The organism is Streptomyces sp. BR1 (assembly GCF_052373795.1).
GTDB lineage: Bacteria > Actinomycetota > Actinomycetes > Streptomycetales > Streptomycetaceae > Streptomyces.
Genome location: NZ_CM126252.1, coordinates 5,027,649 through 5,137,943, shown reverse-complemented (window position 1 = coordinate 5,137,943; position 110,295 = coordinate 5,027,649). Strand labels below are relative to the sequence as shown.

General features: G+C 71.9%; 108 protein-coding genes, 1 tRNA gene, 1 other RNA gene and 1 pseudogene (2 of these 111 running past the window's edge). 57 read left to right on the top strand and 54 right to left on the bottom strand.

The features are described from left to right. The 3 genes from ACT1U9_RS22355 to ACT1U9_RS22345 all read left to right on the top strand — a co-directional run. On the top strand, positions 1-235 hold the 3' end of the coding sequence (locus ACT1U9_RS22355) for a DUF3105 domain-containing protein (RefSeq protein WP_444534449.1). 425 nt of this gene lie to the left of the window's left edge; the window shows 235 of its 660 coding nt (coding positions 426-660); its start codon lies off the left edge, out of view; the stop codon is at positions 233-235. Then, positions 232-864, top strand: a complete 633-nt coding sequence (locus ACT1U9_RS22350; protein WP_444534448.1) for a DUF305 domain-containing protein — start codon at positions 232-234, stop codon at positions 862-864. Before ACT1U9_RS22355 ends, ACT1U9_RS22350 begins: the two co-directional genes overlap by 4 nt. 252 nt (positions 865-1,116) lie before the next feature. Beyond that, positions 1,117-3,036, top strand: a complete 1,920-nt coding sequence (locus tag ACT1U9_RS22345) for a S53 family peptidase (RefSeq protein WP_444534447.1) — start codon at positions 1,117-1,119, stop codon at positions 3,034-3,036. A gap of 153 nt (positions 3,037-3,189) precedes the next feature. On the opposite strand, the gene ACT1U9_RS22340 is transcribed toward ACT1U9_RS22345, so the two are convergent. Together ACT1U9_RS22340 and ACT1U9_RS22335 are read right to left on the bottom strand one after the other, a co-directional pair. Beyond that, positions 3,190-4,008: an alpha/beta fold hydrolase gene (locus tag ACT1U9_RS22340; RefSeq protein WP_444534446.1), complete on the bottom strand. Its 819-nt coding sequence runs from the start codon at positions 4,006-4,008 to the stop codon at positions 3,190-3,192. Continuing rightward, positions 4,005-4,682 carry a DUF998 domain-containing protein gene (locus ACT1U9_RS22335; RefSeq protein ID WP_444534445.1) on the bottom strand — a complete coding sequence of 226 codons (678 nt, stop codon included), beginning with the start codon at positions 4,680-4,682 and terminating at the stop codon, positions 4,005-4,007. Before ACT1U9_RS22335 ends, ACT1U9_RS22340 begins: the two co-directional genes overlap by 4 nt. A gap of 103 nt (positions 4,683-4,785) precedes the next feature. On the opposite strand from ACT1U9_RS22335, the gene ACT1U9_RS22330 reads away from it, so the two are divergent. Continuing rightward, on the top strand, positions 4,786-6,537 hold the full coding sequence (locus tag ACT1U9_RS22330; protein WP_444534444.1) for an NAD+ synthase: 1,752 nt from the start codon (positions 4,786-4,788) through the stop codon (positions 6,535-6,537). Between the two features lie 66 nt (positions 6,538-6,603). Here ACT1U9_RS22330 and ACT1U9_RS22325 read toward each other — a convergent pair whose 3' ends face one another. Continuing rightward, on the bottom strand, positions 6,604-7,626 hold the full coding sequence (locus tag ACT1U9_RS22325) for an endonuclease/exonuclease/phosphatase family protein (RefSeq protein ID WP_444534443.1): 1,023 nt from the start codon (positions 7,624-7,626) through the stop codon (positions 6,604-6,606). Positions 7,627-7,923: 297 nt separating this feature from the next. Here ACT1U9_RS22325 and panB point away from each other — a divergent pair, with 297 nt between their 5' ends. The 3 genes from panB (at position 7,924) to ACT1U9_RS22310 (ending at position 10,871) form a co-directional block, all read left to right on the top strand. Next, positions 7,924-8,799, top strand: coding sequence for a 3-methyl-2-oxobutanoate hydroxymethyltransferase (gene panB / locus ACT1U9_RS22320; protein ID WP_188277842.1), 876 nt, complete (start codon positions 7,924-7,926; stop codon positions 8,797-8,799). 186 nt (positions 8,800-8,985) lie between these two features. Beyond that, positions 8,986-10,014: an ATP-binding cassette domain-containing protein gene (locus ACT1U9_RS22315; RefSeq protein WP_444534442.1), complete on the top strand. Its 1,029-nt coding sequence runs from the start codon at positions 8,986-8,988 to the stop codon at positions 10,012-10,014. Further along, positions 10,011-10,871: an ABC transporter permease gene (locus tag ACT1U9_RS22310; protein ID WP_444534441.1), complete on the top strand. Its 861-nt coding sequence runs from the start codon at positions 10,011-10,013 to the stop codon at positions 10,869-10,871. The genes ACT1U9_RS22315 and ACT1U9_RS22310 overlap by 4 nt, the downstream gene beginning before the upstream one ends. A 30-nt stretch (positions 10,872-10,901) precedes the next feature. Here ACT1U9_RS22310 and ACT1U9_RS22305 read toward each other — a convergent pair whose 3' ends face one another. Further along, positions 10,902-14,243 (bottom strand): BTAD domain-containing putative transcriptional regulator, encoded by a 3,342-nt coding sequence (locus ACT1U9_RS22305; RefSeq protein WP_444534440.1) that lies wholly within the window; start codon positions 14,241-14,243, stop codon positions 10,902-10,904. A gap of 221 nt (positions 14,244-14,464) precedes the next feature. Between ACT1U9_RS22305 and ACT1U9_RS22300 the strand changes: the two genes are divergently transcribed. Further along, complete coding sequence (locus ACT1U9_RS22300) at positions 14,465-15,268, top strand: site-2 protease family protein (protein ID WP_444534439.1); 804 nt, start codon at positions 14,465-14,467, stop codon at positions 15,266-15,268. Here the strand turns inward: ACT1U9_RS22300 and ACT1U9_RS22295 are convergent. Next, positions 15,258-15,440, bottom strand: coding sequence for a hypothetical protein (locus ACT1U9_RS22295; RefSeq protein WP_444534438.1), 183 nt, complete (start codon positions 15,438-15,440; stop codon positions 15,258-15,260). The genes ACT1U9_RS22300 and ACT1U9_RS22295 overlap by 11 nt on opposite strands. Positions 15,441-15,540: 100 nt before the next feature. Further along, positions 15,541-16,254, bottom strand: coding sequence for an NADPH-dependent F420 reductase (gene npdG, locus ACT1U9_RS22290; protein WP_444534437.1), 714 nt, complete (start codon positions 16,252-16,254; stop codon positions 15,541-15,543). Positions 16,255-16,340: 86 nt separating this feature from the next. Between npdG and ACT1U9_RS22285 the strand changes: the two genes are divergently transcribed. Further along, on the top strand, positions 16,341-16,943 hold the full coding sequence (locus ACT1U9_RS22285; protein ID WP_444534436.1) for a hypothetical protein: 603 nt from the start codon (positions 16,341-16,343) through the stop codon (positions 16,941-16,943). Positions 16,944-16,974: 31 nt separating this feature from the next. Here the strand turns inward: ACT1U9_RS22285 and ACT1U9_RS22280 are convergent, their stop codons facing one another. Continuing rightward, positions 16,975-17,199: a hypothetical protein gene (locus tag ACT1U9_RS22280; protein ID WP_444534435.1), complete on the bottom strand. Its 225-nt coding sequence runs from the start codon at positions 17,197-17,199 to the stop codon at positions 16,975-16,977. 65 nt (positions 17,200-17,264) lie between these two features. Here ACT1U9_RS22280 and map point away from each other — a divergent pair, with 65 nt between their 5' ends. Further along, positions 17,265-18,122, top strand: coding sequence for a type I methionyl aminopeptidase (map, locus tag ACT1U9_RS22275; RefSeq protein ID WP_444534434.1), 858 nt, complete (start codon positions 17,265-17,267; stop codon positions 18,120-18,122). A gap of 131 nt (positions 18,123-18,253) precedes the next feature. Next, positions 18,254-18,904: a biliverdin-producing heme oxygenase gene (locus ACT1U9_RS22270; protein ID WP_444534433.1), complete on the top strand. Its 651-nt coding sequence runs from the start codon at positions 18,254-18,256 to the stop codon at positions 18,902-18,904. A 145-nt stretch (positions 18,905-19,049) separates the two neighbouring features. Here ACT1U9_RS22270 and ACT1U9_RS22265 read toward each other — a convergent pair whose 3' ends face one another. Next, positions 19,050-19,715, bottom strand: a complete 666-nt coding sequence (locus ACT1U9_RS22265) for a PhzF family phenazine biosynthesis protein (protein ID WP_444534432.1) — start codon at positions 19,713-19,715, stop codon at positions 19,050-19,052. 211 nt (positions 19,716-19,926) lie between these two features. Here ACT1U9_RS22265 and efeO point away from each other — a divergent pair, with 211 nt between their 5' ends. From efeO to ACT1U9_RS22245, 4 genes are read left to right on the top strand one after another with little or no spacing between them, the layout of a single operon-like run. Further along, the gene (gene efeO, locus ACT1U9_RS22260; RefSeq protein WP_444534431.1) at positions 19,927-21,069 is read left to right on the top strand and encodes an iron uptake system protein EfeO; all 1,143 of its coding nucleotides are present in this window, start codon (positions 19,927-19,929) and stop codon (positions 21,067-21,069) included. 34 nt (positions 21,070-21,103) lie between these two features. After that, the gene (efeB, locus tag ACT1U9_RS22255) at positions 21,104-22,387 is read left to right on the top strand and encodes an iron uptake transporter deferrochelatase/peroxidase subunit (protein ID WP_444534430.1); all 1,284 of its coding nucleotides are present in this window, start codon (positions 21,104-21,106) and stop codon (positions 22,385-22,387) included. Positions 22,388-22,412: 25 nt separating this feature from the next. Then, positions 22,413-23,402 (top strand): iron uptake transporter permease EfeU, encoded by a 990-nt coding sequence (gene efeU / locus ACT1U9_RS22250; RefSeq protein ID WP_444534429.1) that lies wholly within the window; start codon positions 22,413-22,415, stop codon positions 23,400-23,402. Next, a complete protein-coding gene (locus tag ACT1U9_RS22245) occupies positions 23,290-24,261 on the top strand; it encodes a hypothetical protein (RefSeq protein ID WP_444539220.1) in 972 nt (323 codons plus the stop codon). Before efeU ends, ACT1U9_RS22245 begins: the two co-directional genes overlap by 113 nt. 120 nt (positions 24,262-24,381) lie before the next feature. Here ACT1U9_RS22245 and ACT1U9_RS22240 read toward each other — a convergent pair whose 3' ends face one another. Together ACT1U9_RS22240 and ACT1U9_RS22235 are read right to left on the bottom strand one after the other, a co-directional pair. Next, entirely contained in the window at positions 24,382-25,119 is a 738-nt protein-coding gene (locus tag ACT1U9_RS22240) for a bifunctional DNA primase/polymerase (protein ID WP_444534428.1), read from the bottom strand. Positions 25,120-25,212: 93 nt separating this feature from the next. Beyond that, positions 25,213-25,857 (bottom strand): TetR/AcrR family transcriptional regulator, encoded by a 645-nt coding sequence (locus ACT1U9_RS22235; protein ID WP_444534427.1) that lies wholly within the window; start codon positions 25,855-25,857, stop codon positions 25,213-25,215. A 213-nt stretch (positions 25,858-26,070) separates the two neighbouring features. On the opposite strand from ACT1U9_RS22235, the gene ddaH reads away from it, so the two are divergent. After that, on the top strand, positions 26,071-26,913 hold the full coding sequence (ddaH, locus tag ACT1U9_RS22230; RefSeq protein ID WP_444534426.1) for a dimethylargininase: 843 nt from the start codon (positions 26,071-26,073) through the stop codon (positions 26,911-26,913). Positions 26,914-27,125: 212 nt separating this feature from the next. Here the strand turns inward: ddaH and ACT1U9_RS22225 are convergent, their stop codons facing one another. Both ACT1U9_RS22225 and ACT1U9_RS22220 read right to left on the bottom strand, forming a co-directional pair. Further along, positions 27,126-28,115, bottom strand: a complete 990-nt coding sequence (locus tag ACT1U9_RS22225; protein WP_444534425.1) for a small ribosomal subunit Rsm22 family protein — start codon at positions 28,113-28,115, stop codon at positions 27,126-27,128. Between the two features lie 9 nt (positions 28,116-28,124). After that, complete coding sequence (locus ACT1U9_RS22220) at positions 28,125-29,417, bottom strand: multidrug effflux MFS transporter (protein WP_444534424.1); 1,293 nt, start codon at positions 29,415-29,417, stop codon at positions 28,125-28,127. A gap of 143 nt (positions 29,418-29,560) precedes the next feature. On the opposite strand from ACT1U9_RS22220, the gene ACT1U9_RS22215 reads away from it, so the two are divergent. Next, entirely contained in the window at positions 29,561-30,328 is a 768-nt protein-coding gene (locus ACT1U9_RS22215; protein ID WP_444534423.1) for an SDR family oxidoreductase, read from the top strand. Positions 30,329-30,601: 273 nt separating this feature from the next. After that, entirely contained in the window at positions 30,602-31,462 is an 861-nt protein-coding gene (locus ACT1U9_RS22210; protein WP_444534422.1) for a PhzF family phenazine biosynthesis protein, read from the top strand. A 7-nt stretch (positions 31,463-31,469) separates the two neighbouring features. Here the strand turns inward: ACT1U9_RS22210 and ACT1U9_RS22205 are convergent, their stop codons facing one another. The 5 genes from ACT1U9_RS22205 to ACT1U9_RS22185 all read right to left on the bottom strand — a co-directional run bounded on the left by ACT1U9_RS22205 (position 31,470) and on the right by ACT1U9_RS22185 (position 35,889). Continuing rightward, on the bottom strand, positions 31,470-31,793 hold the full coding sequence (locus ACT1U9_RS22205) for a nuclear transport factor 2 family protein (protein ID WP_444534421.1): 324 nt from the start codon (positions 31,791-31,793) through the stop codon (positions 31,470-31,472). Positions 31,794-31,844: 51 nt separating this feature from the next. Next, positions 31,845-33,179: a sensor histidine kinase gene (locus ACT1U9_RS22200; protein ID WP_444534420.1), complete on the bottom strand. Its 1,335-nt coding sequence runs from the start codon at positions 33,177-33,179 to the stop codon at positions 31,845-31,847. Next, complete coding sequence (locus ACT1U9_RS22195) at positions 33,176-33,802, bottom strand: hypothetical protein (RefSeq protein WP_444534419.1); 627 nt, start codon at positions 33,800-33,802, stop codon at positions 33,176-33,178. The genes ACT1U9_RS22200 and ACT1U9_RS22195 overlap by 4 nt, the downstream gene beginning before the upstream one ends. A gap of 186 nt (positions 33,803-33,988) precedes the next feature. After that, positions 33,989-34,388: RNase P RNA component class A (rnpB, locus tag ACT1U9_RS22190), an RNA gene on the bottom strand. A gap of 64 nt (positions 34,389-34,452) precedes the next feature. Then, positions 34,453-35,889 carry an RNB domain-containing ribonuclease gene (locus tag ACT1U9_RS22185; protein WP_444534418.1) on the bottom strand — a complete coding sequence of 479 codons (1,437 nt, stop codon included), beginning with the start codon at positions 35,887-35,889 and terminating at the stop codon, positions 34,453-34,455. A 345-nt stretch (positions 35,890-36,234) separates the two neighbouring features. On the opposite strand from ACT1U9_RS22185, the gene yaaA reads away from it, so the two are divergent. Next, entirely contained in the window at positions 36,235-37,035 is an 801-nt protein-coding gene (gene yaaA, locus ACT1U9_RS22180) for a peroxide stress protein YaaA (RefSeq protein WP_444534417.1), read from the top strand. Positions 37,036-37,096: 61 nt separating this feature from the next. Continuing rightward, positions 37,097-37,711 (top strand): bifunctional 4-hydroxy-2-oxoglutarate aldolase/2-dehydro-3-deoxy-phosphogluconate aldolase, encoded by a 615-nt coding sequence (eda, locus tag ACT1U9_RS22175; RefSeq protein ID WP_444534416.1) that lies wholly within the window; start codon positions 37,097-37,099, stop codon positions 37,709-37,711. 117 nt (positions 37,712-37,828) lie between these two features. Here eda and ACT1U9_RS22170 read toward each other — a convergent pair whose 3' ends face one another. From ACT1U9_RS22170 to ACT1U9_RS22160, 3 genes are read right to left on the bottom strand one after another with little or no spacing between them, the layout of a single operon-like run. Next, positions 37,829-39,067: a bifunctional RNase H/acid phosphatase gene (locus ACT1U9_RS22170; protein ID WP_444534415.1), complete on the bottom strand. Its 1,239-nt coding sequence runs from the start codon at positions 39,065-39,067 to the stop codon at positions 37,829-37,831. Further along, on the bottom strand, positions 39,067-39,810 hold the full coding sequence (locus tag ACT1U9_RS22165) for a zinc ribbon domain-containing protein (RefSeq protein WP_444539219.1): 744 nt from the start codon (positions 39,808-39,810) through the stop codon (positions 39,067-39,069). The genes ACT1U9_RS22170 and ACT1U9_RS22165 overlap by 1 nt, the downstream gene beginning before the upstream one ends. After that, positions 39,807-40,643: a Nif3-like dinuclear metal center hexameric protein gene (locus ACT1U9_RS22160; protein WP_188277869.1), complete on the bottom strand. Its 837-nt coding sequence runs from the start codon at positions 40,641-40,643 to the stop codon at positions 39,807-39,809. Before ACT1U9_RS22160 ends, ACT1U9_RS22165 begins: the two co-directional genes overlap by 4 nt. Before the next feature lie 260 nt (positions 40,644-40,903). Between ACT1U9_RS22160 and ACT1U9_RS22155 the strand changes: the two genes are divergently transcribed. Next, positions 40,904-42,013: a hypothetical protein gene (locus ACT1U9_RS22155; protein ID WP_444534414.1), complete on the top strand. Its 1,110-nt coding sequence runs from the start codon at positions 40,904-40,906 to the stop codon at positions 42,011-42,013. Positions 42,014-42,094: 81 nt separating this feature from the next. Next, positions 42,095-42,253, top strand: coding sequence for a hypothetical protein (locus tag ACT1U9_RS22150; protein WP_444534413.1), 159 nt, complete (start codon positions 42,095-42,097; stop codon positions 42,251-42,253). A 74-nt stretch (positions 42,254-42,327) separates the two neighbouring features. Here ACT1U9_RS22150 and ACT1U9_RS22145 read toward each other — a convergent pair whose 3' ends face one another. Genes ACT1U9_RS22145 through ACT1U9_RS22135 form a run of 3 tightly spaced genes read right to left on the bottom strand, consistent with a single transcriptional unit; the run spans position 42,328 to position 45,274 of the window. Further along, the gene (locus tag ACT1U9_RS22145) at positions 42,328-43,269 is read right to left on the bottom strand and encodes a 3-oxoacyl-ACP reductase (RefSeq protein WP_444534412.1); all 942 of its coding nucleotides are present in this window, start codon (positions 43,267-43,269) and stop codon (positions 42,328-42,330) included. A gap of 31 nt (positions 43,270-43,300) precedes the next feature. Then, positions 43,301-44,377: a Zn-dependent alcohol dehydrogenase gene (locus ACT1U9_RS22140; RefSeq protein ID WP_444534411.1), complete on the bottom strand. Its 1,077-nt coding sequence runs from the start codon at positions 44,375-44,377 to the stop codon at positions 43,301-43,303. A 42-nt stretch (positions 44,378-44,419) separates the two neighbouring features. Further along, a complete protein-coding gene (locus ACT1U9_RS22135) occupies positions 44,420-45,274 on the bottom strand; it encodes a MaoC/PaaZ C-terminal domain-containing protein (protein WP_444534410.1) in 855 nt (284 codons plus the stop codon). Positions 45,275-45,686: 412 nt separating this feature from the next. Between ACT1U9_RS22135 and ACT1U9_RS22130 the strand changes: the two genes are divergently transcribed. From ACT1U9_RS22130 to ACT1U9_RS22115, 4 genes are all read left to right on the top strand, one after another. Next, the gene (locus ACT1U9_RS22130) at positions 45,687-46,625 is read left to right on the top strand and encodes an ABC transporter ATP-binding protein (RefSeq protein WP_444534409.1); all 939 of its coding nucleotides are present in this window, start codon (positions 45,687-45,689) and stop codon (positions 46,623-46,625) included. A gap of 39 nt (positions 46,626-46,664) precedes the next feature. Then, the gene (locus ACT1U9_RS22125; protein WP_444534408.1) at positions 46,665-47,390 is read left to right on the top strand and encodes an ABC transporter permease; all 726 of its coding nucleotides are present in this window, start codon (positions 46,665-46,667) and stop codon (positions 47,388-47,390) included. 148 nt (positions 47,391-47,538) lie between these two features. After that, positions 47,539-48,672: a sensor histidine kinase gene (locus ACT1U9_RS22120; protein WP_444539218.1), complete on the top strand. Its 1,134-nt coding sequence runs from the start codon at positions 47,539-47,541 to the stop codon at positions 48,670-48,672. 30 nt (positions 48,673-48,702) lie between these two features. Further along, the gene (locus ACT1U9_RS22115; protein ID WP_444534407.1) at positions 48,703-49,308 is read left to right on the top strand and encodes a response regulator; all 606 of its coding nucleotides are present in this window, start codon (positions 48,703-48,705) and stop codon (positions 49,306-49,308) included. 3 nt (positions 49,309-49,311) lie between these two features. On the opposite strand, the gene ACT1U9_RS22110 is transcribed toward ACT1U9_RS22115, so the two are convergent. The 3 genes from ACT1U9_RS22110 to ACT1U9_RS22100 form a co-directional block, all read right to left on the bottom strand. Then, positions 49,312-50,745, bottom strand: a complete 1,434-nt coding sequence (locus ACT1U9_RS22110; RefSeq protein ID WP_444534406.1) for an MFS transporter — start codon at positions 50,743-50,745, stop codon at positions 49,312-49,314. A gap of 210 nt (positions 50,746-50,955) precedes the next feature. Further along, positions 50,956-52,143 (bottom strand): lipid-transfer protein, encoded by a 1,188-nt coding sequence (locus ACT1U9_RS22105; RefSeq protein ID WP_444534405.1) that lies wholly within the window; start codon positions 52,141-52,143, stop codon positions 50,956-50,958. A gap of 11 nt (positions 52,144-52,154) precedes the next feature. Beyond that, entirely contained in the window at positions 52,155-54,311 is a 2,157-nt protein-coding gene (locus ACT1U9_RS22100; RefSeq protein ID WP_444534404.1) for an acyl-CoA dehydrogenase, read from the bottom strand. A 190-nt stretch (positions 54,312-54,501) separates the two neighbouring features. On the opposite strand from ACT1U9_RS22100, the gene ACT1U9_RS22095 reads away from it, so the two are divergent. The 4 genes from ACT1U9_RS22095 (at position 54,502) to ACT1U9_RS22080 (ending at position 58,619) form a co-directional block, all read left to right on the top strand. Then, positions 54,502-55,149: a class I SAM-dependent methyltransferase gene (locus ACT1U9_RS22095; RefSeq protein ID WP_444534403.1), complete on the top strand. Its 648-nt coding sequence runs from the start codon at positions 54,502-54,504 to the stop codon at positions 55,147-55,149. Positions 55,150-55,483: 334 nt separating this feature from the next. Next, positions 55,484-56,482 (top strand): N-acetylmuramoyl-L-alanine amidase, encoded by a 999-nt coding sequence (locus ACT1U9_RS22090; protein WP_444534402.1) that lies wholly within the window; start codon positions 55,484-55,486, stop codon positions 56,480-56,482. A gap of 186 nt (positions 56,483-56,668) precedes the next feature. Then, a complete protein-coding gene (locus ACT1U9_RS22085; RefSeq protein WP_444534401.1) occupies positions 56,669-57,508 on the top strand; it encodes a DUF5336 domain-containing protein in 840 nt (279 codons plus the stop codon). A 100-nt stretch (positions 57,509-57,608) separates the two neighbouring features. Continuing rightward, positions 57,609-58,619: an LLM class F420-dependent oxidoreductase gene (locus ACT1U9_RS22080; protein WP_444534400.1), complete on the top strand. Its 1,011-nt coding sequence runs from the start codon at positions 57,609-57,611 to the stop codon at positions 58,617-58,619. 86 nt (positions 58,620-58,705) lie between these two features. Here ACT1U9_RS22080 and ACT1U9_RS22075 read toward each other — a convergent pair whose 3' ends face one another. Further along, the gene (locus ACT1U9_RS22075) at positions 58,706-59,272 is read right to left on the bottom strand and encodes a hypothetical protein (RefSeq protein WP_444534399.1); all 567 of its coding nucleotides are present in this window, start codon (positions 59,270-59,272) and stop codon (positions 58,706-58,708) included. A 161-nt stretch (positions 59,273-59,433) separates the two neighbouring features. Between ACT1U9_RS22075 and ACT1U9_RS22070 the strand changes: the two genes are divergently transcribed. Then, on the top strand, positions 59,434-59,727 hold the full coding sequence (locus ACT1U9_RS22070; RefSeq protein WP_444534398.1) for a hypothetical protein: 294 nt from the start codon (positions 59,434-59,436) through the stop codon (positions 59,725-59,727). A 48-nt stretch (positions 59,728-59,775) separates the two neighbouring features. Here ACT1U9_RS22070 and ACT1U9_RS22065 read toward each other — a convergent pair whose 3' ends face one another. From ACT1U9_RS22065 to ACT1U9_RS22055, 3 genes are all read right to left on the bottom strand, one after another. Beyond that, on the bottom strand, positions 59,776-60,852 hold the full coding sequence (locus ACT1U9_RS22065) for a prenyltransferase/squalene oxidase repeat-containing protein (protein ID WP_444534397.1): 1,077 nt from the start codon (positions 60,850-60,852) through the stop codon (positions 59,776-59,778). After that, positions 60,849-61,610 (bottom strand): class I SAM-dependent methyltransferase, encoded by a 762-nt coding sequence (locus tag ACT1U9_RS22060; RefSeq protein WP_444534396.1) that lies wholly within the window; start codon positions 61,608-61,610, stop codon positions 60,849-60,851. Before ACT1U9_RS22060 ends, ACT1U9_RS22065 begins: the two co-directional genes overlap by 4 nt. Before the next feature lie 106 nt (positions 61,611-61,716). Further along, entirely contained in the window at positions 61,717-63,060 is a 1,344-nt protein-coding gene (locus tag ACT1U9_RS22055) for a glycosyltransferase family 4 protein (protein ID WP_444534395.1), read from the bottom strand. A 224-nt stretch (positions 63,061-63,284) separates the two neighbouring features. Between ACT1U9_RS22055 and ACT1U9_RS22050 the strand changes: the two genes are divergently transcribed. Then, the gene (locus ACT1U9_RS22050; RefSeq protein ID WP_444534394.1) at positions 63,285-63,917 is read left to right on the top strand and encodes a TetR family transcriptional regulator; all 633 of its coding nucleotides are present in this window, start codon (positions 63,285-63,287) and stop codon (positions 63,915-63,917) included. A gap of 243 nt (positions 63,918-64,160) precedes the next feature. Next, positions 64,161-64,769, top strand: coding sequence for a response regulator transcription factor (locus ACT1U9_RS22045; RefSeq protein WP_317453850.1), 609 nt, complete (start codon positions 64,161-64,163; stop codon positions 64,767-64,769). A 261-nt stretch (positions 64,770-65,030) separates the two neighbouring features. Here the strand turns inward: ACT1U9_RS22045 and ACT1U9_RS22040 are convergent. The 6 genes and pseudogenes from ACT1U9_RS22040 to ACT1U9_RS22015 all read right to left on the bottom strand — a co-directional run. Further along, positions 65,031-65,672 (bottom strand): annotated as a pseudogene (locus ACT1U9_RS22040) (ATP-binding cassette domain-containing protein); the annotation flags it as partial. Between the two features lie 715 nt (positions 65,673-66,387). Beyond that, positions 66,388-68,112 carry an ABC transporter ATP-binding protein gene (locus ACT1U9_RS22035; protein ID WP_444534393.1) on the bottom strand — a complete coding sequence of 575 codons (1,725 nt, stop codon included), beginning with the start codon at positions 68,110-68,112 and terminating at the stop codon, positions 66,388-66,390. A gap of 163 nt (positions 68,113-68,275) precedes the next feature. Next, positions 68,276-68,401 carry a SapB/AmfS family lanthipeptide gene (locus tag ACT1U9_RS22030; RefSeq protein ID WP_361425383.1) on the bottom strand — a complete coding sequence of 42 codons (126 nt, stop codon included), beginning with the start codon at positions 68,399-68,401 and terminating at the stop codon, positions 68,276-68,278. A gap of 42 nt (positions 68,402-68,443) precedes the next feature. Then, complete coding sequence (gene lanKC / locus ACT1U9_RS22025; RefSeq protein ID WP_444534392.1) at positions 68,444-71,068, bottom strand: class III lanthionine synthetase LanKC; 2,625 nt, start codon at positions 71,066-71,068, stop codon at positions 68,444-68,446. A gap of 144 nt (positions 71,069-71,212) precedes the next feature. Then, positions 71,213-71,446 carry a ferredoxin gene (locus tag ACT1U9_RS22020; protein WP_188277895.1) on the bottom strand — a complete coding sequence of 78 codons (234 nt, stop codon included), beginning with the start codon at positions 71,444-71,446 and terminating at the stop codon, positions 71,213-71,215. Then, positions 71,446-72,909 (bottom strand): aldehyde dehydrogenase, encoded by a 1,464-nt coding sequence (locus ACT1U9_RS22015; RefSeq protein WP_444534391.1) that lies wholly within the window; start codon positions 72,907-72,909, stop codon positions 71,446-71,448. Before ACT1U9_RS22015 ends, ACT1U9_RS22020 begins: the two co-directional genes overlap by 1 nt. A gap of 197 nt (positions 72,910-73,106) precedes the next feature. Here ACT1U9_RS22015 and ACT1U9_RS22010 point away from each other — a divergent pair, with 197 nt between their 5' ends. Then, positions 73,107-74,132 carry an MBL fold metallo-hydrolase gene (locus ACT1U9_RS22010; protein ID WP_444534390.1) on the top strand — a complete coding sequence of 342 codons (1,026 nt, stop codon included), beginning with the start codon at positions 73,107-73,109 and terminating at the stop codon, positions 74,130-74,132. A 40-nt stretch (positions 74,133-74,172) separates the two neighbouring features. On the opposite strand, the gene ACT1U9_RS22005 is transcribed toward ACT1U9_RS22010, so the two are convergent. Continuing rightward, positions 74,173-74,418: a hypothetical protein gene (locus ACT1U9_RS22005; RefSeq protein WP_317453851.1), complete on the bottom strand. Its 246-nt coding sequence runs from the start codon at positions 74,416-74,418 to the stop codon at positions 74,173-74,175. A gap of 636 nt (positions 74,419-75,054) precedes the next feature. On the opposite strand from ACT1U9_RS22005, the gene ACT1U9_RS22000 reads away from it, so the two are divergent. From ACT1U9_RS22000 to ACT1U9_RS21975, 6 genes are all read left to right on the top strand, one after another. Beyond that, entirely contained in the window at positions 75,055-76,299 is a 1,245-nt protein-coding gene (locus ACT1U9_RS22000; RefSeq protein WP_444534389.1) for a prenyltransferase/squalene oxidase repeat-containing protein, read from the top strand. 17 nt (positions 76,300-76,316) lie between these two features. Next, entirely contained in the window at positions 76,317-76,991 is a 675-nt protein-coding gene (locus ACT1U9_RS21995; RefSeq protein ID WP_444534388.1) for an SCO2322 family protein, read from the top strand. After that, positions 76,988-78,346 (top strand): energy-coupling factor transporter transmembrane protein EcfT, encoded by a 1,359-nt coding sequence (locus ACT1U9_RS21990; protein ID WP_444534387.1) that lies wholly within the window; start codon positions 76,988-76,990, stop codon positions 78,344-78,346. Before ACT1U9_RS21995 ends, ACT1U9_RS21990 begins: the two co-directional genes overlap by 4 nt. Further along, the gene (locus tag ACT1U9_RS21985; RefSeq protein ID WP_444534386.1) at positions 78,343-80,109 is read left to right on the top strand and encodes an ABC transporter ATP-binding protein; all 1,767 of its coding nucleotides are present in this window, start codon (positions 78,343-78,345) and stop codon (positions 80,107-80,109) included. The genes ACT1U9_RS21990 and ACT1U9_RS21985 overlap by 4 nt, the downstream gene beginning before the upstream one ends. After that, positions 80,106-80,954, top strand: coding sequence for an ECF transporter S component (locus ACT1U9_RS21980; RefSeq protein ID WP_444534385.1), 849 nt, complete (start codon positions 80,106-80,108; stop codon positions 80,952-80,954). The genes ACT1U9_RS21985 and ACT1U9_RS21980 overlap by 4 nt, the downstream gene beginning before the upstream one ends. A gap of 310 nt (positions 80,955-81,264) precedes the next feature. Beyond that, entirely contained in the window at positions 81,265-81,690 is a 426-nt protein-coding gene (locus tag ACT1U9_RS21975) for a transglycosylase SLT domain-containing protein (RefSeq protein WP_444534384.1), read from the top strand. 142 nt (positions 81,691-81,832) lie between these two features. Here ACT1U9_RS21975 and ACT1U9_RS21970 read toward each other — a convergent pair whose 3' ends face one another. Continuing rightward, on the bottom strand, positions 81,833-83,002 hold the full coding sequence (locus tag ACT1U9_RS21970; protein ID WP_444534383.1) for a steroid 3-ketoacyl-CoA thiolase: 1,170 nt from the start codon (positions 83,000-83,002) through the stop codon (positions 81,833-81,835). A gap of 312 nt (positions 83,003-83,314) precedes the next feature. On the opposite strand from ACT1U9_RS21970, the gene ACT1U9_RS21965 reads away from it, so the two are divergent. After that, positions 83,315-84,556, top strand: coding sequence for a cytochrome P450 (locus ACT1U9_RS21965; protein ID WP_444539217.1), 1,242 nt, complete (start codon positions 83,315-83,317; stop codon positions 84,554-84,556). On the opposite strand, the gene ACT1U9_RS21960 is transcribed toward ACT1U9_RS21965, so the two are convergent. Together ACT1U9_RS21960 and ACT1U9_RS21955 are read right to left on the bottom strand one after the other, a co-directional pair. Continuing rightward, positions 84,546-84,815, bottom strand: a complete 270-nt coding sequence (locus ACT1U9_RS21960; RefSeq protein ID WP_444534382.1) for a DUF397 domain-containing protein — start codon at positions 84,813-84,815, stop codon at positions 84,546-84,548. The genes ACT1U9_RS21965 and ACT1U9_RS21960 overlap by 11 nt on opposite strands. Beyond that, positions 84,787-85,623: a helix-turn-helix domain-containing protein gene (locus ACT1U9_RS21955; protein WP_444534381.1), complete on the bottom strand. Its 837-nt coding sequence runs from the start codon at positions 85,621-85,623 to the stop codon at positions 84,787-84,789. The genes ACT1U9_RS21960 and ACT1U9_RS21955 overlap by 29 nt, the downstream gene beginning before the upstream one ends. Positions 85,624-85,717: 94 nt before the next feature. Between ACT1U9_RS21955 and ACT1U9_RS21950 the strand changes: the two genes are divergently transcribed. Continuing rightward, positions 85,718-86,176 carry an ATP-binding protein gene (locus tag ACT1U9_RS21950; protein ID WP_444534380.1) on the top strand — a complete coding sequence of 153 codons (459 nt, stop codon included), beginning with the start codon at positions 85,718-85,720 and terminating at the stop codon, positions 86,174-86,176. Positions 86,177-86,219: 43 nt separating this feature from the next. Further along, on the top strand, positions 86,220-86,909 hold the full coding sequence (locus ACT1U9_RS21945; protein WP_444534379.1) for a pyridoxamine 5'-phosphate oxidase family protein: 690 nt from the start codon (positions 86,220-86,222) through the stop codon (positions 86,907-86,909). Here the strand turns inward: ACT1U9_RS21945 and ACT1U9_RS21940 are convergent. Then, on the bottom strand, positions 86,813-88,822 hold the full coding sequence (locus ACT1U9_RS21940) for a bifunctional glycosyltransferase 87/phosphatase PAP2 family protein (protein WP_444539216.1): 2,010 nt from the start codon (positions 88,820-88,822) through the stop codon (positions 86,813-86,815). The two genes, ACT1U9_RS21945 and ACT1U9_RS21940, sit on opposite strands and share 97 nt — an antisense overlap. Before the next feature lie 282 nt (positions 88,823-89,104). Between ACT1U9_RS21940 and ACT1U9_RS21935 the strand changes: the two genes are divergently transcribed. Then, entirely contained in the window at positions 89,105-89,428 is a 324-nt protein-coding gene (locus tag ACT1U9_RS21935; protein ID WP_444534378.1) for an antibiotic biosynthesis monooxygenase family protein, read from the top strand. A gap of 169 nt (positions 89,429-89,597) precedes the next feature. Here ACT1U9_RS21935 and ACT1U9_RS21930 read toward each other — a convergent pair whose 3' ends face one another. Beyond that, complete coding sequence (locus ACT1U9_RS21930; RefSeq protein ID WP_444534377.1) at positions 89,598-89,777, bottom strand: hypothetical protein; 180 nt, start codon at positions 89,775-89,777, stop codon at positions 89,598-89,600. 179 nt (positions 89,778-89,956) lie between these two features. After that, positions 89,957-90,520 carry a hypothetical protein gene (locus tag ACT1U9_RS21925; RefSeq protein ID WP_444534376.1) on the bottom strand — a complete coding sequence of 188 codons (564 nt, stop codon included), beginning with the start codon at positions 90,518-90,520 and terminating at the stop codon, positions 89,957-89,959. Between the two features lie 102 nt (positions 90,521-90,622). On the opposite strand from ACT1U9_RS21925, the gene ACT1U9_RS21920 reads away from it, so the two are divergent. Beyond that, positions 90,623-91,126: a GNAT family N-acetyltransferase gene (locus ACT1U9_RS21920; RefSeq protein WP_444534375.1), complete on the top strand. Its 504-nt coding sequence runs from the start codon at positions 90,623-90,625 to the stop codon at positions 91,124-91,126. A gap of 13 nt (positions 91,127-91,139) precedes the next feature. Here ACT1U9_RS21920 and ACT1U9_RS21915 read toward each other — a convergent pair whose 3' ends face one another. Continuing rightward, positions 91,140-93,227, bottom strand: a complete 2,088-nt coding sequence (locus ACT1U9_RS21915) for a DHA2 family efflux MFS transporter permease subunit (RefSeq protein WP_444534374.1) — start codon at positions 93,225-93,227, stop codon at positions 91,140-91,142. A 149-nt stretch (positions 93,228-93,376) separates the two neighbouring features. Between ACT1U9_RS21915 and ACT1U9_RS21910 the strand changes: the two genes are divergently transcribed. Both ACT1U9_RS21910 and ACT1U9_RS21905 read left to right on the top strand, forming a co-directional pair. Continuing rightward, positions 93,377-94,435 (top strand): peptidoglycan-binding protein, encoded by a 1,059-nt coding sequence (locus ACT1U9_RS21910; RefSeq protein WP_444534373.1) that lies wholly within the window; start codon positions 93,377-93,379, stop codon positions 94,433-94,435. A gap of 187 nt (positions 94,436-94,622) precedes the next feature. Then, a complete protein-coding gene (locus tag ACT1U9_RS21905; protein WP_444534372.1) occupies positions 94,623-95,288 on the top strand; it encodes an HAD-IA family hydrolase in 666 nt (221 codons plus the stop codon). Positions 95,289-95,457: 169 nt separating this feature from the next. Here ACT1U9_RS21905 and ACT1U9_RS21900 read toward each other — a convergent pair whose 3' ends face one another. Both ACT1U9_RS21900 and ACT1U9_RS21895 read right to left on the bottom strand, forming a co-directional pair. After that, positions 95,458-96,039 carry a TMEM165/GDT1 family protein gene (locus tag ACT1U9_RS21900; RefSeq protein WP_444534371.1) on the bottom strand — a complete coding sequence of 194 codons (582 nt, stop codon included), beginning with the start codon at positions 96,037-96,039 and terminating at the stop codon, positions 95,458-95,460. A 311-nt stretch (positions 96,040-96,350) separates the two neighbouring features. After that, positions 96,351-97,094, bottom strand: coding sequence for an ABC transporter permease (locus ACT1U9_RS21895; RefSeq protein ID WP_444534370.1), 744 nt, complete (start codon positions 97,092-97,094; stop codon positions 96,351-96,353). A 102-nt stretch (positions 97,095-97,196) separates the two neighbouring features. Between ACT1U9_RS21895 and ACT1U9_RS21890 the strand changes: the two genes are divergently transcribed. The 3 genes from ACT1U9_RS21890 to ACT1U9_RS21880 all read left to right on the top strand — a co-directional run bounded on the left by ACT1U9_RS21890 (position 97,197) and on the right by ACT1U9_RS21880 (position 100,341). Then, a complete protein-coding gene (locus tag ACT1U9_RS21890; RefSeq protein WP_444534369.1) occupies positions 97,197-98,876 on the top strand; it encodes an alkaline phosphatase D family protein in 1,680 nt (559 codons plus the stop codon). 206 nt (positions 98,877-99,082) lie between these two features. Beyond that, positions 99,083-99,565, top strand: coding sequence for a DoxX family protein (locus ACT1U9_RS21885; protein ID WP_444534368.1), 483 nt, complete (start codon positions 99,083-99,085; stop codon positions 99,563-99,565). A gap of 146 nt (positions 99,566-99,711) precedes the next feature. Continuing rightward, positions 99,712-100,341, top strand: a complete 630-nt coding sequence (locus ACT1U9_RS21880) for a DedA family protein (RefSeq protein WP_444534367.1) — start codon at positions 99,712-99,714, stop codon at positions 100,339-100,341. Positions 100,342-100,395: 54 nt separating this feature from the next. Here the strand turns inward: ACT1U9_RS21880 and ACT1U9_RS21875 are convergent, their stop codons facing one another. Next, positions 100,396-100,626, bottom strand: a complete 231-nt coding sequence (locus tag ACT1U9_RS21875) for a DUF2277 domain-containing protein (protein ID WP_444534366.1) — start codon at positions 100,624-100,626, stop codon at positions 100,396-100,398. Positions 100,627-100,716: 90 nt separating this feature from the next. On the opposite strand from ACT1U9_RS21875, the gene ACT1U9_RS21870 reads away from it, so the two are divergent. After that, positions 100,717-101,160, top strand: coding sequence for a PaaI family thioesterase (locus tag ACT1U9_RS21870; RefSeq protein ID WP_444534365.1), 444 nt, complete (start codon positions 100,717-100,719; stop codon positions 101,158-101,160). Positions 101,161-101,271: 111 nt separating this feature from the next. Here the strand turns inward: ACT1U9_RS21870 and ACT1U9_RS21865 are convergent, their stop codons facing one another. Further along, positions 101,272-101,724, bottom strand: coding sequence for a winged helix-turn-helix transcriptional regulator (locus ACT1U9_RS21865; RefSeq protein WP_444534364.1), 453 nt, complete (start codon positions 101,722-101,724; stop codon positions 101,272-101,274). Here ACT1U9_RS21865 and ACT1U9_RS21860 point away from each other — a divergent pair. Next, on the top strand, positions 101,623-102,147 hold the full coding sequence (locus tag ACT1U9_RS21860; protein WP_444534363.1) for an RNA-binding S4 domain-containing protein: 525 nt from the start codon (positions 101,623-101,625) through the stop codon (positions 102,145-102,147). The two genes, ACT1U9_RS21865 and ACT1U9_RS21860, sit on opposite strands and share 102 nt — an antisense overlap. A 186-nt stretch (positions 102,148-102,333) precedes the next feature. Next, a complete protein-coding gene (locus tag ACT1U9_RS21855) occupies positions 102,334-102,618 on the top strand; it encodes a hypothetical protein (protein WP_444534362.1) in 285 nt (94 codons plus the stop codon). A gap of 113 nt (positions 102,619-102,731) precedes the next feature. On the opposite strand, the gene ACT1U9_RS21850 is transcribed toward ACT1U9_RS21855, so the two are convergent. Both ACT1U9_RS21850 and ACT1U9_RS21845 read right to left on the bottom strand, forming a co-directional pair. Beyond that, positions 102,732-103,502, bottom strand: coding sequence for a CbtA family protein (locus ACT1U9_RS21850; RefSeq protein WP_444534361.1), 771 nt, complete (start codon positions 103,500-103,502; stop codon positions 102,732-102,734). 18 nt (positions 103,503-103,520) lie between these two features. Further along, positions 103,521-103,745 (bottom strand): CbtB domain-containing protein, encoded by a 225-nt coding sequence (locus ACT1U9_RS21845; RefSeq protein WP_361428844.1) that lies wholly within the window; start codon positions 103,743-103,745, stop codon positions 103,521-103,523. A gap of 259 nt (positions 103,746-104,004) precedes the next feature. Between ACT1U9_RS21845 and ACT1U9_RS21840 the strand changes: the two genes are divergently transcribed. Next, positions 104,005-104,568, top strand: coding sequence for a histidine phosphatase family protein (locus ACT1U9_RS21840; RefSeq protein WP_444534360.1), 564 nt, complete (start codon positions 104,005-104,007; stop codon positions 104,566-104,568). A 52-nt stretch (positions 104,569-104,620) separates the two neighbouring features. On the opposite strand, the gene ACT1U9_RS21835 is transcribed toward ACT1U9_RS21840, so the two are convergent. Beyond that, positions 104,621-104,692, bottom strand: a tRNA-Val gene (locus tag ACT1U9_RS21835). Positions 104,693-104,877: 185 nt separating this feature from the next. Here ACT1U9_RS21835 and ACT1U9_RS21830 point away from each other — a divergent pair. The 3 genes from ACT1U9_RS21830 to ACT1U9_RS21820 all read left to right on the top strand — a co-directional run bounded on the left by ACT1U9_RS21830 (position 104,878) and on the right by ACT1U9_RS21820 (position 107,187). Continuing rightward, entirely contained in the window at positions 104,878-106,281 is a 1,404-nt protein-coding gene (locus ACT1U9_RS21830) for a hypothetical protein (protein ID WP_444534359.1), read from the top strand. A 113-nt stretch (positions 106,282-106,394) separates the two neighbouring features. Beyond that, positions 106,395-106,934, top strand: coding sequence for a DUF4383 domain-containing protein (locus ACT1U9_RS21825; protein WP_188277925.1), 540 nt, complete (start codon positions 106,395-106,397; stop codon positions 106,932-106,934). Between the two features lie 40 nt (positions 106,935-106,974). After that, positions 106,975-107,187 (top strand): FmdB family zinc ribbon protein, encoded by a 213-nt coding sequence (locus ACT1U9_RS21820; protein ID WP_444534358.1) that lies wholly within the window; start codon positions 106,975-106,977, stop codon positions 107,185-107,187. A gap of 10 nt (positions 107,188-107,197) precedes the next feature. Here the strand turns inward: ACT1U9_RS21820 and ACT1U9_RS21815 are convergent, their stop codons facing one another. The 3 genes in view from ACT1U9_RS21815 to ACT1U9_RS21805 are tightly spaced (at most 20 nt apart) and all read right to left on the bottom strand, a layout consistent with a single transcriptional unit that may run on beyond the window. Beyond that, entirely contained in the window at positions 107,198-107,857 is a 660-nt protein-coding gene (locus ACT1U9_RS21815; RefSeq protein WP_444534357.1) for an O-methyltransferase, read from the bottom strand. Between the two features lie 20 nt (positions 107,858-107,877). Beyond that, positions 107,878-108,729: an HAD family hydrolase gene (locus tag ACT1U9_RS21810; RefSeq protein WP_444534356.1), complete on the bottom strand. Its 852-nt coding sequence runs from the start codon at positions 108,727-108,729 to the stop codon at positions 107,878-107,880. Next, on the bottom strand, positions 108,726-110,295 hold the 3' portion of the coding sequence (locus ACT1U9_RS21805) for a phosphoribosyltransferase (protein ID WP_444534355.1). 881 nt of this gene lie beyond the right edge of the window; 1,570 of the gene's 2,451 nt are visible here — the last part of the coding sequence; the start codon falls outside the window, past its right edge; its stop codon occupies positions 108,726-108,728. The genes ACT1U9_RS21810 and ACT1U9_RS21805 overlap by 4 nt, the downstream gene beginning before the upstream one ends.

Genomic DNA, 110,295 nt, shown 5'->3' with positions numbered 1-110,295 from the left:
GGCGCCGGCCGGGGATGTGCAGAAGCTCTCCGACAAGGTCTCCAAGACGCCGTACTCGCTGATGAGCCCGTTCCAGGACCAGGCCGGGGCGATCATGCTCAGCGCCTGGGGCAAGCAGGTCACGGTGACCAGCGCGGACGACCCGCGGGTCAACCAGTTCTTCAACAAGTACGTGCAGGGCGCGCAGACCCCGGAGCCGGGTGCGGCGTGCACGGGCGGGCTGGACCAGAAGTGAACCGCACCTACTGGGCGTCGCTCTCGGCGGTGGCCGCGGCCCTCGTGTTCGCCACGGTGGCCACGGTCGCCGGCGCCACGGGCGACGACTCCCCGGCCGCACCCCGCACGCCCGTGGCCACCTCGGCGGACGCGGGCTTCGCGCGGGACATGTCGGTCCACCACCAGCAGGCGGTGGAGATGTCGTTCATCGTGCGCGACCGCACCCAGGACGAGGAAGTGCGCCGGCTCGCCTACGACATCGCCAACACCCAGGCCAACCAGCGGGGCATGCTGCTCGGCTGGCTGGATCTGTGGAAGCTGTCGAAGTCACAGCCGGACCAGCTGCCGATGGCGTGGATGGGGATGGGCACCGAGCCCGGCGCGGACGGCGCGCTGATGCCCGGCATGGCCACCAACACCGAGCTGGACCAGTTGCGCAAGGCCGACGGCAAGCAGGCGGAGATCCTCTACCTCCAGCTGATGACCGAGCACCACAAGGGCGGGATCCACATGGCCCAGGGGTGCGCCGAGAAGTGCGCCACCAAGGTGGAGCGCGACCTCGCCCAGGGCATGGTCGACTCGCAGCGCTCGGAGATCGATCTGATGGCCGACATGCTGACGGCACGGGGGGCCAAACCGCGTACGTGACCACGTATTCGGCGTCGCCACGGATTACGTAGGGAATCCGCCCGAGTCCGACTTTCGGCCATCAAAACGACCCAAGTCCCGCCACCTGGGCGGGACTTGGGTTTCTCTTGGGTTTCACATGCCCCCCGCATGAACCGTTCCTCACCAGAGTGACGCTGTGCATGTGCAGATCAAGTGCGCATGCCTCACAGGTGAAGAGCCTCAGCAGGGGGTCAAATGAGAACAAGCCGCACCAAGCGGCGCGTCGTGAGCATGGCAGCGACACTGCCTCTGTTCGCCGGCGCACTCGCTTTCGGCATACCGTCCGCCCACGCCGCGGACCCCGTGCCGTCCGGGCGGGCCGCCCTCACGGGCACCAAGCCCGTATGGGCCACCGGCGCCGCCGACCAGGGCGCCACGGCGAAGACCAACCAGGTGAGCGCGCGGGTCTACCTCGCGGGCCGCGACGCCAAGGGCCTCGCCGCGTACGCCGCGGCCGTGTCCGACCCGGCGTCGGACGCGTACGGCAAGTACCTGAGCCCCGCGCAGACGCAGGAGCGTTTCGGCGCGACCAAGGCGCAGGTCGCGGCGGTCACCAGCTGGCTGAAGTCGGCCGGGCTCACCGTCACGGGCACCAACGAGCACTACATCTCGGTCTCCGGCGACGTCGCCGCGGCCGAGAAGGCGTTCGGCACCAAGCTGCACAACTTCCGCAAGGGCAGCCGGACCTACCGCGCCCCGGTGGCGACCGCCTCCGCGCCCGGCGCGCTGGCCGACGCGGTGCTCACCGTGACCGGCCTGGACACCGCCCCGCACCAGGCGTCGCACCAGGACACGCTGCCGGGCCCCGGCCCCGCGTTCAAGAACTCCGGGCCGTTCTCCACGTACTACGGCTCGAACATCGCCTCCACCCTGCCGGACGCGTACGGCAAGAAGATCTCGTACGCGGTCCACGGGTACACGGGCAAGCAGCTGCGCGCGGCGTACGGCGCGGGCCGCTACACCGGCAAGGGCGTGACCGTCGCGATCACCGACGCGTACGCCTCGCCGACGATGGCGAAGGACGCCCAGCAGTACGCGCTGCGCAACGGCGACAAGTCGTACAAGCACGGCCAGTACACCGAGGTGACGCCCGCCGCCTACAACAGCACCGAGGCGTGCGGCGCGGCCGGCTGGTACGGCGAGGAGTCCCTGGACGTCGAGGCCGTGCACGCGGTCGCGCCGGAGGCGGACATCGTGTACGTCGCGGGCGCGTCCTGCAACGACCCGGACCTGCTCGACTCGCTGAACAAGGTCGTCGACAGCCACCTGGCCGACATCGTCTCCAACTCGTGGGGCGACGTCGAGTCCAACGAGACCCCGGACGTCGCGGCCGCCTACGACCAGACGTTCAAGCTCGGCGCGGTCGAGGGCATCGGCTTCTACTTCTCCTCCGGCGACGACGGCGACGAAGCCGCCAAGAGCGGCAAGAAGCAGGTCGGCACCCCCGCCAACTCGGCGTGGGCGACGGCTGTCGGCGGCACCTCGCTGGCCGTCGGCAAGGGCGACAAGTACCAGTTCGAGACCGGCTGGGGCACCCTGAAGTCCTCGCTGTCGGCGGACGGCAAGAGCTGGACGAACTTCCCGGGCGCGTTCACCTCGGGCGCGGGCGGCGGCACCAGCTCCACCGTGAAGCAGCCGTTCTACCAGCACGGCATCGTGCCGGACGCGCTCGCCAAGGCGAACGGCGCGGACCGGATGCGCACGGTTCCGGACATCGCGGCCGTGGCCGACCCCAACACCGGCTTCCTGGTCGGCCAGACGCAGACCTTCCCCGACAAGTCGGTGAAGTACGACGAGTACCGCATCGGTGGTACGTCGCTGGCCGCCCCGGTCATCGCGGGTGTCCAGGCGCTGGCCCAGCAGGCCCGCCACTTCCCGATCGGGTTCGCGAACCCGTCGATCTACGCGCGGTACGGCTCGCCGCTGTTCCACGACGTCACGGACCACCCGCTGGGCAAGTCCCGTGAACTCGCGGTCGCGCGGGTGGACTTCGCGAACAGTGTCGACGCGTCGGGTGGGCTGCTCACGTCTGTTCGTACCCTCGGTCATGACAGCTCGCTGTCGGCCACGCGTGGCTACGACGACGTTACGGGTGTCGGTACCCCCGCCCCCGGATACGTTGCGTCGTTCGCCTCGCGGTACCACCGCTAGGCTCTGCGCGCTGGATGCGGGTTGACTGCGGGCCCGTCTGTGGCTGGTCGCGCAGTTCCCCGCGCCCCTGAAAGCAAGGCAACACCCCCGCCTCGGACCGTTGACTCGGCCCGGGGCGGGGCTTTTTCGGCTCGGGCCTGAGGCTCCTTTGCCTCAGCCCAGTACCGTCTTCGCCACCTGGCCCGCCCTGTCCAGCATCACCAGATGGCCTGCCCCTTCCGCCACTTGGAAGTCCGCCTCCAGGTGGGCGGCGAGGTCGCGTTGGCGGTGGAGCCATGCCGGGCCGCCCGCGCCGCCTGCCAGGACACGGACCGGGACGCCGCCGGGCAAGGGGAACTTGTCGCGGAGGGTGAGGAGTTCGGCCGCCACCGCTCGGTAGCGCGCGTTCTCCAGGATCAGGCCGCGCCAGACCCGCGAGGTGCGGTAGCAGCGGTCGACGAGGGCGCGGGGGGCCGGGTCGGGGCCGCCGGTGCGGGAGAGGCGGACCGTGGCGCGGCGCAGCAGCGGGCCCAGCGCGGCCGGGGCCCCCGTCCCCGAGAGCACCGCCCCCGCGACCCGCGCCGACACCACCCGCGCCCGGGGTGCGAGCGGCGGCCGTACGTCCGCCTCCACGCTGGAGTCGAGCAGCACGAGCGCGGCCGTGCGGTCCGGGTACAGGCGCGCGTACGCCTCCGCGTGGAAGCCCGCGATCGAGTGGCCGACCACAGTGGCCCGCCCGCCGACTCCCACCGCGTCCAGGACCGCCGCGATCCGGTGCGCCTCCCCCGAGGCCGTCGGCGGTGCGCAGGCGGGGCCGGACAGGCCGTGGCCGGGGCGGTCGAAGCGTACGACCGTGCGGTGCGGGGCGAGGAGCGGCACCACCGGGTCCCAGTCGAACCACGCCATGCCCAGGCCCGCGCTGAGCACCACGGGCGGACCGCTGCCCTCCACCACCACGTGGTGCGGGACCCCGTCGATCCGTACGAACGTCATACTCGATTCTCGCGCGCCACGGCGTAGGTGAGCACCCCCAGCCACACGGCGAGCAGCAGCACCTGTGCGCGCTGCCCGGCCCCCAGCGACCAGGTGCCGCGCCCGGCCTCGAACGCGGCGATCGCGGCCAGCGTCCAGACGGTGACGGCGAGTTCGAGGACGACCAGGACCGGGCCGAAGCGGGCGAGCGGGGCCCAGTGGACGTAGCGGCGGGCCGCGACCGTGAGCGCCACGATCCCGACGAGCGCGCCCGCCATCGCGAGGCTGCTGCTCACGGCGTGCGCGGTGTGCGTGGCCGGGACGAGACCGGCCGTCTCGCGGGCCGCGCACTCGGGGTCGACGGTCGGCGCGCAGCTCAGCGGCAGCCGCGAGTCGGCCACGGTCGACGCGCCGAACAGCACCAGAGCCGCCCAGCCGGTCACCGTCCAGGGCCGCCGCTCGCACCGCCACAGCGCCCAGGCGGACCCGGCGAGGACCAGGACGCCCGCGGTGAGATCGGTGGCCCGGAAGAGCCCGCCGAGCGGCTGGTCGACCGCGCCGAGCTCGCTGACATACGTCTGGACGGGGTCGAGCCCGGTGTGGAGCAGCACTTCGAGCACCCACGCGGTGTACGCGAGCGCGCCGAGCGCAAGGAGGACGACGGCGGGCCGGGCGTGCGTACCGGAGGGGGGCATAGTGGTGCCGATGGTACTTACCGGCCGGCTCCTGTCGGCGGACCACGGCGCCGTCCGGCTCGTTCACCCGACATTGCGTCGCTCTGACGATTACACTGGCCGGGTGCCTCAACTACGCCTCGCTCTGAATCAGATCGACTCGACCGTCGGCGACCTCACCGGCAATGCCGAGGCGATCGTGCACTGGACCCGGCACTCCGCCGAGCAGGGGGCGCATCTCGTCGCGTTCCCCGAGATGATGCTGACCGGCTACCCCGTGGAGGACCTGGCGCTTCGCCCGTCCTTCGTCGAGGCGTCGCGGGCCGCGCTGGACGAGCTGGCGACGCGGCTCGCCGCCGAGGGCCTCGGCGAGCTCCCGGTGATCGTCGGCTACCTCGACCGGTCCACGGCCGCGCAGGCGCGCCTGGGCCAGCCCGCGGGCGCGCCGCGCAACGCGGGCGCGGTCCTGCACCGGGGCGAGGTGGTCCTGCGCTACGCCAAGCACCACCTGCCCAACTACGGCGTGTTCGACGAGTTCCGCTACTTCGTGCCGGGCGACACCATGCCGGTCGTACGGGTCCACGGCGTCGACGTGGCGCTCGCCATCTGCGAGGACCTGTGGCAGGACGGCGGCCGCGTCCCGGCCACCCGCTCCGCCGGGGCCGGGCTGCTGATCTCCATCAACGCCTCGCCGTACGAGCAGAACAAGGACGACACCCGCCTCGAACTGGTCCGCAAGCGGGCCCAGGAGGCGGGCTGCACCACCGCCTACCTCGCCATGGTCGGCGGCCAGGACGAGCTGGTCTTCGACGGCGACTCGATCGTCGTCGACCGCGACGGCGAGGTCGTCGCCCGCGCCCCGCAGTTCTCCGAGGGCTGCGTCCTCCTGGACCTCGATCTCCCGGCCGCCGGTCCCGTCCCGTCGGGCACGGTCGACGACGGCCTGCGGATCGAGCACGTGACCCTCTCCGAGCGGCCCGTCCCGGCGTACGAACCGGAGCTCGCCGGGGGCTACAGCGACCGCCTGGACGACGACGAGGAGGTCTACTCGGCGCTGGTCGTGGGGCTGCGCGCGTACGTCGCCAAGAACGGCTTCCGGTCCGTCCTGATCGGCCTGTCCGGCGGCATCGACTCGGCGCTGGTCGCCGCGATCGCCTGCGACGCGGTCGGCTCGGAGAACGTGTACGGCGTGTCGATGCCCTCCAAGTACTCCTCCGAGCACTCCAAGGGCGACGCTGCGGATCTGGCCCGGCGCTCCGGGCTGCACTTCCGGACCGTCTCCATCGAGCCGATGTTCGACGCGTACATGGGGTCGCTGGGCCTCACCGGCCTCGCCGAGGAGAACCTTCAGTCGCGGCTGCGCGGCACCATGCTGATGGCGATCTCCAACCAGGAGGGCCACATCGTCATGGCGCCGGGCAACAAGTCCGAGCTGGCGGTGGGGTATTCGACGCTCTACGGCGACTCGGTGGGCGCGTACGGCCCGATCAAGGACGTCTACAAGACGACGGTCTTCCGGCTCGCCAACTGGCGCAACAAGGCCGCCGAGGCGCGCGGCGAGGTCCCGCCGATCCCGGAGAACTCGATCGTCAAGCCGCCGAGCGCCGAGCTGCGCCCGGACCAGGTCGACACGGACTCGCTGCCCGACTACCCGGTCCTGGACGCGATCCTGGCCCGGTATGTCGACCGCGACCAGGGCCGCGAGGAGATCGTCGCGGCGGGCTACGACCCGGAGGTCGTGGCGAAGACCCTGCGCCTGGTGGACTCCGCCGAGTACAAGCGCCGCCAGTACCCGCCGGGCACGAAGATCTCGGCGAAGGGCTTCGGTAAGGACCGGCGACTGCCGATCACGAACAGGTGGCGGGAGTCGGCCTGAGCGTCGGGCTCACCAACGGAGAGGGGGCCGGGGCGTCGCCCCGCCCCCCTCTCCGTACAAGACCGCTCAGATCTTCAAGCGCGCCGCGATAGGCAAGTGGTCGCTCCCCGTCCGCCCCAGCGTCCACGACGACTTCGGCTCGACGCCCTTGACCATGATCTGGTCGATCCGGGCCATCGGGAACGACGCGGGCCAGGTGAAACCGAAGCCGTTGCCCGCCGCGCCCTGCGTGGACCGCATCTGCGAGGTGATGTTGTTCAGGGCGCGGTCGTTCATCGTGCCGTTGAGGTCGCCGAGCAGGACGACCTTCTTCAGCGGGTCGCCCGCGATCGCGTCACCGAGCGCGTCCGCGCTGGCGTCGCGCTGGCGCGCGGTGAACCCGGCGCTGAGCTTCACCCGTACCGAGGGCATGTGCGCCACGTACACCTTCACCTGGCCGACGGGCGCGTTCACGGTGGCCCGCATGGCGCGGACCCAGCCGATCTTGATGTCGACCGGCTCGGCGTTGCTGAGCGGGTACTTGCTCCACAGGCCGACCGTGCCCTGCACCGAGTGGTGCGGATAGGCCCCGGCCAGCGCCTTCTCGTACGCGGGGACCTTGTCGCCCGGCAGCTCCTCCAGGGCGAGGACCTCGGCGCCGGAGGCGATGAGCTTGCGGGCGGTGCCGGCCGGGTCGGGGTTGTCGGCGTTGACGTTGTGGGTGGCGACGACGAGGTTGCCGCCCTTGCTCTCCTTGTCGGTGAGCAGCCCGCCGAAAAGATTCAGCCATACGGTCGCGGGCAGCACCAGGGCGATCAGGGCGGTCGCCGAGCGGCGCCACAGGGCGAGGCCCAGGAGCACCGGGACGAAAAGGCCGAGCCACGGCAGGAAGGTTTCCGTGAGGCTGCCCAGGTTGCCGATCCGGTTGGGGATCTGCGCGTGGACCAGCATGACCAGCGAGATCAGGACCGCGACGGCGGCAAGCACGATGCCGCGCCGCCAGATGCCGGGGTCGCCCCGCCAGCCGCTGAGCAGGCGCCGGACCCGGGATCCGGAGCGCTCACCCTCCGCGCTGCCGTTCCCCGTCTCCGTCAAGTACGCCCGCGTCATACCGCTGCCCTCACCTTGCGTCTCACACCCTCGCCCCGATGACCCTAGGCGATGACGGGTGGCCTGCCCTGTCTTCGTACTGCCGATGACGAGAGGGCGCGACCGGGGGTTCCAGAGGTCACGGCTGTGGCGGCGGCTGTGACAAAACGCGCATATTTGCAGGCCACAGTGGTTCAAAGCTCACGTATTTATGTGACCGGGGCACCCACTTCCCGTCGACGGGGGCGGGATGCCACCATGGAAGTGGTCCGGAGACGCCGTCAGGGCGCTTCGAGATGACGAACAGGAGCCGTTGCGATGACGCAACAACTCAAGGCTGCGCAGAATCAGGCGGAACGTTCCGACAGCAGCAAGGCGCTGTACGGGGGCAAGTCGACGCGCCGCGTGTCCATCCACGACATCGCCGCCGCCAAGGCGCGGGGCGAGAAGTGGCCCATGCTCACCGCGTACGACGCGATGACCGCGTCCGTCTTCGACGAGGCCGGGATCCCGGTCCTCCTCGTCGGCGACTCGATGGGCAACTGCCACCTCGGCTACGAGACGACCGTCCCGGTCACGCTCGACGAGATCGCCATCCTCTCCGCCGCGGTCGTACGGGGCAGCAAGCGCGCCCTGGTCGTGGCGGACCTGCCGTTCGGCACCTACCAGGAGGGTCCGGTGCAGGCCCTGCGCAGCGCCACCCGCCTGATCAAGGAGGCCGGCGTCGGGGCCGTCAAGCTGGAGGGCGGCGAGCGCTCGCTGGCCCAGACCGAGCTGCTCGTGCAGTCCGGCATCCCGGTCATGTCCCACCTGGGCCTGACCCCGCAGTCCGTGAACGCCATGGGCTACCGGGTGCAGGGCCGCTCCGAGGAGGCCGCGCACCAGCTGCTGCGGGACGCGAAGGCCGCGCAGGACGCGGGCGCGTTCGCCGTGGTGCTGGAGTTGGTGCCGGCCGAGGTTGCCGCCGAGATCACGCGCTCGCTGCACATCCCCACGGTGGGGATCGGCGCGGGGGTGTCGTGTGACGCGCAGGTGCTCGTCTACACCGACATGGTGGGGTTGACCGGGGGGAAGGTTCCTCGGTTCACGAAGCAGTACGCGAACGTACGGCAGGTCCTCGGCGACGCCGCCAAGGAGTTCGCGGGCGAGGTCGTCGGCGGGGCGTTCCCTGCCGAGGAGCACACGTTCCACTAGGCGTGAGCGTTTAGGGGTTGACGTTCGACTGCGGGCCGTCTTGGGCCGGTCGCGCAGTTCCCCGCGCCCCTAAAAGCACCAGGCAAGGCAGCACGTAAGGCAGCCCGTCGGCTTTGTCGGCGGGCTGTCGGTCTTTGTCGGTGGGCTGTCGGTGGTTTGTCAGTGGGGGCTGGCACCTTGGTGGGCATGACGCGAATCGACAAGAACCCCAAGGGCGGCGCCGCCAACGCCGTCACGGTGCGGGGGCTGGTGAAGCACTTCGGCGACACCAAGGCGCTGGACGGCGTGGACCTGGACGTACGCGAGGGCACGGTCCTCGGAGTCCTGGGTCCGAACGGCGCCGGCAAGACCACCCTCGTCCGCTGTCTGTCCACCCTGATCGTGCCGGACTCCGGCACCGCCACCGTCGCCGGGTACGACGTGGTGCGCCAGCCGCGCCAGTTGCGCCGCACCATCGGCCTGACCGGGCAGTACGCCTCGGTCGACGAGAAGCTGTCCGGCCGGGAGAACCTGTACATGATCGGGCGGCTGCTCGATCTGTCCCGCAAGGACTCCCGCGCCCGCGCCGACGAGCTGCTTGAGCGCTTCTCGCTCACGGAGGCCGCGAACAAGGCCGCGATGAACTACTCCGGCGGTATGCGCCGCCGCCTCGACCTCGCGGCCTCGATGATCGGCAACCCGGCGGTGCTCTACCTCGACGAGCCCACCACCGGCCTCGACCCGCGCACCCGCAACGAGGTGTGGGACGAGGTCCAGCGGATGGTGGCCGAGGGCGCGACCGTGCTGCTGACCACCCAGTACATGGAAGAGGCCGAGCAGTTGGCGAACCAGCTCACGGTCATCGACCGCGGCAAGGTCATCGCCAACGGCGGTATCAACGAGCTGAAGGCGAAGGTCGGCGGCCGCACCCTGCAGATCCGGCCCACCGACCCGGACCAGCTGGGCGCGATGGCCCGGGCGATCGCCGAGGCCGGTCTGGACGGCGTCGCCGGTACCCAGGCGGTCCCCGACGAGGGCCTGCTGAACGTGCCGATCCTCAGCGACGAGCAACTGACCGCGGTGGTCGGCCTGTTGGGCGCCCGCGGCTTCGGCATCGCCCACATCGGCACCCATCTGCCCAGCCTGGACGAGGTGTTCCTGGCCATCACCGGCAAGAAGACCTCCGACTCGCAGGAATCCGAGAGCAACGACACCATCGAGGAGGTCGCGGCATGAGCACCACCACCGCCACCAAGGCCGAGGCGACCTCCCGCCAGGCGCCGACCGGAATCCGCCCACCCGTCACCGACGCCGACGCCCGGATCGGCCTGCGGGCCAACCTGCGCCACATCGGCGCCCTGGCCCGCCGCAACGCGCTCCAGATCAAGCAGGACCCGGAGTCGATGTTCGACGCCGTGTTCATGCCGATCATCTTCACGCTGCTGTTCGTGTACGTCTTCGGCGGCGCGGTCTCCGGCAAGGGCAACCAGCACGCGTATGTGAACTACCTGATCCCGGGCCTGATGGCGATGCAGGGCCTGAACATCGCGATGGCGGTGGGGACCGGTATCAACGACGACTTCAAGAAGGGCGTCATGGACCGGTTCCGGACCATGCCGATAGCCCGGTCGTCGGTGCTGATCGCCAAGATCGTGGTCGAGATCGGCCGCATGGTCGTCGCCACCACGATCCTGCTGATCATGGGCTTCATCCTGGGCCTGTCCATCCACACCTCGGTGCTCGAACTGCTCGCGGCGGTGGGCCTGTCGCTGGTGTTCGGCGCCTCGCTGATGTGGATCTTCATTCTGCTGGGTCTCACCATGAAGACGGCGCAGGCCGTCCAGGGAGTGGCCATGCTGGTGCTGATGCCGTTGCAGTTCGGCTCGTCGATCTTCGCCAAGCCGACCACGATGCCGGGGTGGCTGCAGTCCTTCACGGACTACAACCCGCTCTCCAACCTCGCCGACGCGGCGCGCAACCTGGTCAACGGCGGCCCGGTCGCCCACTCGGTGTGGATGACGCTGGCCTGGTCGGTGGCGATCACCGCCGTCACGGCCCCGCTCGCGGTCGCCAAGTTCCGCAAGCGAACCTGATATTGAAGTCCAGCTGATCCCGACTGGGTGTCAGGTACGGGGGTCCGGATCCCCTCGTCGATCGCGTCGCGCCAAGGCGACGGCCTCCTCGATGGAGAGGCCGTCGCCTTCAGCGTACGCGGCCTCGTAGGCGGCTTCGTCGAGGAGCGGGCGGACGGCCGACTCCACTACGGTCCGCTGGTCCTTCTCCATGGCCGTGGGGACATGGACGGGCGGCAGCAGGGAGTCGTGTGCGCCGATCAGCCGGGCCGCGTCGCGGGCGGCGTCGGTGCCGGGGTCCGCGAGCCCGGCCATCGCCCAGGCGACGCTGAGCAGATGGACCGGGATCATCTGCGGCGCGACCATCCGGGCCAGCGGGTCCAGGGCCCGGTCAAGGGCGTCGTGGGCGTCCCGCAGACCGTCCGCGAACAGCCCCTCGGTGCTGTTCAGCCAGGCCCGTACCCCCACGACGAAGCCCTCGAAGAGCGAGAGGTTGCTCGACTTGAACTCGTCGAGCATCACCGCGACATGCTCGCGGGCCTCGGGGATCCGGCCACTGCGGCCCAGCCACATCGCGAGGAACAGCCGGGCGGCGGGGAACGCCTCGTACCCGGCCCGGCGGCCCGCGGCGACGATCTCGCGCAGCATCGCCTCCCCGCGCCCGGTCTCGCCGGTCTCCAGGAGCACCCCGGCGAGCCGCGCCTTGAGCAGCGACACCTGCCCCGGGGCTCCCAGGCGTTCCGCGTACCGCACGGCCTCGTCGTAGTCGGCGGCCGCGCGTTCGTACTCGCCGCGCCGCTCCCGTGCCTCGCCGCGTGCGGACAGCGACTCGGCCATGCCCCAGTCGTCGCCCAGGCGCCGGAAGATGTCCAGGGCGGCGTCGGCGTCACGGCCCGCGTCGCCCGCCCACTCGCTCCGGTTGGCCAGGACGTTCGCCCGCATCTGGAGGGCGTTGGCGAGGTCCCAGTCGTACCCCAGCTCCGCACACGCTTCCACCGTCGCGTTGAGCATGTCCTTCAGCGCGTTCGCGTCGCCGGTCAGCACGACCGTGAAGAACCAGAGCGCGCCGGGCATCCGGCAGGTCTGCGGCAGCCCCGGCCGGTAGACGCTCGCGATGGCCCGCAGCCGCTCCTTGGCCTCGGGGGTCGTCCATGTGTCGATGTCGTGGTCCATGTCGGCGAGCATGATCAGCCGCACCCCGCGCCGGGCCTCCTGGAGCACCTCGTGCTCCATCGGCGGCGGGCTGTCGGTGCAGCGCGCGTACACCGGGGGCGCGGGGGCGACGGGCGGCGCGAACGGGTCGGGGCCGAGCTCGGCGGTGGCCTGCGCCCAGCGGCGCGCCTCGCCGCGCATGTCGCGCACATGCCAGTACGCGGTGAGCGCGTGGACCAGACACAGCGCCTCCTGCTCGTCGGCGAGGGCGACGGCCCGACGCAGTGCGGTCCGCAGGTTCTCGTACTCCCGCTCGAAGAAGGCGATGGCGGCGCGCTGGCCCCGGCCGCGCAACTTGGGGTCGGTCGTGCGGGCCAGCTCGCGGAAGTGCACCAGATGGCGGCGCTCGGCCGCGCCCCGGTCCCCGGCGCCGTCGAGGCGCTCGCCCGCGTACTCGCCGACGGTCTCAAGCAGCCGGTAGCGCATCCCGCCGTCGTCCCCGGGCGCGGCCACGACAAGTGACTTGTCGACGAGGGAGCCGAGCAGGACGGCGACGTCGTCGGCGTGCACGGCTCCGGTCCAAGAGAGATCGCCGTCCGCGCAGACCTCCTCCGCCGCCGCGAGGTCGCAGCCGCCCGCGAAGACGGAGAGGCGGCGCAGGACCGTACGTTCGGACTCCTCCAGCAGGTCCCAGGACCAGTCGACGACCGCGCGCAGCGTCTGCTGGCGCGGCAGTACGGTACGGCTGCCGCTGGTCAGCAGGCGGAACCGGTCGTCGAGCCGGTCCGCGATCTGACGAGGCGTCAACATCCGTAGCCGGGCGGCCGCGAGCTCCACGGCGAGCGGCAGACCGTCCAGGCGGCGGCAGATCTCGGCGGCGGCATCGGGGTCGTCCTCGATCCGGAAGCCGGGCCGCGCGGAGGCGCCCCGGTCGGCGAGCAGCCGCAGCGCCACGGGCCCGGGCAGCGGCTCCACCGGCCGCACCAACTCGCCCGGCACGCCCAGTGGTTCGCGGCTGGTGGCCAGGACGGTCAGCCCGGGGCAGCGGGCCAGCAGATACGCGACGAGTTCGGCGGCCACGCCGATGACGTGCTCGCAGTTGTCGAGGAGCAGCAGCATCCGGCGGCGCTCGCAGTACGCGGCGAGGTGGACCAGCGGGTCGGCGCCGGCACGGTCGGCGGCGCGCAGCTCCTCGGCACCCGCGCCGTGCAGCACGGTCTCGCGGGCGCCGACGGCGGTGAGGACGGCGGCGGGCACGGCCGCCGGGTCGGCCACCGGCGCGAGTTCCGCGAGCCACACCCCGTCGGGCCAGCCGTCCCCGGCCGCGTCGACGGCCTCGGCGGCCTCCTGCGAGAGCCGGGTCTTGCCCGCGCCGCCGGGCCCGAGCAGCGTCACCAGCCGCGCCCCGCCCAGGTCCCCCCGGATCACCTCGATGTCCGCCTCGCGCCCCACGAAGGAGGTGAGCCGGGCGCGGAGGTTGCCGAAGGCGTGAGGCACCGGGGCGCGTGGCGCGGGCGGCTCCTCGGAGTGCAGCAACTCGCCGTGCAGCGCGCGCAGTTCGGGGCCCGGGTCGGCGCCCAGGCGGTCGGCGAGGGTGCGGCGGACGTCGTCGTACGCGGCCAGTGCCTCGGCCGTACGGCCCGCCGCGCGCAGGGCGCGGATGCGCAGGGCGTGCAGCGGCTCGTCCAGGGGGTGCGCGGCGCAGAGCGCGGCCAGCTCGGGCAGCGCCTCGTCGGCCCGGCCGAGCGCGAGTGAAGCCGCGAGCCGCGCCCGGCGGGTGTCCAGGCGGCGGGCCTCCCAGCGGGCCGCCTCGGCCGCCCGGTCGGGCAGGTCGTCGAGGACCGGCCCGGTCCACAGCGCCAGCGCGTCGTCGAGCAGCGCGACGGCCTTCGCCGGGTCGCCCTGCTCCAGGGCGCGCACGCCCTCCCCCGCCAGCCGCTCGAAGCGGTACAGGTCGATGTCGTCCGGTGCGGCGTCGAGCCGGTAGCCGCTCTCGGCCGAGGCGACCGCCGTGTGCCCGGCGACCCGCCGCAGCCGGCCGACCAGCGCCTGGAGCGCACCGGCCGCGTCGGCGGGCGGCTCGCCGTTCCACACCTCGTCCACCAGCCGCGCGACCGGCACGGTCCGGCCGGGGCGCAGGGCGAGCACCGTCAACAGGGCGCGCAGTCGCGCCCCGCCGACGGCGACCGCCGTTCCTTCGGGGTTCAACAGCTGGGTGGTGCCGATAATCCGGTAGCGCACGCGTCCATTCTCCGTGACGCGCGCGGCTCCCGACGCCTCCACCGTCCCCCAAGCTCTTGAGGAGCAGGGGGGACCCCCAACACCCGCCACCCACAAGGCGACCGGGGCGCCACCGAACGGTGGTCAGCGCCGGAACTCGTACGGGATCGCCGTACGTTCGACAGGTATCACCTGTACGGTCGGGCCCGTCCGATCGCACCTCCATCCCAGGAGCCCCGCACATGTCCACCGTCACCTCCCGCCGCAGCGACCGGAGGATCAGCCCTGTCTTCCTGGGGATCGTCGCCGTCATGGCGGTCAGCGGATGGGCGGTGTGGACGGGGTACGCGAACAAGCCGGGCTTCGCCGTCTTCCTCTTCGTGACGTCCGCCTGGGTGGTCTCGCTGTGCCTGCACGAGTACGCGCACGCCCGCACCGCGCTGCACGGCGGCGACATCTCGGTGGGCGCCAAGGGCTATCTGACGCTGAACCCGCTGAAGTACACGCACGCGATGCTGTCGATCGTGCTGCCGGTCATCTTCGTGATCATGGGCGGCATCGGGCTGCCCGGCGGCGCCGTCTTCATCGAGCGCGGCCGGATCCGGGGCCGCTGGAAACACAGCCTGGTCTCGGCGGCGGGCCCGCTCACCAATGTGCTGTTCGCGGTGGTCTGCACGGCGCCGTTCTGGCTGCACGCGCTGGACGGCGTGCCCACCGAGTTCCGCCTCGCCCTCGCGTTCCTGGCGCTGCTCCAGGTGACGGCCGCGATCCTGAACTTCCTGCCGGTCCCGGGGCTCGACGGGTACGGGGTGATCGAGCCCTGGCTCTCACCGGGCCTGCGCCGCCAGTTCGAGGCGATCGCGCCCTTCGGGCTGCTCGCGGTCTTCGCCTGCCTGTGGCTGCTGCCTCCGGTCAACCACGCGTTCTTCGACGCGATACACAGCGTCCTGCGCGCCCTCGGCGTCAGCGAGTACGACACGTACTGGGGCCAGCGCCTCTACCGCTTCTGGGAGCACACGTCCGACATCCCGTCGCTCACCGGCTGACGGCGGCGCGCTGCGCCTTGGCCTTGCGCAGGTAGTACCAGGCCATGTTGGAGGAGAGCCCGGCGAGCAGGATCCAGACGATCCCGGTCCAGTTGCCCTCGACGAAGGAGACCACGGCCGCGGCGACCGAGAGGACGCAGACGACGAGGGCGTACAGAGCGAGGCGGGGCATGGGGGTCGGCTCCTGTCCGGGTACGGCGCTGATGCCCGTCCAGTGTCCCCCATGCCCCGATCGGTACGGGACGTAGGTCGCGTACGTCCTTGTTACTGCCCTAGATGTCGGTCACGCGCAGGCCGGCGTGCGCCTTGTAGCGGCGGTTCACCGAGATCAGGTTGGCGACCAGCGACTCGACCTGGTGGGCGTTGCGGAGGCGCCCGGCGAAGACGCCGCGCATCCCGGGGATCCGGGCGGCCAGCGCCTGGACGAGGTCGGTGTCGGCGCGGCTCTCGCCGAGCACCATCACATCGGTGTCGATCTCCTCGATCGAGGCGTCCTGGAGCAGGACGGCCGAGAGGTGGTGGAAGGCGGCGGTGACCCGCGAGTCCGGCAGCAGGGCGGCGGCCTGTTCGGCGGCGCTGCCCTCCTCGGGCTTGAGGGCGTACGCGCCCTTCTTGTCGAAGCCGAGCGGGTTGACGCAGTCGATCACGAGCTTGCCCGCGAGCTCCTCGCGCAGCGCCTCAAGGGTCTTGGCGTGTCCGTCCCACGGCACGGCGACGATCACGATGTCGCTGCGGCGCGCGCACTCGGCGTTGTCCGCGCCCTCGACGCCGAGGCCGAGCTCGTCGGCGGCGGCCTGCGCGCGCTCGGCGGCCCGCGAGCCGATGATCACCTTCTGGCCCGCCCGGGCGAGCCGGTAGGCGAGCCCGCGCCCCTGGTCACCGGTGCCACCGAGCACGCCGACGACCAGGCCGGAGACGTCGGGCAGGTCCCAGGGGTCCTTGGCGGCGGGCTTCGGAGTGTTCGCGGCGCTGTCAGTGGAAGTCATGCAGCGACCTTACGGGTTTGCCCGTTCGGGTGGCCATGCGGCCGTTGAGCCCCAACGGGGCGTGGGGTGCGGCAGGATGCCGGGCCATGGATGCCGTACGCGTCGCACTGTTGCGGGAAGTGCTCGCCGGGACGGAGTGGCTGCGCAGCACCCGCCGGTTCGCGGGCGTGCTGCGGGCGTCCGTGGTGCCGCACGGCGGGGGGCTGCTGCTTGTCGGGACCGAGGCGTACGAGCCGTGGCATCTGGCGGCCCACCTCACCGACGAGGCCGCCTGGTCCGGGGTCGCGGAGCTCACCCCGACGCTGGTCCGCCATCACGTGGAGCCGGGCCGTGGCCCCCATCTGTCGGTCGGCCTCGGCAGGCTGGAGGCGGCCGGGCGGGGCGAGACGCTCCTGGTGGTCGCGCCGGACCGGCCCGCGCCGGGCCTCCTGGAGCGGATGCACGACGCCCGGCGGGCCGGGGCGACGGTGCTGGCGCTGGACGGGGGCGACCGGGAGGTGCGGGGCCTGGTCCACGAGTCCCTGACGGTCGAGCCGGACGGGGAGGTGTCCCTGGACACGGTGCAGCATCTGGTGAGCGCGGCGGCGGGGGAGAACGGGGCGCCGGTGCAGCGTGGTGGCCGGCGTTTTCGCGACCGCCTGTCGCGCCTGGCCGACCAGCTGACGTCGCCGCCACCGGCGAGGTGGTGACACCGCGCTCCCGGCGGCACGCAGCGCCGTGTCAGTCCTCCTGATCGGACGACTTGTCGTGCCACTTCGGGTCTGTTTCCCACTCCAGGTTTCGTTCCTGGGCGGTCTGCATCGCGTGGTCCGCTTCCTCTCGGGTCCCGTAGGGGCCGAAGCGGTCCTTGGCCGGGCATTCCGGGCCTTCCTCGACCTTGTGGTGGACGAGGCAGTAGTACCACTCGCCCGGCTTGCCGACCGTGCGCTTCTTGAACAGGGCCATGGGAGGCTCCTTCCTCGGGCCTTCTGGACCATGCTGCCCCAAGGGGGCTCGATAGACTCGCCGGCATGTCTGGCCAGTCGCTGCTCGTACCAGGGGAGCTCTCTCCCATCCGCTCCGTCCCGGGGAACATCCGCCGTCCCGAGTACGTCGGGAAGCCGATGCCCACGCCGCACTCCGGCCCCGAGGTGCAGACCGCCGAAACGATCGAGCTGATGCGGATCGCGGGCCGCATCGCCGCGCAGGCGATGGAGGAGGCCGCCAAGCTCATCGCGCCCGGCGTGACCACCGACGAGCTCGACCGGGTCGCGCACGAGTTCATGTGCGACCACGGCGCGTACCCCTCGACGCTCGGCTACCGGGGCTTCCCGAAGTCGCTGTGCAGCTCGGTCAACGAGGTCATCTGCCACGGCATCCCGGACTCGACCGTCCTGAACGACGGCGACATCGTGAACCTGGACGTCACCGCGTACATCGGCGGCGTCCACGGCGACAACAACGCCACGTACTTCTGCGGCGATGTCGACGAGGAGTCGAAGCTGCTGGTCGAGCGGACCCGCGAGTCGCTGAACCGCGCCATCAAGGCCGTGAAGCCGGGCCGCCAGATCAACATCATCGGCCGCGTCATCGAGTCGTACGCGAAGCGGTTCGGCTACGGCGTCGTGCGGGACTTCACCGGGCACGGCATCAGCACCGCCTTCCACTCCGGCCTGATCGTGCCGCACTACGACGCGCCGCACGCCACGACCGTGATCAAGCCGGGCATGACGTTCACCATCGAGCCGATGCTCACGCTCGGTACGCACGAGTACGACATGTGGGAGGACGGCTGGACGGTCGTCACCCGGGACCGCAAGCGGACGGCCCAGTTCGAGCACACGCTGGTCGTGACCGAGACCGGCGCGGAGATCCTGACGCTGCCATGACCGGCGCGTTGCACAGGCGTCCCGAGGGGGTACACGTTTACCGACAGGACGTCGGGAACCAGTTGACTTAGGTAAGCCTAAGTAGAAGGATCGGGGCTGGTTCCCGTCCCCTCGGTCTCCGGAGGCACGCCTTGGACACGCCCTTCTCCACCCTCATCCGTACGGCGTCGCACGAGCAGCACACCGAGGCGGAGACCTCCCGGTTCATGAGCGATCTGCTGGGCGGGCGGCTCGGTGTGGAGGCGTACGCGCGCTACACCGAGCAGCTGTGGTTCGTGTACCGGGCGCTGGAGGAGGGCGCGGGGGCGCTGCGACAGGACCCGGTCGCCGGTCCCTTCATCCGGTCCGAGCTGATGCGGACGGCTTCGCTGGAGCGGGACCTGACGCATCTGCGGGGCTCCGACTGGTGCCGGACCGCGACCCCGCTGCCCGCGACCCGGGCGTACGCTGCCCGAGTCCGCGAGTGTGCGGTGACCTGGCCCGGGGGGTATGTCGCGCACCACTACACCCGGTACCTCGGCGATCTCTCCGGGGGCCAGATCATCCGCGACCGGGCGGAGCGGGCGTGGGGGTTCGCGCGCAAGGGCGACGGCGTGCGGTTCTACGTCTTCGAGTCGATCGCCAACCCGGCGGCGTTCAAACGGAGTTACCGGGCGCTGCTGGACGCGGTGAACGCGGATGAGCTGGAGCGGAAGCGGATCGTTGACGAGTGTCGGCGTGCGTTTGCGCTGAACACCGCCGTGTTCCGGGAGCTGGGCGAGGAGTTCCCCCTCAGCGCGTGACGCTGCGCTCGGCTGTTGGGGTGCGTTTTCGGGTGCGGGCCCGTTGTGGCTTGTCGCGCAGTTCCCCGCGCCCCTGAAAACAAGGCAGCACGCCCAGCGCCCCTGAATGCGGCCGAAGGCGCAGCGGCGCACGCCCCTGCGGCCCTCATCTCGTGATGCTGCGCTCCAAGCGGACTCGTCCGCCCAGTTCGATCAGGCCGTCCGGGGCCGGGGCCGTCAGGAGTTGGGAGCCTTTGCCCTGGGTGATGTTCAGGGCTCGGCCCAGGGTGGACGTGAGGAGCAGGGCCGCCGCTCCCGTGGCCTCGTCCTCGTCTATTCCGTCGCCTCGGCCCGGGAACGCTCGGGCGCGGACCCGGCCCGCCGCCTCGTCCTCCCAGGCCCAGGCGTAGATCCACTCCCCCGGCTCGGGCACGTCCAGCGCGTCCACCTCGGTGGCCGTGGCGTACTGGCGCAAAGTGCGCGGCGGGGCCCATTCGGCGCGGGCGGTGATCCAGGTGAACTCGCCGTCCTGGCGCGCGAAGATCTCGCCCACCGGCAGTTCGAGTACGTCGATGTCGAGCAGCCAGGCCGCGCCGACCAGCGGATGGCCCGCGAACGGCAGCCGCACGCCCGGTGTGTAGATGTCGACCGCGCCGCGCTCGGGGTCGTCGACGAACACCGTCTCGCTGAAGCCGAGCTCCTTGGCCAGCGCCTGCCGCGCCGCCTCGTCGGGCAGCAAGGAGCCCTCGCGCACCACACCGAGGGCGTTCCCGTGGTGGCCGGCGGGGCCGCAGAAGACCCTGAGTACGTCGATCAGTACGGCGTTTTCCATCACGTACGCATTCAACAACACACGCGCGGACACAGCGCTCCTTGACCGTCCCTTGACCCCGTCATGGCCGTCCTGTGATTGGCCTGTTATCGATGGCGACAACTGAGCACCTGGTGAGAGCTGAATCACCGACCCGGTGGGTATCGGTCAGGTAAGCCTCGGTTAAGTTAGGTCCGCCTCACCCACTGACCGAAACCAGCATGGAGCCCGCATGCGAGCCGTCCGCCTCTCCGTAGTCACCGCCGCCACGACCGTCGCGGCTCTGGCCGCCGTCACGGGCTGCTCCTCGAAGAGCGACTCCTCCGGCGCGGACGGTGCCGTTCAGGTCACCGCGTCCGACAGCGCCTGCAAGGTGTCCAAGACCGAGTTCGCGGCCGGGCACGTGCAGTTCGCCATCGAGAACAAGGGCTCCAAGGTCACCGAGGTCTACCTGCTCTTCCCGGACGACCGCATCGTCGCCGAGCGCGAGAACATCGGCCCGGGCCTGAAGCAGACCCTCACCGCCGAGGTGAAGGCCGGCTCGTACGAGATCGCCTGCAAGCCCGGCATGAAGGGCGACGGCATCCGTCAGAAGATCACCGTCACCGGTGGCAGCGAGACCGCCAAGCGCGACCCGAAGCTGGACGCCGCGGTCGCCGCGTACCGCAAGTACGTGCAGCAGCAGGCCGACGACACCCTGCCGAAGCTGAAGACGTTCACCGACGCCATCGCGGCGGGCGACGTCGAGGGCGCGAAGAAGGCGTACGCCCCGTCGCGCATCGGCTGGGAGCGCACCGAGCCGGTCGCCGAGTCGTTCGGTGACATCGACCCGAAGACCGACACCCGCGAGGACGGCCTGGAGAAGGGCCAGACGTGGACCGGCTGGCACCGTCTGGAGAAGTCGCTGTGGGTCGACGGCAAGATCGGGGACGACGAGAAGAAGCTCGGCGTCCAGCTCGACAAGGACATCGCCGACTGGCACAAGCGCGTCGGCACCGCCGAGATCACGCCTACCTCCATGGCCAACGGCGCCAAGGAGCTCCTGGACGAGGTCGCCCGCAACAAGATCACCGGTGAGGAGGAGCGGTACAGCCACACCGACCTGGTCGACTTCAAGGCGAATGTCGAGGGCGCGCAGCAGGCGTACGAGCTCCTGAAGCCGGTCGCCGCCAAGAACGACCCGAAGCTGACGGCCGAGCTGGACAAGCAGTTCGCGGCGATCGAGGCCCAGCTCGACAAGTACCGCACCGACAAGACCTCGTACGACTTCACCTCGTACGACAAGGTCGGCGAGGGCGACCGCAAGCAGCTCTCCGACGGGGTGAACGCCCTGGGCGAGCCGCTGTCGAAGCTCGCCGCGGCCGTCGCCAAGTAATCCGGCACGCAGAGGAACAGGAGGGGAATCAGCCATGAGCGACACCACCGACGCCGGCACCACCGACGCCACCCAGGACTCCAAGTCCCCGGCCCCGTCCCGGCGTTCACTGCTCGGCTGGGGCGGTGCGGGCCTGGCCCTGGGCGCCGCGGCCGCCGGCGGCGCCGTCGCCGCCGTGCGCGGTGACGGCAGCGACGCGGTGCCCGCCGCCGACAGCGGCGCGGCCGTGCCGTTCTACGGCGCCCACCAGGCCGGTATCGCCACCGCCGTCCAGGACCGGCTGCACTTCGCCGCGTTCGACGTGACCACCAAGGACCGCGGCGAGCTGATCCAGCTCCTCAAGGACTGGTCGGCGGCCGCCGCCCGGATGACCGCGGGCCAGACGGTCGGCGAGGGCGCGTACGGCGGGCTCGCGGAGGCGCCGCCGGACGACACCGGCGAGGCGCTCGGCCTCAAGCCGTCCCGGCTCACCCTGACCATCGGCTTCGGCCCGTCGCTGTTCGCCAAGGGCCGCTTCGGCCTGGAGGGCAAGCGGCCCGAGGCCCTGGTCGACATCGAGAAGTTCCCGCACGACAACCTCGACCCGGCCCGCAGCGACGGCGACCTGTGCGTCCAGGCGTGCGCGGACGACCCGCAGGTCGCGGTGCACGCGATCCGCAACCTGGCCCGGATCGGCATGGGCAAGGCCGCGGTGCGCTGGTCGCAGCTGGGCTTCGGCAAGACCTCCTCGACGACGCCCGACGCGCAGACGCCGCGCAACATGATGGGCTTCAAGGACGGCACCCGGAACGTCTCGGGCACCGACGACGCCGCCCTCGACAAGCACGTCTGGGTCGGCGAGAAGGACGGCTCGCCCTGGATGACCGGCGGCTCCTACCTGGTGGCCCGCCGCATCCGGATGCACATCGAGGCATGGGACCGTACGAGCCTCACGGAGCAGGAGGACACCTTCGGCCGCGACAAGGGCGAGGGCGCCCCGGTCGGCAAGGCCAAGGAGCGCGACGAGCCGTTCCTGAAGGCGATGAAGCCGACCGCGCACGTGCGCCTGGCGCACCCGGACTCCAACGACGGGGCGACGATCCTGCGCCGCGGCTACTCCTTCACGGACGGCACGGACGGCCTCGGCCGCCTGGACGCGGGCCTGTTCTTCCTCGCGTACCAGCGTGACGTCCGCAAGGGCTTCCTGCCGGTGCAGCGCAGCCTGGCGCGCAACGACGCGCTCAACGAGTACATCCAGCATGTGAGTTCGGCGATTTTCGCCGTCCCGCCGGGCGTCCGCGACAAGGGCGACTGGTGGGGCCGGGCACTGTTCAGCTGATCGGCCGAGGGCTGAGGGGAAACGAATGTTCGGCAATTATCTGATCGGCCTGCGCGAGGGTCTTGAGGCCAGCCTGGTCGTCTGCATCCTCGTCGCGTACCTGGTCAAGACCGGCCACCGTGAGGCGCTGCGGCCCATCTGGATCGGCATCTCCGTCGCCGTCCTGGTCGCGCTCGGCTTCGGCGCGGGGCTCGAATTCGGCTCGCAGGAGATGACGTTCAAGGCGCAGGAGGCGCTCGGCGGTTCGCTGTCGGTCGTCGCCGTCTGCCTGGTGACGTGGATGGTCTTCTGGATGCGGCGCACCGCGCGGTTCCTGAAGTCCGAGCTCCACGGCAAGCTGGACGCGGCGCTGCGGCTCGGCACCGGCGCGCTCGTCGCGACCGCGTTCCTCGCGGTCGGCCGGGAGGGCCTGGAGACCTCGCTGTTCGTCTGGACGTCGGTGCACGCGGCCGGCTCCGACAGCGGCAACACCGACCCGCTGATCGGCGCGCTGCTCGGCCTGGGCACCGCGGTCTTCCTCGGCTGGCTCTTCTACCGGGGCGCCCTCAAGATCAACCTGGCGAAGTTCTTCACCTGGACCGGCGCGATGCTGGTCGTCGTGGCGGCGGGCGTGCTCGCGTACGGCGTGCACGACCTCCAGGAGGCCGACTTCATCCCCGGCATCAACAGCCTGGCGTTCGACATCAGTTCCACGATCGCGCCGGACAGCTGGTACGGCACGGTCCTCAAGGGCGTCCTGAACTTCCAGCCCGACCCGACCGTCCTCCAGGTCACGGTGTGGGCGCTGTACCTCATCCCCACGCTCGCCGTCTTCTTCGCCCCGGTAGGGTTCGCGAAGTCCTTGGGCGCCAAGAAGCCCGCGGACGTCAAGGGCGAGGGGCAGAAGGCAGTCCATGAGCAGGGTGAGTCGGCTGACGGCCGCGCTCGCGGCGGTGACCGTGCTGACGGTGACGGCGAGCGGCTGCGTGACGGTGCACGGCGAGCGGGAAGTAGTCCCGTCGGCGACCAGGGCTGAGGCCGCACAGGCGCTCAGGGACTTCACGGACGCGTACAACAGGGCCGACAAGGCCTATGACCCGGCCCTCGACGCGGGCCGGGTCACCGGTCCGCTCGGGGCCGTCAACCAGGCCGGGCTCAAGGCCCGCCGGGTGACGAACCCGGGCGGCAACCCGCAGCATGTGCCGCTGGCGCTGACGGACGCGAAGTACGCGATACCGAAGAAGGCCGGCTGGCCCCGGTGGTTCGTCGCGGACACCGACTCCAACCGCGACCAGGACACGGGCGCGGGCGACACGCGCTGGCTGCTCGTCTTCGTCCGCAGCGGGCCGCAGGACGTGTGGAAGGTCGCCCATCTGCTGGTGCTCGGCCCCAAGGAAGTACCGGTCTTCGCCCTGGACGAGGACGGCTGGGCCGAGCCGGTACGGCCGGACGACACGTCGCTGGCCGTGGCCCCAAAGGATCTGAGCGAGCAGTACGCCTCGTACTTGCAGAGCGGCCGTCCCGAGAACTTCGCGCCCGGCCCCAACACGAGTGAGTGGCGGGCGCTGCGCAAGAAGAACGCGACGCTTCCCGGTATGTCCACCCAGTACGTGGACCAGCCGCTGGACAGCGGCGACTTCGCCCCCCTGGCCCTGCGCACCCAGGACGGCGGCGCCCTCGCCTTCTTCGCCACCCGCCACTTCGAACGCCAGACGGCGGCGAGAGGGGTCCGCCTGAACGTCAGCCCGGACGTCCGCGCGCTGATGACCGGCGACGCGAAGTCGGTATTGACGAAGGAGCGCGTCTCGGACGAGGCGGCCCGCGTCCCGGCGGGCCGGGGCCCGATCACAGTGATCAACCGCTTGCAGGGGCTGACCTCGGCCAAGGGGGAGTAGCGCTTCGCACTGGATGCGTTGTTCTTTGACTGCGGACCGGCCTGGGCTGGTCGCGCCCACGCGGCGGAGCCGCAAATGTCACAGCCCCGCGCCCCTAAAAGCCAAAAAGCCCGGCAGTGCTCAGCGGCCCAGTGGCCATGCCACTGCGTGCGCGTCCCCCGTACCCGCATAACGCCCGCACGCGTCCGTCAAGGTCTCCAGGAGCGTCAAGGGGTCCGGCAACGCATGCTCCGGGCCCCGTACCCACTTCACCTCGTGGTCGCCGGGAAGGCGGGCCGGGGGGATCAGGACGTAGCTGCCCCGGCAGTGCCAGCGCAGGCCCGGGTGTTCGTCCATCGTCTCGGGGTGGCAGTCCAGCTCGCACGGCCACCACTCGTCCTCGTCCTCCGGCGTCCCCCGCGTCGCCGTGAAGAACAGCATCCGGGCCTGGTCGCCGGTGCCGCCGGACTCGGCGACCGGGCCGACGTCGATGCCCTCGGCGAGCAGCCGCTCCAGGGCCTCACGGCCCGCATCGAGGGGTACGTCGAGCACGTCGTGGACCATGCCCGTCGCGGTGATGAAGTTCGCCTCGGGCTGGCCGAGCGCCCAGCGCTCGATCTGGGCGCGGTCGGTGGTCGACTGGGTCTGCCAGGCGAAGGAGACCGGATGGCGCGCCGGGGTGGGACAGCCGACCCGCTCGCACGAACATCGATATCCGGCCGGATACGCGGCGGGCGCGATCGGCATCTTCGCGGCGGCGACGGCCAGCAGCTGCGCGAGGCGGTCCGCGTCGGCGCCGGGGGCGTCCTTGGCGCGCCTGCGCAGCCAGCGGGACAGCTTGCTCTGCGAGCTGCCGGAACGCCCGTACTCCGCGCCCATCTATCCCCTCACCTCACCGTTGCCCCGCGAGAACCTCCACCCATGGTCCCACCATCGCGCCCGCGCCGAGGCCGTACCCCCCATCCCGGGGCCTCAGCGAGGGGCCAATCCGCGCAGGGCGTACTCGACGACGGTGTCCGCGTAGGCGTGCGTGAGCGGGAGCGTACGCAGCAGCCAGCGGTGGGAAAGCGGTCCGACCAGCAGTTCCAGGGCCGTACGCGGGTCGACATCGGCCCGTACCTCGCCCGCGTCCTGGGCCGCCCGCAGCCGGTCCACGTACAGCCGGAGTTGCGGTTCGAGCAGTTGCTGGACGAACTGGGCGCCCAGTTCCGCGTCGACGACGCCCTCGGCCGCGAGCGCGCGGTAGGGCGCCTCGGTCGCGGTGTCGTTGAGCTCGTCGACGGTGGCGCGCAGCACCAGCTTGAGGTCGGCCTCCAGGTCCCCGGTGTCGGGCAGCGACACCTCGCCCTGGACGGCCTGGTGGCTGAGGTCGACGAACGCCTCAAGGAGGACCGCCGCCTTCGAGGGCCACCAGCGGTAGATGGTCTGCTTGCCGACCCCGGCGCGGGCGGCGATGCCCTCGATCGTGGTCTTGGCGTATCCCGTCTCGCCCACCAGGGAGAGCGCGGCGTCGTAGATCGCGCGCCGCGAGCGCTCGCTGCGGCGGGCGGAGTCGGGCGCCTTGCCGCTCCCGCTCGCCGCTGTCGCCCCTGTCCCCGCCTGCCCCTTGTTCGCCATGGCGCGGATCCTAGCGCCATCGAGGCGAAACGTATCGTCTCCGACGTGGGGCGTTCGCATGGATGTCAAGGGGCGCGCGCGGGGCAACAGTGCGTTACGCGGCGAAAAACACCCGGATGGATCACTGCGCGAACGCCCGACACGACGCACCATGGGCTGACCACGCCCGCAGCCGCGGCGCGTGCGGCCGAAGTCGTCCGTGAGGAGCCCTCATTGCTCAGTGAGACCCGTGACCTCCGCGCACCCCGAGTCGCCAGACCCCGGCGCTATCTGATGTGCCCACCGGCACACTTCAAGGTCACGTACTCCATCAATCCCTGGATGGATCCCGCCAAGCCCGTCGATCTGCCGCTGGCCCTGGCCCAGTGGGAGGACCTGCGGGACCGCTACCGGGCGCTCGGCCACACCGTCGAGCTGCTCGACCCACGCCCCGATCTGCCCGACATGGTCTTCGCCGCCAACGGGGCCACCGTCATCGACGGCCGGGTCCTCGGCGCCCGCTTCGCCCACCCCGAACGGGAGGCGGAGGCCGAGGCCCATCTGGACTGGTTCCGTACGCACGGCTTCACCGAGATCCACGAGCCGGCCCACATCAACGAGGGCGAGGGCGACTTCGCCGTCACCGCGTCCTATCTGCTGGCCGGGCGCGGCTTCCGGTCCAGCCCGCTGTCGCACGACGAGGCCCAGGAGTTCTTCGGGCGCCCGGTGATCGGGCTCGATCTCGTCGACCCGCGCTACTACCACCTCGATACGGCCCTGTGCGTCCTCGACGACTCGGCGGACGAGATCATGTACTACCCCGGCGCGTTCTCCCCCGGCAGCCGTGCCGTGCTCGCCCGGCTGTTCCCGGACGCGGTGATCGCGTCTGAGGAGGACGCGGCCGCGCTGGGGCTGAACGCGGTGAGTGACGGACATCATGTGCTGTTGCCCCAGGGCGCGTTGGGGCTGTTCTCGTCCCTGCGGGAGCGCGGCTTCGTTCCCGTGGGGATGGACCTGGGTGAGCTGCTCAAGGGCGGCGGCAGCGTGAAGTGCTGCACGCAGGAGCTGCGGGCCTGAGGTTCGGCTGCGGACCGTGCGTGGCCGGTCGCGCAGTTCCCCGCGCCCCTTAAGGCCATCGTTCGCGTGCGGACCGTGCTGGGTTGCTCGCGCAGTTCCCCGCGCCCCTAGGTATTGAGGGGCGCGGGGAACTGCGCGACAAGCCCCCACCGGTCCGCAGACGAAGCACCCGGCCGCCCGCCAAGGGCTTTAGGGAAGGGGCGGGGTGGGGCCTACTCGGCCGGAGGCCACGCGTCGCCCCAGTCCGCGTCCCGGGCCGCGCGGTACAGGGGGCCGTGCCGCTTCGTGACCGTGTCGCGGCGCAGCACCTCCTCCACCGTGCACAGGTCGAGCAGAACCTGCCCCTTGCGGATCTGGGGCCGCCGGACGACCCGGTTCACGGCGGGCACAGCGGGCACACGCACAGCCGCCACATAGCTGAACTTCTCGTCCTCGTACGCCAGCGACCCGCCCTTGACCTGCCGATGCAGGGACGACCGGCTGACCCGGGCCGAGAAGTGGCACCAGTCCTTGCCCGGCTCGATGGGACAGGCCGCGCTGTGCGGGCAGGGCGCGGCGATAGCGAACCCGGCCGCGATCAGCCGGTCCCGCGCCTCGATGATCCGGGCGTACCCGTCGGGCGTACCGGGCTCGACGATGACCACGGCACCGGTCGCGGCACGCGCGGCGGCGTCCACGAGTGCCTGGCGGTCCTGGACGGTCAGCTCGTTCAGGACGTACGAGACGGTGATGAGATCGGTCTCCGACAGGTCCAGCGCCGTACCGATCCGCGCGCGCTCCCAGCGGACCGCCCGCAGCACGGGGATCCCGGACGCGTCGGCGAGTTCGCGGCCGATCGCGAGCGCGGGCTCGGCCCAGTCCAGGACCGTGGTGGCGGGCTCCCACGCCTCGGCGACCGCCCAGCTCGCCGCGCCCGTACCGCCGCCGATGTCGGTGTGGGTGGCGGGGGCCCAGTCGGGGGCCGCGTCCTGGAGGGCGGCGAGGGCGGACCGTACGGCCTCGAAGGTCGCGGGCATGCGGTACGCGGCGTACGCGGCCACGTCGGAGCGGTCGCGCAGCACCGGGGCGTGGGTCTGGGTGGCACCCCGGTAGTTGGCGATCAGCCGGTCGACGGCCTGCGCGGCCTGCGACGGCGGCAGCCCGTCGAGCAGTCCGGCGAGGGCGGAGCGCAGGGCTTCCGGGACAGGCACGTTCTCGTTCACCTGGGGATTCTACGGTCGCGGCGCGGCCTCGGACGCGCGCCGCCAGGGGCGGCACAGCAGCAGGAAGCAGAGCAGCGCGGCGACGCCCGAGGCGAGTTGGACGACCGCCATCGGGACCGCCGTGGCCTCGCCCGCGATGCCGACCAGCGGGGACGCCACCGCGCCGATCAGGAACGACGAGGTGCCGAGCAGCGCGGAGGCGGAGCCCGCCGCGTGCGGGGTGCGCATCAGGGCCTGGGCGGTGGTGTTGGGCGTGGCCATGCCCATCGCCGACATCAGCACGAACAGCCCGGCCGCGACCGGCGCGAGCCCGGGCCGCCCGAACACGCCGGACGTCATCACGAGCAGCGCCGCCGCCGCGAGCACGACCACGCCCAGGGCGCAGCCGAGCACCTTGTCGAGGCTGACCCGGCCGACCAGCAGCTTGCCGTTGATCTGCCCGGCGGCGACCAGGCCGACCGAGTTGAGCCCGAAGAGGAGGGAGAAGGTCTGCGGCGAGGCCCCGTAGATCTCCTGGATCACGAACGGGGAGGCCGAGATGTACGCGAAGAGCGCGGCGAAGGCGAGGCCGCCGGCCAGCATGTACCCGGTGAAGACGCGGTCGCGGAGCAGCCCGCCCATGGTGCGCAGCGCCTCGCCGACCCCGCCCTCGTGCCGCCGCTCGGGCGGCAGCGTCTCACCGAGGAACTTCCAGACGAAGAGCGTCAGCAGCAGTCCGACGACGGTCAGGACCACGAACACCCCGCGCCAGTCGGTGAGCCGCAGCACCTGGCCGCCGATGAGCGGGGCGACCACGGGCGCGGCGCCGGAGATCAGCATCAGCGTGGAGAAGAACCGGGCCATCTCGACGCCGTCGTACAGATCGCGCACCACGGCCCGCGCGATGACGATGCCCGCCGCGCCCGCCAGCCCTTGGAGCAGCCGGAACGCGATGAGCAGCCCTGCGTCGGGGGCGAACGCGCAGACGGCGGTGGCCAGCACGTACACGACCATGCCGATGAGCAGCGGCCGCCGGCGCCCCCACTTGTCGCTCATCGGCCCGACCACCAGCTGGCCGAGCGCCATGCCCGCCAGGCACGCGGTGAGGGTGAGCTGGACGGTGGCGGCGGGCGCGTGCAGCGCGCCGGTGACCTCCGGCAGCGCGGGCAGGTACATGTCCATCGACAGCGGCGGGAGCGCGGTGAGCCCGCCGAGGACGAGGGTGACGAGGAGAGAGGCACGGCGGGCTGCGGCGCCCGCCGCCGTGGGAGCGGACGTCGGTGCCGGTATGTGTCCTTCGGTGGCCTGCCCGGGCTCCGCCATGGTGTCTCCTTGTTGCCGTTTCAAGTACCCATGCTCTCAGCCGGGCGGGGGTGCTCGACACCACCGCGTACGCGTCATCTGGTCGCGACCACATCGCGGACGACACCGTCCGAGGCGCGGACCGCTCCCGTACGCTCGCGCCCATGAACGCATCCGCAGCAGCGCGCAAGACCGCCGTCGTCACCGGCGCCGGCTCCGGCATCGGCCGCTCCGTGGCGCTCACCCTGGCCGCCGCGGGCTGGTCGGTGGCGCTGGCGGGCCGCCGGGCGGAGACCCTGGCGGAGACCGCCGAACTGGCCGGCCCGGACGCGTCCGTCCTCGTGGTCCGTACGGACGTGACCTCGCCGGACGAGGTCGCGGCCCTGTTCACGGCCGTACGGGACCGGTTCGGGCGGCTCGACCTCCTCTTCAACAACGCGGGCACGTTCGGGCCGGGCGGGGTCGCGGTGGAGGACCTGGCGTACGAGGCGTGGCGGCACGTCGTCGACACCAACCTCAACGGGGCGTTCCTGTGCGCGCAGGCGGCGTTCCGGCAGATGAAGGAGCAGGTGCCGCAGGGCGGGCGGATCATCAACAACGGGTCGATCTCGGCGCATGTGCCGCGGCCGAACTCGGTGGCGTACACGGCGACGAAGCACGCGATGACCGGCCTTACCAAGTCGCTCTCCCTGGACGGGCGTCCGTACCGGATCGCCGTCGGGCAGATCGACATCGGGAACGCGGCGACGGATATGACTTCCGCGATGACCTCCGGCGTGCGGCAGGCCAATGGCTCGCTTTCGGTCGAGCCGGTGATGGACGCGGCGGATGTGGCCCGGACGGTCCTTCACATGGCGGAGCTGCCGCTGGAGGCGAACGTCCAGTTCGCGACGGTGATGGCTACGACGATGCCGTACATCGGGCGGGGCTGAGTTCCCCACCCCGCCCCTTCCCGAAAGCCCTGGGCGGGCGGCCGGGTTCTTCGTCTGCGGGTCGGTGGGGGTTGCTCGCGCAGTTCCCCGCGCCCCTAACCCGCCGCCGCTGTGGGCATGCGTGCCGCCGGGGCTGGGGGTCCCCCTGCTCCTTAAGAGCTTGGGGGAGGGTGGGCACGCGGCGCCCCCGTTCCCGCCGGGCTGCGCAACCCCCGCTCTGACCTCGGCCCCGCCCCGGGAATTCCGCACCCCCGCCCGGAGTTGATCGCGGACATGACCGACGTGCTGCGTTACACCGCCTTCTCCCAGGACCCCGCCGGAGGCAACCCCGCCGGGGTCGTCCTCGATGCCGCCGGACTCGACGATGCCGACATGCTCGCGATCGCCGCCGAGCTCGGATACAGCGAGTCCGCGTTTCTGACCGAGCCCCCCGAAGGGCTGGGCGGTGAGCCCGGGCGGGCGTTCACCATCCGGTACTTCAGCCCCAAGGCCGAGGTCCCGTTCTGCGGGCACGCGACCGTCGCGACCGCGGTGGCGCTGGGCGAGCGGATCGGCCCCGGGGAGCTGGTGTTCGCGACACGCGCCGGCACGGTCCCGGTGACCGTCGCCGAGGACGGCGGCACCCTGCGCGCCACCCTGACCAGCGTCGAGCCGCACACGGAGGATGTCTCCCCCGACGACCTCACCGAGGCGCTGGCGGCGCTCGACTGGCCCGAAGAAGACCTGGACTCGGCCTTCCCGCCCCGCATCGCGTTCGCGGGCGCCCGGCACCTCGTACTCGCCGCCGCCAGCCGCGAACGCCTCGCCGACCTCGCGTACGACTTCGACCGGCTCGCCGCGCTGATGCGGCGGCTCGACCTCACGACGGTGCAGTTGGTGTGGCGCGCGTCGGACACGGTCTTCCACGTCCGCGACCCGTTCCCGGTCGGCGGGGTCGTCGAGGACCCGGCGACGGGCGCGGCGGCGGCCGCCTTCGGGGCGTATCTGCGCGAACTCGCCCTGGTCCCCGAGGAGTCGGTGCTCACGCTGCACCAGGGCGACGACCTGGGCCGCCCCGGCGTCCTGACGGTGACGCTCCGGACGGGCGACCCGCGCGTGCACGTGGGCGGCGCGGGCACCCGTATCCCGGCGTGACCCGGGCTTACGCCTGCCCGGTCTCGAAGCGGCTGACCTTGCCGTCGTCGACGTTGAACCGCCAGGCCGTCCGCATCTCGCCCCAGGTGTCGTTGCGGTAGTTGGCGACCAGCGAGCGGCCGTCCGAGCTCTGCGTCTCGATGTCCATGTGCCCGCCCGAGGAGAAGATCTCCCGCTCGGTCCAGTCGGCGACATCCCGGTCCGACCCGTCGTCGGACATGGTGGCGCCCGGGCTGAGGGCGGCCTGGAAGGCGGCGCGGTCGCCCGAGTTGAGCGCGCCCACGAAGGCCCGGACGGCCGGGTCGTTGAGCTTGTCCAGCGCGATGGTCATGTGCCGTCTCCTTCGGTGTTCTCCACGGGGTACGGGTCGGCGAGACCCCCCTCAGCTCACCTCATCCCCGCCCACCCCGCCACCGGACCCGGCGTCGTCCGGCACCGGCAGCCGCAGGGTGGTGAGCGCGCCCCCGTCCGGCGCGTTGGCGAAGTGCGGGGCGATGCCGAGGACGCGGGCCTGGCCCGCCACGATGGTGAGGCCCAGACCGTGGCCCTTGCCCCGGCCCGGGTCGCCGGTGCGGAAGCGCTGCGGGCCGCGCGCCACCAGGTCGGGCGGATAGCCGGGACCGTGGTCGCGCACGACGACCACCGGGCCGTCGACGGTCACGGTCACCGGCGGCGCCCCGTGCCGATGGGCGTTGACGACCAGGTTGGCGATCACCCGGTCGAGCCGCCGCCGGTCGGTACGGACGCGTGCGTCGCGTACGACCCGGACCTCGCACTCCAGACCCGTCGCCCGCACCGCCCGCCCGACCAGCTCCCCCAGCTCGTGCTCGGCGAACTCGGCCTTCTCGGCCCCGGCGTCGAGGCGGGAGATCTCCAGCAGGTCCTCGGTGAGGGTGTGCAGCGCGCGCAGCCGGTCGTTGATCATCTCCTTGGGGCGGCCGTCCGGCAGCAGCCCGGCGGCGGCGAGCATGCCGGTCAGCGGGGTGCGCAGCTCATGGGCGACGTCGGCGGTGAACCGCTTCTCCGCCTCAAGCCGCTGTTGCAGCGACTCGGCCATCGAGTCGAGCGCGACCGCCACCGCCTTGACCGCGTCGTGCTCGGCGCCCTTGCCGCCCGCCGGGATCCCGGTGCGTACGTCCAGGTCGCCCTCGGTGATCCGGCGCGCGACGGCGGCGGTGTGGCCGAGGCGGCGGCTGATCCTGGTGGCGAAGTACGTGCCCGCGAGCGTCACGCTGCCCGCCGCGAGCGCCGCCGAGCCGAGGATCGCGGTGTCCATCTGGCGCAGATGGTCGCGGGTGCTCTCGTACGGGACCCAGCGCGCCAGCACATGGCCACCGGCGGGCGCGGCCGCCCACATGACGGCGCCGCCGCGCAGCTCCCCGACCATGACCCCTCGGTCCCCGCGCTCGGCCAACTTCCGTAGCGGTTCCGGTAGTTGAGGCGGATCGAGCTGAACATCCCGGCCGGTGGTGTCGGTCCCGTACGAGAAGTCCTTCAGCGCGGCGTCGAGACCCTGCCGGGCCTCCTTGCGCACTTCCTCGACCCGCTGCCGGGTGAGGGCGTTGTGGACGAGTACGCCGAGGATCGCGGCGACGGCGCAGGAGACGGCGGTGACGGTGAGGGCGATCTTCCAGCGGAGGCTGTGGGTCCAGGCGGGCCGCAGCCGCTCGGCCCAGCGGGCCCGGGTCCCCGCCTCCTCGGGACCCCCGCCGGTCACCGCTCCCCGCCCTGGCCGGTGCACGGGACCCCGGACACTTCCTTGAGCGCCCGGCAGGTGTCGAGCTTGAGCTCGCGCAGGGCGATCATGTGGCCGTCCCACACATAGTGCGAGACGTACACATACGCGTCGTTGGACGTCGGCTCGCGCACGGCGAGGTGCCCGGCGGTGACCTCGACGCCCTCCAGGATCGCGCGGCGCGAGAACACCCGGGTGACGGTGCCGCCCGCCGCGCTGTACACCCGCATCTCGCTCAGCCGCCCGTCGATGTCGACGGCGGTGATCAGCTCGGCCTTGCCGTCGCCGGTCAGATCGCGCAGCTCGGGCGGGCGCATGGGGCAGTCGGCGGGTCCGGAACAGGCGGCCATCCGCTCGGCGGCCCGCCGGTCCACCAGCCGCCCGACGCCGCGGTCCACCTTCTCGGTGGCGGCCAGGTCGGCCTTGACGACGGCGAGCGCGTCGGCGTCGCGCATGTCACCGGAGGGCACGGCCGCCACCCCGGGCACGGCGTACGGCTTCCCGCGCTGCTGCTCGGCCCCGGCCGGCGAGGGCACGACCCCGGGCCACAACGGCTCGGGCGGCGCCACCTTCGCGGCGACCCCGTCCCGATGCAGCCCTTCCACGTCGGCACACCCGCCGAGTGCAAGGGCGACGGCGCACAGAAGGAGCCCGCGTCCTCGCCGCCGCACGGACCACCTCCTCCGCAAGCCACTGGTGGCCCCATGATCGCGGCTGTGGCGCGTACGCGCGCCCGGAAGGGGAGACGGGGCCGGGGAGGAAAGCGGGCGCGGCCCCGGCGGGCTGAACGGCAGACGAGCCGGCCTGTACGCCGGGTTCTGTCGCCCGGTCGCCTCGCGGCGGCCGGGGAGACGGCCATCCATCTAGGACCGGCGTTGCCGCCGGCCTCGTGCGGTCTACCCGCGGACTCGGGCGGGCAGCCCTCGAACGTCCGCGCAGGAGCACCAGGGTGCTCCCTCTTGACCTTGCTCCGGGTGGGGTTTACCTAGCCGCCTGAGTCACCCCAGGCGCTGGTGGTCTCTTACACCACCGTTTCACCCTTACCGAGGACCGAGGTCCCCGGCGGTCTGTTCTCTGTGGCACTGTCCCGCGGGTCACCCCGGGTGGGCGTTACCCACCACCCTGCCCTGTGGAGCCCGGACGTTCCTCGGGAGGATCCGAGGATCCCCACGCGGCCGTCCGGCCGACTCGTCTGCCGTGGTGACCATGCTACCCGTGATCATCACGCGCACGGCTCACCGGTTCGTGGCCGCGCTCACGCCGGGGCGAACTGGACCTTCGAGGTGCCCGGGTCGGCCTGGGTGAGGCGGACCCGAAGACGTTCGCCCAGGGGCAGAGGGGCGGTGCCCTCTACGCGGGCGACGACGGCCGGATCGGTCAAGTGGACTGTGCCGGTGGCCGGTTCGTCGTCCCTCACGTCCACCACCGTCGCGTCGAAGACCTCGCCGACACGGTCCTTGAGGAGGGCCGCCTCGACGAGGTCGACGGACTCGCGCTCGACCGTGTTGGCCTTGCGGGCGCCCTCGGCCATCTCCTTCGGCAGGGCGTCGAGGGCGGTGAGGACCCAGTCGGGCACGTCGGCGGCGGCCACGGCGGCGAGGCAGATCTCGGTGGCGTAGCGGTCCACGAGGCGGCGCAGCGGAGCCGTGCAGTGGGTGTACTCGTCGGCCACGGCCGCGTGGATCGCCGGGTCGGGGACGCGGCCGCCGGTGAACACCGTGTAGCCCGCGCCCCGCAGCAGCGCGGTGCACTCCTGGAGGAAGGCCGCGTGGTGGGGTTCGCGCGGGTCGAGTGAGCGGACGACCTGGGCGTACGGGACGTGGTGCGGCCAGTCGATGTGGAGCGCCTGGGCGGAGCGCCGCAGCCGGGCCACCGCGCCGTCGGGGGCGCTCGGGAGCGTACGCAGGATGCCCGTGCCGTACGTCAGCATCAGGTCGGCGGCGGCCATTCCGGTGAGCAGGGAGATCTGGGCGTTCCAGCCGTCGGCGGGCAGGGGGGCGCGGTACTCCAGGCCGTAGTGGCCGTCGCGCTCCACGATCTCCTGCTCGGGGACGTTGAGGGAGATGCCGCCCCGGGCGACCTCCTGCCGCTCGCGCAGCAGCCCGACGTCCTTGAGCAGTGCGACCGGCTCCTCGGCGGTGCCGTCGTCGATGCGGCGCTGCACCGTGTCGTAGTCGAGTTTGGCGCGGCTGCGGACGAGGGCGCGTTCGACGTGGGTCGCGCTCTGGCGCCCGTCGGCGTCGAGGTCGATGGTCCATACGACGGCGGGGCGCGTCTCGCCGGGCAGCAGGCTGGCCGCGCCTTCGGAGAGTACGGGTGGGTGCAGCGGGACGCGTTCGTCCGGGAAGTAGAGCGTGTTCACCCGGCGGTGGGCCTCCTTGTCCAGGGGGCCGCCGGGGTCGACGAACGCGGCGACGTCCGCGATCGCGTAGTGCACGCGGTAGCCGCCTTTGGCGCGGCGGGCCAGGTGCATGGCCTGGTCCAGGTCCATCGAGGTGGGTGGGTCGACGGTGAAGAAGGGGAGGTCGGTGGCGTCGCGGACGGGTCGGTGGGGGGTGGTGGCCGCGCGCTCGGCCTCGGCGAGGACGTCGTGGGGGAAGTCCTCGTTTACGCCGAGCCCGGCGCGGATGTCGCGCAGCGCCGCCCGCAGCGGGTCGGCTGCGCCGGTCATACGGAGGTGACGGCGGGGCATGTGCCGAGCGTAGGCCGCGGCGGCGGTTGCCGCCTGCGGCGGGCGATTCCCCACCCCGCCCCTTCCCGAAAGCCTCCGGCGGATGTCGTTCGTCTGGCCGCCGGTGGGGGCTTGTCGCGCAGTTCCCCGCGCCCCTAGGTAGTCAGGGGCGCGGGGCTGTGTCGATTTGCGGCTCCGCCGCGTGGGCGCGAGCAACCCAGCACGATCCGCGGACAAACGGGGGTGCAGGGGCCGCAGGCCCCGCCAAGGGGTCCGGGGGCGTAGCCCCCGGGAAACCACCCTCACCCCGTAACCTGGGCGGCGGGGCCGCACCCCCTCCCCCGTACACACCCGCAAGGAGAACCCGTGCTCGTGCTGCTGCCGCCCTCCGAAGGCAAGGCCGACGGAGGGCGTGGGGCGCCGCTCAAGGCCGAGGGGCTGTCGCTGCCGGATCTGGCCGACGCCCGCGCCGCCGTCCTCGACGAGCTCGTCGAGCTGTGCCTCGCCGACGAGGACAAGGCCAAGGGCGTACTCGGGCTCAGCGAGGGGCTGCGAGGCGAAGTCGGCAAGAATGCCGCGCTGCGGACCGCCGGCACCCGCCCCGCCGGCGAGATCTACACCGGCGTCCTCTACGACGCCCTCGGCCTCGCCACCCTCGACGCGAAGGCCAAGCGCCGCGCCGCCCAGTCGCTGCTCGTCTTCTCCGGGCTCTGGGGAGCCGTCCGCACGGGCGACCGCATCCCCTCCTACCGCTGCTCGATGGGCGTGAAGCTGCCGGGCCTCGGCGCCCTCGGGACGTACTGGCGCGGCGTCATGGACCCCGTCATGACCGACGCGGCCGGGACCGGGCTCGTCCTCGACCTGCGCTCCGCCGCGTACGCCGCCGCCTGGAAGCCGAAGGGCGAGGTGGCCGGGCGGACCGCGACCGTACGCGTACTGCACTCGCAGATCGTCGACGGCGTCGAGAAGCGTTCGGTCGTCAGCCACTTCAACAAGGCCACGAAGGGGCGGATCGTGCGGGATCTGCTCCTCGCCGGGGCGACGCCCGCCGACCCGGCGGAGCTGGTGGATGTGCTGCGCGGACTCGGTTACGTGGTGGAGTGCGCGGCCCCCGCAAAGGCGGGCAAGGCCTGGGCATTGGATGTTGTTGTGGAGCAGATCCACTAACCCTGTTGCGCAGGGTGCAACGCTCGTTGCACCCTGCGATCCCGCCGGGCACGATGCCCGTATGACCTCTGTCCTGGACCTCGCCCCCGTCGTCCCCGTCGTCGTCCTGAACGACGCCGCCGACGCCGTCCCGCTCGCGCGGGCGCTGGTGGCGGGCGGGCTGCCGGCGATCGAGGTCACCCTGCGTACGCCCGCCGCGCTGGACGCGATCCGGGCGATCTCGGCGGAGGTGCCGGGGGCCGTGGTGGGGGCGGGGACGGTCGTCTCGGCCGCAGGTGTCGATGACGCCGTGGCCGCGGGGGCCCGGTTTCTCGTCAGTCCCGGGTGGACCGACTCGCTCCTCGACGCGATGACCTCGTCCGGGGTCCCGTTCCTGCCAGGGGTCGCCACCGCGTCCGAGGTGGTGGCGCTGCTCGAACGCGGGGTGGGTGAGATGAAGTTCTTCCCCGCGGAGGCTGCCGGCGGCACCGCGTTTTTGAAGTCCCTCGCCGGGCCGCTCCCCGGCGCGCGGTTCTGCCCCACGGGGGGCATATCGCTCGCCTCGGCCCCTGACTATCTGGCGCTGCCGAATGTGGGGTGCGTCGGGGGTACGTGGATGCTCCCCGGCGACGCGATCGCTGCGCGGGACTGGGCGCGGGTCGAGTCCCTTGCCCGCGAGGCGGCGGCGCTCCGCTAGGGGTACGGGATCAGGTGCGGTCGTTCGCGTGCGGACCGTGCTGGGCTGGTCGCGCGGTTCCCCGCGCCCCTGAATGCCCAGGGGCGCGGGCAAACCGCTCAGCTCAGGGAAAAACCCTCAGCGCAAATGCGACGTATCGTTCAGCAGTCGCACCGACGCGTTGCCGTCCCCGTAATACGCCACCGCCGACACCGACGCCGCCGACAGTTCCATCCGGAACAGCGACTCCGGCGGGGCGCCCAGGGCGAGGCGGATCAGGGTCTTGACCGGGGTGACATGGGTGACGAGCAGGACCGTACGGCCCTCGTACGCCGACAGCAGGCGGTCACGAGCGGAAGAGACGCGGCGCGACACCGACGCGAAGCTCTCGCCGTCGCCCGTGGGCGCGGCCTTCGGCGAGGCGAGCCACGCGTCGAGGTCGTCCGGGTAGCGCTCGCGCACCTCGGCGAAGGTCAGGCCCTCCCACGCCCCGAAGTCCGTCTCGCGCAGGCCCTCCTCGACCCGTACCTCCAGGCCGAGGCGCGCGGCCACGGCCGCCGCCGTCTCGCGGCAGCGGCGCAGCGGGGACGTGACGATCGCCTGGATCGTGCCCCGGGCCGCCAGCGCGGCAGCCACCTGCTCGGCCTGGCGGCGGCCCGCCGCCGACAGTTCCGGGTCGGTCCCGCCGCTGCCGGAGAAACGCTTCTCGGGGGTCAGCGCGGTCTCGCCGTGCCGCAGGAGCACGAACGTGGTGGGCGTGCCCATGTCGGGAGCGCTCCACCCCGCCGTCGGGGCCGTACCCGAACTCCGGGCGGGGGCCGGGACGGTGGCGACCGGAGCGGCCGACGCCAGCGCCGCCCGCGCCTTCGCCGCACCCGCCGCCGCGTCCCCGACGACCCGGGCCGCGCCCGCGTCCGAGGACGTGGAGGACAGGGCCGCCATGGACGCCGACGGCTCCCACTGCTTGCCCCGCTTGCCCGCGTCCATCGCCTCGTTGGCGAGCCGGTCCGCGTGCTTGTTCTGCTCGCGCGGGATCCACTCGTACGTGATCTGCCCGGGCGGCAGGATCCGCCCGGCCTCGGCGGCGAGCGGCTTCATGTCGGGGTGCTTGATCTTCCAGCGGCCCGACATCTGCTCGACGACCAGCTTGGAGTCCATCCGGACCCGGACCTTCGCGTCCGGGTCCAGGGCCTTCGCCGCCTTGAGCCCGGCGATCAGGCCCTTGTACTCGGCGACGTTGTTGGTCGCGACGCCGATGTACTCCGCCGCCTCGGCCAGCGTCTCGCCCGTCGCCGGGTCGAGGACCACCGCGCCGTACCCGGCCGGACCCGGGTTGCCCCGGGAGCCGCCGTCGGCCTCGACAACGAACTGCCGCACTACAGGCCCGACTCCGACGTACGGACCAGGATGCGGCTGCAGTTCTCGCACCGCAGCACGGTGTCCGGCGACGCCGCCCGGACCTCGGCGACCTCGGTGATGTTGAGCTCCAGACGGCAGCCCTCGCACCGGCGCTGGTAGAGCCGGGCCGCGCCGACGCCGCCCTGCTTCTCGCGCAGCTTGTCGTAGAGCTTCAGCAGGTCGGCCGGGATCACCTCGGCGACGACCGCGCGCTCCTTGGCCACCTCGGCGGCCTCGGCGTCGAGCTCCTTGGTGGCGGCGTCGCGGCGGGCGGTGGCGTCGTCGGTCTTCGACTGGACGGAGGAGACCCGCTCGGTCAGCTCGGCGACCCGCTCCTGCGCGGACTCACGGCGCTCCATGACCTCCAGGACCACGTCCTCCAGATCGGCCTGGCGCTTGGCCAGCGAGGCGATCTCGCGCTGGAGGGACTCCAGGTCCTTGGGGGACGAGACGGCGCCCGAGTCCAGGCGCTGCTGGTCGCGGGCGGCGCGCTGGCGGACCTGGTCGACGTCCTGCTCGGCCTTGGTCTGCTCGCGGGAGGTGTCGCTCTCCTCCGTCTGCGCGGCGACCAGCAGGTCGCGCAGCTGCGTGAGGTCCTTGTTCAGCGAGTCGATCTCGGCGTGCTCGGGCAGCGACTTCCGCTTGTGCGCGAGCTGCGACAGGCGTACGTCGAGGGCCTGTACGTCGAGGAGGCGGATCTGGTCGGCGGGCGCGGCGTTCAGTTGGGGGCTCCAGAAGAGTGGTGGGATGACCAGGGGTCGGTGACCGTCTTCGAGACGTGGACCCGCAGGTCCCAGCCATGGCGGTCGGAAATCTCGTCGAGCTGGGCGGCCGCCTGCTCGCACCAGGGCCACTCGGTGGCCCAGTGGGCGGCGTCGACCAGGCCCAGGGAAGTGTGCTGGGTCGCCTCCGACACCGGGTGGTGGCGCAGGTCGGCCGTGAGGAAGACGTCGGCTCCCGACGCCCGTACGGCGTCGAAGAGGCTGTCGCCCGAGCCTCCGCTGACCACGACCGTCTTGACCTGGGCCTCGACGTCGCCCGCGACCCGCACGCCCTGCGCGGTGGCGGGCAGGTGGGCGGCGGCGTGCGCGGCGAACTCGCCGAGCGTCATGGGGTGGTCGAGCTCGCAGATCCGGCCGAGGCCCCGACGGCCCGAGGGGTCGGACGCGTCCGGCACGAGCGGACCCACGACCCGCAGGTCCAGGGCGCCCGCGAGGGCGTCGGAGACGCCCGGGTCGGCGGTGTCGGCGTTGGTGTGGGCGACGTGCAGGGCGATGTCGTTCTTGATCAGGGTGTGCACGACCCGGCCCTTGAAGTGGCCGGCCGCGACGGTCGTCGTCCCGCGCAGGTAGAGCGGATGGTGGGTGACGACCAGGTCGGCGCCGAGCTTCACGGCCTCGTCCACGATCTCCTGTACGGGGTCGACGGCGAACAGCACGCGCCGGATCTCCGTGTCGGGGTCGCCGCAGACGGTACCGACCGCGTCCCATCCCTCGGCCCGCTCGGGGGGCCAGAGAGCGTCGAGCGCGGCGATGACTTCAGACAGACGGGGCACGGGGACAGGTTACCCGCGCTCCGCCCCCCGCCCACCATGGCTCCGGGATGGTTCCGGGCCGCCGCTTGACCAGGTGGCCGCGCGGGTCGCCCGGACCCGGGCCCCGAATACGCCTCCCGTACGCGCCTCCCCTTGCACACCCGCCGCCCGCCTCACAGCGAAATCGCCCGATGGCCATCCTTTGGTGTGAAGCGAGTCGTCTCGTGTTGTTCGGCTGGAAGTGCGAAAACTAGCTTCGTGGGCCGGAGGTGAGCCATCTCATGACTGCCTTGGCCATCGAGACCGCTGCCGGCGACGGCGCGGTCCGGCACTCGGAGTTCACGATCACCGCGGACGGCTCGTACGCGGCCCGTCTGGTAAGGGGCGAGGGGGCCGGGGACCGCTGGTTCCCGGAGCGGTGGACACTGGACGGGCCCGAGCCGTACGCGGTGCCGCTGCCCGGCAACCAGCCCGAGGAGCCCGACGCCTCGGTGCTGCCGATGGCGGACGGGCGGGTCCTGATCCACCGCCGCGTCGCCGACCGCGACGCCTTCGCCCTGCTCTACCCGACCGGCCCCGGCACCGGCGAGCTCGCCCTCGGCGCGGTCACCCCCGACACGCCCGGGCAGCACCTCACGCTGCTGCCCCCGTCCCCCGGCGGCAGCTGCGCGTATGCCCTCGCGGTCGGCCCGGACAGCACCGCGCTGTGGCTGGTGGCGGGCGGCTCCTTCGGCCCGGAGCGGATCGCCACCGTGAAGGGCCGCTGCTCGGGCGGCGTCTGGCTGGACCGTACGGGGCGCCTGCTCGCCCTGGACCGGGAGCTGGACGGGCGGACCAAGACGGTCGCGGTGGATCTGGAGCGCGGCGGCGAGGTGACCCCGCTGCTCCAGATCACCGAGGAGAGCGAGGACCGGCTGCTGCTCGGCGACCCGGACACCGGGCTGCTGCTGCTCCGCTCGGACGCCCCGGGCCACCACCGGCTCGGCTGGGGCGTGCTGGGGTCCACCCTGCCGGTGCGGTTCCCGGAGTGCCTGCGGCTGCCGGACGCGGCGGTCACGCCGTTCGCCGTGCAGCCCGGGCAGGTCCTGATGCCGGAGAGCTGCGCGGTGGCGCTGCGGATCGACGCGGCGGCCGGTACGTGGCTGGGGGTGTGGCGCCCGGCGGGGCGGCGGCTGCACCAACTGGCCGCGCCCGAGGGATGGTTGGCGGGCTCGGGCCTGTGGACCCGGGACGGTGTGCTGCGGCTGCCGTGCTCGACCGAGACGGCGGCGTGCTCGGTCGCCCGGCTCCCGGCACCCCCGGACGCACCGCGCCCCACCGCCGCACCACCGAAGCCGCAGGCCCCCCGACCCGTACCGCTTGCTCAGTCACCTCTGACGGGACGCACGTAGCCCTTGATCCATCGCCGGGGCCGCCTGGTTAAAATCCACGGCGAACGCAATAGGCGATCTACAACGGGGTGACAGCACCACATGTCCGAGACTTTGACCGCCGCGGCGGCCGCTGGCGCGGCGACGGACGATGACGGCCACGGCAAGCACCGGGGCGGCGCCGCCTCTACCGAGGAGTCGACCACCGAGGCGCACGGCCGTCACCGTCGGAAGGACGCCAGCGGAGGCGACCGAGGCTGACGGGATGGGGGCGCGGTGTTCGACTGCGGACCGTGCGTGGCTGGTCGCGCAGTTCCCCGCGCCCCTGCTGGGGCTCAACTCCGCTTGAGCCCCAGCACCTCCGCCGCCGCGAACGTCTCGTTCTCCGGGCGCTCCGCGTAGTACGGCGAGATCAGCTCGTCCAGTTCGCCGAACGAGAAGGTCTCCTTGGCCGCGTCGAACTTGGCGGCGACCTTGGGGCGTTCCACGATCGCGACCATGCCGCCGTGCACCACCATCAGCTGGCCGTTGACGCGGGCGGCCGCCGGGGACGCCAGATAGCCGACGAGCGGGGCGACGTGCTCGGGCGCCAGCGGGTCGAGCCGGCCCTCCCCCGGCTCCTCGAAGCCCGCGAAGACGTCCTCGGTCATCCGGGTCCGGGCCCGGGGGCAGATCGCGTTGGCGGTCACCCCGTACTTGGCGAGCGCCAGGGCCGTGGAGGTGGTGAGCCCCACGATCCCGCCCTTCGCGGCCGCGTAGTTGGGCTGTCCGGCAGACCCGGCGAGGAACGCCTCCGACGAGGTGTTGACGATCCGGCCGTAGACCGGCCCGCCCGCCGCCTTGGAGCGCTCGCGCCAGTGCGCGGCCGCGAAGTGGGTGGTGTTGAAGTGGCCCTTGAGGTGGACGTGGATCACCGAGTCCCACTCGGACTCGCTCATCGAGAAGATCATCCGGTCCCGCAGGATGCCCGCGTTGTTGACCAGGATGTCCAGTTTTCCGTAGGTCCTGATCGCCAACTCGACCAGTTCGCGCGCCTGTTGGTGGTCGGCGACGTCTCCCGTGTGGGCGACGGCCGAGCCGCCCGTCGCGCGGATCTCGGCGGCGACCTCCTCGGCGGGGGCGGCCGACGCCTCGCCGGAGCCGTCCCGGCCCGGCTGCCCGAAGTCGTTGACGACCACGGACGCGCCGAGCCGGGCGAGTTCGAGCGCCTCGGCCCGGCCCAGACCCCGCCCGGCGCCGGTGACGATCGCGCCGAGCCCTTCAAGTGGCAGTGCCATCGATCGACCGCGTCCTTTCGGATCGGAAGGATCAGAGGGTGATGCACGTACGCAGGGCCTCGCCCGTACGCATCTGGTCGAGCGCGTCGTTGACCGCGGCCAGCGGCACCCGGTGGGTGATCAGGCGCTCCAGGTCGATCCGGCCCGCCCGCCACAGCGCGATGGCCCGCTCGTAGGAGCGCAGCACATCGCCGCCGCCGTACATCGACGGCAGGATCCGCTTCTCGTCGAAGAACAGCTCGAACATGTTGAGCTGGAAGAAGTCGTCCATGGCACCCGCGCCGACCACGCACAGGGTGCCGCCGCGCCGGGTGGCGTCATAGGCGGTGCGGGCGGTGGCGGACTTGCCGACGACCTCGAAGACGTAGTCGAAGCCCTCGCCGGAGGTGATCCGCGCCTTGGCGTCGTCGAGTTCGCTCGGCGAGAGGGCTTCGGTCGCGCCGAAGGCGAGGGCCGCCTCGCGCCGGGACGCCACCGGGTCGACGGCCACGATCTGCGCCGCGCCCTGCACCTTCGCCCCCTGGATCGCCGAGATGCCGACCCCGCCGCAGCCGATGACGGCGACCGACGAACCGGCCGCCACCTGCGCGGTGTTGATGGCCGCGCCGAGCCCGGTGGTCACCCCGCACCCGACGAGCGCGGCGATCTCGTACGGAACGTCCTCGGGGATCGGGACCGCGCATCCGGCGTCGACCACGACCTCCTCGGTGAACGTCCCCGTACCCGCGAAGCCGAACACATCGCCGCCGGGGCGCTTGAAGTTGGGGGTGCCCGCGTTCATCAGCGAGGCGAGGCAGAGCTGGGTCTGGCCGCGTTTGCAGGACGGGCAGCTGCCGCACGCGGGCAGCCAGGACACCAGCACCCGGTCGCCGACGGCGAGCCCGGTGACGCCGTCGCCGACGTCGAGGATGTCGCCCGAGCCCTCGTGCCCGGGCACGAACGGCGCGGGCTGCGGCAGCACGCCGTTCATCGCGGAGATGTCGGAGTGGCACAGGCCGGTGGCCCGGATCCGGATCTTCACCTTGCCCGGGCCGAAGCCCACCGCCTCGACGTCGTCGAGCACATCGAGTTTGTCCTGGCCGATCTCGTGCAGTACGGCTGCGCGCATGGTGCGGCTCCCCTCTGATGACTGACCCGTGCGTGAGGCGGTTCAGATGTGTTCGACGACCGTGTCGGAGAGCACCGGCGCGTCGTCCCGCTCGACGGCCGTCACCGACACGTGGACGCGGCCCTGCTCCTGCCACATCCGTACGCGCAGGGTCTCGCCGGGGAAGACGACCCCGGTGAACCGGGTGGTGTACGAGCGGACGCGGCCCACCTCGCCGTCGAGCAGCGTGTCGACGACGGCCTTCAGCGTCATGCCGTACGTGCAGAGCCCGTGCAGGATCGGGCGGTCGAACCCGGCGAGCTTGGCGAAGTCGGGGTCGGCGTGGAGCGGGTTCCAGTCGCCGGAGAGCCGGTAGAGCAGCGCCTGGTCCTCGCGGACGGCCCGCTCGACGGTACGGTCGGGCGCGCGTTCGGGCTGCTCGACGCGCGCGGAGGGCCCTCGATCCCCGCCGAACCCGCCCTCGCCGCGCACGAAGATCTGGGCGTCGCTGGTCCACAACGGCCCGTCCCCGTCGGCGACTTCGGTACGCAGCACCAGGATCGCGGCCTTGCCCTTGTCGTGGACGGCGGCCACTTTGGAGGTGGAGACGGCCCGTCCGCGTACGGGAATCGGCCGGTGCAGCGTGATTCCTTGGCCGCCATGCAGAACGGCCGCGAGGTCGACGTCGATACCGGGCGCCGACAGCCCACCGACCACACCCATCCCGGCACCCGCGACGGTGGCGAAGGAGGGCAGCACATGCAGCCGGGACTCCAACGTGTAGCGCAGCTCGTCGGGATCGGTGGCAGGCACACCCGCACCCAGCCCCAAGTGATACAGCTGAACGTCCTTGTGCTCCCAGGCGATCTCGGTGGACCGGGGCTCGGCGGCGAGCGCCTGCGCTGCGTCGATGGGCATACCGGGCTGCTCCTTGGAGGTGAAAAGACCTCGGCGCGACCGTCCGCACCGTCGACCGCACCGAGGCCGTACGGGGACCGACCCCGGGCCGGTTCTAGAACGCGTTCTAGGGCTCGATGGCTCCCATGTATAACGCAGCACCCCGGGATTGGGAACACTTCTGACGCCACGTCAGGTCGGTTGCCTTTCAGGGGCGCGGGGCTGTGACATTTGCGGCTCCGCCGCGTGGGCGCGACAAGCCACGCACGGCCCGCAGCGCAACGACGGCCGTCTTTCGTCTTCGGGGGCGCGGGGAACTGCGCGAGCAACCCAGCACGGTCCGCAGCAAACAGCGCACTGGGACATTTGTCCCACGGAACCCCGTACAAGAACCTCTGCCCGGCAGGGAGGCCCACTTCGTACGGTCATAAGCATGACGCAGACATCACACCGCGCGGTCACCGTCACCGCCGTGGCGAAGGCATTCGGCCCCGTGCGGGCCGTCGACGGCATGGACCTCGACATCCGCAGGGGCGAAACCGTCGCCCTGCTCGGCCGCAACGGCGCCGGCAAGTCGACCACGATCGGCCTGCTGCTCGGGCTCGACGAGCCCGACGCGGGCGAGGTGAGACTCTTCGGCCGCACGCCGGAGGAGGCCGTACGCGCCGGCCTGGTGGGCGCGATGCTCCAGGAGGGCCAGCCCATCCCCCGCGTCACCGTCAGAGAGCTCGTCACGTTCGTCGCCTCGACCTACCCCGAGCCGATGCCCGTGGACGAGGCGCTCGCGCTCGCGGGGCTCACCGAGTCCGCGGACCGCCGGGTCGACCGGCTCTCCGGCGGCCAGGCCCAGCGCGTCCGCTTCGCGGTGGCGCTCGCCGGATCGCCCGCCCTGCTGGTCCTGGACGAGCCGACCGCCGCGCTCGACGTGGAGGCGCGCCGAGCGTTCTGGGAGTCGATGCGGGCGTACGCGGCCCGGGGCAACACCGTGCTGTTCTCCACCCACTACCTGGAGGAGGCGGACGACAACGCCGACCGGATCGTGGTCATCGACCAGGGCCAGATCGTCGCCGACGGCCCCGGCGAGCGGATCAAGCGGGCGGCGGGCGGCAGCCTGGTCTCCTTCGACCTGGCGGGCGGATCCGGCGCGCATCTGCCGACGCTGCCCGGCGTGGTCAGCGTGGAGGTGCGCGGCGACCGCGCCCTGCTGCGTACGGACGACTCGGACGCCACGGTCGTGGAGCTGGCGCGCCTCGGCGCGATACGCAACCTCGAAGTGGCCCCGGCGAGCCTGGAGGACGCGTTCCTCTCGCTCACCTCGGAGTTCGACTCCGACTCGCTGCGCCGCCTGCCGCCCCTCCTGTTCCGCGTCTGAACCGCTCCGCGTACGCAAGTCTGAAAGCGAGACCGTCCCATGCTCGACTACATCCTGCTCGAAGTGCGGCGGACCTTCCGCGATACCTCGTTCGTCGTCTTCGGCATCGGCATGCCCGTGCTGATGTATCTGCTCTTCACCAACATCGGCTCGGGGGGCGGCGATTCGGCCGACTGGAAGGTCGCGTCGATGGTCGGGATGGCGGCGTACGGCGCGCTCGGCGCGTCCCTGAACGGCGCCGCGGGCGTCGCGGCCGACAAGCACTTCGGCTGGCTGCGGCAGCTGCGGATCACCCCGATCGCCCCCTCCCGGGTGGTGACCGGCCGGGCGATCAGCGCCTCCGCGACCGTGCTGCCCGCGATCGCCGCGGTGTTCGCCGCGGGCGCGTTCGTCAACGGCGTACACCTGGCGCTGTGGCAGTGGGCGGCGCTCACGGCGCTGCTCTGGATCGGCGCCCTGCCCTTCACCTTCCTCGGGCTCGGCAACGGCTACCGGCTCACCCCGCAGGCCGTGGGCGTGATCAACCCGGCGTGTCTGGTGGGGCTCGCGGTGATCGGCGGACTGTGGTTCCCGGTCGACGCCTTCCCCGGCTGGCTCGCCTCCCTCGCCCGGTACACCCCGACCCACCGGTTCGCCGACCTCGGCTGGGCCGTCTCGCACGGCTCCGCGCCCGGCGCGGTAACGGTCGCGGTGCTCGGCGGCTGGCTGCTGGCGTTCGGCTCGTACGCCGTGTTCTCCTACCGACGGTCCGCAAGGACGGTATGAGCCAATGAACGGGGAGAAGAAGACAGTGGCGAAACTCCTGCCGGGACTGCCGAGACTGCCGGAGCTGCCGGAGCGAGCGCCCAGGCGCCGCAAGGGCGAGTGCCGCCGGGACGACGATCTCGCGGGCCCCCCGGCCAACGGCTACGCGATGCTGCCCTGGCTGCTGATGGGCCTCGGCTCGTTCTCCAACCTGGTCAGCGGCGAGACCCCGAACCCGTGGATCGGCGGCGCGGGCCTGCTCGCCTTCAACTCCCTCTACATCTCGGTCGTCTTCCGCGCCTTCGACAAGGAACGGCGCGAGACCCGGCAGACCTACGCGGCCCTCGCCGCGATGGGCGCCGTCACGTACGGCCTCGCGCTCGGCTACGGCGGCACCTGGCTGCTCTTCTTCCCGCTGCTCGCGCTCGCCTGCGGCGCGGTGCTGCGCAACCGGCGGCTCAGCGTCGTGATGGTCCTGCTGACCGTCTCGGTGAGCTCGATCTCCGGCATCCGCACGGGTGACCCGTGGGGCGACGTGACCATCGCGTACGGGACGTTCCTGTCCGGAATGGTGACGGCGGCGGTCCTCTCGCTCTCCCAGACCGTGCGCGAACTGCGCGACACCCGGCAGGAGCTGGCCCGCGCGGCGGTGGAGAAGGAACGTCTCCGCTTCTCCCGCGACCTGCACGACCTGCTCGGCCACACCCTCTCGGTGATCGTGGTGAAGTCGGAGGCGGCCCGCCGCCTCGCCCCGCGCGACCTGGAGGCGGCGCTCGGCCAGGTCGCCGACATCGAGTCGGTCGGCCGCCAGGCGCTCACCGAGATCCGCGAGGCGGTCACCGGCTACCGCGAGGGGAGCCTCGGCACCGAACTCGACCGGGCCCGCTCGGCGCTCATCGCGGCCGACATCGCCCCCGTCGTGCGCCAGTCGGGCCCGCCGCTGGCCAAGCAGACAGAAGCACTGCTCGGCTGGGTCGTACGGGAGGCGGTGACCAACGTCGTACGGCACAGCGGCGCGACCAAGTGCGAGATCGTGGTCGACGGCGCGCCCGAACGCGTACGGCTGAAGATCACGGACAACGGACGCGGCGTACCATCCCAACAGCCCGCCACCACCGCTCCACTGATCGGCGGTACGGGCCTGAAGGGTCTCACCGAACGCCTCGCGGCGGCCGGCGGCTCCCTCGACGCGGGCCCCGGACCGCGCGGCGGCTTCCAGGTCGCCGCCGAACTCCCGGTGGACCCGCTCGACGCCGAGCTCGAAGCCGAGCTGGAGACGGGACACGGGGCCGCACGGGGATGACGGTCCCCTGGGGATGATGGGGTGAACGGCATGATCAGAGTCCTGCTCGCCGAGGACCAGGGCATGATGCGCGGTGCTCTCGCCCTGCTGCTCGGGCTTGAGGAGGACATGGAGGTCGTCGCCCAGGTCGCGGCGGGCGACAAGATCGTCGAGACGGCGCTCACCGCCCGTCCCGACGTCGCCCTCCTCGACATCGAACTCCCGGGCCTGAGCGGCCTGGACGCGGCGGCGCAGCTGCGCGAGGAATGCCCCGACTGCCGGGTGCTGATCCTCACCACGTTCGGGCGGCCCGGGTATCTGCGCCGGGCCATGGAGGCGGGCGCGGCCGGGTTCCTCGTCAAGGACGGGCCGGTGGAGGACCTGGCCGAGGCGATCCGCCGGGCCCTGCGCGGCGAGACCGTCATCGACCCGGCGCTCGCCGCCGCTGCCCTGAGCGCGGGCGCCAACCCGCTCACCGCCCGCGAGGTGGACGTCCTGAACGCGTCGGTGGACGGCGCGACCGTCGCCGACATCGCGGGCAAGCTGCATCTGTCGGAGTCGACGGTACGCAACTACCTGTCGTCGGCGATCGGCAAGACCCAGACGCGCAACCGCATGGAGGCGGTGCGGGCGGCGAGGCAGCAGGGTTGGCTGTAGCCCTTACGGCTTGCGGGCCGTGCTCCTCGGCAGCCATACCAGCGCCACCACCATGCTCGCCATCAGCACGAATCCGCCGGTGCGGAAGGCGAGGGCGTAGCCGTCGGTGAGGGCGTCGGGGGTGAGCGAGGAGCCGGTGCGGGCGGCCGCGGCCGTCGACAGGGTGGCGAGGCCGAGCGCGCCGCCCATCGTGCGGGAGGTGTTGACGAGCCCGGAGACCAGTCCGGCCTCACCGGGCGCCGCGCCGGAGGTGGCGAGGGCGGCGAGCGGGGTGGTGGCGAGCCCGGCGCCCGTCATCATCAAGATGCCCGGCACCAGGATCGACATCCAGTACGGGTCGCCCGCCTGCATCGTGGACTGCCAGCCGAACCCGGCGGCGGCGATCAGCAGGGCGATGACGGTGAGGTTGCGCGTACCGGTCACCGGCATCAGGCGCGGGGCGAGCTTCGCGCCGAGGACGATGCTCAACGAGCTGGGAATCAGGGCGCATCCGGCGCCGAGCGGGGTGTAGCCGAGGACGTTCTGGGCGTACAGCGTCATGAAGTACCAGGTGCAGAAGGTCGCCGAACCGCAGGCGAACATCACGACGTTGGCGGACGAGACCGCTCTGATACGTAGCAGCCGCAGCGGCATCAGCGGTGCCGCCGCGCGCGCCTCCACCACCAGGAACGCGCCCAGCAGCGCGAGCCCGCCGAACAGCGGGGCCAGCGTCTCGGGCGCGGTCCAGCCCGCCTGTTCGGTCTGCACGATCCCGTACGCGAGGACGGCGAGGCCGCCGGTGACGAGGACGGCGCCGGGGAAGTCGAGGCGGTGGTGGGCACCGGCGCGGCTCTCCGTGATCCACAGCGCGGCGCCGGTGAGGACGAGGGCGCCGATGGGCACGTTGATGAGCAGGACCCAGCGCCAGGACAGGGTGTCGGTCAGTACGCCACCGACGAGCCCGCCCGCCGCGCCGCCGCCCGCGCCGACCGCCGCCCAGGTCCCTATGGCCCGGGTGCGGGCGGCGCCTTCGGGGACGGCGGCGGTGAGGATGGTGAGCGTGGACGGCGCGAGGACGGCGGCGCCGAGGCCCTGTACGCCGCGCGCGAGCAGCAGCTGCCACCCCTCCTGCGCGAGCCCGCCGGCGAGGCTGGCGGCGGTGAACAGGCCGAGCCCGACGAGGAACATGCGCTTGCGCCCGAACAGGTCCCCGGCGCGGCCGCCGAGGAGCATGAACCCGGCGTACGCGATGGAGTAGGCGTTGACCACCCACTGCAGCCCGGCCGGGGTCATCCCCAGGCCGGTCCGCATGGAGGGGAGAGCGACGTTGACGACGGACACATCGAGGACGACGAGGAATTGCCCGGCGCAGGCGGCGAGGAGTACGAGCCAGGTTCGGGCGGCGGGTGTGCGGGTGGGTATCTCGGTGTCTACGGACGCTTGGACCATGCGCGCCATGCTCGCAGCCGGGGGCAACTTTCCCCACCCCGCCCCTTCCCGAAAGCCCTTGGCGGGCCGCCGAGTTCGTCGCCTGCGGGCCGGTGGGGGCTGAGCGCGCAGTTCCCCGCGCCCCCAGGTATTCAGGGGCGCGGGGAACTGCGCGAGCAACCCGGCACGGTCCGCAGCTGAAGAGATCCCTCGGAGAGTTTCGGGAAGGGGCGGGGTGGGCTACCTACGCAGGAGCGTCAGCACCGCCGCTCCGCCCAAGCCGATGTTGTGCGTAAGCCCGACCCCCGCGCCCCGCACCTGCCGCACCCCCGCCTCCCCCCGCAGCTGCCACACCACCTCCGCCACCTGCGCCAAACCCGTCGCGCCCAGCGGATGGCCCTTGGAGATGAGGCCGCCCGAAGGGTTCACCACCCACCGGCCGCCATACGTCGTCGCCCCCGACTCCACCAGCTTCCCCGACTCCCCCTCCCCGCACATCCCGAGCGCCTCGTACGTCAGCAGCTCGTTGATCGAGAAGCAGTCGTGCAGCTCGATCACATCGACGTCCGAGATATCGAGACCCGCTCGGGAGTACACCGCCTGCGCGGCGGCGCGCGTCATCCCCACCCCCACCACATCGATGCACCGCCCCGACGCGAACGACTCCTCCGTGTCCGTCGTCATCGCCTGGGCGACGATCTCCACGGCCCGGTCGGCCAGACCATGCGCGTCGGCGAAGCGTTCGGAGACGACCACGGCGGCCGCCGAGCCGTCCGAAGTCGGAGAGCACTGGAACTTCGTCAGCGGGCGGTGGGCCACCGGCGCCGCAAGCACCTCGGCCACCGAACACTCCCACTGGAACTGCGCGTGGGGATTGTTCACCGAATGCCGGTGGTTCTTGGCGCCGACCGCCGCGAGCTGCGCCGCAGTGGTCCCGTACAGCTCCATGTGCTCACGCGCCGCGTCGCCGAAGATCTGGGCGGTGGGCGGGCTCATCTCGAAGCCGTGGGCGGCGGCCATCACCGCGTAGTGGCGTGCCACCGGCGACGTCGAGAAGTCGGAGCCGTCCGCGCCCCCGCCCAGCGCACCCCGCTTCATCTTCTCGAACCCCAGCGCCAGCACGCACTCGCTCACCCCGCCCTCCACCAGCTGCCGCGCCAGCATCAGCGCGCTCGCACCCGTGGCGCAGTTGTTGTTGACGTTGTGGATAGGGATTCCGGTCAAACCCAGTTCGTACGCCGCCCGTTGACCCGCCGTCGACGGCTGGAAGCAGTAGCCCGCCAGCACCTGCTCCACCTGCCCGTACGAGATCCGCGCGTCGGCGAGCGCCTTGGTGCCCGCTTCCCGCGCCATGTCCCAGTACTGCCACTCCCGCGACTCGGGCTTCTCGAACTTCGTCATGCCCACACCGACCACAAAGCTCTTCACCGCAGTACTCCTTAGTCCCTCGGCAGACCGAGGATCCGTTCGGCCACGACGTTCAGCTGGACCTGGGTGGTGCCGCCCGCGATGGTCAGGCAGCGGGACATGAGGAAGCCGTGGATCGCCCGCTCGCCCGCGCCCTCGGCCACCGCGCCTGCCGGGCCAAGGAGTTCGAGGGCGAGCTCGGCCACCTTCTGCTGGTGAACGGTCTGCACCAGCTTCCGTACGCTCGCGCCCGCCCCCGGCTCCAGACCCGACACCTGCCGCATGGTCGTCCGCAGCCCGATACAGGCGAGCGCGTGCGCCTCGGCGGCCAGCGCACCGATCCGGGCGCGATACGAGCCGTCGAGGTCGCCGGACGAGGCGAGCAGCGCCTCCAGGCCCGTGTCGAACGTCAACTGGTCCGCCATATGGACGCGTTCATTGCCGAGCGTGTTGCGCGCGACCCGCCAGCCGCCGCCCACCTCGCCGACGACCGCGTCGTGCGGCAGCAGCGCCCCGTCGAAGTACACCTCGTTGAAGAGGGAGTCGCCGGTGAGTTCACGGAGGGGGCGGATGTCGATCCCGGGAGTGTTCTTCATGTCGACAAGGAAGTACGTCAGGCCCTCGTGCTTCGCGGCCCCAGCATCGGTCCTCGCCAGCAGGATGCCGTGGTCCGCCCACTGCGCCGCGCTCGTCCACACCTTCTGGCCGGTGATCCGCCAGCCCTCCTCCGTACGCTCGGCCCGCGTACGCAGCGACGCCAGGTCCGACCCGGCCTCCGGCTCCGAGAACAGCTGGCACCAGAGCAGATCGCCGCGCAGAGTCGGCGGGAGGTAACGCTCCTGCTGCGCGGGCGTGCCGTGGGCGAGCAGCGACGGCACCACCCAGGTCCCGATCCCCAGCTCGGCCACCACCACCCCGGCCCTCGCGAACTCCTCCTGCACGACCAGCTGGTGGACCGGATCCGCGCCGAGGCCATAGGGCGCGGGCAGATGCGGCGCCGCGTACCCGGTGGGGGCGAGGGCACGGCGGGCCGCCGCCGGGTCGAGGCCGCGTACGGACTCGGCCGCCTCCCGCGCCGCGTCCCGGTACGCCCGCGCCCGCTCGGGCAGCTCCATCCGCAGCGCCCGGCGCGCCCCGGCCCGGGCGAGCCGGACGGCCCGCTGCCGGTGCGCGTCCCCGGCACCGAGCAACTGGCGTGCGGCCAGGGCGCGGCGCAGATGGAGGTGCGCGTCGTGCTCCCAGGTGAAGCCGATCCCGCCGAGGATCTGTATGCAGTCCTTGGCGCAGGAGAGCGCGGTGTCCAGGGCGGTGGCGGCCGCGAGCGCGGCGACCAACCCCCGTACGCCGGTGTCCGAGTCCGCCGCCCGCGCCGCGTCCCACACCAGCGCACGGGACTGTTCGAGCCGGACCAGCATGTCGGCGCAGAGGTGCTTGACCGCCTGGAACTTCCCGATCGGCCGCCCGAACTGCTCGCGCACCTTGGCGTGTTGCACTGCGGTGTCCAGCGCCCACGCCGCCGTGCCGCACGCCTCGGCGGCGAACAGCACGGCCGCCAGATCCCGTACGAGATCGTCGTCCACCGCCAGCACCCGCTCGGCGGGGACCACCGCACCCCGCGCCGCGATCTCGGCGGTGGGGCGGGTGGGGTCGGCGCTGTCGTGGGTCCGGATGTCGAGCGCGGCCGCGTCCACCGCCAGCCACACCGTGCCGTCGTCGCGCGCGGCAGACAGGAGCAGCAGATCCGCCTGCCCACCGGCGAGGACGGGCGGCGCGATCCCGTCGAGCCGTAAGCCGTCCGCGACGGGCTCGGCGGTCAGGGTTCCGGCGCCGAGTGCCACGGCGGCGGTACGAGCCCCGGTCGCGATCGCGTCCGTCAGTACGTCGCGCCCGGCCCGCTCCAGAACCGCCGCCGCGAGCACCCCGGGGAGATACGGCCCCGGCAGCGCACCCCGCCCGGCCTCCTCCAGGACCACGGCCAGCTCCACCAGACCCCCGCCGCCGTGCCGCTCACCGAGATGGACACCGAGCAGCCCCTGCTCGGCCAGCGCGTCCCAGTAGGGCGGCCGCGAGGCGGCTCCGGCGGGTGCGTCGAGCAGCTTGCGCACCTCCTCGACCGGTACGGCCCGGGCCAGCCAGCCGCGCACGGCCTCGGCCAGTTCCCGCTGCTCCCGCGTGATCCCGATGCCCATGCGCACTCCCCCGCCGCCCGGCCGCCGATGGAACGGCGACAGACTAGAACACGTTCCAATCTGACGGAAGGTCAGATGAGAAGGGGATCACAGACACCGGAAACGGGCGCGGGGATTAGCATGTGGCGCCCAGCCACATTCGCCTCACGTATGTGGTGACCACCCACGTACGACTCCCGGGAGCCCTGCCATGGCGACACCCAAGCCGGAGATACTCGCCGCCTTCGAGGCCGCCAAGGGCTTCATGCCCGTACGCGAAGGTCTGGCGCTGTACGACGCGGCGGTGGAAGCCGGGGCGCTCGGGCTGCCGCTCCTTGAGGTCGGCACCTACTGCGGGCGCTCCACGCTCCTGCTGGCCGACGCCGCCCGCGCGGCCGGGACCGTCGCCGTCACCGTCGACCACCACCGGGGCAGCGAGGAGCAGCAGCCCGGGTGGGAGTACCACGACCCGGAGACCGTCGACCCCGAGGTCGGCCTGATGGACACGCTGCCCACCTTCCGCCGCACCCTGCACAAGGCGGGCCTCGAAGACCACGTCATCGCCGTCGTCGGACGGTCGCCGCAGGTCGCGCGGGTGTGGGGCGGCGAGGTCGGGCTCGTCTTCATCGACGGCGGGCACACCGACGAGCACGCGAACGCGGATTACGAGGGGTGGGCGCCGCACGTCGCCGAGGGTGGGCTCCTGGTGATCCACGATGTCTTCCCGGACCCGGTCGACGAGTTCACCGGCCAGGCGCCGTACCGCGTCTATCTGCGGGCCCTCGCGTCCGGCGCGTTCACCGAGGTCTCGGCGACGGACTCGCTGCGCGTCCTGCGCCGCACGCGCGCGGGAGTGTGACGCCGCGGCGCACTCCGCGGCTCGTTCCCCGGCGCACTCCGCGATGCGCCCCTTCGCCGCACGCGGAGTGACCGCCCCGCGCGGCCGTCCCGGCTAGGGCCTGTCCGGTGGATCTGGCCGCCCTCGGCCCGGAATACGTTTTCGGTGCTGGTGAGCGGGGGTCTGGTGCGTGCAGCTGCAAGGCGGAGGAGGGCGGCGACGCGATGGGGGTGCCCCATGTTCGAGCGGAGCCGAGAACTTGGGGGAGTCGGCAACCGACGACAACGCGGCAGATGTGCGTGCCAGAGCCGCGCGTCCCAGGCCAGATCCACCGGACAGGCCCTAGCATCGCAGGGTGTCGTACGACAGCGAGTCCCCCACGCCCGGCCGCCGGCGACGCCTGCGCGGCAACCTCGTCATCGCCACCGCCGCGCTGGTCCCGACCTGTCTGGCCGGGTGGCTGGTGTGGCAGGCCATGGACGGATCCGGCGGCCACGACGACAAGGCGAAGGTGCTGCCGCTGCCGAGCCGGTCCGTGGGGCACACCTCCACGGACGACAAGCGGCCGGCCGGGGGGAGGACGCCGACCGTGACCGTGACGGCGACCCCGCCGGGCGCCACCGCCGCGGCCCCGTCGCCGTCCACCCAGTCCGCGCCGCCCGTCGGCCCCCTCTCCGGCCCGCTCGCCGGAAAGGTCGTGGTGATCGACCCCGGGCACAACCCGAAGAACTTCCAGCACCCGACCGAGATCAACCGCCAGGTCGATATCGGGACGAACACCAAGGAATGCGACACCACCGGCACCGAGACCATCGGCGGCGACTACACCGAGGCCGCGTTCACCCTCGACGTCTCGCACCGGCTGCGGGCGATCCTGGAGAAGCTGGGCGCGACCGTCACGTACACCCAGGACAACGACCACGCGTGGGGCCCGTGCGTGGACGAGCGGGCGCGGATCGGGAACGCGGCGAAGGCGGACGCGGTCGTCTCCGTGCACGCCGACGGCTCGGCCGAGGGGAACCACGGCTTCCATGTGATCCTGCCCGCGCTCGTGGACGCCGGGAAGGCGAACACCGCGCAGATCGTGGCCCCGTCACGTGAGCTGGGTGTGAGGATCGCGGGGAAGTTCGTCCACGCCACGGGCATGCCGCCCTCCAACTACATCGGCGACGGCACCGGGTTGGACGTCCGCAAGGACCTCGGCGGGCTCAATCTCTCGACCGTGCCGAAGGTGTTCATCGAGTGCGGCAACATGCAGGATTCCGGCGACGCCAAGCTCCTGACGAGCGGGGACTGGCGGCAGAAGGCCGCCCAGGGCATCGCCGACGGCATCGACAGTTTTCTCACGAAGTAGCACGCGCTCCCGACGGGTCGTCGGGCTGCGGGTCGGTCACGGTCTGACTACCGAGGGGACTTCCCGCCCGGTCAGACGATAGATTCTCCCCCGGGCGGGGAACCGCCCCCGTGCTTCGCGCCGTGTGCACGTACACCGGCGGCAGCGACGACCGCCCCGACGAGACGACCCAAAAGGACTATTTACGTGAACATCCGCTCCCTCACGCGAGGCGACGGCGTGGTGATCGGAGCAGCGGTGGTGCTGTTCATCGCCTCGTTCCTCGATCTCTACTCGATCGACAATTCGTGCGTCGGCTCGTTCTGCTCCAAGGTCAACGTACCTAACGCGTGGGACGCGCTGGGCCTGCTGATGAGCATGTTCCTGGCCGGCATCATCGGGGCGGCCCTCATCGTCGTGGCCCGCGCGCTGCCGCAGCCGAAGAAGATCGCCGGGCTCGACCTGGGCCAGTTCGGCACCGCGTTCACGATCTTCTCGGCGTGGACCGCGTTCTGGACCATCGTCGACATGAACAGCGCCGGCGCCGGCATGATCCTCGGCCTGATCGCGGCGCTCGTGCTCGCCGGTGGCGCCGTGGCCAGCCCGCTGGTCGCGCCGCTCAAGGCCCCGCTGATGGGCGCCCCGAGCCCGGCCGTCGCCCAGCCGTACGGCGCGCAGCCCTACGGTGCCCAGCAGCCCGCGGGCGGCTACGGCTACCCGGCCGGTGCCCAGCAGCAGCCGTTCGGCGCCCAGCCGGTCGCCGGTCAGCCCAGCCAGGGCGGCCAGACCCCGGCGCCGGCGCCCGCCGCCGCCCAGCAGCAGCCCGCCGCGGCCGCCGCTCCCGCCGGGGACTTCGCCCCGTTCTGGTTCGCGGTCCCGGTGGCCCGTCCGCTGTACGCGGAGGACGGCTCCCCGACGCCGATCGCGGAACTCGCGCCCGGCACCTGGTACCTGGCCGTCGAGCAGCGCGGCGCGGCCCTGGTCGCGCAGACGCAGGACGGCCGCCGCGGTGTCCTCCAGGACACCACCGGCATCCAGCGCGGATGACGCCCCGCACGTCACACGACGGCCCCTCGCCCTTCCGGGCGGGGGGCCGTTGCCGTACTCTGACGCCCCGTCAGATCCACTGACCCCAGGGGGCGTCGACATGCGGCTAGGACTCGCACTCGGCTACTGGGGGCGCGGCCCCAACCCGTCCCATCTGGAACTGGCCCAAGAGGCGGAACGACTCGGCTACGACTCGGTCTGGACGGCGGAGGCATGGGGCTCGGACGCCTTCACCCCCCTCACCTGGATCGCCGCGCACACCTCGCGTATCCGCCTGGGCACGGCGGTGGCGCAGATGGCGGCCCGCACCCCGACGGCGACCGCGATGCACGCGCTCACCCTCGACCACCTCTCCGGCGGCCGCATGTCGCTCGGCCTGGGGCTCTCGGGACCGCAGGTGGTGGAGGGGTGGTACGGCCGCCCGTTCCCGTCGAGCCCGCTGACGGCGACACGGGAGTACGTGGACGTCATACGCCAAGTGCTGCGGCGCGGCGGCCCCGTTGAACTCGACGGCCGCTTCCACCCGCACCCCTACCGGGGCCCCGACGGCACGGGCCTCGGCAAACCCCTCAAGCCCATCACCCACCCGCTGCGGCCGGACCTGCCGCTGCTGCTCGGCGCCGAGGGCCCCAAGAACATCGCCCAGACGACCAGAATCGCGGACGGCTGGCTCCCCCTGTACTGGTCCCCGACCCGCCTCGACGTGTACGAGGCGTCCCTCGGCGACCTCCGCGAGGACTTCGTGGTGGCTCCGATGGTCCGGGCGCAACTCTGCGACGACGTGGCGGAGGGCCTGCTTCCGGTGAAGGCGATGCTCGGCTTCTACATAGGCGGAATGGGCCACACGGCCCGCAACTTCCACGCGGACCTGATGGCGAGAATGGGCTACGAGGAGGCGGCCCACCGAATCCAACACCTCTTCGCGGAGGGCCACCGAGAGGAAGCGATACGGGCGGTGCCCGATGCGTTCGCGGACGAGATCTCGCTGATCGGCCCGCGCCAACGGATGGCGGAACGCCTGGAGTTGTGGCGAAAGGGCCCGGTAACGGACCTCCTGGTCACGTCACCGGACCACAAAACGCTGAGGGCATTGGCAGAGCTGAACACCTGATGCCTGCCCTTAGGGGCGCGGGGCTGTGACATTTGCGGCTCCGCCGCGTGGGCGCGAGCAACCCCCACCGGCCCGCAGCGTCCCAACTACCCGCCGTTCAGCTGACTGGCAGTAGGAACCTGATCCGTCACGGGCGCCCCGGCAGACTTACCGGCCCCCTTAACCCCGTTGATCACATTCTCGAACGACCCCACATCCGCATCCGTCGCATCCCCCTTCCGCAACTTCCCGGGCAGATTCTTCAGCGAGTCGATACCGGACGACAGCGGCGCAAGCGCCTTCGACAGCAACGGATCGCCTTCGGCGTTACGCACGGCCGCCTTCAGCCGGTTGTACGTGAACGCGCCCGCGACACCCGCCTTCACGAGAGCGACGGTCCGCCCCTTCGTCCCCTTCTTGAACTTCCCCGCCTTGAACGGCTTCACGATCCACTGATACGCCGCGCCCGCCGCGAGCCCCGCGTTCGCCACGAACCGGGTCTTCGCGAGTCTCTGGCGCTCGGCGGAACTGGTCGGCGACGCGCTGCTCTCCGCCGCGGTGAGACTGGCCTGGTTGTTCTTGGTCTCGCCACCACAGGCGGTCGTCGACACCAGGACGGTGCTGGACAGGACGACCGCCACGACTATGCGGCGGATCGGGAGCGTACTGGGCACGATGGACCTCCGGGTGGGATGTTCGGCCTCGCTGGCAGCCTCACCCGGCCCCCGGCGCTGCGCCACCCGGGCGACTCCGTACGGGTTCCCCGCACCACCACGCACCACCACGCACCGCTCCGTACGGGTTTCACGCAGCGCGATGCGGCTACTCGTCCCGTATGTCTCCTCGCCATTACAGCGGCACGAACGAGGCCGCCAGGGTCGTCATCGTCATCGCGGACGTCATGGCCTTCATCATCGGCCTGTGGATCCTGATGTATCTGCTGGACGCCAACCGGGCCAACGACCTGGTGTCCTTCACCCAGCACACGGCCCGCTGGCTGGCCGCCTGGTCGTACGACCTGTTCACCTTCCAGGACGCGTGGGCGCGGGTCGTGGCGGGCTACGGCCTGGCCGCCGTGGTGTACCTCTTCGCCGGGCACGCCATCGCCAACCGGCTGCGCCGCTACTGAGAGCGACGGCAGCCGGGCCGCGTACCTCGAAAAAAACGACGCGGACAGCTACCCGCAGCAGTCCGGCGCCAGCCCCCGCGGCAGCCGTTCGCCGCCGAAGACCGCGGTGGTCGCCTCGTCCCCGCCGAGCGCGGCCACCGCGAGCAGCAGGGACCCAGCCGTCCAGGTGGTGAGCTCCTCGGGCCAGACGGCCCGGTTGCCCTCGAAGACGTAACCCGTCCAGTACATGCCCGACTCCGCGTCGCGCAGATGCTGGATGGACTGCAGGATCTCCAGGGCCCGGTCGGACTCGCCCATCACCCAGAGCGCCAGGGCGAGTTCGCAGCTCTCGCCGCCGGTGACCCACGGGTTGGGCAGCACACAGCGCACGCCGAGCCCGGGCACCACGAAGTCGTCCCACATCGACTCGATACGGGACTTGGCCTCGGGCCCGGACACCGCGCCGCCGAGGACGGGGTAGTACCAGTCCATCGAGTAGCGGGACTTGTCGAGGAAGCGCTCGGGGTGGCTGCGCACGGCGTGCGCCAGCGCGCCCGTCGCCAGCTCCCAGTCCGGCTGCGGCTCCTCGCGCTGCTCGGCGATAGCCAGCGCGCACCGCAGCGCGTGGTGGATCGACGAACTGCCGGTCAGGAGCGCGTCGTTGACGCCCGTGCCGTCCTCCTCGCGCTTCCAGCCGATCTGGCCGCCCGGCTGCTGGAGGCGCAGCACGAACTCGACAGCCGCGTACACCACCGGCCACATCCGGTCGAGGAAGGTGTCGTCGCCGGTGGCGAGGTAGTGGTGCCAGACGCCGACGGCCACGTACGCGGAGAAGTTGGTCTCCCGGCCGCGGTCGGTGATCTGCTCGAAGTCGCCGTCGTGGTACGCCGCGTACCAGGACCCGTCCGCGTTCTGGTGCCGCGCCAGCCACTCGTACGCGCGCGCCGCCGCCTCGTGCTCGCCCGCCGCGTCCAGCGCCATCGCGGCCTCGGTGTGGTCCCACGGGTCGAGATGGTGCCCGCGGAACCACGGTATGGCGCCGTCCTCGCGCTGCCCGGCGAGGATGCCGGACACCGTGGCCCGGGCCTGTTCGGCGGTGAGCACGCCCGGCAGGACCAGGTGCTCGGTCCGCTCCGGTGAGGTCACTTGGCGTCGGCCTTGCCGGTCGAAGCGGCCGGGGCGAGCGGGGCCAGGTGCGGCTTGGTCGCGTATGCCACGAAGCTCTTGCCGACGATCGGGTTCAGCGCCTGCTCCGCGAGCCGCGTGACCATCGGCTTCTTCATGATGTCCCAGACCAGGAGCTTGTGGTACGCGCGGACCGGCAGCGCCTTGTCGTTGTCGACGCCGAAGGCGCACTTGAGCCACCAGTACGGCGAGTGCAGCGCGTGCGCATGGTGCGTGCCGTAGGGCTTGAGGCCCGCTTCCTTCATCTTGCCGAGCAGCTCGTCCGCCTTGTAGATGCGGATGTGGCCGCCCTCGACCTCGTGGTACTCGTCCGAGAGCGCCCAGCAGACCTTCTCGGGACCGTAGCGCGGCACGGTCACCGCGATGCGGCCGCCGGGCTTGAGCACGCGGACCATCTCGGCCAGCACGCCCTTGTCGTCCGGGATGTGCTCCATGACCTCGGAGATGATCACGACGTCGAAGGACTCGTCGGGGAACGGCAGGTTGAGCGCGTCACCCTCCATGGCCGTCGCGGTCGCCCCCTCGGGCGCCTCCCCGGCCTCCTTCATCGCCGCGAACCACTTGGCGACCTCGCGGATCTCCTCGCCGTTCTGGTCGAGGGCCACGACCTGCGCGCCGCGCCGGTAGCACTCGAAGGCATGGCGTCCCGCCCCGCAGCCCAGGTCGAGCACGCGGTCGCCCGGGGCGAGCGGGAAGCGGGAGAAGTCGACGGTCAGCACGGGGTCTGCCCTTTCGGAAGGTGCGGTGAGGCCGCGGAGCGGCCTTGGTTCTGGGGCGCGGAGCGGCCTACTGCTCCGGGGTGCGGGGTCACCGGGCGGTACGGGGTCACCCTGTCGGCTTTCCGGCCGCGGAGCGGTCCCTCGCCGCGGAGCGGCCCCTCGCTTCGATCGCGGAGCGGTAGAGCTCCACGGTGCCCTGGGCCGCCCGGGCCCAGGTGAACCGGTCGAGGACCCGCTCGCGCCCGGCCGCGCCGAGCCGCGCCCGCAGCTCCTGGTCGCCGAGGAGCCGTACGAGCCCCGCCGCCAGCGCTTCCGGGTCGCCCGGCGGTACCGCGAGGCAGGTCTCGCCGTCCGGCCCGGCGACCTCGGGGATCGCACCGCCGGTGGTAGCGAGCAGCGGCGTGCCCGTCGCCATCGCCTCGGCGGCCGGCAGCGAGAACCCCTCGTACAGCGAAGGCACACAGCTGACCTGCGCGGACCGTACGAGGTCGACGAGTTCGGCGTCGGTGATGCCCTTGACGAACCGGACCGCGTCGCCGAGTCCGTACTTCTCGATGGCCTGCGCGACCGGCCCGTCCTCGGCGCGCTTGCCGACGACGACGAGATGCGCGTCCGGCCGCTCGGCGCGCACCTTGGCCAGCGCCTCGACTAGGTAGACGAGCCCCTTGAGCGGGACGTCGGCGCTGGAGGTGGTCACGATCCGGCCGGGCACCTCGGCCACCGACGGATCGGGCGACCACAGATCGGTGTCGGCGCCGATGTGCACGACGGAGATGCGGTCCTCGCGCACCCCGAGGTGCTCGACGATCTCGCGCTGGGATGAGCCGGAGACGGTGAGCACGGACGGCAGCCTGCGCGCGACCCGCTTCTGCATCCGCGTGAAGCCGTACCAGCGGCGTACGGAGGTGCGCCGCTTCCAGTCCTCGGCGGCGTCCAGCTCCAGCTGCCGGTCGACGGTGATCGGGTGGTGGATCGTGGTGACCAGGGGCGCGCCGAGGTCGCCGAGCAGGCCGTAGCCGAGCGTCTGGTTGTCGTGGACGACGTCGAACTCGCCCTTGCGGGCGGCGAGATGGCGCCGGGCCCGCAGCGAGAAGGTCAGCGGCTCGGGGAACCCGCCGGTCCACATGGTGGCGACCTCAAGGGCGTCGATCCAGTCCCGGTACTCGTCCTTCTTGGGCGTACGGAACGGGTCCGGCGAGCGGTACAGGTCCAGGCTCGCGACCTCGGTCAGCGGTACGCCCTCGTCCAGGACGGGGTACGGCTGGGCGCCGATGACCTCGACGCTGTGCCCCAGGCGGGCGAGTTCGCGGGAGAGGTGGCGCACGTAGACGCCCTGGCCGCCGCAGAACGGGTTGCCCTTGTACGTGAGGAGCGCGATCCGCAGGGCTCGCTCGCCCGCACGGGCCGGCTCCCCTGCGCGGGGGCTTGCCTCTATGGCCTCAGCGGTCACTCGCGGCCCCTTCATCGCTGCGTTTCGCCGGAGCGTAACCGCTCACGCTAATCTAGAACAAGTTCCAGACTTGATCCTTCTTGATCTCTCCGAGGAGCCTCAAGGAGGTTCGAATCTACCGGCAGGTAGCCCGCCTGTGACGGCCGGATCAGGTGATTCGCGCCACCACCGGACCCCCTGCCATGCTGTGCCACCGGCAACCAGGACGCGACGGAACGGGACAGATGACAGCGGAAGCAAAAGCAGCCATTCCGGCGTCCCCCGCTCTGACCGAGCGCCAGGAGGCCCGCCGCCGCCGCATTCTGCACGCGAGCGCCCAGCTGGCCAGCCGGGGCGGCTTCGACGCGGTCCAGATGCGCGAGGTGGCCGAGGCCGCGGGGGTCGCGCTCGGCACGCTCTACCGCTACTTCCCGTCCAAGATCCATCTGCTGGTCGCCACCATGCAGGACCAGCTCCAGCAGCTGCACACCACGCTGCGCAAGCACCCGCCGTCCGGCGACTCGGCGGCCGACCGGGTCGCGGAGACCCTGATGCGGGCGTTCCGCGCGCTCCAGCGCGAGCCGCACCTCGCGGACGCGATGGTCCGCGCGCTCACCTTCGCCGACCGCTCGGTCAGCCCCGAGGTGGACACGGTGTCCCGGCAGACCACCGCGATCATCCTGGACGCGATGGGCCTGGACCACCCGACCCCGCGCCAGCTCTCGGCGGTGCGGGTGATCGAGCACACCTGGCACTCGGCGCTGATCACCTGGCTGTCGGGGCGGGCCTCGATCGCCCAGGTGAAGATCGACATCGAGACGGTGTGTCGGCTCATCGACCTGACGGCGCCGGAGCCGGGCGACGCGGGCTCGGCCTGAAGCATTAACGGCCTGAAGCCTTTTGCGGCCTCCCCGGACGAGGCGGTCGGGGTGAATCCGCTTTGCGCCCGGCGCGCACGCGTGGCGGGTGGTACCGGTCCGCGCCCGCGCTGTGCGCCGTGCGCGCCCCCGTGCCACCCCGTGGCCGATAATCCGGCTTCCCCTCTCCCGGGACGCGGATAGAAATGTTTCGCGTGCCGAAGGAAGGCAACCGGTAGGCGGGGAGCTGGAGGGGGCTGAAACGTGATCCGGGTACTTCTCGTGCACGAATCCTGTCTGATGCGGTCGGCGCTGGCCGACCGCCTGGCCCGTGAGCCCGGTCTGGAGGTCCACCACGCGCCGTGGCGCTCGGCGCCCGCCCGCGCGCGCGTCCTGCGGCCGGATGTGTGCGCCGTGGACCTGGACTGTTCCGACTCGTACGGCATCGCGCCCCTTGGCGAGTTACAGAGCCGCGGCCACGGTCCGGGCGGCACCCGGCTCGTGGTCCTGGCCAGCGCCAACCGGCCCGGGCCGCTGCGCCAGGCCGTGGAGGCCCACGCGCTCGGCTATGTCGACAAGGACGCCACCCCGGAGCGGCTGATCGCGGCGATACGGCAGGTCGCCGGCGGGCAGCGGTTCGTGGACGACTCGCTGGGCTGCGGTTTTCTGCGGGCTGCCGAAATGCCGCTGACAAGACGGGAGCTGAGCGTCCTCTCACTCGCCGCCGAGGGCGCCTCGATCGCCGACATCGCGCACAGCCTCCATCTGTCCAACGGGACCGTGCGCAACTACATGGCGGCGATCACCCGCAAGACCGGAGCGCGCAACCGGGTGGACGCCATCCGCATCTCGCAGGGCGAGGGATGGGTGTAATCCGGTCAACTCCCGGTAGAAGGCCGATCGTTGGATCAACTCGTCGTGCGTCCCCGCTTCGACGGCGGCGCCACCCAGGACGAGCACCTGCTGAGCCCGCCGCGCCGAGCCGATCCGGTGCGCCACGACGACCAGCGTCGTCCCGGGCCGTCGCGTGAACGCCCGCTCGGCGCGCGCCTCGGCCGCCGGGTCCAGATGGCAGGTCGCCTCGTCGAGCAGGACCAGCGGAGCGGGGGCCGCGTGGGCACGGGCGAGCGCGATCAACTGCCGCTCCCCAGCGGAGAGTTCGCCCGGCCGGACGGTGGCGTCGAGCCCGCCGAGCCGGTCGACGAGAGCGCGGGCGCCCACGGCCGTGCAGGAGCCGAGCAGTTCGGCGTCGCCCGGCGGCTCGCCGGGGCACAGATGGGCGAGGTTGGCGCGGACCGTGTCGGTGAAGACGTACGCCTGCTGGGGTACGAGCACCCGCGCGCACTCCCGGGCGACCTCACCGGAGTCCGGGACCCGCACCCCGGCCATGAGCTCGGCCAGGGTGGACTTGCCGATTCCGCTGGGCCCGACGACGGCGAGGTGCCCGCCGAGCGGGACGGTGAGGTCGAGGCGGTCGACGACGGGGGCTGCGCCGGGGCCGTACGCGAAGGTGACCTCGCGCAGACGCACGGCCTCGCCGGGACCGGGGCATACAGCTTGTACAGGGCTCGCGACCTGCACCTCGTCACTCCCCTCCCGCAGCCTCCGCAGCACCACGAACAGCCGCGCCCCCGAAGTACCGAGCCCCTGGGTCAGCGACTGCAGGGCCGGGATCAAGGACTGCGTGAGATACGCGAGAGCGCCGACGAACGCACCCGGGGTCACCCCGTGATCCAGCAGCCACGGCGCGGTCGCGAGCAGCAGCACCACCGTCATCCGCCCGCCGACCCCCGCCGCCAGCGTCCGCAGCGCGCCCCAGCGGGCCAGCGAACGGGACGCGCGGTACTCGGCGTCGATCCGGGCCCGTACGTCGTCCGCGACCCGGTCCTCGGCCCCGGCCGCCGTGATGTCCCGTAACCCGCCCACCGCGAGGCCGAGTTCGGCGGACAGCGCCTCGTCCGCGACCAGGAACTCCTCCTGGCGCCGGGCCAGCGGTCGCAGGGTGGCCAGGAACAGGGCGAGCCCGACGGCCAGCGGCAGCGCCACGACCGGCAGCAGAACGGGCGCGAGCGAGCAGAGCCCGATCAGCGCGCCCACCGCCGTGACCACGAAGGTCCGCGACACCATCACCAGCCCGGCGAGCGTGTCGCGGGCGATCTCCACCTGGTGGGTCAGCCGCGAGACCGCCGCCCCGTCCGGCTCGCGCAACGCCCGGCGCACGACGGTGCGTACGAGATCGTCCCGTACGGGTTCGACGAGCGCGGCGACGGCCAGATGCACCCGGCCGGTGCCGAAGGACCCGGCCACCACGCCGAGCGCGGCGAGCGCCAGCCAGCCGATGCCGACCGAGGTGTGCCCGGCCAGGAAGCCCCGGTCGAGGGCGCGGGCCAGCGCGTATCCCAGCAGGAACGTCTCGCCCGCTTCGAGCGCCGACCACGCCGCGAGCCGGAGCAGCACCCGCCACCGGGGGCGCGCGAGCGCGAGCAGCCGCTCAAGCATCGACCGACTCCCCCGGCTCGTACGAGCCCTCCGGCTCCTCCGCGAACACCGCCCGGTACTCCGGCAGCCGCCACAGCTCCTCGTGCGGGGCCGTCGCACGGACCGTGCCACCGTCCAGCCAGACCACCAGATCGGCACGGGCCGCGGTGCTCACCCGGTGGGCGACGACGAGGCGGGTGCCCGGGCTCAGGCCGTCGAGGAGTGCGCGGGAGACCTTCAGCTCGGTCGCCGAGTCCAGGCTGGAGGTGGCGTCGTCCAGGATCAGCAGCCGCCCGCAGTGCGCGAACGCCCGTGCCAGGCCAAGGCGTTGGGCCTCCCCGCCGGACATCGGCGCCTGTGCGCAGGGCGTGTCGTAGCCGAGCGGGAGTCTGCGCACGAAGTCATCGGCGCAGGCCGCCCGCGCGGCGGTCCGGATCGCCTCAGGGCCGGGTTCATCCACGCCGAACGCGATCGTCCCGCCGACGGTCGCGCCCAGCAGCGCCGGGCGCGCGAAGGCGTGGCCGATCTCGCGGCGCAGCGCGTCCCGGGAGAGTTCGGGCAGCGGGACCCCGTCCACCAGGACCGTCCCCCGCTCGGGATCCCTCAGCCGCCCCGCGACCGCCGCGAGCGCCGTCTTGCCACTCCCGGAGCGCCCCACCACGGCGGCCACCACCCCACCGGGCACATACAGATCGACATCGCGCAGCGGCCCGTCGCAGACACTCCGTAACTCCAACGCCCCTTCACCATCGGGCAGTTGGCGACTCCCGTACGTCATGACCTCCGGGACCAGCGCCTCCGCGAGACGGTCGGAGGCGGTGCGGCCGCGTACCAGGCCGTTGAGCTGGCCGACCAGGACGCCGGTGCCGGTGGCGAGGACCGCGTACCGCCAGGCCGCGAGCATCCCCCCGACGGTCAGCGCCCCGTCGGCGAGCCGCAGCCCGGCGACCGCGAGCACGATGAGCTGGAGCAGCGGGAGCAGGGCAGCGGCCTGGGCGGTGGAGCGGCCGGTGACGCGCCACATGCGGTGGCCCTGGGCGGAGAGTTCGGGCAGCGGGGCCAGCACCCGGACCGCGTCCCGCTCGGCGGTCCCGGCGGCCGCGATCGTACGGGCGCCCTCGACGGCTTCGGTGAGCCGCCCGGCGATCTCGCCCTGGGCGCGCAGATAGGCGGCGTTGGTGTCGCCGGAGGTGCGCATGAACACCTTGAGCAGCAGCGCGAGTACGGGCATCCCGACGAGCAGCGCGAGCGCCGTCCACCAGTCGGTGAGCACCAGCGCCACCAGAGCGCCGACCGGGGTGAGCGCGGCGCCGAAGGTGGCCGCGAGGGTGGCGGGCACGGGCCCGGCCTGGGCCGCGTTGCCGACGAGCCGGGCCACCAGGTCGCCCTTGGCGGCCCCGGAGCCCGGCCCGGCCGCGAGTACGTGCCGCAGCACCCGGTCCCGTATCCACGCGGTGCTGCGGGCGTTGGCGGTCGCGGTGACCAGGCCGTCGAGGGCGCCGAGCACGACGGTGAGTCCGGTGAGGGCCGCGCACAGCGCGAGCCAGGGCCCGGCGGCCGCGCGGTCGTCGCCGAGCAGCAGGTCGAGGCTGTGGCCGAGCGCCCACGGGAAGGCGAGGCCCGCACCGGCGAGCGCGGTGGTCAGGACCAGGACGAGGGCGGCGGGGGCCGCGCCGTTCCGGACGGTCTCGCGCAGGAAGGGGCGCGGTGTCCTCGGTGCCCTGGGGCGCTGTGCCATGCGTGCCCTCCGGAGCGCGCGTACCCCGGGCGGTTGAGCAGAACCGCCCGGGGCCGCTTCGCACACAGTGATCAGGATCGATCGGTGCAGCCGGATCGATCAGCGTTGATCAGGTCGATCGGACGGAACCGTTGGAACAGGGATTGATCACAGTGTCCGGTGCTCAGAGGCAGAGCAGGACGCTGGCCGTGCTGTCACAGAGAAGCAAGCTCACGCTGCTCTCGCCGCCGTGACCGCCGTGGTCGCCCTTGTCCTCGATGTCCATCTTCTGCAGGTCGAGAAGGGTCATCGCCATCTCCTTTTTCGTCGGGATCTTTCCGTGGGGACGGGTTCACCGTCCGGCCCCTCGCGGGGCCGTCTTGGGGGCCGCCGGAAGCGGCGGCAGGAAGGGCAGCCCGGCGGGCCGCCGGCGGGCCGAGGCGGCGCCGGGCAGCGAACCGACGGCGAGCAGACAGCCCGCCGTGCCGGTCGCGAGGTCCATCGAGAGCCGCATCATCTGGTTGCCGGGAAAGGCGAGATGGCCCTGGTAGGGCACGGCGTACCAGGCGAGCGCGGCGCTCTGCGCGGCCAGGTCCTCGCGCGGGGCGCGGGTGCGGGCGAGGTGCAGGACCATGCCCGCGCGGCCGTTGAACAGCCCCGGCTGGGCGTAGTAGCGCTGCCGCGCGGTGGGCAGGATCGCGGCCCTGGCCCGCGCGAACTCCTCGTCGTCGCGGTGGATAAGGAAGTCGTCGAGCACCATGGCGATGCCGACGCCGCCCGACCCGAGGTAGGGCATGGTGCGCACGCCCTCGTCGACCTGGAGGGCGCCCGACCGGTCGGGTACGCAGCGGGCGAGGTCGCGGCGCAGGAACTCGGCGGCGTGGTCGAGCAGCGCGGGCTCGCGGGTGTGCTCGTACAGCCGCAGGAAGAGCAGCGCGGGGCCGCTGGCACCGTGCATCAGCCCGGCACGCACCCGCGTTCCGGCCTCGGGCGCCGGTTGCCCGGCGATGGTCCAGGCCGCTTCCAGGGCCCGGTCGCGCAGATCGCTCTCGCCGGTGGTGCGGCCGAGCGAGTCCAGGGCGAGCCCGAGCCCGGCCAGGCCCCCGTGCAGCGTGGGCGAGAGCCGCTGCCACTTCTCGTCGAGCACCCGGTCGACCAGGTCGAGGGCGCGGTCGGTGTGGCCTAGCCGGTCCAGGACGTACGCGACGCCGCTCAGCCCGTCGTAGAAGCCGAGCGGGGTTCCGGCGGGCGGCGGGTCGGTGTGCCGAAGGAGCCAGTCCTCGCCGTCGTGGTGGCGCCCGGCGCCGGTGGCGTCCAGCGCGTAGAGCACTCCGGCCGCGCCGTGCGCGACGCCGAGGCCGCCACCGTCGGCGAACTGGGAGATGTCGCCGGGAAAGAGCCGGTCGTCGCGTTCGGGCGTCGCGGAGGCGAGGATCGCGCGGACCATGGACTCGCGCCCGGCGGGCCACTCGTCGGGCCGGGCGGGCAGATACGGCTTCCGCACGGGCGCCTGCGCACCCCGGATGACCCGCACCGCCTCCTCGAAGAAACCTTTCGGCACCCCGGGGAACTGGCCGGCCGCGACCTCGGCCAGATGCGCCGCCTTCTCCCGGTCGACCGCGAGCAGCGTCGTCATCGGCACGAAGAGCGCGAGCCGCAGACAGGCCAGCGCGTACGCGTCGACCTCGAAGCCGGTGCGGTCGCGGGGCGCCACGAACCCGGGGTGGGCCATGGTCTGCCCCCGGTGCTCGGCCAGCGGCACCGCGCCCTCGAAGTCGAGCAGCCGCACGGCCGGTTCGCCGTCCTCGTCCGGCCCGACCATCACGTTGAACATGTGCAGGTCGTTGCAGACGAGCCCGCGCGAGTGCACCGCCGCCACGGCCCGCTCCACCGCCCGGTGGATCCCGAGCGCCCAACTCGTGTACGAGGCCACCGCGTCCGGGTCCGGGTCGACGGCGAGCAGCGGGTGCCGCTCGGCGAAGAACGCGTTGAGGGTGCGCCCCTCAAGGAACTCCATGACGAGGAAGCGGTGTTCGCCGAGTTCGAACCAGTCGCGCACCTCGGGGGCGACACCGAGGCCGGAGATACGTTCCAGTGCGGCCTTCTCACGCTCCAGGCGGGCCACCGCGTCACTGCCGTCGGCGGCGAGCCCCGCGTGCGGCCGGGCCTCCTTCAGGACGACCTTGCTGCCGTCCCGGGTGTCCGTTCCGGCGTACACCCCACCGCCGTTGGAGAAGTGCAGCGCCTTCTCGATGCGGTACGGAAGATCACTCACCGTCGTCGCGTTGCGGGCGTCCAGCTGCGGGCGCAGGAACGCGGGCAGCGCCACCCACTCGGGTACCTGGAAGGCGGGGTCTCTTCGGTCGGGGACCAGGACGCCCTGGGGGTTCTCGATCGCGGGGACGAGCGCGCCGTCCTCGTCCACGCAGTGCCGCTTGGCGAATCCCCCGTAACGCACGTACAGGGGCCCGGAGTTCCACCGCAGGTCGGTCAGGATGTACGGCCCGGGCTCGCCGTCGAGGAGGTCGCCCAGCTCGTGCAGGATGCTCTCCAGCTCGCCCGGGTCGGCCGGGTAGATCGTGGCGAACTTGCCGCTCGAACCGCGTCCGGCGTACTTGGAGTTGCGCAGGTGCAGCGGCTGGCGGCCGGGGACGAACTTGAACGGGATCGCCCGCGGGACGCAGTACTCCCACACCTGGGCCGCCATCTTCTCGGCGTTGTCCAGACACGCCGAGACATGGATCTTCCAGCCCTGCCGGGGTCGGCCCGGGCGCGGCTCACCGGCCGCGTCCACCGGGCTGAAATTGAGCCAGTCCCCGGAGAGGGAGGTCTGCCACCCCTCGGGGACCGGGCGTTTGGCGGCCTCGAAGAGCGTGACGGTCGCGTCGGTTCCGGCGAGCGCGGAGAAGGACAAGCGGTCCGGAGTCTCGTAGAAATACCTGTCGGCCAGGCAGAAGACCTCGTACCGCTTGTCCATCGCTTCCCCCCTCGGTGGCGTGGCAACGAAGGTGCCATGCCGCCGGGGAGCCGGACAGTCGCGGATGTCACGGGGTCGCCGTGCGGTACGCACGCGTCAACTTCTGTTCGATCGTTTGAGAACGGACCCCTTTTGCCACTCCGGTTACTCCTCCGGCGGGAAGACGGCCTCCCCCGAGTCGAGGAGCGAGATGCCGATCGCCTCCACCGGGCACCCCTCCGCCGCCGCGAGCACCTGCTCGTTGGCGTCGGTGTCGGCGGCCGTGGGCCGGGACTGGCGGGCGGTGTCGAGCGCGAAGGAGCCCGGCGCGGTGTTCACGCACATACCGGAGCCGATGCACACGCTCCGGTCGACCTCGACGTGCCAGCGGTCGCCCATCACGCCTCACCGCCATATCCGGCGGGCAGGTGGACCATCTTGTGCTCCAGGTACTCGCCGAGCCCCTCGGGCCCGAACTCCCGCCCCAGACCGGACTCCTTGTAGCCACCGAACGGGCCCAGCATGTCGAGGCTGAAGGTGTTCACATTGAACGTGCCGGTGCGCACCTGCCGCGCGAAGTCGATGCCGTGCTCGACGTCACCGGTCCACACACTGCCGCTCAGCCCGTACGGGGAGTCGTTCGCGATCTTCAGCGCCTCGGCCTCGTCGTCGTACGGGAGCAGACAGATCACCGGCCCGAAGATCTCCTCGCGGGCGATCCGCATGGAGTTGTCGACACCGCCGAAGAGCGTGGGCTCGACGTACCACCCCTTGTCCTGCCCGGCCGGACGCCCGCCTCCCGCAAGGATCTTGGCGCCCTCCTCCTGCCCGATCCGGATGTAGTCGAGAGAGCGCTGCTGCTGCCGTTTGGCGACGAGCGGCCCGACCTGGGTGGCCGCGTCCAGCGGGTCTCCGACGACGAGTTGGCCCGCGGCGGCCGCGAAGGCGTCGGCGAACTCGTCGTAGCGGCTCGCGGGCGCGAGGATCCGGGTCTGGGCCACGCACGCCTGCCCGTTGTTCATCCAGGCTGCCGGGACGACCCCGGCGACGGTGGCGGCGAGATCGGCGTCCGGCAGGACGACGGCGGCGGACTTGCCGCCCAGTTCCAGCGTGACCCGGGTGAGGTTGCGCGCGGCGACCTCCATCACGCGCTTGCCGGCCGCGACCGACCCGGTGAACGACACCTTGTCGATCCCCGGGTGCCCGACCAGGTACTCGCTGACCTCGCGGTCGGCGGGCAGGATGGAGAGCACGCCCTCCGGCAGCCCGGCCTCCCGGGCGATCTCGCCGAGTATGTACGAGTCGAGGGGCGACTCGGGCGACGGCTTCAGCACCACCGAGCACCCCGCGAGCAGCGCGGGCGCGAGCTTGGCGGCGGCGACGAACTGCGGCACGTTCCACGGCACCACGGCCGCCACGACCCCCACCGGCTCGCGCCGCACCAGGATCGGCCCGAGCACCCCGGCCCGCCGCTCCTCGTACGGGAAGTCGCGCGCCACCGTGATAGCCGAGTCCCAGACCATCATGGCCCCGAGCGCCTGCGCGAGCACGCTCCAGGAGTACGGCGACCCGTTCTGCGCGCTGATGGTCCGCGCGATCTCCTCATGCCGTACCGCGATGGCGTCCTTGATACGACCGACGACCTCGATGCGCTCGGTCAGCGCCATCCGCGGCCAGGGCCCCTCGTCGAACGCCCGCCGCGCGACGCCCACGGCCCGGTCGACATCGTCCCGGGACGCGTGCGGCACGCGGCCGATGACCTGTTCGGTGTGGGGCGAGATGACTTCGATGGTGTCGGCGGAGTGTGGCCGGACCAACTCCCCACCGATGTACAGCTGTACGTGTTCCACGAGCTCGGACATGGCGTGACGCCTCCCGCAGGCCAGATTCCTGACGGCATTTCAGATATGTACATCCGCAAGAACTGATACCAGTTCTAGTACGAGGAGTCCACGGACCGGGAAGGCACTCGGTGGCCCTTGAGGCCTGACTGAAACGCGTTCTACTGTGACGTGAACGCCTGGGTGCGGGGGCGGCGGACGACGGCGGAGGTGGTGCGGTGACCGACCATGGAGGGGGCGTCCATTCCCTGAGGGTGCCGATCCCGGACAACCCGCTGGGCCACACGCTGGTGTACGTGATCGAGACGGACACGGGTCCGGTGCTGGTGGACACGGGGTGGGACGACCCGAGTTCATGGGACGCACTGACGGACGGCCTGACTTCACTGGGCACGGATGTAGGTGACATCCAGGGGGTGGTGCTGACCCACCACCACCCGGACCACCACGGGTTGTCGGCCCGGGTACGCGAAGCATCCGGGGCATGGCTGGCGATGCACGCGGCGGACACGGCGGTGGTACGCAGGGTCCGGGAGGCCGAACCGGCCGTGTGGCTGGACTACTTGACAGAGCGGCTGACGTCGGCCGGGGCGCCGGACGAGCACATGGCGCCGCTGCGGGCGGCACGGGCGAAGGGGGGCGGGCGGAGCCTGCCGGGCCTGCGGGCGGCGCTGCCGGACCGGGAGATCGTCCCCGGCGACCTGCTCCCGCTGCCGGGCCGCCGCCTGCGCGCGATCTGGACTCCCGGCCACACCCCCGGCCATGTGTGCCTGCACCTGGAGGAGGACCACCCCGCGAACCGCCCGGGCCACGGCCGCCTGTTCTCGGGCGACCACCTGCTGCCCGGCATCACCCCGCACATCGGCCTGTACGAGGACCCCGACGACACGACGGTGACGGATCCCCTGGGCGACTACCTCTCGTCCCTGGAACGGGTGGGCCGCCTGGGAGTGGCGGAGGTACTACCGGCCCATGAGCACGCGTTCGGGGACGCGGCGGGGAGGGTGACCGAACTCCTGACGCACCACGAGGACCGTCTAAGGTCCCTTCTCCACCTCCTCTCGACCCCTCTAACTCCCTGGCAACTGGCGGAAAGAATGGAGTGGAACCGCCCCTGGTCCGACATCCCGTACGGCTCCCGCAACATCGCGGTATCGGAGGCGGAGGCGCATGTACGGCGCCTGGTGAAGGCGGACTTGGCGGAGCCGGTACCGGGGGACCCGGTGACGTACAGGGCGGTGTGATGCCCCACCCCGGGCACATGAGGCGTGAGCGTGGCGGGGTTCAGCGGGCCAGCGGGTTCACGGGTGAGGCTCCGGGGCCCGGATAGTCGGGGTCGTCCTCTGTGCTGGGCAGGGGGCGATGCCCCTCGGACCAGTCGTTGGTCCAGCCGCAGACCCCGCACGCGTAACGGCCGTCGAGGCCGGACACCCGCGTACCGCACTTCCGGCACGAAGCCTCGGTGATCTCAGGCGTCACCAGAGGCTCGGGCTCGGGAAGCGGGTCCAGTTCCGGCGGCCATACGTCCACGCCCCGCAGGGTACCGACAGACTACGGACCGACGCCCGGCGTCCAGCCACCGTTCTTGCTCCCCTCGGTTGTGGGCAGGCGTTCCGCACGGCGGAACGGGTGGACACAGCCGACCACCGGCCCGCAGCCGGAAGTCCGGGGCGGAGCCCCCACATACCCACCCGCCCCAGGGGCGCAGCCCCGCTCACCCACCCACCCCCAGCCGGGGTCCGGGGCGAAGCCCCGAAGCGGGGTGCAGGGGGCGCAGCCCCCGCCCGGGGGTCCGGGGGCCCCACCCCCGGGAAACCACCTCCACCCCCACCCGCCCCCGGAGGGTTCAGGGAAGGGGCGGGGTGGGGGCTCCCAGGCGGGAACCGCCATCTCCACCCCCGGTACAGTGGGCCCGTCGTCCATGCCCGTACGGGGGAAAGCCGGTGCAAAACCGGCGCTGACCCTTCCCCAAGCTCTTAAGGAGCAGGGGAGACCCCAATCCGTGAACCGCCGCAAAAGCCGGCGGCAAGCCGGACCGCCCCGGCGGACATGTGCCGGCTCGGGTCACCGGCAAGCACGTCGGTGACCGGCCCCGTCGAGGTACACGGAGCCGGAGCCAGCGCGTCCCGCGCGCCTGCCCGGCCCGCAGGAGAGGCACCGCCCGCCATGACCGCACGCCGCTGCGCCGCAGCGCTCGCCGCCGCCACCGTCGTCCTCGGCGGAGCCGCACCCGCCTTCGCCGACGGCACCGCGCCATCGGCGAATGCCCCGGCGACGATCCCGCAGGGCCTGTACGGCACCAAGGACCCGACGTACGACGGAGTCTGGCGCCAGTCGCTCGCCCTGCTCGCCCAGAGCACCGTGGGCGTGAAGCCCGCCGCGCAGGCCATAACCTGGCTCACCGGCCAGCAGTGCGAGAGCGGCGCGTTCGCCTCGTACCGCGCCGACGCCACCAAGCCGTGCGACGCCAAGACGATGCCCGACACCAACGCCACCTCGGCCGCCGTCCAGGCCCTCGTCTCGCTCGGCGGGCAGCAGGACGTCGTGAAGAAGGGCGTCTCCTGGCTCAAGAGCGTCCAGAACGACGACGGCGGCTGGGCCTTCAACCCCGGCGGCAAGAGCGACGCCAACTCCACCTCGGTCGTCATCGGCGCGCTCGCCGCCGCCGGTGAGAAGCCCGCCGACGTCAAGTCCGCCAAGGGCGGCAAGTCGCCGCTGGACGCGCTCCTCACCTTCGCGCTGCCGTGCGACAGCTCGCCGGGCAGCGGCGCGTTCGCGTACCAGGGCGACCTGAAGACCGGAAAGCTGTACGCGAACGGTGACGCCAGTGCCGCCGCCGTCACCGCCGCCCACGGCAAGGGCCTCGCCGCCACCGCCGGTCAGCCCGACGCGAAGGGCACGGCGTGCGAGAAGGCGTCGACGCCGGAGCAGGCCGCGCACAACGGCGCCGCGTACCTCGCCAGGACCATGGCCAAGACGGGCCACCTCAACTCCGCGATGCCGGGCGCCGAGAGCCAGCCCGACTACGGCAACACCGCCGACGCCGTCGTCTCGCTGGCCACCGACGGCCTCGCCGACCAGGCCAAGCAATCCCTGGCGTGGCTGGAGAAGAACACGGCCGCCTGGGCCAAGGACAACGGCCCGGCCGCGTACGCCCAGCTCGTCCTCGCCGCCAACGCCACCGGCGCCGACCCGAAGAACTTCGGCGGCGCCGACCTGGTCAAGCAGCTGAACGCGACCGGCCCGGCCCCGGCGTCCGACGCGTCCGCCGCCGCCCAGAAGCCGTCCGCCGAGTCCACGAAGAAGAAGGACTCCAACACGTCGGTGTGGTGGATCGTCGGCGTGTTCTTCGTGGCGAGCGTCGGCGTGGGCTTCCTGGTCAGCTCGCGCAAGAAGAACCAGCGCCCGTGATGCCGTACTCGCGACGGATGCCGTACGTGCGACAGATGCCGCACGTACGGCGCCTCGCCGTCGTGGCCGCGCTCGCCCTCACGCTGACGGTCGGCGTGGGGGCTGCGTCGGCCCGGGCGACCGGGTACCGCTACTGGTCGTTCTGGGACCGCCAGGGCTCGACCTGGACGTACGCCACCCAGGGCCCGGCCACCGCGCACCCCTCCGACGGCGACGTCGAGGGCTTCCGCTTCGCGGTGAGCGCGGACTCCAAGGACGCCTCGAAGCCGCGCTCGGCGCCGTCGTTCGACGCGGTGTGCGCGGCGACCCCGGCGGAACCGGGCAAGAAGCGCATCGCACTGGTTGTGGACTTCGGCACTCCGCAGGACGCCCCGGGCGGCGAGACGCCCCCGGCGGCGCGTACGGCGTGCGCGCGGGTGTCCGAGGACGCGACCACGGCCGACGCCCTGGCCGCCGTGGCCAAGCCGCTGCGCTACAACAGCTCGGCGCTGCTGTGCGCGATCGCGGGCTACCCGAGGACGGGGTGCGGCGAGCAGGTGTCGGGCAAGTCGGGGACGACGGCCCCCACCCAGTCCGCCGAGCCGAAGAAGTCCTCGGACTCCGGCCCGTCGATGGGCCTGATCGCGGGCCTGGCAGCCGTCCTGACCCTGGCAGCAGCCGCAATCTGGCAATCCCGCCGCCGCGGGCGATGACGCGACGCCAGCAGATGCCGGAGGAATCGCCGGAGTACGAGCGGTCGGCCGCCCCGGCCGAAGGCCGGGTGCCCCCGCACGCTCCGCAGTCGCCGACGGCGAAGGCGCCCCACGAGAGGCCCCGCACCGTCGCAACCCCTCGCACGGGCGGAGCGGGTGGGTACGACGACCCGGCCGGAGGCCGGGTGCCCACCCACCGGCCCGCGGCCACGCGACGACGCCAAACACCCCGGGCACCCCGCACCCCACGGGCACCCCGCGCACCCCGCGCCACCAGGGCCAACGCCCTGCACCCCGCCGCCTGGTGGCTATGGGCCCTCGGCCTGGCCGCAGCCGCGTCCAGGACCACCAACCCCCTCCTCCTAGGACTCCTCGTCACCGTCGCCGGCTACGTAGTGGCCGCCCGCAAGACCGACGCCCCCTGGGCACGCTCGTACACCGCGTTCATCAAACTCGGCCTCGCAGTCGTAGCGATCCGACTCGTCTTCAACATCGCCCTCGGCTCCCCGATCCCCGGCACCCACACCCTCCTCACCCTCCCCGAGGCCCCTCTCCCCGACTGGGCGAAGGGGATACGTATCGGCGGACGCGTCACCGCCGAGGGCATGCTCTTCGCCCTCTACGACGGCGCCAAGCTCGCCACGCTCCTCATCTGCGTCGGCGCCGCGAACGCCCTCGCCAACCCCGCCCGCCTCCTCAAGTCCCTCCCGGGCGCCCTGTACGAGGCGGGCGTGGCCGTGGTCGTCGCGATGACGTTCGCGCCGAACATGGTCGCCGACGTCGTACGACTGCGTACCGCCCGGAGACTGCGCGGCCGCCCCACCGGCGGCATCAAGGCGATCCTCCAGATCGGCCTCCCGGTCCTGGAGGGCGCGCTCGAACGCTCGGTCGCCGTCGCCGCCTCCATGGACGCCCGAGGCTACGGCCGCACCGCGCACGTACCGCCCGCCGTCCGCCACACCACCACCGTCCTCACCCTCGGCGGACTCCTCGGCGTCTGCGCCGGTACGTACGGACTGCTCGCCTCCGAAGGCGCGGGCTACGGCCTCCCCGTCCTGCTCACCGGCCTCGCCGCCGCCCTCGCGGGCCTGCGCCTGGGCGGCCGCCGCTCGGTCCGCACCCGTTACCGCCCCGACCACTGGGGCGCCCGCGCCTGGCTGGTGTCCGGTTCCGGCGCGGCGGTCGCGGTACTGATGATCTGGGCGGGTACGTACGCACCGGAGGCCCTGCACCCCGGCGTACTCCCCCTGACCGCCCCCACCCTCCCGCTCTGGCCGGCGCTGTCGATCCTCCTGGGCCTGCTCCCGGCAGCGGTGGCCCCCGCCCCCAACTCGACCCCCAAGGAGCCGAAATGATCAGTTTCGAAGGGGTGTCGGTAACGTACGAGGGCGCCGCAGCCCCCACCCTCAACAACGCGCAACTCACCATCCCGGAGGGTGAGTTGGTCCTGCTGGTCGGCCCGTCCGGCGTCGGCAAATCAACCCTTCTCGGTACGGTCTCGGGCCTGGTCCCCCACTTCACCGGCGGCACCCTGCGCGGCCGTGTCACCGTCGACGGCCGCGACACCCGTACCCACAAACCCCGCGAACTCGCCGACGTCGTCGGCACGGTGGGCCAGGACCCCCTCGCCCACTTCGTCACCGACACGGTCGAGGACGAACTCGCGTACGGCATGGAGTCGTTGGGCCTGGCCCCCCACGTGATGCGCCGCCGAGTCGAGGAAACCCTCGACATCCTCGGCCTGGCCGACCTCCGCGACCGCCCGATCGCCACCCTCTCCGGCGGCCAGCAGCAGCGCGTGGCGATCGGCTCGGTCCTGACCCCGCACCCCAAGGTCCTGGTCCTGGACGAACCGACGTCGGCGCTCGACCCGGCGGCGGCGGAAGAGGTCCTGTCCGTACTCCAGCGCCTGGTCCACGACCTCGGCACGACGGTCCTGATGGCCGAGCACCGCCTGGAGCGGGTGATCCAGTACGCGGACCGAGTGATCCTCCTCCCCTCCCGAGGCGAGCCCCCGGTCCTGGGCACCCCGTCCGAAATCATGACCACGTCCCCGGTCCACCCCCCGGTGGTGGCCCTGTCCCGCCTGGCGGGCTGGACCCCGATCCCGTTGTCGGTACGAGACGCCCGCCGCAGGGCCCACGACCTCCGCGCAACGCTCTCGTCCCACATCCCGCAGCCGCCGACGGCGAAGGCGCCCCACGAGAGGCCCGACACCATCGCAACCCCTCGCACGGGCGGAGCGGGTGGGTACAACAACCCGGCCGAAGGCCGGGTGCCCACCCCGCGCCCCGCACAGGAACACGGCCTCCGAGCCGCCCTGACCCGCCTCCGGCGAGGACGCACGCAGCAAACACCCAGCGGCACGCCCACAGCCGCCGCAACGAACCTCGCCGTACACCGCGACCGCATAGAGGCCCTACGCCACGTAGACCTCACAGTCACCCCCGGTGAAACAGTCGCGCTGATGGGAAGGAACGGCGCAGGCAAATCCACCCTCCTCAACACCCTCGTCGGCATGATCGAACCCACCACCGGCACGGTGACGGTGAACGGCCGCACCCCCCACCGCACACCCCCGCGCGACCTGATCCGCGAGGTCGGCCTCGTACCCCAGGAGCCCCGCGACCTGCTGTACGCGGACACGGTCGCGGCCGAGTGCGCGACAGCCGACGCGGACGCCCAGGCACCCGACGGCACCTGCCGCGACCTGGTCTCCGCCCTGCTCCCCGGCGTCCCCGACGACACCCACCCCCGCGACCTCTCCGAGGGCCAGCGCCTCGCGCTCGCGCTGGCGATCGTCCTGACGGGCCGCCCCCCGCTCCTCCTCCTCGACGAGCCGACCCGAGGCCTGGACTACGCGGCGAAGGCCCGCCTCGCCGACGTCCTGCGCACCCTCGCCACCGAGGGCCACGCGATCATCCTGGCCACCCACGACGTGGAACTGGCAGCGGAGATCGCCCACCGAGTCGTGATCCTGGCCGACGGCGAAGTGGTCGCGGACGGCCCGACGGCGGACGTAGTCGTGTCATCCCCCTCCTTCGCCCCCCAGGTGGCGAAGATCCTGGCCCCGGAGCCATGGCTCACGGTCTCGCAGGTGAAGAGGGCCCTGGCATGACCACCGAGCCCGAGGACCGCCAGGCCAAGGCGATAAAAGTCGGCCCACGGGCCGCCACGGCCCTCACCCTCATCACCGCCATAGGCGTCGCCGCCTTCGGCTGGCCCCTGCTCGCCGACGGGGACTCCGGGCTCGCCCACTCCCAGGACGCCCCCTGGCTCTTCGCCGCGCTGCTGCCGCTCCTCGTGGGTGTGGTGGTCGCCACCATCGCGGACGAGGACAACGGCATGGACGCCAAGGCCGTCGCGATGCTCGGCGTCCTCGCGGCGGTGGGCGCGGCACTGCGCCCGCTGGGGGCGGGTACGGCGGGCCTGGAGCCGATGTTCTTCCTCATGGTCCTGAGCGGACGCGTACTGGGCCCCGGCTTCGGCTTCGTACTCGGCGCGGTCACGATGTTCGCGTCCGCCCTGCTCACCGGGGGTGTCGGCCCCTGGATGCCGTTCCAGATGCTGGCGATGGGCTGGTTCGCGATGGGGGCGGGCCTGCTCCCGGGCCGCCACCGCCTCCGAGGCCGGGCGGAACTGGCCCTCCTCGCCCTCTACGGCTTCGTGGCGTCCTTCGCGTACGGCACGGTCATGAATCTGCAGGGCTGGACGTACATCGGCGGGATGTCGTCGGGGATCTCCTTCCACCCGGGCGACCCGCTCGGCGAGAACCTGCTGCGCTTCGCGGCGTACTGCGCGACCACGTCGCTCGGCTGGGACCTGGGCCGTGCGGTGCTGACGACCGTGCTCACGTTCGCACTTGGCTCGACCGTACTGAAGGCACTACGCAGGGCCACCCGACGCGCCAACTTCGAGGCCCAGGTCACATTTACGGGGTCCGAGGGGGGTCCCACGGGGTGAGGCCCCCCACAGGCCCTTAGTCCCGTACGACCCGGAATAGTAGCCTTTACACCCCCCACACAAGCCCACAAACAGGGCCCCTGACCAGGCAATCCTCTGTACCCACCAGCTGGGGCCGTTCACCCCTCCATGCGAGGGCGACTAGTAAGAGGGGTCGTTGCGGCGGGGTGTGCGGGTCGCTAAAACTGGTCCAGTCGCCGGGCACCGCCTGGCCCGTCACCGGGCCGCGGAAGCCCACGCAGGACGAACCCCCGCTTCTCCCGAGGAGCATCCGCATGCTCTCCGGAGCTGCCGCCTGCCCGCGACGCCCATGTCCCCGACGTTAGGTCGCTCTGTGTCGTTCGCCGCTCGTATCGCCGCCCGTAAGAAGTCCATCGCCGCCGGTGCTGCCACGCTGCTCGCCGCCGCCGGTGTCGCGGTGGCCGCTGTCCCCGCCCAGGCCGCCCCGATGGGCGCCCAGGACGTGGCCAAGCAGATGATTTCGAGCTCGGCCGAGTTCCAGTGCTTCAGCAACATCGTCAAGCACGAGTCCGGCTGGAACGTCCACGCCTCGAACCCGTCGAGCGGTGCGTACGGTCTGGTCCAGGCGCTGCCCGGCTCCAAGATGGCCACCAAGGGTTCCGACTGGCAGACCAACCCGGCCACCCAGATCGCCTGGGGCCTGGACTACATGAACTCCCGCTACGGCAGCCCGTGCGGCGCCTGGAACTTCTGGCAGCAGAACAGCTGGTACTGAGCCGCACGTGCCGAGCACTGAGTTCACCCGCGCCCCCAGGAGGGCCCGAAGGGCCCGTTAAGGGGCGCGGGGAACTGCGCGAGTAACCCAGCACGGTCCGCGGAAAAGCAGGGGGTCCGGGGGCGCAGCCCCGGGAGACCTCCTACAGGCGCTGGATGATCGTCCCCGTAGCCAGCGCACCCCCCGCACACATCGTCACCAGCGCGAACTCCCGGTCCCGCCGCTCCAGTTCATGCAGCGCCGTCGTCAGAAGGCGCGCCCCCGTCGCCCCCACCGGATGCCCGAGGGCGATCGCGCCCCCGTTCACGTTCACCTTCTCCAGGTCCTGGTCGAAGACCTGCGCCCACGACAGCACCACGGACGCGAACGCCTCGTTGATCTCGACCAGGTCGATGTCCCGCAGGGACATGCCCGCTTTCCCCAACACCGCCCGGGTCGCGTCGATCGGGCCGTCCAGGTGGAAGTGCGGGTCCGCCCCCACCAGCGCCTGCGCCACGATCCGCGCCCGGGGCCGCAGCTTCAGCGCCCGGGCCATCCGCTTCGACGCCCACATGATGGCGGACGCACCGTCCGAGATCTGCGACGAGTTCCCCGCCGTGTGCACCGCCGTCGGCATCACCGGCTTCAGCCGTGCCAGCGCCTCCAGGGACGTGTCCCGCAACCCCTCGTCCCGGTCGACGAGCCGCCACATGCCCTGGCCCGCCGCCTGCTCCTCCTCCGTCGTCGGCACCTGCACCGCGAACGTCTCCCGCTTGAAGCGCTCCTCGCCCCACGCGACCGCCGCCCGCTCCTGCGACCGCAGCCCGAGCGAGTCGACGCGCTCGCGCGTCAGCCCCCGGTGCCGCGCGATCCGCTCGGCCGCCTCGAACTGGTTGGGCAGATCCACGTTCCACTCGTCCGGGAAGGGCTTCCCCGGCCCGTGCTTGGACCCGGACCCCAGCGGTACCCGCGACATCGCCTCCACCCCGCAGCTGATGCCCACATCCACCACCCCCGCCGCGATCATGTTCGCGACCATATGGCTGGCCTGCTGCGACGACCCGCACTGGCAGTCCACGGTGGTCGCCGCCGTCTCGTACGGCAGCCCCATCGCCAGCCACGCGTTGCGCGCGGGGTTCATGGACTGCTCGCCGGCGTGGGTGACCGTACCTCCGACGATCTGCTCGACGCAGTCGGCGTGGATCCCGGTACGGCCGAGCAGTTCACGGTAGGTCTCGCCCAGCAGATAGGCGGGATGGAGATTGGCGAGCGCGCCCCCGCGCTTGCCGATCGGCGTGCGTACGGCTTCGACGATGACGGGTTCCGCGGCCATGAGCTCGTCCTCTCCTCACGCAGTCGCCGGAGGCCTCCCGGAGCCGCCACAGCGACCGGACCAGATCGAATCAGTCGAATCAGATCGAACTAGTACGCGTTCTAGTTCTGAGTGCAGTCTGGTGAGACTTACCCCCGGTACGCAAGGGTTGTGCACGCACCTCGCACGCACCCAGCACGCTCCCGCGCCCGCAACGGATCCCGCACCGCCCCTTGCCACTTGTAGAACCCGTTACTACCTTTCAGTCAAATTCTGATGGGTCGTCAGACAAGTGCCGACCAGACGCAGAACCAGATGCAGATGGAGTTGCCGATGCGCTGCCCCCACCTTCCCGAGGGGTTCGACTTCACCGACCCCGACCTGCTCCAGGCCCGCGTCCCGTACCCGGAGTTCGCCGAGGCCCGGCAGACGGCCCCGGTCCTCTGGTGCCCGCAGCCGCACGGCATCGCCGGTTTCGGCGACGACGGCTACTGGGTGGTGACACGGCACGCCGACGTCAAATACGTGTCCACGCACCCGGAGTTGTTCTCCTCCACCACCAACACGGCCGTCATCCGCTTCAACCAGAACATCAGCCGCGACCAGATCGAGGTCCAGCGGCTGATCATGCTGAACATGGATCCGCCGGAGCACACCCGCGTCCGCCAGATCGTCCAGCGCGGCTTCACCCCCCGCGCGATCCGCTCGCTGGAGGGCGCGCTACGGGACCGCGCCCGCCGCATAGTCGACACGGCCCTCGCCGCCTCCAAGGGCCGCGACTCCTTCGACTTCGTCACCAACATCGCCGTCGAACTCCCCCTCCAGGCCATCGCCGAACTCATCGGCGTCCCGCAGGAGGACCGTACGAAGATCTTCGACTGGTCCAACAAGATGGCGGCGTACGACGATCCCGAGTACGCCATCACCGAGGAGATCGGCGCCGAGGCGGCCATGGAGATCGTGTCGTACGCGATGAACCTCGCGGCGGCGCGCAAGGAGTGCCCGGCGAAGGACATCGTGTCGACGCTGGTCGCGGCGGAGGGCGAAGGCAACCTGCTGCCCGACGAGTTCGGATTCTTCGTCATCCTGCTCGCGGTCGCGGGCAACGAGACGACCCGTAACGCTATCAGCCATGGCATGCACGCGTTCCTCACCCACCCCGACCAGTGGGAAGTCTACAAACGCGAACGTCCCGAGACGGCGGCCGAGGAGATCGTGCGCTGGGCGACGCCGGTGGTGTCCTTCCAGCGCACGGCGACACAGGACACGGAGCTGGGCGGCCAGAAGATCAAGGCGGGCGACCGGGTAGGCCTGTTCTACTCGTCGGCGAACAACGACCCCGAACTCTTCGACAACCCGGAGCAGTTCGACATCCTCCGCGACCCGAACCCGCACCTCGGCTTCGGCGGCGGAGGCCCGCACTTCTGCCTCGGCAAGTCGCTGGCGGTCCTCGAAATCAACCTGATCTTCAACGCCATCGCCGACGCCCTCCCGAACCTCACGCTGGCAGGCGACCCGCGCCGCCTGCGCTCGGCATGGCTGAACGGCATCAAGGAACTTCAGGTCACGCCGTAACGGACCGCACGAACGCGCCGAACGCGGCGGGAGTGAACGTGATCGCCGGGCCGTCCGGATTCTTGGAGTCACGGACGGCTACGGCGTGGGGGAGGTCGGCGATCTGTATGCAATCGCCGCCCTGGTCACCGCTGTACGAGGACTTGCGCCAAGCGGCACCATGGAGGGTTGCGCACTCGACGCATTCGCCACCTTGGTCGCTGCTATAGCTCGACTTACGCCACTGGGCGTCAGCCAGCTGAGAGTTGTTGCTCCCCATAGCGCTCCTCCATCACCCGCTGGATCAGCTCGGCCGAGTCCCGCAAGGACAGGGCCGCTGCCTGCAGATGATCGTATCGGAGCGAGCAGTCCTTGACAGTCTCTGGATTGGCCGTGGGATGCCCCATCCCATAGCCCTCCGTATAGACGATCGCGGGGTCGTCGGCGAACCGGAAGAGGGTGAACGAGCCCGTCAGCCCGGCATGCGCCCCGACCTCGTACGGAAGCACCTGGATGTTGACGTGCCGCTTGTTCTGGTAACTCAACAGGCGCGCGAGTTGATCCCGCATGACGTCCGGCCCACCGATGTCCTGATGCAGCGCCGCCTCGCTCAGGATCGTCCACAGCACCGGGGGCTTGGGCTTCTCCAGGATCCGCTGGCGGGCGAGCCGGACGGCAGTCCGGTCATCAAGCTTGACGGTGTCCACCGTGCCGAGCACGGCACGCGCGTACGCCTTGGTCTGAAGCAGCCCATGCACCATGTTGGTCTGGAAGGTGTAGATCTCGATCGCCCGCGACTCCAGCTCCGCAACCTGCTGAAACCACGCCGGAAGCTGGCTCCGCAGCACCAGCGGCAGCAGCCGGGACAGCAACCCACCCGTCCCCAGCGCGATGTCCGCGCGCTCACTGAAGTCCGACGTCGGCAGCTTGCGCGCCGTCTCGATCTGGCCGATCAGCGATCCGGTGTACGAGATGATCGCGCCCAGCTGCTTCTGGGTGAGCCCGACCGCCTCGCGGTAGCGGCGCAGCTCGTATCCGTAGTAGTCGAGCGGCGACGCGCTCGGGTCGAGGACGTTGACGTGGACCACGGCGGGTACCCCCTCGGGCTCAACTCCGCTTACTTCCAAGCGGGTTGTATTCGTTCCGTAGCCGAGCGTAGCCATCACGCGGCACGCTCGTACCGTGAACGACAATTCCCAGTACGGCATGCGCTTCACGGTCGGCGCGCACTCCGCCCGCCATGTACGCAGGATCGTCCGTACCCACCTGGACCAGTGGGCCATGTCCGAGCTGTCGGAGGCGGCGGAGCTCGCCGTGACCGAACTGCTCGCGAACGTGGTGCGCCATGTGCCCGACCGCTACTGCGTGTTGAAGCTCAGAAGGCGACCCCACGGCGTACGCATCGAGGTGTCGGACGGCTTCCCGCAGCTCCCGCTCCCCCGCGCCGCCTCGGACGACGACGAGTCCGGCCGAGGCCTCGTCCTGCTCGACGCGGTCGTCGACAAGTGGGGCGTCTCGCCGGGCCTGACGAAGACCGGCAAGACCATCTGGTTCGAGTGCGGCACGTCCGCATCCCCGACCCCGACTCCGACCCCGGAGCCTCCCTCGGACGTAGACCTTGATGATCCCCGATACGACTGAAACAGTTGAGATCGAACATGATCTCAACCGGATCGGTGGGGGAATGAGCACGCAGAAACAGAATCAGCACCTTGCGGTCACTGAGCGCACCCGTCATCGGCGGCTGCGCGAGCAGGGCAGTACCCGTGTCGCCGATCTCGACGCGATACTCCGCGCCGGGTTCGTCTGTCATCTCGGCGTCGTCGTCGACGGGGTGCCGATGGTCGTGCCGACCGTGTACGGGGTCGACTTCGGGACGCGGACGTTGTACGTGCACGGGTCCGTGGCCAGTCGTAGCCTCGTACAGGCGCCGGACGCGACCGTCTGCGTCACCGTGACGCATATCGACGGGCTGGTGCTCGCGCGGTCGGTGTTCGAGCACGGGGTCAACTACCGCAGCGCCATGGTGTACGCCGTGCCCCGGCTGGTCGCGGACGGGGACGAGCTGCTGCACGGGCTGCGGGTGGTGACCGAGCAGTGTGCGCCGGGGCAGTGGGAGTACGCACGCCAGCCCAACCGCAAGGAGCTCGCGGCCACTTCGCTGCTCGCGCTCTCGCTGGACGAGGCGTCCGTGAAGACGGCGTCCGGCCCGCCCCAGGACGGGGACGGGCCGGACGGTGAACTCGGGCTGTGGGCCGGGGTGATACCGATGCGCAGCTACTTCGACGCGCCGGAGCCCGACCCGGCTCTGCCCGCCGGCATCGCCGTGCCGCCCCATGTCGTGGCCCTGGGCCCGGGCAGCTCCGGCAGCTGAATCCCGCGCGGCCCGGCCAGTACGTGGACGAGGGCGAAGCCCGCGCCGACGACCGTCGCGCCGCCGATCGCGTCCAGCACCCAGTGGTTGGCGGTGGTGATGATCGCGCAGACCGTGAAGAGGGGGTGGAGGAGGCCGAGGGCCTTCATCCACAGCTTCGGCGCCACCACCGCGATCACGATCCCGCACCACAGGGACCAGCCGAAGTGCAGCGACGGCATCGCCGCGTACTGGTTGGTGACCTGCGTCATCGGGCCGTACTCCGGGTGCGCCAGGTCCTGCGGGCCGTGGACCGTGTCGATGAACCCCATGCCCGGCATCAGGCGCGGCGGCGCCAGCGGGAAGAGCCAGAAGCCGACCAGGCCGAGCAGCGTCGCGAAGCCGAGCGCCGAGCGCGCCCAGCGGTAGTCCGCCGGGCGGCGTACGTACAGCACGCCCAGGATCGTCAGCGGGACGATGAAGTGGAACGTCTCGTAGTAGAAGTTGAAGAACGAGAGCAGCCATTTCGCGTGCTGGATCGAGTGGTTCGCCCAGTGCTCGATGTCGATGTGGAGCGCGCGCTCGATCGACACGACGGTCCGACCGTGCGCCTGTGCCGTCTCGCGCCCGGCGCTCGCGGCCAGGCGGATGTGCGAGTACGCGGAGTAGCCGACGCGGATGACCAGCAGTTCCATCAGCAGGTTCGGGCGGCTCAACACCCGGCGCCAGAACGGCAGCAGCGGGATGCGGGACCAGCGCGCCGGAACGGATGTGCCGTACTCCGTGGGAACGGGTGCACGGAAGTGCTCGGCGGTGCGCGGCAGGAACGGGACGGCGCACGCGGCGACGAGCGCCGTGAGGAGGGGAACGTTGTCACGTATCGCGTACAGCGCCGACATGTTCGGCAGCAGGACCGTGCCCGGCAGCGTCATGACGAGGACGACGACGGCGGGCCACGCCAGCCGGTCGCGGGCCTTGGCCCCGACCCGGCCGACCATCGCGAGCAGCACCCAGAGCAGTTGGTGCTGCCAGGCGGTCGGCGAGACGGCGACCGCGACGCAGCCGGTGAGGGCGACGGCGAGGAGGAGTTGGCCGTCGCGCGCGTAGCGGACGGCACGGCGCAGGCCGAGGAAGACGACGGCGGCGGCGAGCACCAGGAAGAGCGCGATCTCCAGCGGCCCCTCCAGGCCGAGCCGGAGCAGCGCGCCGTGCAGCGACTGGTTGGCGAGGCTGTCGGCCCGTGCGCCGAGCCCCGCGCCCGCCACATGGTGCACCCAGTACGTCCAGGAGTCGTGCGGCATGACCGCCCAGGTCAGGGCGGTGGCGGCGGCGAAGGTCCCGGCGGTGGTGACGGCCGCGCGTCTGCGTCCGGTGAGCCAGAGCAGCGGCACGAAGAGCAGTACGGTCGGCTGGAGGGCGGCGGCGATGCCGATGAGGACCCCGGATCCGCGTTCACCTCGTACGGCGAAACAGCCGAGCAGGACGAGCAGCACCGGGATGATGCTGGTCTGGCCGGTGGTGAGGGCGTTGCGGACGGGCAGCGAGACCATCAACAGGCTGATGGCGACGGGTGCGGCGAGCAGCTGGCTGCGCCGTGAGACGGGGCCCGGCAGCGCGCGGGCGACGATGACGCCGATCACGGCGACGAGGAGAAGTGTCGAGAACGTCCAGGCGACGCCGAGCGCCTTCTCTGCGGAGTGGGTGAGCGGTTTGAGTACTAAGCCGGCGAAGGGGGTGCCGGTGAAGTGCTCCTTGTCGTAAAGGGACCCCTTCACATGCAGAACACCATTGACGCCATTGACCCCGTCGACGCTGTTGACGCCGGTCCAGGTCTCCAGGTCGGTGAGCCGCTGACCCGGTGGGAGCCGCAGGACGTGAGCCATCTGCCGTATCGCGAGCACTGCGGCGACCAGCCACAGGGCCACCCGGGCCATGCTCATCCTGGTGTCGGCGGACCCCGTGTCCACCGTGCTGCCGCGTTGGCCGTGCTCCGCATTCGCCACGCCCCGCCGAACCTCCCACCGTTCCACTGGCCGAGTTCCCGCCGCCCCCGGCTCCGGGGCGGCATCCCTAGAGCCTTGCACCACCCCGATGAGAAGACTCAGGCAACCCCCATTTCGCCTGACTGTCACCGGTGTTTCGACCGAAACCACGTTTGCGAGAATCCGCAACTTACCGGAACGGGGTCGGCGGGGCGGGGTGGTTATTGTCGAGGCATGAGCATTGTGAAGATCAACGTCCTGACGGTTCCGAGCGAGCAGCGCGAGGTCCTGGAACAGCGGTTCGCCGCACGGGCCGGGGCGGTGGAGAACTCCGACGGTTTCGAATGGTTCGAGCTTCTGCGGCCGGTCGAGGGGACGGACCAGTACCTGGTGTATACGCGGTGGCGTAGCGAGGCCGACTTCGAGGCGTGGATGGCTACGTCGATGCGGGGTGCGCACGGCGGCGCCACCGCTGAGGGCGACCGCCCGAAGCCGGCGGCAACGGGCTCCACCCTGTGGTCCTTCGAGGTGGTCCAACAGGCGTCCCCGAAGGCCTGACGCCTGATCCCCCACCCCACCCCTTCCCGAAAGCCTCCGGCGGATGTTCGTCTGCGGACCGTGCCGGGTTGCTCGCGCAGTTCCCCGCGCCCCTGGGTAGTCAGGGGCGCGGGGAACTGCGCGATCAGCCCCCACCGGGCCGCAGCCGAAAAGACTCCAGCGCGGAGCGCTAAAGCTCCAGCAGGCGCTCCGTGAGCGCGCGGCACTCCCGCAGGGTCAGCCGCAACGCCTCCGTATCCGCCTTGCCGGACGCCGACGACCGGCGCTCGCGGACGAGGTCGGGAAGACGCGCGACGACCTCCGCCAGGACCGCGTCCGCCTCCGACACAGCCTGCCGAGGCTCATCCACGAACCCACTCACCGCCCGGTGCAACCGAAGCGCCCACTTGTCCCGCTCCTCAGTCGGCAGCAGGGCAACAGCCGAAAGCTCAGGCCGCGGAGGCGGCACAGGCGGCTCACCCTGGGCCGAGGCCTCCACCGGGAACGGCCCCGGGCCCGCGTCCACCGCGCCGTACTCCTCGCCCCGCATCACACCGCACCCCGCTTCGCGGCATGCCGCGGCCCCGCCGTCAGCAGCTCCTCGAACAGCGTGCGCGCCTCGATCATCGCCTCGCGCATCTCCTCCGTGTCCGCCGCGCCCCGAGCCGCCCGATGCACCCGCCGGTAGCCGTCGAGCCGACCGGCGTGGTGCACGGACAGCGCCGCGATCTGGTCGTCGTACGCCTTCGCCGCCGGGAACCCCCGCTCCTCGGCAAGACGCGCCACCAACTTGTCCGCCTCCTCCGCCGCATGCCGGGGCGAGTCGACGAACTGCTCCTGGATCCCCGCCCAGCGGACGAGGTAGTGCTCGCGCACCTCCGCCGGCATCGGCCGCTCCGCGAGCGAACCGTGCCGCTTCAGCCGCTCGCCGAGCTCGCGTTCGGCCGCGCGCCGGTCCCCGTCGTGCAGGACGACCGCCCGCTCGTACTCGGGGCCGAACCGCCGCCGCAGCCCGCGCCCGCCCGCCGCCGCACCCCGTACGACGAGGAGCGCGGCGGCGGCGAGCACGACGACGAACACCGCGATCAGAACGACGATCACGATCGTGGACATGACTACCCTCCGGTGAGTGCGTACGTACGCGACCTGGGTCCGAACACCGGGTCACCAGGAATTCGGTGGCCAAACAGCAACCGCTTCGGGTAGGCAGGCGCCATGAGTTGGATCATGATCCGCGAGCCGTACGACACCCCCGACGCCACACTGCTCCGCCGCGACTACTACGACGAGGTCGCGAGCCGCTGGTACGGCAGACCGGCCACCGCCGAGGAGATCGAGCAGGGGTTGACCGACGACGGGGCGGAGAGACTGCGGCCCCCTCTGGGCGACTTCGTCGTGGGGCGCCATCACGGCAAGCCCGGCGCCTGCGGCGGCATCCAGCTCTGCGAGACCGCCCCCGTCATCAACGGCACCGCCCCGGCCACGGCCGAGCTGACCCGCGTATACGTACGACCGGAGATGCGCGGAAGCGGCGGCGGCGCTGCCCTGCTCACCGCCCTGGAGGACGCCGCCCGCCGTCTGGGCGCCCGCCGTCTCGCCCTGGACACCCGCCACGACCTCGTCGAGGCCCGCGCGCTGTACGCCAGGAACGGTTACCGCGAGATCCCCCCGTACATACAACGCCCTTACGCGGAACGGTGGTTCGCGAAGGAACTCTGATCTCCGATCAACGTCACCGCGCGTGGTCTCGGCGCAGCTCCGGGCCCCGGGGCGACTCGCCGTCCGAGCCAGACATCTCCGCCGTCAGCTCCTCCACCAGCTTCTTCAGGTCGGTGGGGCGGTCGGGGCCCCACCAGTCTCCGAGGAGTTCACCCAGGGACTCCTCGCGGGCCGAGGCCAGACGGAGCGCCGTCTCGCGGCCGGGTTCCGTGGGGACGAGCGCGATGCCCTCGCGGCGGGCGAGGCCCCGCTCCTCCAACTGGCGGCCCGCCGCCGTGATCACCGTGAGGGGTACGGGCACACGCTCGGCCAGGAAGGCCGGTTCGGCGGAGCCGTAGCGGTGGATGCGCAGCAGCAGCCAGCTCGACGCGGGGAGCAGGTCGAGTCCGGCGCGGGCGGTGATCCGCTCGTACAGATCGCGGCGGCCCTCCCGGGTGCCGAGCACCGACAGCGCCCGCGCGCACTCGTCGTACGACGAACGCTGGACCGGGTTCGAGGCCACGGTCTCGCTGACGTCGGGCGCGGTGACGGCGCCGCGCAGCTTGTCCTCGCGCAGGAACCAGGCGACCACGAAGGCGACGAGCGTCACCGGGACCGCGTAGAGGAAGACATCGGTGATCGATTGCGCGTACGCGTGCAGGACCGGGGGACGGAGAGTCGGCGGCAGGGCCGCGATCGTCCGTGGATCGGCGGCCAGTTGGGACGGGCCCGTGCCCGCCGGGAGCGGTCGGCCCTCGAGCGCGTCGGCGAGTTTGCCGTTGAGGCGGTTGGTGAAGATGGTGCCGAAGATGGCCACGCCGAACGACGCCCCGATCGAGCGGAAGAACGTCGCTCCGGAGGTGGCGACGCCCAGGTCCCCGTAACTGACGGCGTTCTGCACCACCAGGACCAGGACCTGCATCACCAGTCCGAGGCCCGCGCCGAAGACGAAGAAGTACACGCTCATCTCCCACGTCGGGCTCGACTCGGTGAGCCGGTGCAGCAGCATCAGGCCGATCGTGACCACCGCCGTGCCCGCGATCGGGAACACCTTCCAGCGGCCGGTGCGCGAGACGATCTGGCCCGACGCGGTCGACGTCAGCAGCATGCCGAACACCATCGGCAGCATGTGCACCCCGGACATCGTCGGCGTCACACCCTGCACGACCTGCAAGAACGTCGGCAGATACGTCATCGCGCCGAACATCGCGAAGCCCACGACGAAGCTGATGACCGCGACGAGCGAGAACGTACGGATACGGAACAGCTTCAGCGGAAGCACCGGCTCCACCGCCTTGCGCTCCACCGCCACGAAGCAGCCGAGCAGCACCGCGCCCAGCACCGCGAGCCCGATGATCTCGCCGGACCCCCAGGCCCAGGTCGTCCCGCCGAGCGAGGCCACCAGGACCAGGCAGGTGGCGACGGACGCGATCAGGAACGTGCCGAGGTAGTCGATGGTGTGGCGGGTGCCGCGCACCGGGATGTGCAGCACGGCCGCGATGACGATGAGCGCCACCACGCCGACCGGCAGGTTGACGTAGAACACCCAGCGCCAGCTGAGGTGTTCGGTGAAGAAGCCGCCGAGCAGCGGCCCCAGCACGCTCGTCGCACCGAAGACCGCGCCGAACAGGCCCTGGTAGCGGCCGCGTTCGCGGGGCGGCACGATGTCGCCGACGATCGCCATCGACAGCACGATGAGCCCGCCGCCGCCCAGTCCCTGGACGGCCCGGAAGGCGATCAACTGAGCCATGTTCTGGGCGACTCCACAGAGTGCGGAGCCGATGAGGAAGAGGACGATGGCCGACTGGAACAGCTTCTTGCGGCCGTACTGGTCGCCGAGCTTGCCCCAGAGCGGGGTCGCGGCGGTCGAGGCGAGCATGTACGCGGTGACGACCCAGGACAGATGCTCCATCCCGCCGAGGTCGCTGACGATGGTCGGCAGGGCGGTGGAGACGATGGTCTGGTCGAGGGCCGCGAGCAGCATGCCGAGGAGCAGCGCGCCGATGGCGACGAGCACGGTCCGCCGCTCCTGTCCCGCACCGGGAGGTATGGCGCTGGGGTCTGCGGGATCCGTGGGCTCCCTGGGGTCCCTGGGGGCCGATTCCCGAGCTTCCTGAGCCATGGCCGCCCCTCTCTGTCTCCTTCTTCCTCCATCCTGATCGCAATGTCCGGATATGGCCTGCCGGGGTCGGCGGGGGCCGGTGATCGGGCGGCGCGGGACCTGCCGTGAGCCTGCATAATCGCTGGCAGTTCAAGGGGAGGGGACCCACGATGAGGGCACACGTATGTCCTGAATGCGGTACGGAACGCGAGCACGACGGCAGACCCGGCTGCCCCTGCGCCGCCCGCGCCGCCGAGGCCGCACGCGCCGAGCGCTCGGCCGAGATAGCCGCGAGCGAGGACTTCGACCCGCTGCGCCTGCGGCCGTACGTGACGCTGGAGAACGTGGGGGTGGAGGGGGCGGGCGCGGGTGCGGGGGCCGCCTCGGCCGGTGACCCGACGGCGACGATGCCGCTGCGGGCGGTTCCGGCGGGGCCGGGGCCGGTTTTCGGGGGTGCTGCCGGTGGTGACGCCTTCGCGGGCGCGCCCGGTTCGGCTGCCGCCGGTGGCGACGCCTTTGCGGGCGCGCCTGGCCCGGCCGCCACTGCGGGCGGTGGCGACACCGGCCCGTACACCGGCCCCGACGCCTACGAGCCCGTACTGCACCAGGCCGCCGCCACCCCGTCCCGCTCCCGCCGACGCCGCCCCCTCCTCCTGGCCTCGGTCGCCGCCGCGACGATCCTGGCCGCCGGTACGGCCGCCTTCGCGGGCGGTGGGCTCTTCGGCGACGGGCACGGCGACTCGGCGGCGCTGCCCGACACGACCGTCTCGACCCTCCCGTACGGCGACACCCCCTCCGCGGCCACCTCGACGCCCTCCCCCGCCGCGTCGAAGTCCGCCCACGACACCCCGAGCACGAGCCCGTCGCCACGCAAGAGCTCACCGGCGCCGAGCCGTACGCCCGCACACTCCCCCAGCCCGTCCCGCAAGCCGGTCTCCCCGACTCCCTCCCCGTCGAAGGCCACCGGCAGCGTGGACAGCGCCCCGGCCGAGCAGCCCGCCGCCGCACCCGTACTGCGCCGGGGCGACAGCGGCCCCGAAGTGGCCGAACTCCAGGACCGGCTGGCGCAGTTGACGATCTACGACGGGAACGTGGACGGCCGGTTCGGTTCGCGTACCGAGCGCGCGGTGAGCACGTACCAGTCGTACATGGGCCTCACCGCGGACCCGCCGGGCGTCTACGGCCCGGAGACCCGCCGCGCTCTGGAAGCACAGACGTCCCAGCAGTAACGAAAACGTGAGACAGCCGCCCCCGTCGGACCGTCCACTGCCTCCGCAGTCGAACGGTCCGGTGGGGGCGGTTGGCGTATTCGGCCCCGCGTTTTGTATCGTGGAGGAACAAAGTGGCTCCGCCCGTATTCCCTGACCGGCGGGCGGGGCCGCTTGTGTCTCTGCTCCCGCTCCCAGGAGTCCGCCGATGACGGCCACGCCCACCACCCTGACCGCCCGCGCCCTCCTGCTCGACATGGACGGCACGATCGTCAACTCCGACGCCGTGGTCGAGCGCTGCTGGCGCGCCTGGGCCGTCGAGCACGGGCTCGACCCCGACGAGGCGCTGAAGGTCGTCCACGGCCGCCAGGGCTACGCCACCATGGCCGTCCTGCTGCCGGACCGCCCGATGGAGCAGAACCACGCCGACAACCGCGTGATGCTCGCCCAGGAGACCGCCGACACCGACGGCGTCGTCCCCGTCCCCGGCGCCCCCGCCTTCATGGCCGCCCTGTCCGGCCTCCCCCACGCCCTGGTCACCTCGGCCAACGAGCCCCTGGCCCGCACCCGCATGGCCGCCGCGGGCCTGCCCATGCCCGCCGTCCAGATAACCGCCGAACGAGTGGGCACCAGCAAGCCCGACCCCGAAGGCTTCCTGAAGGGCGCCGCGGAACTGGGCTTCGCCCCGTCGGACTGCGTCGTCTTCGAGGACTCGGAAGCGGGCATACGGGCAGGCAAGGCGGCGGGGATGCGGGTGATCGGCGTAGGCCCGCGAGCGGCGGAGCACGAGCCGACGGCGTACGTACCGGACCTGACACACGTAACGGTGACGCCCGGGGCGGACGGCACGATCGACCTGACGATCACGCCCTGAGCACCCCGTCCCCTAGGGGCGCGGGGAACTGCGCGAGCAACCCAGCACGGTCCGCACCCGACCGAGATCGCCCCGCAGGGGCGCTTTAGGGGCGCGGGGCTGTGACATTTGCGGCTCCGCCGCGTGGGCGCGACAAGCCACAGAAAACCCGCGCCCGAAGGGCAAGCCGTCAGCCTGTGACGGCCTCAAACAGGCTGAACCCGGCAAGCGCAGCCATCAAGCACGCCGCAACCTTGGTGATCAGCTTCAACGGCACGTACTTCATCAACGTCCGCCCACCCAGAATCCCAAGCCCCGCGACCGCCCACAGCGCAAGCACCGCGCCAAGGCCCACCGACAGCGGGCTGTCATACCGGGCGGCCAGATTCGCGGTCATGATCTGCGTGAGATCACCGAACTCCGCGACCAGGATCAGCATGAACCCCGCCCCGGACACCTTCCAGAAGGACTGATCGGCCGGCGCCGCGACGTCCTCCTCGTCGTCGTCCTTCTTGAAGAGCAGCACCGCCGCCCCCGCGAGGAACAGCACGCCCACGATCGCCTGGAGCAGCCGGTGCGGCAGCAGCGTCAGCACGCTGCCCGCCGCGATGGCGAGCGCGACATGGAGCGCGAACGCGGCCGCGACGCCGACGAACACGTACGACGCCTTGTAACGGGTGCCGAGCATCAGGCCCGCGAGCGCGGTCTTGTCGGGGAGTTCGGCAAGGAAGACCACGCCGAACGTGATCGCCAGGATGGTGAAGCTGAGCACGGAAAAGGTTCCTCAATCGGTCGGGCACGGCCGCACCGAGAGCGTTTCACGAGAATTCCGGGGTCGCTTCGGCACGGCAGCACCATGAACAGTCATGGTCACTGCGGCCGAAGGTCTCGCTGGCCGACCCTCACGGGCCTGCCTCCGGGCGCCGGCTGGGCTCTCCCTGGGGAGGTTCCAGCAGTATGTCGACGGTCCGGCGAAGAGCTACTCCCCTTCTGCTCCGTACAGAATACGGGACGCGAAGAATCCCTCGACAGGGACTTTGGTCCCGCGCCGAGACCCGCCGAGGCCCGCCGCCACACGCGACCTCACGCCGCCACGTCCCGGTGCACCCTCCCCCGCGCCACCAGCTCAAGCACCACCGACACCGCCGTCGCCTGCACCGCCATCAGTGCGACCAGGACGAACAGCTGCACCGCGCCCGCCTGCACCGGTGACGCACCGCCGAGCAGCATGCCGACGAACGCGCCCGGCAACGTGACCAGGCCCACCGTCCGGGTCTGGTCCAGGCCCGGGAGCAGCGCGTCGGAGGCCGCCGCCCGGGCCACCTCCAGCCGCGCGTCCCGGTCGAGCAGCCCGAGGGCCATCGCCGCCTCCACCTCGCCGCGCCGCACGGTCAGCTCGTCGAGCGCGCGCCGCCCGCCGAGCACCGTCGCGGTGAGCGCGCCGCCGATGAGGATGCCGGTGACGGGGATGAGCGCGATGCCCTTGACCGGGACGAGCCCGGTGAGCAGCAGCGCGGCCACCACCGGGGTGACCCCGGCCGCGATCGGCAGCGCGGCCCACCACCAGGTGCCGTTCTGCGTCATCCGCCGCCCCGCCGTACGCACCGCCACCGCGAACATCAGCAGCAGGAACCCGAGCAGCAGCGGCACCGACCCGACCACCCAGCGGATCGCGCTCGCCACCACCGCCAGCTGAACGGCCGCCCGCACTCCGGCGACCAGGATCTCCCGCCCCCGCCCGAGGTGTGCGGCCGCCGCGACACCGGCCGCGGCCAGCAGCAGTACGGCGAGGACGACCCCGAGCGTGAGGTTGACGGGCAGCAGCACGCGCCCACGGTACGCCGGTGGAACCCGCGCGCCGGGCGGCACCGACGGCACTATCTCGCCGCCGCGTCGTTCCGTACCGTACGGAACGACGGAGGGGACGACATGGCCGGACTGCGCCTGGGACCACTGCTGCGCCACGTCGACGGGGAGTCCGGCACCTCGGCCACGGTGTGGGTGGAGACCGACCGGCCGTCGACGGTCCGGGTGCGCTGCGGCGACGGCGGCCCGGACACCGCCTCAGGCTCCTCCCGTACGTTCCAGATCGCCGGGCACCACTACGCCCTCGTCCCCGTCACCGGCCTCACCCCGGGCGCCGCGACACCGTATGAAGTGCTGCTCGACGAGCGGCGCGTGTGGCCGCCCGAGCGCTCCCCCTTTCCCTCGCCGGTGATCCGTACGCCCGCGCCGGGCGCTCAGGAGCTGCGGATCGCGTTCGGGTCCTGTCGCTGGGCCGCACCGCCGGAACGCGAGCACGACCCCGTCGGACCCGACGCCCTCGACACGCTCGCCGTGCGCCTCGCCGCCGACCCCGGTGCCGAGCGCCCCGACGTCCTGCTGCTGCTCGGCGACCAGGTGTACGCCGACGCCGTCTCGCGGGCGACCCGGCGGTGGCTGGCCGCCCGGCGCGATCTGCGCGACCCGCCGGGGGCGCAGGTCGGGGAGTACGAGGAGTACACCCGGCTCTACGACGAGTCGTGGGGCGACCCCGAGGTGCGCTGGCTGCTGTCCACCGTGCCGAGTTTCATGATCTTCGATGACCACGACGTGATCGACGACTGGAACACCAGCGCCGCCTGGCTCGCGGGCATGCGCGCCACCGCGTGGTGGCCGGAGCGGCTGGCGAGCGGGCTCATGTCGTACTGGGTCTACCAGCACCTGGGCAATCTCTCCCCGGCCCAACTGGCCGCCGATCCGCTGTACTCGGCGGTCCGGGCGACCCCCGACGGAACGGAGGCGCTGCGGCGGGGCTGCGCGCCGACCGCCCCTTCTTCCGAAGGACAGCGCTGGAGCTACCGCCGCGACTTCGGGCGGGTGCGGCTGCTGATGGTGGACACCCGCGCGGCCCGCGTCCTGGACGAGGACAAGCGCGCGATGCTCGACGAGGCGGCGGCCGACTGGCTCCAGGAGCAGGCGCTCGACGGGCCCGGCGGCTACGACCACCTGCTGATCGGCAGCTCGCTGCCCTGGCTGCTGCCGCCGCTCGCCCATGACGCGGAGGCCTGGAGCGCGGCGCTGTGCCGTGGCGTACGCGGCCCGCGCTGGGCGCGGTTGGCGGAAAAGCTGCGCCGCCGGGCCGACTTGGAGCACTGGGCGGCGTTTCCGGCGTCGTTCGCCCGGCTCGCCGAGCTGATCGCCCGCGCGGGCTCGGGCACCGCCGCCCCGGCCACGGTCTGCGTGCTCTCGGGCGATGTGCACCACGCGTACGTCGCCGAGTCGGGCCGGACGAACAGCTCTCCCGACGGCCGTTCCGGCGCGCGGGTGTTCCAGCTGACCTGCTCGCCCGTCCACAACGCGGTGCACGCCGTGATCCGCGCCGGGTTCCGGTTCGGCTGGAGCCGCGCGGGGCGCCGCCTCGGCCGCGCGCTGGCCCGGCACGGCCGCACCGGACGGCCCCCGGTGCGCTGGCACCGCACGGGCGGCCCCTGGTTCGGGAACCAGCTGATGACCCTGACCCTGCGCGGCCGCTCCGCACACCTGCGGCTCGACCAGGCCCGAGCGGGACGCGGACGCGAGCCTGCCCGCCTGATCACGGTCTTCGACCGGGACCTGACTGCCGAGTAGCCCACGCAGTCCCCGCAAGCCGCGTAACCCTGCGTCGCGACACGTTCGTATTACGTCCATGTATGCCCCCCGTAAAGGCGATTTCCAGCCGACCATAAGCGGAATCAGGTCACCTACTTAAACTTGAACTTGCAAGTACTACTCAGGCCTACCTAACCTTGAGACTTCAACGACCCCGTCCCCCACCCCGAAGGAGCCCGTCCCCCATGGCCTCCCCCGCACAGCCCTCCGCTCTCACCATCGAGCGCGCCAAGCCGTACGTGCTCGGCCTCTTCCGGATCGTCATCGGCTTCTTCTTCACCTGCCACGGCGCCGCCTCCCTCTTCGGCTGGTTCGGCGGTGCGCCCGGCACCGGCGGCTCGCTGGAGGTCGGCCTCTGGCCCAACTGGTACGCCGCCGCCATCCAGTTGGCCGGCGGCCTGCTGATCATGGCCGGTCTCTTCACCCGCTCCGCCGCCTTCCTCTCCTCGGGGTCCATGGCGTACGCGTACTTCGACGTCCACCAGTCCGGCGCGCTGCTTCCGCTCCAGAACGGCGGCGAGGCCGCCGCGATGTTCAGCTGGGCCTTCCTGCTGCTCGTCTTCACCGGCCCCGGCGCGCTCGCCCTCGACCAGCTGATCGGTGGCCGCCGGACCGCCGAGCTCCCCGACGTCACGCCCGCCGCCGCGACTGCGGGAACGTCACGCTGACCCAGGGGCACAGCAGTTCACCGGCTCGACGGTGACACCTCACCCCCGAACGGAAACCCCATGCGCCCCAGGCGTACGCTGTACGGCTGTACAGCGTCCCGGCCGCAGACCAGCGAGAGCGGGGCGCATTCCGTTCGGGGGTCGCAGTGCTGGAGAGTGTGGGGTCGCTGACGGGCAGCCCATGGATTTACGCCGTGGTGACGGTCTCCGTTCTCCTGGACGTGTTCCTCCCGGTCCTCCCCAGCGGGGTCTTGGTGATCACCGCCGCGACCTCGGCGGCGGCCGGTTCGACCACCGCCGCGGGCGCCCCGCACGCCATACGCGACGTACCCGATCTGCTGCTTCTCGCCGCCTGCGCCGCCGCGGCCTCCGTCGCCGGCGACCTCGTGGCGTACCGCCTCGCCTGGCGCGGCGGGGCACGGCTCGACCGGGCCATCTCCCGCTCGCGCCGCCTCACCCGCGCACAGGAACGTCTCGGCGCCGCGCTGAGCCGGGGCGGCGGCGCGCTCGTCGTCATCGCCCGGTTCGCCCCGGCGGGCCGGTCCGTGGTCTCCCTCGGCGCGGGCGCGGCACACCGCACCCCCAGGGAGTTCCTGCCCTGGTCCGCCCTCGCGGGGATCGCCTGGGCCGGATACAGCGTCGGCCTCGGCTACTTCGGCGGGCGCTGGCTCGGCGCGACCTGGCTCGGCACGGGCATCTCCGTCCTCGCCCTGTTCGCCGCGGGCTCCCTCGCCGCGTACGTCATGCGCCGCCCGGAACCGGCCACGGCCGCCTGACCGGGCGCACCACGGCCCAGCGCATCACGAGCCACCGCGCTGAGACACGGCTGACTACACCGGCGTCCTGACCGGCACTCCCCGTATCTCCAGCCCCTCAAGCAGCCGGGCCGTCGCCTCGGCCATCTCTTCGACCGCGCGGTCGAAGACCTCGCGGTTGTGCGCGGCGGGCGCCCGGAAGCCGGACACCTTGCGTACGTACTGCAGAGCCGCGGCGCGGATCTCTTCGTCGGTGGCCTCCTCGGGGAGGGCCGGCGGCCTGAGGGTCTTGATGCTTCTGCACATGCCTCAAGTGTGACGGGTACCACTGACAACGGGCCCGGAGATCTTCGCGGACCCAGTCAGTTCTCTTTTCGAACTGATACCTTCGGCCCCATGACGACCGTTGACTTCTCCACCATGTCCGGCCTCGAACTGCTGCGCTGGGCCCAGGCCGAGCCCGGCCGGGTGCCCTCCATCGGCAAGCTCATCGGCATGACCTTCGACGAGATCGACGAGGGCCGCACGGTGATGTCGCTCGACCCCCGGCCCGAGTTCTCCAACCCGCTCGGCACGGTCCACGGCGGCATCGCGGCAACCCTGCTCGACTCGGTGATGGGGTGCGCGGTGCACACCATGCTGCCGGCGGGCGTCGGCTACACCACCCTCGAACTGAAGGTGAACTACATCCGCCCGGTCGCGCTCGACGCCGGACGGCTCACCGCCGAGGGCACCACGATCCACGTCGGGCGCCGCACCGCCACGGCCGAGGGCAGGGTGCTCAGCGCCGAGGGCAAACTGGTCGCGCACGCCACGACGACCTGCCTGATCATCCGCTAAGCGCTCCGCTGGAAGTGCGGTGACTCGACTGCGGACCGTCTGTGGCTGGTCGCGCAGTTCCCCGCGCCCCTGAAGCGCGCCCAGTACCACACCGGACTTCCGCAAGTCCGCTCAGCGGACCTCACCCTCGACGACGGGCCGCATCGCGCGCGGGTCGATGTCCTCCCGGCACTGCGGGCAGGCCAGTACGGGTACCACGGTGTGCCCGCACGGCTCGTGGCGCAGCCGCACCGGCGGCCCGTCGTCCCCGGCCATCCAGCGGTCGCCCCAGCCCATCAGCGAGACGATCACGGGGTAGAGCCCGGCGCCCTTCTCGGTGAGCCGGTACTCGTACCGCTCGGGCCGGTCCTGGTACCGCTCGCGGCGCAACACCCCGTGCTCCACCAGCGCGGTGAGCCGCTCGGTCAGCACCGGCCGCGACACCCCCGTGCTCTCCCGGAAGTCCTCGAAGCGCCGTACGCCGTGGAACGCGTCGCGCAGGACGAGCATGGTCCAGCGGTCGCCGACCACCGACAGGGCGCGGGCCACCGAACAGTTCGCCGTCCCGATCTCGCTCCACCGCATGGTGGTGAGTCTAGAGTCGGGGGCATGGCGGCAGCAGACGAGGTGAAGGCAGCGGGCTCGGCGGGACCGGTCCGGATCGACGCGTGGATCTGGTCCGTACGGCTCACCAAGACGCGCTCCATGGCGGCGACGGCGTGCCGGGCCGGCCATGTCCAGCTCAACGGCGAGCGCGTGAAGCCCGCGCACACCGTGAAGGTCGGCGACGAGGTGCGGCTGCGCCTTGAGGGGCGCGAGCGGATCGTGGTCGTCTCGCAGATCATCCGCAAGCGGGTGGGCGCGGCGGTCGCGGTGGAGGCGTACGTCGACAACAGCCCGCCGCCGCCCCCGCGCGCGGACGTGCTGGCCGCGGGCGTGCGCGACCGGGGCATGGGCCGCCCGACCAAGCGCGACCGCCGCGAGATGGAGCGCCTGCGGGGGCTGTAGCGGCACGCGCGCGTGAGCGTCCGCAAGACGACCGGGGGACGATCCCGCGTACGACATCGGCCGGACACGACCCTGCGCAGGGCGTTGGCCGGAACGTAACTCGCAGGCGAACTCCCGCCGTACGGGAGTAACTTGGAGGGCCCGGGGGCCAGGGGAGCCCCCGATCCGTCCCCAGAGGAACACGCCATGATCCTGTGGATTCTCGTCCTGGCGCTGGTCCTGTACGGCTTCGGCTTCAGTCTCGGCGGCATAGTGCTCTGCGTCGCCGTGGTGGCCGTACTCTTCAGCGCCCCACGCCGTGGCCGCTCCACGGCACCGTCCGGCGGCTCGTCCGGAGCCGGCGGCTCGGGCCGTGGCATGGACACGGACTACCGGTCGTATCGCGACCGCCGGGACCGTATGGCCCGGTGGGAGCGGCGTTATCGCAGGGAGCGGCAGAGCCGCCTCTTCTCGCTGCGCCGCCCGGACTGAACGAGCGCCATCCGCACCATCGGCAATTGAGCACGACCCACGCGCGCGAGGGCCCCGGACCGTCGAACGGTCCGGGGCCCTCGTGCGCGCGGTTTCTGCTCAGTGCACGGCTGTCAGTGCGCCGACGCCGCCGTGCTGTTGGCGGACGTGTTCGCCGGGCGCTCGGCCTTCGCGGGCGCGGGCACCAGGAGCCGTTCGGCGAGGTGACCGAAGACCAGACCGAAGCCGGCCCACAGGGTGACCTGCATCGCGAGGGCCGCCAGGCGGAACTGCCAGAGCAGCGTGGCCGGGAAGTCCTTCGGCACCTCGTTGACGGCGGGCAGGAACGCGTACGCGAGCCCGACCGCGACCAGGAAAGCGGCCGTTGCGGCGATGGCCGCGTTCCAGTTGCCCAGGCGCGGAGCGAGCCGGCGGCCGAGGATCACGGCACCGACGGCGAGCAGCACGCTCAGCGCGATCATCAGGAAGTACAGGGCGGTGCGTTTGCCGATCGTGTCGGGGTCCCCGACGGACGGCGGGTTCGCCGGGTACTTGAGGAACGGCACCACGTAGACGGTCAGCAGCGCGCCCATCGAGACGAACGCCGCCGTGGCGCGCGGCCCGAACCGGCCGATGCGGCCGAGCGCGACACAGAACGCGAGGGCGGCGATACCGCCCACGGCCACGCCGAACACCAGCACACCGGTGGCGAGACCGCCGGTGGACTGCAGGGTGCGGCTGAAGACCTCTTCGCCGTGTTCGTGCGCGTGCGCGTCCTCGAAGGCGATGGCGGAGTCCACCCGGGGCTCGCCCAGGAAGTACGCCACGGCGAGCGCTAGCACGCCGGCCACCAGGCCGGCGAGCATGCCACGCACCAACAGCGCCCTGACGGACAGGGAGTTCACGAGTCGGTACCCCTGGTCTCAGTGGCAGGGGAAGCCGAGGAGGTGGCGTCCGTCGTGCAGCCACTCGTGGACGTTCTCGCCGGAGAAGACGCTGGTGGCGCCCTGCTCGGAGCCGACGAAGTAGAGCAGCACGAGCATGAGGATGCCGAAGAAGAGGGCCCAGGGGGCGATCGCCTTCAGGGAGATGGGAGTGATCGCTGGGGTGGCTGGTGCGCTCGGCGCAGGGGCAGCGGAGAGTGCCATGGCAGAACCTCCTGGGGAACACGCGTCCCGGTCGTTGGTGCCTTTGTCGACGGTGGTGGGTCTGACTCCCCGCCTTCGCTCCCTCTTCGAGGGAGCTCGCCGGGTTCACAGTGGCGCGACCGTGCCGGAATCTCACCGGGCTTCCTTCACACCGTCTTTATGTCCACGAGACCGTACCGCGTGATGGTCCGAGCCGCTACGGCGCGCGGGAGCACAACCCCCGCGCCAAGTGCGTGAACGCCCGTGTTCTGCTTGCCTCATGACCGTACGCGTGATGTTGATCTCACCGCCGGCCGACCGCTACGCGCGCGAGGCGCGTGTCGGCGACGACGACGCCGCCCCGGACGATACGGCGGTGCGCCGGGTCCAGGACGCGGCGGCGACGCTGCCGGTGCCGGGCCGCCGCCTCAAACCGCCCGCGTCGCTCTACGAGTTGGCACGCGGCCTGCCCACCTGCTCCGAACCGGCCCTGGCCGACTGGGATCTGGGCCGCTGGCGCGGGCAGCGGCTGGACGAGCTGAGCGGTGCGGACCCGGCGGGGGTGCGGGCCTGGCTCACGGATCCGGCGGCCGCGCCGCACGGCGGGGAGAGCCTGCTCGCGCTCGTCGCGCGCGTGGGCGCGTGGCTGGACACGCTGCCCGCCGAGGGCGGCCGGGTGCTGGCGGTGGCATCCCCGGCGGTGATCCGCGCGGCGGTCACGCACGCGCTGACGCTGCCGCCCCCGGCGTTCTGGCGCCTGGACGTGTCCCCGCTGACCGTCACCGAGTTGTCCGGCCGCTCGGGCCGCTGGAACCTGCGCTGCGGGCGCCCGCTGGAAAACTGAACGAGATACGGCGAAGGCCCCCGCCGGAATTGGCGGGGGCCTTCGTCAAGGGTGGGCATGGACGGTTTCGAACCGCCGACATCTGCTTTGTAAGAGCAGCGCTCTACCACTGAGCTACACGCCCGTGACGCATCCGTGGAAGGGATCCGTGGATGAGGGAACAGCGTACATGCCTCACCGGGCAGAGCTGCAAACCCGTACTTTGGAATGATCCCGTGGGCCCGGTGGGCGCGAACTATTCGACCGGTGTGTTCGTCATTACCAGGTGGGAGAATGAACCGGCAGGCGGACACGGCACGGGAGAGGGATGTGACGGCGACACACGCGCGGCCGTACAGCAGAGCGGGTGCCCTCGTCCCCGGTGCCGCGGTGCGGGCCGCCGGGGTGCGGCGGCAGCTGCGCGATGTGCTGGCGCTCGCCGCGCTGCCCCTGGTCGTCGGGGTCGCGGTGCTGCCCGGGGCGTTCGCCGGGGGCGGGACGCGGCGGTGGTTCGGCGGGCGCGGGGAGAGCGTGCGGGCCGACGCACAGGCCGCCAAGGACGCGGCGGCGGCCGCCTTCTACGAGCTGGACACCGCCCAGCGCGATCTGCGGATCTCCATCGAGACGATCACCGCCGTGGACAGCTCGCCGGGCGCCCGCAAGGCCGTCGACGACTTCGCGGCCCTCGGCCGCCGCATCGACGAGGTCAGCAACGACTACATCACCACGGTAGACGCGCACGACCTGGACCGCGACGGCCTGGAGGCCTCGGCCGCCGCGCGGGCCCGGGGCGAGCTGACCCGGGCCAAGGACGAGCTCGTACGGGTGAAGGGCGAGCTCGACCGGTTCGAGCAGAGCCTGGGGCCGCTCCTGGCCACCGCCGAGACGCAGCTGGCGCGGCTCGCGCCCGCTGTCGAGCGCGCGCGACAGGCGCTCCTCGCCGCGAGCACCGCTCTCGACACGGTGCGGGCGTCGGGACTGAGGGCGGACGAGCTCGCCGCCCGCCTGGCCGCGCTCGCCCCGGAGCTCACCAAGCTCAACCAGGGCGCCGGCCAGCACGGCGTGACCGAGACGCTCCAGCGCGCCGACCGGGTGCTGCGGGAGGCCGAGGTCGTACGGACGGAGGCCGCGCGGCTGCCCGAGCGGGCCGCCGAGATCGACCACCGCCTGGTCTCGCTGCGTACGCGCGCGCAGGCGCTGACCACCCGCGCCGGAAGCGTCGACCCCGTCCTGAGCGAGTTGCGGCGCCGGTTCTCGGCCGCCTGCTGGCAGGACCTCCAGCATGTACCGGACCAGGCGCTCGCCGACGTCAAGCAGGCCGAGCAGAAGCTCAAGGAGGCGGCCACCGCGCGCGAGGAGCAGCGCTGGGCCGACGCGACGTCCCGGCTGAGCACGGTCAGGGCGCTGCTCAACTCCACCGACGAGGCGGTCTCGGCGGCCGGTGACCGGCTGCGGCGCCTCGACGCGGTGGCGAAGGACCCGCAGCAGGAGATCGAGCGCACCCGGTTCGCGCTGCGGGACGCGCAGCGGCTCGCGATGTCCGGCCGCGCCACCCCGGACCCGCGCCACGCCCGCCCGCTCGACGACTCCGTGGGGCGCCTGGAGCGCGCGATCGCCACGCTTGAGGGCCGCCACCCCGACTACTGGCACTTCCTCACCGAGACCGAGGCGGTACGGGCGACCGCCGCGCGCGTGGTGGCGCAGATCCGCGAGGAGCGGGGGCAGGGGGCCTGACCGCCCCTCCCCCCTCGGCCCCGGTCCCCCGCCGGAGAAGTTGTCGTGGGGGCCCCGCGGGCCGATGCTGGGAGTACGTATGGATACGTACGTACCGAACGAGGAGGCCACGCATGGCCACCCATCTGCTGCACTCCACCCTCGCCCACCGCGTCTCGCTCGACGAGCACCTGCCCGTCGACCACCGGCTGAGCAAGGTCTACCGCGTAGGGGCCGGGCTCGTCGGGCTCTTCCTGGTCGTCTTCGGCGTCCTGGGGCTCACCCACAACATCGGGTTCTTCGACACCGGCGGCAAGCAGGTCGCCGGGCTGAACACCAACGGCACCCTGAGCGTGATCTCGATCGTGGTCGGCGCGCTGCTGTTCTTCGGCATGGTCAAGGGCGGCAACTTCGCGTCCTGGCTGAACATGTCGCTCGGCGTTCTCTTCCTGATCAGCGGGTTCGTGAACCTGGCCCTGCTCGACCGGGGCTCGGCCAACTTCCTCGCGTTCCAGATGCAGAACGTGATCTTCAGCTTCATCGTCGGGCTGGTGCTGATGGTGTTCGGGATGTACGGGAGGGTGGGCGCGCATCTGCCGCACGACAATCCGTACTGGCGCGCGCGGCACGAGGATGCGGCGGAGGAGGGCACTCCGCATCGGCCTCTGCGGTAGCCGCGCCCTGCGCTCCGGGTGCGCCCGCTAGCCTGGGCGTATGCCTCGCTATGACTTCCGTTGCCGTTCGTGTGGCGACACGTTCGAGATCAGTCGGCCCATGGCCGAGTCGTCCGCGCCCGCGACGTGCCCTGCGGGGCACTCGGACACGGTGAAGTTGCTGTCCACCGTGTCCGTGGGCGGGTCGTCCCGGAACGCGCCCGCGCCGTCCGGCGGGGGTGGCGGCTGCTGCGGCGGAGGCTGCTGCGGCTGACCCACCACGGTCACCGTTTCCTCGACAGCGTCAACCCGTCCGCCACCGTCAGCAGGACGCTGTCCATGCGGTCGTCGCGTTTCACGTGGTCGTTGAAGCGTTGGATCGCGGCTGCCGGGCCCGTTGCGGCCGGGTCGACGACCTTGCCCTGGAAGAGGACGTTGTCGACGGCGATCAGGCCGTTCGGGCGCATGCGGGGGACCAACTCCTCCCAGTACGCGATGTAGTTGTCCTTGTCCGCGTCCAGGTAGGCGAAGTCGATGTGGGGCATGTCGGGCATCGCCTGGAGGGTGTCGAGGGCCGGGCGGATGCGCAGGTCGACGCGGTCCGCGACGCCCGCCTTCGCCCAGGCCTCGCGGCCGTACGCCGTCCACTCCTCGGAGATGTCGCAGGCGATCAGGCGCCCGTCGGCCGGGAGCGCCTGGGCCATGGCGAGGGCGGAGAAGCCGGTGAACGTGCCGACCTCCACGATGTGCCGGGCGCCCACCAGCCGTACCAGGAACGCCAGGAGCGGTGCCTGCTCCTCGGCCGACTGCATGCCCGCGTGGTCGGGCAGCCGCGCGTACGTCGTCTCGACCAGCTCGCGCTGCACCGCGTTGAGCGGCGGGTTGTGCGCCAGCATGTAGCCGTACAGCTCGTCCGTGATCTTTGTTGTGTTCCCCTTGGCCATATGGGCGAGTATGGGGTGAATTACGCCCGCACGGTGGCACCCTGGGTCGTGTCGGCCGAGGCGCGGGCCACGCGCGCGACGAACCTGCGCACGATCTCCTCGCCCGCCACCACACCGCGCTCCTCCAGGACGCCGACGTGCGCCGCGGCCCAGCCGGAGTCGGCGAGTTCGCCGTGGCCCGGGCGCCAGCCCTGGTCGGCGGCGAGCAGCAGATCGGCGTCGAGGAGCGAGTCGCCGGCGGCCAGGGTGAGGTCGGCGCCGGTGCGCCGGGCCACCTCCCGTACCGCCGCGCTCTTGGTCAGGGGCTTGGGGACCGCGTAGATCTTGCGGCCCTGGAGCGAGACCGTCCAGCCCCGGTCGTCCGCCCAGGCGCCGAGCTCCTCGACCCAGTCCTTAGGCAGCAGCGAGCGCTCGACGACGAGATATGCGAACAGGTCCTCGGCGACCCGCTCCTTGCGCAGCCAGACGGGGTCGGCGGTGGCCGAGATATGGGCCCGGACCTCGTCGAGCGTGGCGCACTCGGCGGCGATCCGCCCGTCCACCTTGCGCCGCCAGCCGAGGTCGGCGACCCCGTCGACGAGCAGCTGACCGCCGTTGGCGCAGATCGCGAACCGGGCGGGCGGGCCCGGGAGCTGGATGCGCTGGTACTGCTTGCGGGTCCGGGTCGTGGCGGGCACGAAGACGGTCGTGGGATCCGCTTTCAACCCCGCGAGGAGGTACGCCGCGCGCTCGGTCATGAACGAGAGCGGCTTGTGCTCATGGATCTCGACGCAGAGCAGCCGGGGCGCCCGGGGGTCGGGCATGGTCAGGTCCAGGGCCGCCGCCGAGTAGATCAGCGTACGGTCCAGGTCGCTGGCGATCAGGGTGCTCATCGGGAGACCACGGCCTTTCCGTCGGCGCCGGTCGCCCCGCGCGTGTACTGGGGGTGGATCAGTCCGACACAGCTGTACGGCAGGTCGTCGACCCATTCCACCGGCACGCCCCGCTGCTCGGCGAGCAGGCGTACGTGGTCGAGGTCGGCCCCGGCGCTGCGGTGGGCCAGGATCTTCCAGGGGACGCGGCGCAGCAGGACGCGGGTGGTCTCGCCGACGCCGGGCTTGACGAGGTTGACGTCGTGGATGCCGTACTCCTCGCTGATCCGCTCGACGGCGGCCCAGCCCTCCCAGCTGGGGGTGCGGTCGGCGGCGCGGACCACCTTGCCCTCGGCGTCCACGTCCGCGCCGACCTCGTCGAAGCGGGCGGCGACGGCGTCCAGGAAGTCCACCGAGACATCGGCGCCGGCCAGTTCGCGGTAGAACTTGGCGCCGTGGAAGTCGCCCGGCCCGATCAGGTCCGCGCGCAGCACGGTCCGCGATATCAGCCCCGACACGGTCGAGTTGAGGCACGCGGACGGGATGAGGAAGTCCTCGCGGGTGCCGTACGTACGGACACACGAGCCAGGGTCGGCGAGTACGGCGATCTCCGGGTCGAAGCCGTCGAACTCCTGGAACTCCCGTATCGCGGCGGCGAGTTCGCGGGTGATGGCGCCCTTGCCGGTCCAGCCGTCGACGAAGACGACGTCGGCGGGGTCGTGGTGGGCGGCGAGCCAGCGCAGCGCGTTGGGGTCGATGCCGCGGCCGCGCACGATGGAGACGGCGTAGTGCGGCAGGTCGAGGCCGTGCCGCTGCTGCGCCCAGCGGCGCATCAGGACGCCGACGGGGGTGCCCGCGCGGGCCAGCGAGACCAGCACCGGGCGGGGCGAGCGCTCGGTCAGGACCGTCTCGGTCACGATGCCCACGGCACGGGCGATCCGGGCGGCCGAGGCGTCCAGGGCCGCGCGGAACAGCGCCTGGTACTGGGGCGACGGCTGGTACTCGACCGGCAGCGACTCGGCGTAGTGGGCGCCGCCGCTCTGGATCGCCTCCTCGCGCTCCTCGGTCGGCGCCTCCAGCTCGACCCCGGACAGGTCCTTGAGCAGCCAGCCGACCTCGTCCGGCGCGTACGAGGAGAAGTCGGGACCGCGCAGCGGCTCGGGCATGGGAACACCTTCGGGTACGTACGAGGGGACGACGACGGGGACGACGTGCGGGATGTGCGCGGCGAGCTGTGCCAACAGGCCGTCGGGGGCGTGGAGTTCGGGGGTGTCGGCGGTGGAGTCGACGACGGCGACCACCGTGTCGAAGCCCGCGCCGGCGACGTTGTAGGCGTAGCGCTCGCCGGGGCCGTCGGCCGGGGTGTCGTGGGCGGGGAAGGTCAGGCGGGTGCGGATGGCGTAGCCGGGGTCGTCGACGGGGAGCACGGGCGAGCGGGTCGTCGTCGAGTATCGGACGTCCAGGCCCTTCTGCTCCAGGGCGAGGGCGAGGCGCAACGGGGCGTACATCAGCTCTTCGAAGCCGAGGACGAGGGTTTTGCCGGGGGTTGCGCCTAGGCGCGCGGCTATTCGGTCGGCCATCTGCGGG

Excerpts from the sequence above, each read along its gene's own strand:
- ACT1U9_RS22135 (WP_444534410.1), bottom strand. The coding sequence starts at position 45,274 with ATGCCCATCGACGCAGCGCAGGCGCTCGCCGCCGAGCCCCGGTCCACC.
- ACT1U9_RS22280 (WP_444534435.1), bottom strand. The coding sequence starts at position 17,199 with ATGGCCCTGTTCAAGAAGCGCACGGTCGGCAAGCCGGGCGAGTGGTAC.
- ACT1U9_RS21945 (WP_444534379.1), top strand. The coding sequence starts at position 86,220 with ATGAGCACGCAGAAACAGAATCAGCACCTTGCGGTCACTGAGCGCACC.
- ACT1U9_RS22240 (WP_444534428.1), bottom strand. The coding sequence starts at position 25,119 with ATGGGCGCGGAGTACGGGCGTTCCGGCAGCTCGCAGAGCAAGCTGTCC.
- ACT1U9_RS21995 (WP_444534388.1), top strand. The coding sequence starts at position 76,317 with ATGCCGTACGTGCGACAGATGCCGCACGTACGGCGCCTCGCCGTCGTG.
- ACT1U9_RS21810 (WP_444534356.1), bottom strand. The coding sequence starts at position 108,729 with ATGAGCACCCTGATCGCCAGCGACCTGGACCGTACGCTGATCTACTCG.
- ACT1U9_RS22100 (WP_444534404.1), bottom strand. The coding sequence starts at position 54,311 with ATGGGCATCGGGATCACGCGGGAGCAGCGGGAACTGGCCGAGGCCGTG.
- ACT1U9_RS22070 (WP_444534398.1), top strand. The coding sequence starts at position 59,434 with ATGTCTCCTCGCCATTACAGCGGCACGAACGAGGCCGCCAGGGTCGTC.
- ACT1U9_RS22110 (WP_444534406.1), bottom strand. The coding sequence starts at position 50,745 with ATGGCGCGCATGGTCCAAGCGTCCGTAGACACCGAGATACCCACCCGC.
- ACT1U9_RS22210 (WP_444534422.1), top strand. The coding sequence starts at position 30,602 with ATGACCGACGTGCTGCGTTACACCGCCTTCTCCCAGGACCCCGCCGGA.
- ACT1U9_RS22340 (WP_444534446.1), bottom strand. The coding sequence starts at position 4,008 with ATGACGTTCGTACGGATCGACGGGGTCCCGCACCACGTGGTGGTGGAG.
- ACT1U9_RS22335 (WP_444534445.1), bottom strand. The coding sequence starts at position 4,682 with ATGCCCCCCTCCGGTACGCACGCCCGGCCCGCCGTCGTCCTCCTTGCG.
- ACT1U9_RS22235 (WP_444534427.1), bottom strand. The coding sequence starts at position 25,857 with ATGGCGAACAAGGGGCAGGCGGGGACAGGGGCGACAGCGGCGAGCGGG.
- ACT1U9_RS21875 (WP_444534366.1), bottom strand. The coding sequence starts at position 100,626 with ATGTGCAGAAGCATCAAGACCCTCAGGCCGCCGGCCCTCCCCGAGGAG.
- ACT1U9_RS22285 (WP_444534436.1), top strand. The coding sequence starts at position 16,341 with ATGGATGCCGTACGCGTCGCACTGTTGCGGGAAGTGCTCGCCGGGACG.
- ACT1U9_RS22020 (WP_188277895.1), bottom strand. The coding sequence starts at position 71,446 with ATGGGCGACCGCTGGCACGTCGAGGTCGACCGGAGCGTGTGCATCGGC.
- ACT1U9_RS22125 (WP_444534408.1), top strand. The coding sequence starts at position 46,665 with ATGCTCGACTACATCCTGCTCGAAGTGCGGCGGACCTTCCGCGATACC.
- ACT1U9_RS21965 (WP_444539217.1), top strand. The coding sequence starts at position 83,315 with ATGCGCTGCCCCCACCTTCCCGAGGGGTTCGACTTCACCGACCCCGAC.
- ACT1U9_RS22310 (WP_444534441.1), top strand. The coding sequence starts at position 10,011 with ATGAGCACCACCACCGCCACCAAGGCCGAGGCGACCTCCCGCCAGGCG.
- ACT1U9_RS22345 (WP_444534447.1), top strand. The coding sequence starts at position 1,117 with ATGGCAGCGACACTGCCTCTGTTCGCCGGCGCACTCGCTTTCGGCATA.
- ACT1U9_RS22265 (WP_444534432.1), bottom strand. The coding sequence starts at position 19,715 with ATGGAAAACGCCGTACTGATCGACGTACTCAGGGTCTTCTGCGGCCCC.
- ACT1U9_RS22215 (WP_444534423.1), top strand. The coding sequence starts at position 29,561 with ATGAACGCATCCGCAGCAGCGCGCAAGACCGCCGTCGTCACCGGCGCC.
- ACT1U9_RS22295 (WP_444534438.1), bottom strand. The coding sequence starts at position 15,440 with ATGCCCCGCCTCGCTCTGTACGCCCTCGTCGTCTGCGTCCTCTCGGTC.
- ACT1U9_RS21870 (WP_444534365.1), top strand. The coding sequence starts at position 100,717 with ATGACGACCGTTGACTTCTCCACCATGTCCGGCCTCGAACTGCTGCGC.
- ACT1U9_RS22185 (WP_444534418.1), bottom strand. The coding sequence starts at position 35,889 with ATGCCCCGCCGTCACCTCCGTATGACCGGCGCAGCCGACCCGCTGCGG.
- ACT1U9_RS22115 (WP_444534407.1), top strand. The coding sequence starts at position 48,703 with ATGATCAGAGTCCTGCTCGCCGAGGACCAGGGCATGATGCGCGGTGCT.
- ACT1U9_RS22145 (WP_444534412.1), bottom strand. The coding sequence starts at position 43,269 with ATGGCACTGCCACTTGAAGGGCTCGGCGCGATCGTCACCGGCGCCGGG.
- ACT1U9_RS22015 (WP_444534391.1), bottom strand. The coding sequence starts at position 72,909 with ATGTCCGAGCTCGTGGAACACGTACAGCTGTACATCGGTGGGGAGTTG.
- ACT1U9_RS22150 (WP_444534413.1), top strand. The coding sequence starts at position 42,095 with ATGTCCGAGACTTTGACCGCCGCGGCGGCCGCTGGCGCGGCGACGGAC.
- ACT1U9_RS21825 (WP_188277925.1), top strand. The coding sequence starts at position 106,395 with ATGGCCACCCATCTGCTGCACTCCACCCTCGCCCACCGCGTCTCGCTC.
- ACT1U9_RS21920 (WP_444534375.1), top strand. The coding sequence starts at position 90,623 with ATGAGTTGGATCATGATCCGCGAGCCGTACGACACCCCCGACGCCACA.
- panB (WP_188277842.1), top strand. The coding sequence starts at position 7,924 with ATGACGCAACAACTCAAGGCTGCGCAGAATCAGGCGGAACGTTCCGAC.
- efeU (WP_444534429.1), top strand. The coding sequence starts at position 22,413 with ATGTTCGGCAATTATCTGATCGGCCTGCGCGAGGGTCTTGAGGCCAGC.
- ACT1U9_RS21990 (WP_444534387.1), top strand. The coding sequence starts at position 76,988 with ATGACGCGACGCCAGCAGATGCCGGAGGAATCGCCGGAGTACGAGCGG.
- npdG (WP_444534437.1), bottom strand. The coding sequence starts at position 16,254 with ATGACTTCCACTGACAGCGCCGCGAACACTCCGAAGCCCGCCGCCAAG.
- efeO (WP_444534431.1), top strand. The coding sequence starts at position 19,927 with ATGCGAGCCGTCCGCCTCTCCGTAGTCACCGCCGCCACGACCGTCGCG.
- ACT1U9_RS21935 (WP_444534378.1), top strand. The coding sequence starts at position 89,105 with ATGAGCATTGTGAAGATCAACGTCCTGACGGTTCCGAGCGAGCAGCGC.
- ACT1U9_RS21915 (WP_444534374.1), bottom strand. The coding sequence starts at position 93,227 with ATGGCTCAGGAAGCTCGGGAATCGGCCCCCAGGGACCCCAGGGAGCCC.
- ACT1U9_RS22315 (WP_444534442.1), top strand. The coding sequence starts at position 8,986 with ATGACGCGAATCGACAAGAACCCCAAGGGCGGCGCCGCCAACGCCGTC.
- ACT1U9_RS22325 (WP_444534443.1), bottom strand. The coding sequence starts at position 7,626 with ATGACGCGGGCGTACTTGACGGAGACGGGGAACGGCAGCGCGGAGGGT.
- ACT1U9_RS21940 (WP_444539216.1), bottom strand. The coding sequence starts at position 88,822 with ATGGCCCGGGTGGCCCTGTGGCTGGTCGCCGCAGTGCTCGCGATACGG.
- ACT1U9_RS22300 (WP_444534439.1), top strand. The coding sequence starts at position 14,465 with ATGTCCACCGTCACCTCCCGCCGCAGCGACCGGAGGATCAGCCCTGTC.
- ACT1U9_RS21910 (WP_444534373.1), top strand. The coding sequence starts at position 93,377 with ATGAGGGCACACGTATGTCCTGAATGCGGTACGGAACGCGAGCACGAC.
- ACT1U9_RS21975 (WP_444534384.1), top strand. The coding sequence starts at position 81,265 with ATGTCCCCGACGTTAGGTCGCTCTGTGTCGTTCGCCGCTCGTATCGCC.
- ACT1U9_RS22095 (WP_444534403.1), top strand. The coding sequence starts at position 54,502 with ATGGCGACACCCAAGCCGGAGATACTCGCCGCCTTCGAGGCCGCCAAG.
- ACT1U9_RS22050 (WP_444534394.1), top strand. The coding sequence starts at position 63,285 with ATGACAGCGGAAGCAAAAGCAGCCATTCCGGCGTCCCCCGCTCTGACC.
- ACT1U9_RS21840 (WP_444534360.1), top strand. The coding sequence starts at position 104,005 with ATGACCGTACGCGTGATGTTGATCTCACCGCCGGCCGACCGCTACGCG.
- efeB (WP_444534430.1), top strand. The coding sequence starts at position 21,104 with ATGAGCGACACCACCGACGCCGGCACCACCGACGCCACCCAGGACTCC.
- ACT1U9_RS22155 (WP_444534414.1), top strand. The coding sequence starts at position 40,904 with ATGACTGCCTTGGCCATCGAGACCGCTGCCGGCGACGGCGCGGTCCGG.
- ACT1U9_RS21815 (WP_444534357.1), bottom strand. The coding sequence starts at position 107,857 with ATGGCCAAGGGGAACACAACAAAGATCACGGACGAGCTGTACGGCTAC.
- ACT1U9_RS22000 (WP_444534389.1), top strand. The coding sequence starts at position 75,055 with ATGACCGCACGCCGCTGCGCCGCAGCGCTCGCCGCCGCCACCGTCGTC.
- ACT1U9_RS21905 (WP_444534372.1), top strand. The coding sequence starts at position 94,623 with ATGACGGCCACGCCCACCACCCTGACCGCCCGCGCCCTCCTGCTCGAC.
- ACT1U9_RS21985 (WP_444534386.1), top strand. The coding sequence starts at position 78,343 with ATGATCAGTTTCGAAGGGGTGTCGGTAACGTACGAGGGCGCCGCAGCC.
- ACT1U9_RS22205 (WP_444534421.1), bottom strand. The coding sequence starts at position 31,793 with ATGACCATCGCGCTGGACAAGCTCAACGACCCGGCCGTCCGGGCCTTC.
- ACT1U9_RS21980 (WP_444534385.1), top strand. The coding sequence starts at position 80,106 with ATGACCACCGAGCCCGAGGACCGCCAGGCCAAGGCGATAAAAGTCGGC.
- ACT1U9_RS21820 (WP_444534358.1), top strand. The coding sequence starts at position 106,975 with ATGCCTCGCTATGACTTCCGTTGCCGTTCGTGTGGCGACACGTTCGAG.
- ACT1U9_RS22080 (WP_444534400.1), top strand. The coding sequence starts at position 57,609 with ATGCGGCTAGGACTCGCACTCGGCTACTGGGGGCGCGGCCCCAACCCG.
- ACT1U9_RS21890 (WP_444534369.1), top strand. The coding sequence starts at position 97,197 with ATGGCCGGACTGCGCCTGGGACCACTGCTGCGCCACGTCGACGGGGAG.
- ACT1U9_RS22140 (WP_444534411.1), bottom strand. The coding sequence starts at position 44,377 with ATGCGCGCAGCCGTACTGCACGAGATCGGCCAGGACAAACTCGATGTG.
- ACT1U9_RS21960 (WP_444534382.1), bottom strand. The coding sequence starts at position 84,815 with ATGGGGAGCAACAACTCTCAGCTGGCTGACGCCCAGTGGCGTAAGTCG.
- ACT1U9_RS21865 (WP_444534364.1), bottom strand. The coding sequence starts at position 101,724 with ATGCGGTGGAGCGAGATCGGGACGGCGAACTGTTCGGTGGCCCGCGCC.
- ACT1U9_RS21970 (WP_444534383.1), bottom strand. The coding sequence starts at position 83,002 with ATGGCCGCGGAACCCGTCATCGTCGAAGCCGTACGCACGCCGATCGGC.
- ACT1U9_RS21845 (WP_361428844.1), bottom strand. The coding sequence starts at position 103,745 with ATGGCACTCTCCGCTGCCCCTGCGCCGAGCGCACCAGCCACCCCAGCG.
- eda (WP_444534416.1), top strand. The coding sequence starts at position 37,097 with ATGACCTCTGTCCTGGACCTCGCCCCCGTCGTCCCCGTCGTCGTCCTG.
- ACT1U9_RS22130 (WP_444534409.1), top strand. The coding sequence starts at position 45,687 with ATGACGCAGACATCACACCGCGCGGTCACCGTCACCGCCGTGGCGAAG.
- ACT1U9_RS21885 (WP_444534368.1), top strand. The coding sequence starts at position 99,083 with ATGGCCTCCCCCGCACAGCCCTCCGCTCTCACCATCGAGCGCGCCAAG.
- ACT1U9_RS22035 (WP_444534393.1), bottom strand. The coding sequence starts at position 68,112 with ATGGCACAGCGCCCCAGGGCACCGAGGACACCGCGCCCCTTCCTGCGC.
- ACT1U9_RS21855 (WP_444534362.1), top strand. The coding sequence starts at position 102,334 with ATGATCCTGTGGATTCTCGTCCTGGCGCTGGTCCTGTACGGCTTCGGC.
- ACT1U9_RS22220 (WP_444534424.1), bottom strand. The coding sequence starts at position 29,417 with ATGGCGGAGCCCGGGCAGGCCACCGAAGGACACATACCGGCACCGACG.
- lanKC (WP_444534392.1), bottom strand. The coding sequence starts at position 71,068 with ATGGACAAGCGGTACGAGGTCTTCTGCCTGGCCGACAGGTATTTCTAC.
- ACT1U9_RS21925 (WP_444534376.1), bottom strand. The coding sequence starts at position 90,520 with ATGTCCACGATCGTGATCGTCGTTCTGATCGCGGTGTTCGTCGTCGTG.
- ACT1U9_RS22120 (WP_444539218.1), top strand. The coding sequence starts at position 47,539 with ATGCTGCCCTGGCTGCTGATGGGCCTCGGCTCGTTCTCCAACCTGGTC.
- ACT1U9_RS22030 (WP_361425383.1), bottom strand. The coding sequence starts at position 68,401 with ATGACCCTTCTCGACCTGCAGAAGATGGACATCGAGGACAAGGGCGAC.
- map (WP_444534434.1), top strand. The coding sequence starts at position 17,265 with ATGTCTGGCCAGTCGCTGCTCGTACCAGGGGAGCTCTCTCCCATCCGC.